Source organism: Nocardia spongicola, assembly GCF_047200775.1.
GTDB lineage: Bacteria > Actinomycetota > Actinomycetes > Mycobacteriales > Mycobacteriaceae > Nocardia.
Window position 1 is genome coordinate 400356 of the sequence record NZ_JBJZOO010000002.1, and the last position, 115343, is coordinate 515698.

Consider the following 115343-nt stretch of genomic DNA (forward strand, 5'->3'; position numbering starts at 1 on the left):
CGCGTGCACCAAGGCCTGCACGATGGACAGGCCGAGTCCGGTGCCGCCGCTGGTCCTGGCTCGGGAAGTGTCGGTGCGGTAGAAGCGTTCGAAGACGCGTTCGGCCTCTTCCGGTGGCAGGCCTGGCCCGGTATCGGACACTTCGAGCAGCACATGTTCGGCGGCAGGCATCACCGACACGGTCACCGCGGCGTCGGGTGCGGTGTGAGTAATGGCGTTGTTCAGCAGATTGGTCAGCACCTGCCGCAGCCGTGTTTCGTCGCCGACCACTTCCAAGGTTCCCTCGCCTGCCGCGATCTCCAGTTCGATGGTGCGTATCGGCCCCTCGGTATGTCCGGCCGCGACTACCGCGCGCGCATTGTGCACCGCGTCGCTGGCGAGTGCGAGCAGATCCACCTGACCTGCCTCCAGCGGGCGCTGGGCATCCAGGCGCGCGAGCATCAGCAGGTCTTCCACCAGCAGGCCCATCCGCTGGGATTCGTGTTCGATCCGGTCCATGAGCATGCCGGGATCGGTGGTGGCGCCCTGTCGGTACAGTTCGGCGAACCCTCGGATCGCGGTCAGCGGGGTACGTAGTTCGTGACTGGCGTCGGCGACGAATCGCCGCATCCGTTCCTCGGATCGCCGGGCCGCTTCCTCTGAGGCCGCGGTCGCGGTGAACGCGCGCTGGATCTGGGCCAGCATGCCGTTCAGGGACCGAGACAGCCGATCGACCTCGGTATCGGTGCCGCGGACCGGAACCCGGCGGTGCAGATCGCCTCTGGCGATCGCCGCTGCGGTGTTCTCTACCCGGCGCAACGGGCGCAGACTGCGTCGCACCATGAAGTACGCGAGCACCGCGAGCACACCGAGGATGAGCCCGCCGACGACAAGTTGCAGCAGTACCAGCCGGTGCACGGTGCCGATATTCTCGGTGAGCGGCAGCGCCACGGTGGTGGTGGTGCCGTCTGGCGGGGTCACTGTCAGAACTCGCCATCGGGTGGGTGCTCCGTCCACCGATCCGACGGTGAACGGGCCCGTTGGTGATGTTCGCGGCAGATCGGGCTCGTCGTCCACCCCGAATGCCGGGATGACGAATGCGCGCCCTCCGGTCCGCTGCGCGCTCACATAGAACTGGCTCGGCGCGTGCCGCGGGTCCGGCGGCAGTACCGGCGGTGGTGGCCCGCGCCGGGACCACTCCATCGCGCCTGCGTGCAACTGCTGGTCGATGCGATTGGTCAGCTGCTGCTCCACACCGGAGGTGACCACTATGCCGGAGATGGACAAACCCAGGCCCGCGGTGAGCACCAGCAGAATCGTCAGCGTTACGCGCAGCGGGATAGCCGAGAGCGCGCCTGCGGCTTTCGCGCGTGCTGCCGCGATCCGGCTCACGGACCGCTCTGCCGGTTGCGTTGTGGCGCGCGCATGACGTAGCCGACTCCACGCAGGGTGTGGATCAGCCGGGTATCGCCGGTATCGACCTTCTTACGCAGATAGGACACATAGGTTTCCACTACGCCTACCTCGCCGCCGAAGTCGTAGCGCCACACGTGGTCGAGGATGCGTGGTTTGCTCAGCACTGTGCCCGCGTTGACCATGAAGTAGCGCAGCAGGGTGAATTCGGTAGGGGACAGGGCTACCAGCTTGCCCGATTTCCAGACCTCATGGGTGTCGTCGTCCAGTTCGATGTCTTCGAAACGGATGCGGGAACTTTCGCGTTGTGGTGAGGTGTGTCCCGCGCGGCGCAGAATGACGCGCAGCCGGGCCACCACCTCTTCCAAACTGAACGGTTTGGTGACGTAGTCGTCGGCGCCGAGGGTGAGGCCGGCGACTTTGTCCTGCACTTCGTCGCGGGCGGTCAAAAACAGCACAGGTGCGTCGATGGCGTCGGCGCGTAGTCTGCGCAGCAGGCCGAAGCCGTCCATGCCCGGCATCATCACATCGACGATGAGCGCCTGCGGATGGAACGTGCGCGCCTTGTCCAGCGCTCTAGCGCCGTCGGATGCGGTATCCACCTCGAAGCCCTGGTAGCGCAGGCTCATCGCGAGCAGTTCCACAATCATCGGCTCATCGTCGACCACCAGCACCCTGGCTTCGGGTGCCTGCGACACAGGCGCACCACCACTCATTACTTCATGATCCGATATCCGGCTGCGACCTTCCTGGACTCCAGCTGGGCGGTTGCTGTGAATGGTGATTGCTGTTGCTGATGACTCAGCGAGGTTCCGAGTAGCCGTTATCGCTTGCCAGCAGCGCGCTGCCGGCCACTTGGCCATGCGCCAGCGCGTTCAGGAACGAGCGCGCCCAGCGGTCCACGTCGTGAGTCAGTACCTGGCGGCGCAGTGCGCGCATTCGCCTGCGTTTGGTCTCCCTATCGTCTTCCAGCGCTCCGAGAATGGCGTCCTTCACATCGTCGAGATCATGCGGGTTGCACAGATAGGCCTGGCGCAATTCGGCTGCGGCGCCGGTGAACTCACTCAGCACCAAGGCGCCGTTGAGCCCGCTGTGGCAGGCGATGTACTCCTTGGCGACCAGATTCATACCATCGCGCAACGGCGTCACCAGCATGACATTGGCAGCCACGAAGAACGCGATCAGTTCTTCGCGCGGGATCGGCCGGTGCAGATAGTGCACTACGGGATGGCCGACCCTGGCGAATTCACCGTTGATCCGGCCGACCTGGCGTTCGATATCGCCACGCATCTGGATATAGCTCTCGACCCGTTCCCGGCTGGGGGTGGCCAGCTGGATCATGACCGTGTCGGCCGGATCGACCCGACCTTCGCAGAGGAGCTCCTCCAGCGCGTTGAGCCGGATATCGATGCCTTTGGTGTAGTCCAGCCGGTCGACGCCGAGCAGGATGTTCTTCGGATTGCCCAGCTCCGCCCTGATCGTGGCGGCGCGCTCGCGCACCGCCCTGCGCCGGGAATGTTCATCGAGTTCGGCCGAGGCGATCGAGATCGGAAACGCGCCGACGCGCACCGTGCGGAACCCGACCTGAACGACACCGAGTTTGGAACGCACGCCGACTGTGCCACGCGAGGTCGATTGCCCGGCCAGCCTGCGGGCCAGGTAGAGGAAATTCTGCGCGCCGCCGGGCAGATGGAAGCCGATCAGGTCGGCACCGAGCAAGCCCTCGATGATTTCGGTCCGCCATGGCATCTGCATGAACAGCTCGACCGGCGGGAACGGGATGTGCAGGAAGAACCCGATAGTCAGATCTGGGCGCAACATCCGCAGCATCTTGGGTACCAGCTGGAGCTGGTAGTCCTGCACCCATACGGTCGCGCCCGGTGCGGCGACCGCGGCGGTGGCCTCGGCGAAGCGTCGATTCACCGTGACGTAGGCGCTCCACCATTTGCGGTCATAGACCGGCCGGACGATCACATCGTGGTAGAGCGGCCACAACGTGCCATTGGAGAAGCCCTCGTAGTAGTCCGCCACTTCTCGTGCCGACAGTGGAACCGGATGTAGTTCGAGGCCGTCCTCGATGATCGGATCCACCTCGACATCCGGTACACCTGCCCAGCCGACCCACGCGCCCTTGTTGCTGCGCAACACCGGTTCCAATGCGGTAACCAGGCCACCGGGGCTGCGCTTCCAGCGGGTGCTGCCGTCGGGTAGTCGTTCGAGGTCGACCGGAAGCCGATTCGCGACGACGACGAAACCGGAACCGACGCCGGGGCCCGCGGCGCCAGGCGTGGTGGCAACAGTCGAGGCTGCTACGGCTTGTTCGGTGTCTGTGGCCTGCTCGGCGGCGTCGGCCTGCTCGGTGTCTGTGGCCTGCTCGGCGGCGTCGGACAGGTTCATCTGGTCCACTCACGCATCCTTCGCGTGTTGCTGTATCCCGGTGCAGCCGGGATACCGGTGAAGTTGTGGTCGACATGACCCCGGTGGAGTTGGGGTCGACGTCGCGGGACTATTCGCCCCTGGCGCTGTTCGGTCCGATGCCCAGCATGGACAACAGCATGCGGCATTCGTCGGCGTCCGCGGCATAGGCCGCGACCACCCGCTGCGCCTGACGTGCGGTCTCGTCGGCGAGTGGTTCCAGATCCTCGTCCGCGATATCGTTCGCGCTGCCCTTCGCGGCCATTGTCAAGTCCTCCCGGCTCAGTGCGCTCATGCGTATCGGTGCGCTCATGTGTGCGAAAGTCAATGGTATGCGACGTTGCGGGGTGCGTCTGCCGGGGCGCCTGCCGTCGTATGGTCATATCGCCGAGTCCCCCCGGTCGGTGCGTTGCCTCACAGTGCTTATACCGTGGGAGTGCAGCACGAACTCTATGGAAGGGTCGACATGCCGCTGGCCACAGTGAACGGAATTTCCCTCAACTACCAGGTGAAGGGCGATCGCGCCAGGGGTACCGATATCAAGGGCTCCGCACCCCTGGTGATCATGATCATGGGCACAGGCAGCCCCGGACGGGTGTGGGAGTTGCACCAGGTTCCGGCGTTGCTGGAGGCCGGCTACCGAGTATGCACATTCGACAATCGCGGAATCGCGCCGTCCTTCGAGGCTGCCTCCGGGATGACCATCGAGGAACTGGTTGCCGATACCGCCGCCCTGATCGAGTTCCTCGGGGAGGGACCAGCGCTGGTTGTCGGCACCTCGATGGGTGCGCGAGTGGCGCAGGAGCTGGCCTTGACCCGCCCTGAGCTGGTACGCAAAGCGGTGTTCATGGCGGGACACGGACGGCTCGACCAGTTCCAGAAGACGCTCTCGCTCGGTGAGCACGAGCTCGATGCCAGTGGTGTGCAATTGCCGCCGAAGTACGAGGCCGCGCTCTCCGCGGTCATGAACCTTTCGCCCGCGACCATGGCGGACTCGAACGCCGCCCGCGATTGGCTCGATCTGTTCGAGTTCACGGGTGGGCCGGTCACACCGGGTATCCGCGCGCAGCGCAGGATGGACCACGATTTCGACCGGGTGCAGGCATACCGGGCGATTCGGGTGCCCTGCCTCTCGGTCGGCTTCGCCGACGACCGGATGATTCCGCCGTACTTATCCAGGGAGATCGCCGAGGTGATCCCGGGAGCGCGGTATCATGAGGTGCCCGATGCCGGACATTTCGGATATTTGGAACGACCTGAGGCGGTCAACAAGATTCTGTTGGACTTCTTCTCGGTCTGACCGTGTGTCAGGCTGAGGTTACGAACCGGGTAAGCGCCCAGGCGTAACATCTCGCTTGCTAGGGTCGAAACAATGCTCGTGTTCCCTCGATGCCGCGGTTCTCACTAACTGGGGCATCGAGTGGGCCAGGAGTGATCCCGTACATAGCGCCAGTATCCAGTGAGGTGAAATTGAGCACCAACCCCTTCGATGATGAAGACGGCCGTTTCTTCGTCTTGGTCAACGACGAAGAACAGCATTCGCTGTGGCCGGCTTTCGCCGAGGTTCCGGCCGGATGGCGAGTCGTGTTCGGTGAGGACAGCCGCGCCGCCTGTGTCGAGTACGTGGAGAAGAACTGGACCGATATGCGTCCGAAGAGCCTGCGTGACGCTATGGCCGCAGATGATGCGGCCCGGCAGGGCGCCAAGTCCTGATCAGCGGTAGTCGATACTGCGCCGGGACGATATGATCGACCGCCGCCTGTGTGACATCGAAACCCGGTGTCACGCAGGCGGCGTATCCGGCTATGATGGCAACCGCGTTCCCGCCTCCTTAGCTCAGTGGTAGAGCACTCGCCTTGTAAGCGAGCGGTCGTCAGTTCAATCCTGACAGGGGGCTCAGCTAGGCCCTGACCTACTAAAACAGGTCAGGGCCTTCCTTTTTCGAGAGAGCGCAATGCTCAGACAACGCTGAACTTTGCTGCCTTTGGTTATGGCCGCGAGTCGTACACGACAGCAGTGAAACCTCGACGCAGGCGAGTTCGAACCGGAAATTCGTTCGTTCAAGCCGCATCTCAATGCTGAGGGCAAGTTGCCGAGGACGGTGACGACCTACGTTGAAGCAGTCCAATGGTTCGCTGGAACGCACTTGTGTAGTGATGCTGATCACACCGACTGGTCGGATGTCGGGGCTGATGACATCAAGTTGTGGATGACGTGGCTCCTCGAGCACTACGCCACCCGACGTGCGCACCGTGGTCACCATGATCGGCGCGCCGTTGCTCTTCCGGCTGATCGCGGAGTTGGAAGAGTCCGATGAAACCCTGGTGGCAGGCGTCGTAGACGCCATCGTTCGAGGATTCGCACCCACCTGATATTAAGAATTCGATCAGAAAGCCGCAGCTACGGCGAAACCCAATGACAATACTAGCCAGTATCGTAATTGGAGGAGGAGCCATGGCCACGATGCCCCGGCTGATGCAGCCCGGTCCTCGAACACTCAACCGCCTGCCTGTCGATGTCGATGCCAGACCGTATGAGCGGTTCGACGTCCACCCGGTCACCCCGTATATCGGTGCCGAGATCACCGGGGTCGAGTTGGCCGGCACCATCGACGACGAACTGGCCGACGAATTGCGCCGGGCGCTGCGCGAATGGAAGGTGATCTTCTTCCGCGACCAGCACGCACTGACCCCCGAGCGCCAACTGGAGTTCGCGAAACTGTGGGGTGAACCAGAGACCAACCCCTTCTTCCCCACAGGGGACAGTGTGACGGTCTCGCGGCTGGCCAAGGACGCACAAGCCATCGGAACGGAGAACCTGTGGCACAGTGACCACTCCTTCTTGGCCGCGCCGGCCAAATGCTCGGTGCTTCGCGCCATCGAGATCCCGCCCACCGGCGGGGACACGATATGGACCGATATGTCGGCTGTCTACGACAATCTCCGCGCGGACATCAAGGAACGCATCGAAGGTCGCATCGGCATTCACGACTGGATCCAGAGTTGGGGTGCGCTGATGACACCGGAGCGGAAAGCCGAGCTCCGCAAGACGATGCCACAGGTCAAGCACCCGGTCATCGCCCGGCACCCGGAGACCGGACGCAAACTGCTCTACGTCAACGAGCCGTTCACCACCGAAATCATCGGGATACCAGCCGAAGAAAACGCCGCGCTGCTGGAGTACCTCGTGCTGCAAGCACGTATCCCGGAATACCAGGTTCGGTTCCGCTGGGAGCCCAACTCCGTTGCGGTGTGGGACAACATCGCCACCCAGCACTACGCGGTCAACGACTACTATCCCCAGCGCCGTGTGATGGAACGCGTCGCGATCGCAGGCGTCCCCCTGCACTGAATGCCATTCGCCGGCGTCGACGCTAGAGGTGACGTGGACTCGGTTCAGCCGGTACGGAATGAACAGCCGCTTCACCCTCTGGCTCGACGAAGCGCTACGGCTGGTGCGCCATGGCGGGCAAGTCCTCGTGTTCTGCGACTGGCGACAACTGCCCGCCATGTCCGACACCGTCCAAGTAGTCGGGTGGCGCTGGCGTGGAATTACCGTGTGGGCCGAAACCGATGCGCGTCCACAGCCCAGCTTCCGCAATGAATGTGAATACATCCCATGGACATCGCACGGGACTATCGACCGCGATCACCAATCACCGTGTCTGCCCGGTGTTTATCGAGTTGGCGCACCGAAAGGTCGTGAGCGTCGACATATCACCGACAAAATGGTCGAGCTGATGCGCTGCCCCGACTGACCGTGCTGCCTATGGTGACCGGATCGAGGAGCTGATCACCGCTGTGCGCGACAGGGGATACCGTTCAGGGTTCGGCCGGCCGGGGTTACCAGGGGAACTCTTGCGGCCGAGTGCAGGCGTTGATGTTGTCCGACAACCGGCGCATCAGCGTTTCGATATCCCCGGGGATGACGGTGAAGTTGTCGGCATCGTGGTTTGTCAGCACGTACCGGCCGTCGGGATAGTCGAGCCAGAAGAATCCACAGCCGTCGCCGGTGGGGCGCGAATCCAGTTGATAGCCAGGGTAAGCCGTGATCTCACCGCTTCCGGCGCGGGGACGATGGAAGAACCGCTGTACCTGCTCGACCGGGGACAACTGGGTAGGGTGGCGGGCGTAGACCGGGGCGGTCAGATCGCTGCGGCGGCCGTCGAAGCGGGGTGTGCTTCCTGGTGTCGACCGGGGCAGCGCGGCGATGATATCGGCGGCGATGGTGGTGGCGGGGTGGGTGGTCAATACGATGTCGCCGCCGTGTTCCGGAGTAGGGCCCGGCTCCTGGACCGCAAGCACAGCGGACGGTCCACTGATACCGGCGAAGACGCGGACCTCCTGACGTTGTTGTCCGTGGGTGCCCGCGATCTCCACCCGTGCCTGCGGCTCCAGCAGTACGCCGAACACGGCATGCAGGATTTCGTCATACCCTGCTTGCAGGCGTCGGGCAGCCTGTTCGCGGGAGCGGAGGTCGTCGTCGAGGTGGTCGACGCGCTCGCGCCGGTAGCTCAGCGGGTATGGCGCGCGATCGCGGCCGTTGGCCTCCAGGGCGATCTGGAAGGCGGTGGCGCCGAAGCGGTACCGCTTTCCAGTAGGCAGGCGGGTCATCCTCCGATCACTCCACCCGGCGGTAGCACCCGCGGTAACCGGCCGATCAGTTCGGTTTCCCGGTCCTGAATCAGGTAATCGGGCGTTTTGTGTTCGGCTTCGTCATCCTTACCGCCGCCCCGTCCTGGTATGCCACCCATCATGCCGGGCATACCACCCATTCCTCGCATACCTGTCCCGGTTCCACGTGCTGCGGGGGCGGCCGGGCTTCCGGTACCAGGACCAGCCGGTACCCCACCGCGGAGCCCCGTGCCGTTGCGACCCACTCCGCCTGCACCGCCGCCGGGCACTCCGGAACCGAGCCCACCCAGCCCGGATACACCGGAACCGGCACCACCCGAACCCGGCCCGCCGAAGCCGGAGCCGCCAACGCCGGAGCCGGGGCCACCCATGCCGGAGCCGGGACCACCGGGGGTTCCGATCCCGGACATGGTGGTGCTCTGGGGCGTGGTCTGCGAGGTTCCGGCCGTGGCGGCTGACGCCGGGTCGGTGTACTGCTCGCCCGTATCCCACGGGTTGCGCGTCCCGTTCGGATCTTCGGTGCCAGGGATGCTGCCAGGATCGTCGATAGTCGCGGAGCCGATGCCGCCGCCGGTGCCGCCCGGTCCGGTACCCGGCCAGCTGCCTGGGCCGGGACCGCCGCCGGTGCCGGTTCGTCCGGGCGGGCCCTGGCCGGGGTCATCGACCCCGATCGTGTTTTTCGCGACGGGAAGGAGCGGTGTCCGGGAATCGACTGCTACCGAGCCCGGCTGATAAGTGTTGATCATGATCTGCTGGGCAGCGGCTTCGGCCTCGTTGGCGCGATGTTTGGCGAACTTGAACACCCCGTTACCGGGGATATGGCCGACGAATTCATCGAAGCCGCTGAGTTTTTCCGGCTCCGGGATCGCCATTTTGGACTGGCCCAGGTAGCCCTCCATCAGGTCGATGCCATTGGCGACCATCTGGAGCGAGGTCGGCAGCTGTTGCGCATGAGTGGCGTACTTACGGATCCCGTCGACCGCGGCGTCGGCGGCCTGACCGGACCACATCTCACCGATAGCCCGCTGGATCGTGGTGTCGTATTCGGTGATGGAGTCATCGAGCTCGGTGGTCAGCCGTCGCCAGGCATCGGCGCCGGCATTGATATCGCCCGCGGATACCCCGTGATCACTGCCGGAGCCGTTGAGGCCGTCATAGATGTCCCGGTGCGACCAGGTCCCGAAGGCTTCGGGCTGCACTACCGGGGGCGCGGGCATTCCATCGAAATCAGTGCTGAGCCGCTGATACTCGTCGTTGATGATATTGCGGTCCGGCGTCCACTCGGTCGACGCCGCCTCGCCCATCCTGCCGCGCTCTGCCGCGGCCTCATGAGAGGCACGGTGCCCGCCGGTCGCGTTCGATATGTGTGTGCCGACAATCGGGATCGCGATCAGCGTGTCCTGGAATGAGAATCCCATCAGATGTCCCGTCCGGTCGCGCGTAGGGCGGCGGCACGTTGCTCGTCGATCAGCTCTACTTTTCCGATCGCGGCTGCGAAGGTGTCGTGCTGTAGCCAGGCGATGTCGATATGTTCCTGGATGCGGTTGGCGGCGGAATCATTCGGATCGTGGGGGCCGCCGGATACGGCTTTGGCTTCGAACTTCTGACGCAGCGCTACTGCGGAGGGCAAGGTCCCCCAACCTGACAGGTTTTCCAGGTCTTTGGTGTATTCCTTTGCGCGCATGAGTCGTTCGGCGTATTTTTTGGCTGCCGCGCGGAGTGTTTCGCCGAGTTCGGATTCCATGCGGAACTCGCCGGATATGGCTTGTCGGGCCAGTGTGGTCCAGTATCCGTGCTGGTCTGTGATGTCCTCGGTCATGTCGACCCCTCCCTGTAGTTGCTGGTCCCGACCGTTCGGCTAGCGAGGTAGATGGGGCTCGAGCCTGGCGGCGTGCTGTGCGGCGATCTCGCAGAGATTGCCGTCCTTGGACTCGTACTCACTCAACCATCCGACGCGAACTTGGAACATGCCTTGTTCGGCGTCGAAGGAGACGTAGCAGCTTTCGGGGTCGTTTCGTTCCTTGGATACCTGCCCTCGGCGGCCGTTCACGGTCGTCTCGCGCAGGAGTATCACGGTCTCTTTCTTGCGGAGTTCTTGCAAGGTGTGGCTGGTGGAGAACACGCTGACGCGGTAGTTCGTCGGCCCGTACCTGCCATCGACCGGACCCCAGTTGCAGACGCGGAAGGTGGAGACGCCTTCTGGGGGATCGGTGATCACCATCTTGGTGGTCGGGTCGAGTCCGGCATCGAGGAGTATCTGGTCGCTGAGTCCGGGGTCGCGGCAGACGTTGAACACGATGATTTCGTCGATGTTCCGCCTGGTCGGCTCTGCCGCACCGTCGATGGTGGTGCCGGTGCATCCGGCCGCGCCGGCCATCACTGCGGTCGCGCAGGCGATCGCCCGCATCGTCTGAGCGCCTCGCACAGTTCTCCCTTTACCGTCGAATCCGGGTATCCCCCGTTACCTGATAGGACGCACCCCGTCTCGGATCGGTTTCATTCGATCCACGAGACACCTAGCTCACGGTACCCGACTGCGGGATGTCCGGATGGAGTAGTTTCCACTCGGCCGACGGGCCTCGAAGACGATCGCCCAGCCTCGCTCTGTTCGCTCTGTGTGCGCCCCTTCGTACCGGCAGCTTCGCAGATCACGCATACACACCGGATAGGCCACAAACCGGATATGCCGACACCACTTCTGCTTCGGCGGGACGAATCTAGCGATATCAGGTTCCAACTTCGCCGGAAGCTGTAGCGATGTATGGTGTCAGCGCGTCAGTACCGGCTGGGACCCGGACTCGTACGACTACCGGGGTGCACGATGACTGAGCTGATCGATTTCTCCGCCGCGCTGATCGATCCGCAGGCGATCAAGGACGCCGGCTACGCCGGTGTCATAGGCTATTTCAGTGATTCGAGGCCTGGCGCCGACTTCGGTGCGAAGCCGTTGACCCGGGAGTACTGCGATCGACTACGAGCCATCGGGCTCGAGATAGTGACCAACTACCAGTACGGCAAGGGTGCTACATCGGATTGGCGGGGCGGTTACGACGCGGGGGTGCGTCATGCGCAGATCGCGCTCGCCTATCATTTCGCGGCGGGCGGTCCGGGTTTCCGGCCACTGTATGCCTCGATCGACTCGAATCCATCACTGTATGAATGGAATTCGTTGATCGCGCCATTCCTGCGCGGCTGGGCCGCTGTGGTCGGGCTGGAGTGGACCGGTATGTACGGTAATGCGCGATGCATCGACTGGGCGCTGGAAGACGGTGTGGCCAGCTGGTTCTGGCAACACAACTGGTCCGGTGATCCCGCGATCAATGGTGACCACCCCGCCGCGCACATCCATCAGATTCGTATCGATCGTGATCGGGTCGGTGGCGTTGTCGTCGATATCAACAAGGTGCTCGCCGAGGACTACGGCCAGTGGTCAAAAGCGGTATCGCCGGGTCCGCAGCTATGGGCCCCCGCACCCAAGCCGGACTATATCGAACTGGCACAGATGGGCTACTCGGCTTCCAGTAGACAGGGTGCGCGCATCGTGAATTTCATCTTGCATACCCAGGAGGGCAACGGAACCGCGCAGAGCCTCGCGAACTACCTCAACAATCCGAGAAACGGCGTGAGTTACCACTACACGCTGCGCGACCGCATCGTGGTCGATGTCGTCGATACCGATCTGGCGAGTTGGTCGGTGCTTGACGCGAATCCGTACACGATCAACCTCTGTTTCGCGGGCAGTCGTGCTGCCTGGAGCCGTGCCGACTGGCTGCGCATCCGCGACGATATCCGGATCGCGGCATGGCTGGCGGTGCAGGACGCTCGTAAATACGGTTTCGATACCTATGTCATCGCACCTCCCTATGAACTGCGCGAGGGGATCACCGACCACAAATATGTGACCGAGCGTCTCGGTATCGGTACGCATACCGATGTCGGACCGAACTTTCCCTGGGATGTGTTCGCCGAGGATGTGCGCAGCTTCACTGTGGGCGGGCCGGTCGAGCCACCACCGAACGCGATCGATGAGCGCGCCGCCGTGACTCCATGGTTGGGTGACCGGATCACCGAGGGGGAAATCGCGACACCCGACGGGGTGGGCCGGTTCGCCCAGTTCGAGCACGGTTATATCTATTGGCATCCGGACACCGGGGCGCATGCCATCCCCGAGACGCTATGGGAAAAATTCATGGCGATGCGCTGGGAGACCGGTCCCCTCGGTTATCCGGTCACCGAACGGACCATCCTGATCGGGCCGGACGGCCTGCCCTGGGGTGAGGTGCAGGGGTTTCAGGGCGGCGCGCTGTATCGGCGGCTGTCCAGCCCGACCGCCTTCTGGATACACGGTGTGATCCGTGAGCGCTGGAACCGTTCCGGTTACGAGAACGGCCCGCTCGGCTGGCCGGAGAGCGACGAAATCCCATGGGATACCGGTGCGTATCAGGATTTCGAACATGGCCGGATCTACTGGACCCCGAGTCAGACATTGGGCACGGTCACGGTGGGCGGGGTGGATATCCCGTTGCGCGATGCGCAGGCAGGGGAAGGTCAGGGAAGGTGACGTGGAGGGCACGGTCCGGCCTCAGCTGTGGCCGGACCGCCCGTCGCACCGGCCGCGACCGTGTTCAGTCGGGCACGTTGTCGCCGTAGCCGAGCTCACGTAGCGCCTGTTTGATCTTGCGCTGTGCCTCGTCCATGGACTCGGGGCTCGGATTCGGATCGGCGCCGGAGAGGTCGAAGTCGCCGAGGGTGAAGGCGGGGAAGACGTGGAGGTGCAGATGTGGCACCTCCAAGCCCGCGATCAGCAGGCCGGCGCGCGGCGCGTCCCATGCGGTACGTACGGCCTGGCCGATCTTCTGGGCGACGCCGGTGAGCCGGGCGAAGGTATCGGCATCGACGTCTTGCCATTGGTCGATTTCCTTGCGTGGCACCACGAGGGTGTGGCCCTCGGTGACCGGGGCGATGGTGAGGAAGCCGACGAACTCGTCGTCCTCCCATACGAATCGGCCAGGGAGCTGACCGGCGATGATCGCGCTGAAGACAGAAGCCATGTACCGCAGACTAGACCGGTGCGCGCCCCATGGCCGTGCACCGGCCGCGCTACACCGCCACGAAGTGCGAGAGGATGCCCTGCACCTCGTAGATGTCTACCTGCCGGTTGAACCGCTTCTGCAGCGGCTCGGCCGCGCCGGAGATCCAGATGGCCAATTCGGCGTCCAGATCGAAAGTGCCCGCCGTCTCTACCGAGAAATGGCTGATCGCGCGGTAGGGGATGCTGTGATAACTCACCTTCCGCCCGGTGACACCCTGTTTGTCGATCAGGATCAGGCGGCGGTTTGTGAACAGCATGGCGTCTCGGACCAGTAGATACGCGGCATAGACCTGTTCGCCCTCGCCGAAGAGCCTGGCGTACTCCTGTTGCGCTCGGCCCGGATCGATCCGGCCCGCATTACCCATCAGTCCGTCCATCAGACCCATTGTCAGCACATCCTTCGGCTGCTCCGATGTGGTCGATGCGGGCAGCGTGGCCCACATCCGTTGTCGCTATTCATCATCCCCTGTATCAGGCCCGGCAGCGGCGAAGACGGCACAAGGCTGGATTAGGCTGTGTGCCGTGCGTGTACTCGTCATCGGTTCCGGAGCCCGTGAACATGCCCTCGTCCTGGCCCTGCGCAGGGACCCCGCGGTGAGCGCGCTCTTCGCCGCACCAGGAAATCCGGGGATTGCCCAGCACGCGCAGGCCTGCCCGGTCGACCCGTGCTCGGCCGAGGAGGTGGTCTCCCTGGCCACCAGAATCAGCGCTGACCTCGTGGTGATCGGTCCTGAGGTGCCGTTGGTGCTCGGTGTCGCCGATGCGGTGCGCGCGGCGGGAATCGCCTGCTTCGGTCCATCGGCCGCGGCTGCCAGGATCGAGGGTTCCAAAGCATTCGCCAAGGATGTGATGGCGGCGGCGGGTGTGCGCACCGCGCATAGCGAGGTGGTGGACAGCCCGGCCGAACTCGACGATGCGCTAGATCGCTTCGGGCCGACCTGGGTGGTGAAGGACGACGGGCTCGCCGCGGGTAAGGGTGTGGTGGTGACCACGGACCGCTCTGTGGCGCGTAAGCACGGTGCGGATCTGCTGGAGCAGGGCCATCCGGTGCTGTTGGAAACTTTTCTGGACGGACCGGAAGTATCACTGTTCTGCCTGGTCGACGGCGAGACGGTGGTTCCGTTACTGCCCGCGCAGGACCACAAACGTGTCGGCGACGGCGATACCGGGCCGAATACCGGCGGAATGGGTGCCTATACGCCGTTGCCCTGGCTGCCAGAGGGGATTGTTACCGCGATCGTCGAGGATGTGGTCGAACCTGTTGCCCGCGAACTGGTAAGCCGGGGAAGTGGTTTCTCCGGTCTGCTCTATGCCGGTCTGGCGATCGGCGCGGCCGGTCCGGCGGTAGTGGAATTCAATTGCCGATTCGGTGATCCCGAGACACAAGCGGTGCTCGCATTGCTGGACAGCCCGCTCGGTGAACTGCTCGACGCCACCGCCACCGGCCGACTCGCCCAGGTGGCTCCGCCGCGCTGGCGGGATGGCGCCGCGATAACCGTGGTGCTGGCCGCGGAGAACTATCCAGGCCATCCGCGCCTCGGCGATGTCATCTCCGGCGCGGGTGAGGCGGCGCTCGATGACACCGCCATGGTTCTGCACGCCGGAACCACGGCGCGCGAAGACGGTGCTCTGCTCTCCTCCGGTGGGCGGGTGCTCAATGTGGTCGGTGCCGGAGCGGATCTGGCCGAGGCGCGGGCGCGTGCCTATGACCGTATCGCCGCGATCAAACTGCCGGGCAGCCACTACCGCACGGATATCGGTATGGCCGCCGTCGAAAACCACATCACGGTCTGAGCGCGCGGCGCTACCGCGGGGAGCCGGGTTCAGCCGAAGCCGAGTCCGCGCAGCGCCAGCCACTGCACCGGGTCCACATGCCGCCCGTCGGCAATCACCTCGAAGTGCAGGTGCGGGCCGGTGGAGTCGCCACGGTTGCCCATCCTGGCGATCTGCATGCCCGCCGGAACCCGTTCACCGACGGAGACGAAGAAGTCGTACATATGCCCGTAGACGGTGATACTGCCGTCGTCGTGGCGGATCCGTACCCATAGCCCGAAGCCCTGGGCCGGGCCCGCATCGATCACGGTACCGGCGGCGACCGCGTAGATCGGAGTGCCGAGTGGTCCCGCGATATCGATGCCGTTGTGGAATGTTCCCCAGCGGGAACCGAATCCAGAGGTGAAGATACCGCGGGTCGGCAGAACGAAGCCGGTGATGCCGGGCAGGATCGCCCCTGGTAGCGGCGCCGCGCTCCCGGCCATCCACGGCTGACGCTCGCCGGCGACCGCGGCGGCGGCCTCGGCCTTGGCGCGTTCGAGAGTCGCGCGCGCGGCGGCCGCGACCACCGCCTGTTCGCGCAGCCGTTCCCCCTTGGCGATCGCGTTCAGCAGTCTGCGCGCCGACGACGGCGTGCTCTGGATCTGTGGTGGATAGGCGAAGGCGACGCGCTGGGCATGGTTCGGGGCCGGAGCACGGTCGGTAATTGTCCCGGCGAACGCGGCATCACCCGAAGTGAACATCACGGTCACGGTGAGCCAGGCCAACAGTGCCCGGTGGGTGCGCGCCAGTGCGCGCACCTGCTCGCGGCTCGGGCGGCGTTGCCATATCGCCCTCGGCTCCGGTATGCCCGCCCACCGGATGCGCGGATCCCATCTCCGTCCCACCACCATCGGTGTCCGCGCGGGAATATCCGATACGGGTGCGGGCTGGTCCGGCGAAATACTTCCGATGCCCCCCGCTCCGTGCTCATGGTCGAGCCCGTCTCGTCGAACTTTTTCAAGCATCGACCCGACCGTAATCATGACTGCGCGGGAGCGGGTGCTCTACCGTCTGTCGAGTGCCAAGAGAATCTCGCCGGTCGGCCATTCCACCTTTCTACGTGATGGATGTCTGGAAAGCCGCCGCGGAACGCGCGAGAACCCACGGTGATGTGCTCGTCCTGGCCGCGGGGCAGCCCTCGACACCTGCGCCTGCCCCGGTGCTGCGCGCGACCGCACGGGCAATCGAATCCGAACTACTCGGCTATACCGAGACTTTCGGCATTCTCGCGATTCGCGAAGCGATCGCCGAGCATCATCGCGAGAGCTACGGCTACCAGGTGGATCCGGACGACGTGGTGGTGACGACCGGCTCGTCCGGTGCGTTCTCGCTGTTGTTCCTCGCCGCTTTCGATCCGGGTGACACCGTCGTGGTCGCGCGTCCCGGCTATCCGGCCTATCGCAATACGCTGACCGCGCTCGGTTGCCGCGTGCTGGAGCTGGACTGCGGTGCCGAGACCAGATTCCAGCCGAATGTCGCCATGCTGGAGGCATTACCGGAGCCACCTGCCGGCTTGATCGTAGCCAGCCCGGCCAACCCCACCGGTACTGTGATCCCGCCCGGCGAACTCGCGGCATTGGCCCGCTGGTGTGAGGAGCACGGCACGCTGTTGATCTCCGACGAGATCTACCACGGCATCACCTACGACAGCTCCGGCGCCGCGGCCACGACCTCGTCGGCTTGGGCCACTTCGCGGGAATCGGTGGTGATCGGCTCGGTCTCCAAGTACTTCTCCATGACTGGCTGGCGGCTCGGCTGGATGCTGGTGCCTCCTCGGCTGCGGCCCGCATTGCAGCGGCTTGCCTCGAATCTGACCGTATGCCCACCCGCCATCTCGCAGTACGCCGCGCGGTGCGTATTCGGCGCGGAGGCCAAAGCGGAACTCGACGGGCATGTCCGCCGGTACGCGATGAACCGGCGGTTGTTGCTCGACGGGCTACCGGAGCTGGGTATAACCGATCTCGCCCCGGCTGATGGCGCCTTCTACGTCTATGCCGATATCGGTCATCTCACCGACGACTCCATGGCCTGGTGCACCGATGTGCTCGAGCACACCGGGGTCGCGCTCGCGCCGGGGATCGACTTCGACACCGTCCATGGACATCACACAGTTCGCTTCTCGTTCGCGGGAGCTACCGAGGACATCGAGGAGGCATTACTACGGCTGGGGCACTATCTCAGTGTCCGATCCTTTGCCGGGCAATGATTTCCACAGAATGATTTTCCGCGCTTCGGTACTGTGGCGGTGTGCACGCGGCACCACAACGTAGCTGATTTCCTGCTGATTTCCCCTGTAAGAACCGAGAATGACTGGCACGATGGCACAGTGATCACCGCGACGACCCCGAAAGGCGAACGGCGTCGCCAGGCTCTGTTGACCGCCGCCGCCGAGTTGCTGCTCGAAGGTGGATTCGAAGCAGTGCGGCATCGTTCGGTCGCGACGCGCGCTGATCTGCCGCTGGCCTCGACCACGTACTACTTCCAGTCCTTGGACGACCTGATCGCCAGGACGGTCGAGTTCAGCGGTAACGCCGAACTCGACGCCATGCGCAGACGGGTCGGTGAGGTGAGCCATCGCCGCCGCGGCGCGGAGGCCACCGTGGATCTGGTACTCGATCTGCTGGTGGGGGCCGATAGCGCGGACGAGGTAGCGCACCGGCAGTTGATCGCCCGCTACGAACGCTCGATCGCCTCGGCGCGGCATCCGGAGCTACGGGAAGTCCAGCTACGGTTACGCGTCGAACTGGACGAGCTGCTGGCCGACGTGCTGCGCCGTTCCGACCGGGTGGTGCGCCAAGAGCAGCTGCGCAGGTTGGTCGCGGTGGTGGACGGCGCGGTGGTCGCGGCCCTCGGTGAGCTCGACCCGGAACCGCGCGGGACGGCCCGTGGCGCACTCTTGGAAGTAATCGACATCGTCGCGCCCCCCACAGCGCGCTCGCTGGGCCCGGAGGCGGTAGCTCGCGTGGCCACGTAGGGACCCGGGCGCGCTGCGATCGGACCCAGCGCGCTCGCTGGGCCAGGAGGCGGTAGCTCGCGTGGCCACGTAGGGCTCAGCGAATCACTCGTTTCCTGGCATTAGACTCATCAGACGTGAGCTTCGTCCCCAATGTCCTCGCCACCCGCTACGCAGGCCCCGGATTGGTCCATCTGTGGTCGCCCGAGCACAAGATCGTGTTGGAGCGGCGGCTGTGGCTCGAAGTATTGCGGGCGCAGGTAGAGCTCGGCATCGATGTGCAGGCAGGGGTCGTCGCGGATTACGAGCGGGTACTCGACGAGGTCGATCTCGCCTCGATCGCCGAGCGCGAGCGGATCACCCGGCACGATGTGAAGGCGCGCATCGAGGAGTTCAACGCCTTGGCCGGGCACGAGCACGTGCACAAGGGTATGACCAGCCGTGATCTCACCGAGAATGTAGAGCAGCTGCAGATCCGGCTGTCGCTGGAACATGTGCACGCGCATGGTGTCGCGATCGTCGCGCGCTTGGCCGAGCGCGCCGCCGAATATCAGACATCGGTAATGGCGGGCCGTTCGCACAATGTCGCCGCGCAGGCCACCACACTGGGCAAACGTTTCGCCTCCGCGGCCGATGAGCTGCTGATCGCGCTGACAAGAGTGCGTGAACTGATCGACCGCTATCCATTGCGTGGGATCAAGGGGCCGATGGGCACCGCGCAGGACATGCTGGATCTGCTCGGCGGTGATCCGGTCAAGCTCGCCCGGTTGGAGCAGCAGGTGGCCGCGCATCTCGGTTTCACGACCGTGCTCACCAGTGTCGGTCAGGTCTACCCGCGCTCGCTGGACCATGATGTGCTCTCCGCACTGGTGCAGCTGGGTGCCGGGCCGTCTTCACTGGCGCACTCCATCCGGCTGATGGCCGGGCACGAGCTGGTCACCGAGGGTTTCCAACCCGGCCAGGTAGGCAGTTCGGCGATGCCGCACAAGATGAATACCCGCTCGTGCGAACGGGTCAACGGTCTGCAAGTGGTGTTGCGCGGTTATGCCTCGATGGCCGCCGAGCTGGCGGGCGCGCAATGGAACGAGGGCGATGTGTTCTGCTCGGTGGTCCGCCGGGTCGCGCTGCCGGACGCGTTCTTCGCGATCGACGGGATGATGGAAACGTTCCTCACCGTTCTGACCGAATTCGGCGCGTACCCGGCCGTCATCGCCCGCGAACTGGATCGCTACCTGCCTTTTCTCGCCACCACCCGGATCCTCATGGCAGCTGTGCGCGCGGGTATCGGACGTGAAACCGCGCATGAGGTCATCAAGGAGCACGCCGTCGCGGTCGCCTTGGCGATGCGGGAACAGGGCCGGGAACCCGATTTGCTGGATCGGCTTGCCGCTGATGAGCGGCTGCCGCTCGACCGCGCCGCGCTCGATGCGGCGCTTGCGGATAAATCCGCCTTCGTCGGTGCCGCCGAGGCCCAGGTCGCCGAGGTCATCGCACGGGTGCAGAAACTGGTCGAGCGTTATCCGGACGCGGCCCGCTACCAGCCCTCGCCGATCCTCTGATCGGAACCGACCGGAGCGCCGTCCGGTCGATGGGTGACGGCACCGGTTTCTCAGGAGCGTCGGGTGGCGGCGGGAATCGGGGTACGCACCCGAGGCGGGTGAGCGCATAGGCTGCGTGCCGTGAATCCGTACACGATTTTCGCCGACATCATCGCGGGGCGGGCGCCGTCGAGCAAAGTCTTCGAAGACGACGATGTGCTCGCGTTCATGGACATCCGGCCGATGACGCCGGGGCACCTGCTGGTGGTGCCACGGGTACCCGCGCGTAGCCTCGCCGAACTCGATCCGGTGATCGGCGGGAAGCTGTTCCAGGTGGGGCAGCGGCTGGCCGCCGCGCTCCGGTCCAGTGAGGTCGGGTGTGAGGGGGTCAATTTCTTTCTGGCCGATGGGGTGACGGCCGGGCAGGAGGTCTTCCACGTGCACCTGCACGTGATTCCGCGTACCCAGGGCGATGGGTTCGGCTTGCGGGGGCGGCCCACCCATCCCCAGCGTGCTGACCTGGACTATCTCGCTGCCTCGATTCGGGGGGCGCTCGCGGAGTGAGCAGCCACGCCCGGGGATGGCAGGGCCTGGCGCCACCCGACATCATCCGACCGTCGGGTGGCGCGGCAGCAGAACAGTAGGGTGGACGCCATGGCTCTCGACAGCGGAACGATCTCTGAATCCCACAGCGGAGCTCCTGCCGTGGCGGCGCCGATCGCGCAGCGGGTGCCCGTGGAACGGGTGCACCACGGCGACGTGTTCGTCGACCACTACGAGTGGCTACGGGATAAGGAGAATCCCGACGTCCTCGCTTATCTGGAGGCGGAGAACGCCTACGCCGAAGCGCGGACCGCGCATTTGGGTGCCTTGCGCGAGAAGATTTTCGGCGAGATCAAGGCGCGTACCAAGGAGACCGACCTGTCGGTGCCGACTCGGCTGGGTGACTACTGGTATTACTCGCGTAGCTATGAGGGCAAGCAGTACGGTGTGCACTGCCGTTGCCCGATCGCGACCGATGCCGAAGGTATCGACGAGTGGACCCCGCCGCCGCTGGACGCGCAGACCGAGGTCGCGGGCGAAGAGGTGCTGCTCGACAGTAACGAGCTGGCCGAGGGGCAGGAATTCTTCGCGCTCGGCGCGTTCTCGATCAGCCATGACGGCAATCTGCTTGCCTACTCGGTGGACACGACGGGCGACGAGCGTTATGTGTTGCGGTTCAAGGACCTGCGCACCGGGGAGCTGCTCAGCGACGAGATCGTTGGTACCGCACCTGGTGCCACTTGGTCGCTGGATGGCAGCCACGTTTTCTATCAGACTGTCGACGAATCGTGGCGCCCGGATACGGTGTGGCGGCACCGGCTCGGTAGTACCGATCCCGATACCAAGGTCTTCCACGAGCCGGACGAGCGCTATTGGGTGAGTATCGGCGCGAGCCGCTCGGAGAAGTACCTGATGATCTGGCTCGGTTCGAAGATCACCAGCGAGGGCTGGGTTTTGGAATCCGACAATCCCGAAGGCGAGTTCCGCGTATTGCTGCCGCGCCGTGAGGGTGTCGAGTACTCCGCCGAACACGCGGTGATCGGCGGTGCGGATCGCTTTCTGATCTTGCACAACGACGTGGTGGACGGAGCCAAGGCGGAGAATTTCGTCCTCGCTGAGGCACCGGTCGATGACCCGTCGAACCTGACGACGCTGATCGGGCATCGCGACGATGTGCGACTGGAGGACATCGACTGCTTCCGTGACCACTTGGTGCTCAGCTACCGGCGTGAGGCGCTCACCAGGATCGCGGTATGGCCGCTGACCGAATCCGGTTACGGCGAGCGCCGCGAACTCGGCTTCGACCTGGAACTCTTCGCTGTCGGCGTCGGCTCGAACCCGGAGTGGACGCAGCCGACCCTGCGGATCGGGCTGACCTCGTTCATCACGCCGATGCAGGTATTCGACTACGTCCCGGCCACCGGCGAACTGCTGTTGCGCAAGGAGCAGCCGGTACTCGGCGGCTACGACGCGAACGATTACGAGCAGCATCGGGATTGGGCGGTCGCCGAGGACGGCACCAGGATCCCGATCTCGCTGGTGCGGAAGAAGGGCGCGGATACCGGTACACCCGCACCGCTGCTGCTCTACGGTTACGGCTCCTATGAGGCGAGTATCGACCCGTCTTTCTCGGTCGCGCGTCTTTCGCTGCTGGATCGCGGTGTGGTTTTCGCGGTCGCCCATGTCCGTGGCGGTGGTGAGATGGGCAGGCTCTGGTACGAGCACGGCAAGACGTTACGTAAGAAGAACACCTTCACCGATTTCGTCTCCTGTGCCCGGCAGCTCATCGACACCGGCGTCACCACGGCGGACCGGATGGTGGCCGACGGCGGCAGCGCGGGTGGTCTGCTGGTCGGCGCTGTGGCCAATATGGCGCCGGAGCTGTTCGCGGGCATCCTGGCCAATGTCCCGTTCGTCGACCCGCTCACCTCGATCCTCGATCCATCTCTCCCGCTCACTGTCATCGAATGGGACGAGTGGGGAAACCCGCTGGCGGACAAGGATGTCTACGAATACATGAAGTCCTATGCGCCGTACGAGAATGTCGAGGCCAAGGACTATCCGGCGATTCTGGCCATCACCAGCCTGAACGACACCCGAGTGCTCTACGTCGAGCCTGCCAAGTGGATCGCCGCGCTGCGCGCCACCGCGACCGGCGATGCGCCGCTGCTGCTCAAGACGGAGATGAGCGCGGGCCACGGCGGGGTCAGCGGACGCTATGAGAAGTGGCGGGAAGTGGCCTTCGAGTTCGCTTGGATGCTCGACACGGTTGGTCTCGCCGAGGTGTAGCCGTTGGGTTACCCAGCGGCCCGGCGGTAGCGGTGCACCGCTACCGCCGACCTCACCGGATGTGCCGTGGTGTGGTGGAGTATTCGCCGCGTAGTCATGTGGGCTGCACATCGATGACATATGCGGTGGGCATCGTTGACTCATGAACGCTGAGCTGATCGTGTCGATTTCCGGGATCAGGGATACCACCACAGACGCGGCGTTCGAATTCGCCGAACAGATGGATCGACGTGGTGTGCCACTTTCCTTGCTGGTCGCGCCGCGGCTGAAGGGTAAATACCGGCTGCTCGACGATCCGGCTACACAGGAATGGCTGCGCAGCAGGCGGGCAGGCGGCGATGCCATCGTGCTGCACGGCTACGACCAAGCGGCCACCAAACGCAGGCGCGCCGAGTTCGCCGCGCTGCCCAAACACGAGGCGCGTTTGCGGTTGACCGCGGCGGACCGAGTGCTCGAACAGGTCGATGTGCGTACCCGCCTCTTCGCGGCACCACGCTGGAACGCCTCGACGGGTGCGCTGGAGGTATTGCCGGAGCTCGGTTTCCGGCTCGCGCTCGGACTCACCTCGATCATCGACCTGGAGCGCAATACGGCGCTGAAGTCCAGGGTGTACGGCCTCGGCGAGGGATTCCGCGCGGAGCCGTGGTGGTGCCGTGCGCTGGTACTCGGTGCCGCCCGTACCGCCCGCCGCGGCGGAATACTCCGCCTGGCCGTATCCGCCGTGCAGTTACAGCGCCCAGGGCCGCGCCAAGCCATGCTCGACGCTGTCGACCTCGCGTTATTCCATGGTGCGGTGGGCGCGACCTACCGCTGGGAGCCGTTTCCGGCAGCTCGGGCCGCGTGAATGCCTGCCGTCGCCCGCGAATGGGATAGCTCAGTGGCCGAAGACTATCTCTGTAACGGGAAGATGTGACCCTCACTATCCTTACTCACCGAGGGCAGGCCATACGGGCAGGATCAGCAGAGGTGGTCGACGGTCAAGTCCCGTGGGGTGGTGTAACAGAGGTGGTCACCGTGTGATCGGTTTACTCGGTCAGGCGGTGTGGCCTGTTCAGGGTGGTGTGATTTCCGTTGTCGGCACGGCGGGTGCCGCGGTGTGGGTGAAGCTACCCGCGTCCTCGCTGGTGAGCGAGGTCGTGAACGGTCTAAGGCGCAGTTGTTCGAGGCACCGGGCGAGGTCGGCGAGCAGCAGATCGGCCATATCGACGGTGAAACCGTGGCGGATCACCGCGCGCATGATCGTCTCGTCTTTCCGATCCGCGGGCAGCGGATACGCCGCGATCAGCCATCCTCTGGAACGGAGCCGGTCGGAGAGGTCGTAGAGGTTGAATCCGGGGGCTCCGGTCAGCCGCCAGCACACTGCCGCGATGCCACGCTGCGGATCGCCATCGTGGAGCAGTTCGAAGATCCTGATCCGGCGCAGGCCTTCGGCGAGGTGTCGTGCTACGTGGTAGATAGCGGACTGCACTCTGGTGTAGCCGGCGCGGCCCAAGCGGATGAAGTCGTAGTACTGCGTGATCGCTTGGGCGCCGGGCCGGGAGAAGTTAAGGGTGAAGGTGGCCATACTGCCGCCGAGGTAGTCGACATTGAAGAGGAGTTCTTCCGGTAGGTCATCGGCTCGGCGCCAGATCGCCCAGCCGCAGCCGAGGGGCGTGAGCCCGGTTTTGTGGCCGGAGGCGTTGATCGACTTCACCCTGGGCAGCCGGAAGTCCCACACCAGATCGGGCGCGGTGAAGGGGGCGAGGAAGCCACCGCTGGCGGCGTCGACGTGGATCGGGATATCCCAGCCCTGTGCTTGCTGGAGGGTGTCGAGTGTGGCACTGATTCCGGCGATATCCTCGAACAGGCCGGTGAAGGTCTGGCCTAAGGTGGCCACGACCATGATGGTGTTCTCGTCGCAGTGCTCCGCGAGATCGTCGGGGTGCAGGGTGAGCCGGTCGCCGCGCAAGGGAATCTGCCGGATCTCGACGTCGAAGTAGCGGACGAATTTCTCCCAGCAGACCTGTACCGGCCCGCAGACGAGGTTGGGTGTCCCGGTGCCGCCTCGGGCGCGCCAGCGGAATTTGGCGGCGAGCCCGCCGAGCATGGCCGCTTCACTGGAACCGATGGTCGAGGTGCCACGGGTGGTGGCAGGGTCCGGCGCGTGCCATAGGTCAGCGACCATGCGGACGCTTCGTTGCTCGAGTTCGGCGGTCTGCGGGTACTCGTCTTTGTCGACGATGTTCTTGTCCATGCATTCTGCCATCAACCTGCGGGCGTGGTCGTCCACCCAGGTGGTGCAGAAGGTGGCCAGGTTCATTCTGGAGACACCGTCGAGCATCAGTTCATCGTGCACGAGCTCGTAGGCGACTGGAGGAAGCATCTCGTGTGCCGGAAAACCGGTCTTCGGTGCGGCTCGGCTCAGTCCGGGCCGCGCGAACAGGTCATCGATTTCTTCGGATCCTTCAGACATGAACAAAGCTCCCGGTGTGGCTCGTGTGCGAGGTGTTGGAGCGGGGAGCCGAGGCCATCGGTCAGCAAGACGGGGGACCGGGTGTGCACTGTGTTCGACAGCGACTGCTCAGATGTGATTTTCCAGTTTCAGCACCTCGAGCGCGATATCCGGATGGTTCCGGACCGCCGCGCGCAGTTGCTTCATCGAACTCGCGTGAGTCTCGTTCGAGATCGAATCTCCGCGCCGAAATCAGGCCTTGTAGTAGCCGCCGATGGCTACCCAGGCCAGCCGTGCACGTAGGGACTGGAAATGGCCGGTCCTTGCTTGCTGTGCGAGTTCATCGAAGGTGCAGCCCGCGCGTCGCAGTGCATTTGTGATCGCGATCTCGGTGTCCTTCGGGCCCGCAATCATCACTGTCTCGTCAGGCTCGATCACGGCAGTCATCGGAGGTTCCTCCTGTGCGGCAATGAAACTCACTGTAGGTCTAGAGAATCACGTAGAGATGACAGTCGAGCGATACATGGGAACAGTCTCGATCAGTGGGTTGAGAATGCCTCCCGGATGCTTCGTGCGCAGCACGTACCCGTCAGTAGATGCTGAATTGTGACCTCTATCACTTCACGCTAGTCTGCTGGCCCCTTGTGCAAGCCACTGAAGCAGCTCATGCAGCCTTGCACCTGTTCGACGGTCGCCTTTCCGGTCATCGCATAGGCGATCCATGTTCTGATTCACGCACACCGCGACTGCCGCAGTGCCGAGGACCGGGATCCCGCCTGCGTGAGCGCTGCGCACCACTTATGCCTCCACCGGGCGACGGCTGCGTATCTGTGTCAGCGAGATGTCTTGGAAGAGCGCGAGATCGGCGCTGACCGATACTTTGTGCCGATGCGCATGCGGCCGGTTCCGTACCGAAAATTCGCGCAATCCATCCGTAGATTCGACGTATAAATAGAGGATGGTATATGTGATCGGCGAGCCGTGTGTGGATGTGATGGATCGGGCGTGCACGCAGGAATGCCCTACCGACTCCATCTACGAGGGCAAGCGTTCATTGTATATCCACCCCGACGAGTGCATTGACTGCGGTGGGTGCGCGGTGGTGTGCCCGGTGGAGGCGATCTACTACGAGGGCGACCTGCCTGCCGATCTCGAGCCCTACTGCGACGACAACGCCGCTTTCTTCGCCCAGACCCTACCCGGCCGCGACCAGCCACTCGGATTACCTGGCGGTGCAACCAAACTCGGCCCTGTCGGGGTCGATACCCCGATGGTGACCCAGCTGCCGAAACGGAATATCCGGCCGTAATACGCGAAACGGCAGCCGGGCCGGCTCGGGCCGCGACTCGTAGACTGATCGCGCACTGTATCCGGAGCGCTCGGTAGATCCGTATGGCAGCGCTTACAGGTCGGTGTCGTCTTCCGGTACGAGCACTCGAAATTCTGTTCCGGCCGGTGCCATTTCGGTCAAGCGGCCGAAGTAGATGCCCCGCGCCTCTGGCTGGATGATGCCGAAATGGATAGGTAGCGCGACCCGAGGGCCGACCGCGCGGAGATAGTCGACGGCCTCGCTGATCCGCATCCACGGCGCCACGGCGGGGGCGGCCAGCACACCGACCGGGACCGGTGGCACCCACAGTGAGTCGCCCGGATGCACGAGCTGGGCCGGGTCGTCCGGAGTGCCCAGCTGGAAGACCGTGTTGTCGATCACGGGAATCTCCGGATGGATGACGGCGTGCCTGCCGCCGCCACCCGTGATCTGCAATCCGCCGAGTGTAAGCACGTTGCCTGCGTGCACCGGCTCCCATGGCCCGCCGCGCTGCTCGGCGGTCTGCGGATCCGATAACAACCGTGCGCCGGGATTGGCCGCGATGAGCGCATCGATCCGGTCCGGATCGATGTGGTCGGGATGCTGATGGGTGACCGCGATCGCGTCCAGGCCGGTGAGCCCCTCGAAGCCATGGGAGAAGGTGCCTGGGTCGAACAAGATCTTCGTGTCGTGTAGCTCGACGAGGAGACAGGAATGACCGAAGTGAGCTATGCGCATCCGATCATGCTATCGACGCGATGGGTCGCTGCCCGGCTCATTCGCCGGTGCCGCCGAGTCTTGGCCTACCCCGCGGATGTCGCTTCCGACCAGCACAACTACGCTGCTGAGGTACCCCCCCCAACCACATGAGGAGCAACGCGTGGCACGAGTCGTGGTCGAGGTGATGCCGAAGGCCGAGATCCTGGATCCGCAGGGGCAGGCCATTGTCGGCGCACTCCCGCGCCTGGGATTCGAGGGCATCTCGGATGTGCGGCAGGGCAAGCGATTCGAACTGGACGTCGACGACGATATCGACGACGCGACGCTGGAACAGATCGCCGAATCACTGTTGTGCAACACGGTGATCGAGGAGTGGAAGGTGGTTCGCCTCTCATGACCGCGCGGATCGGGGTCATTACGTTTCCCGGCACGCTCGACGATGTCGATGCCGCACGGGCGGTGCGCTCGGCCGGTGCCGAGGCTGTCGGTCTGTGGCATGCCGATGCCGACCTGAAGGGCGTCGACGCGGTGATCGTCCCTGGCGGCTTTTCCTACGGCGACTACCTGCGGGCAGGTGCTATCGCTCGGTTCGCCCCGGTGATGACCGAGGTGGTGCGCGCGGCGGGTGCCGGAATGCCGGTGCTCGGTATCTGCAACGGTTTCCAGGTGCTGTGCGAGGCCGGATTGTTGCCCGGTGCGTTGACCCGCAATGAAGGTCTGCACTTCATCTGCCGGGACGAGTGGCTGAGCGTCGAGTCGGTATCCACGGTATGGACCTCACGGTTCGAGCCGGGCGCCCAGATCCTCATCCCGCTCAAGTCCGGCGAGGGCCGTTACCAGGCTTCGGATGCGGTACTCGACGAGCTGGAAGGCGAGGGTCGGGTGGTGTTCCGCTATGCGGGTGACAATCCGAACGGTTCACAGCGCGGTATCGCTGGTATCGCCTCGGCAAACGGCCGGATTGTCGGCTTGATGCCGCACCCAGAACACGCGACCGAGCCCCTGACCGGACCCAGTGACGACGGGCTCGGGTTGTTCCTTTCGGTGCTCGACACCCTGGTTTCCGCCTGAGCTGGAGTTTCCTTCTGAGTTCTGCGCCGAGAGTGGCCATGCGGGCCCTGGCTCTGGCGATATCGGCTCAGGCGATGCGATCGACGATGTCGAGCTCGGTGCCGTAGGCGTGGGCGAGGTAACCGTGCCGGATGAGCTGGTTACCTCGGAAACCCCCGATCTCGCCTCGGGTTTCCAGAAGCAGTCCCTGGTCGAGGGTGCCGAGGATCTCCGGCACCGCCAGGGATCCGGCCGCCTGCGCCAGCGCGCTCAGGGTATGGATGGCTTCGTAGGCGGCATTGCCGAAACTGCTGAGTACAGGGGCGAACGCCCCATGCCGCTTGCGGTAACGGATCATCCGGTCGCGTCCGTCGGAGGTGCGGTTGTCGAGGAAGAAACTGGAGGCGACGAAGAAGTTGCGGTTGGCTTCCTGGCCGGCGGCCAGCAGCACGTTCTCGTCGGCGGCCGGGCTGAACCGGAGCTGTGTCGCGGCGCGGCCGGTGGCCGTGTACTGCAGATTGAAGCGGGCGACATCGGCACCGACCATCAGGATCACCACCGCATCGGCCAGGTCCAGCGCCGGGTGGTGGAGGAAATCGGAGAAGTCAGGGAAGCCGAGTGGAACGAACTGTTCGAGCACGATGGTGGCCGGGGAAACCAGACCGGTGCGAATCGCCTCGGCGGTCCGGCGTGGCCAGATGTAATCGTTTCCGATGATCGCCCAGCGCTGTACGCCGTATTCGCGTTCGAGCCATCGCATGGCGGGTACGGTCTGCCCGGCGGGGTGTTCGCCGAGCAGTAATACACCGGGTGGCTCGTCGGTCGACCCTTCATGGCTGGTGGCGTACAGATAGGGCACCCGGCCCGCGGCGGCGTGCGCTACCGCGCGCCGGACTGCGGAGGTGTGCCAGCCGGTGATGGCGTGTGTCATTCCCGTGGCCAGCAGTGCCGAGACCTCGGTGGCCACCTCGTGCGGTGGACGCCCACCGTCGATATTCGTAGTGCGAATTTCCCTTCCCAGAATTCCCGCACCTCGGTTGATTTCATCCACAGCCAGGGATATCGCTGCGAGGCAGGAGGGTGCGACGATACCTCCCGGGCCTTGTAACGGGACTATGTTGAGGATCTCGATGGTGTGTTCCGGGCTCTCGCCGAACGTCGCCATTGGGTACTCTTCTTCTCGTTCGAGCGAAATTCATGGCAGGCAGGAAAACGGGAAATAATGACGCCTATTGTAAGCGGAAATCAGACGCTGCATGGCGCGTTGCGTGCCGCGGAGCGCGGTTGGGTGCGGTATTTGGACGCAGCGCTGTGTGCCAGGAAACTTTCGCCGGACCAGTGGTCGATGCTGTCGAATCTATGTGTCGACGAGGGGATGACCATGACCGAGCTGGCGGCGAAATCGCAGATCGCACCATCCTCGGCTACCAGGCATGCTGATTATCTTGCTGAACGTGGCCTGATCTTCCGGCTCGCCGCGCAGGACGATCGGCGACGCATCGTGATCGGCCTCAGCAGGCTCGGGGCTGATCTGGTCGCCGAGGTACGAGCACAGGAGGTGCGGGCCGAGCGTGAGTTGCGGGAGAGAATCGGCGCGCGCCGATATGTCGAACTCGTGCGATTGCTCGATCTGGTTTCACTCGTCACTGAGCAATATGCGTAATGTATCAAAGCATCCGAGATTCATCCGATGAATTCTGGGAATATCCGATATGTCGGTACCGGTGAATTATTCCCGCTGTAGTGCTCGGGTGGGAAACCATGGGAGCGGGAGATCATTCGTATCCGATGGTCGCGCGGTGCGTACTGCGGGTAGTGCCGTATAGCCGGTATTTGTGCTGCCCGGTGCCACGGCTGTAGCAGGCCGCTAGCGGTCGGCTTGCCTAGGATCGCAGGCATGCCCGTTTCTGCCACCACCGCTACTGCCGCCGAGCTGTGCGCGTTCATCGATGCTTCGCCCTCGCCGTTTCACGTCTGCCGAACTGTCGCCGCGGAATTGGAGCTGCGGGGATTCACTCGGCTCAACGAATCGGATGTGTGGCCTTCCGCGGGCCTGAACAGGCACTATGTGGTACGCGGCGGGTCGCTGATCGCCTGGTCGGCCACGGAGGTGCCGGAGACGGCCCCGTTCCGGGTGGTCGGCGCGCACACCGACAGTCCCAATCTGCGCGTCAAGCAGCATCCGGACCTGGCCTCGGCGGGCTGGCAACTGGTCGGCCTCGAACCGTATGGCGGCGCTTGGCTGAACTCTTGGCTGGATCGGGAGCTCGGCATCTCCGGTCGGCTGAGTGTGCGTGCGGGAAACACCGTGCGTGAGCGGTTGGTTCGGATCGATGAGCCGATTCTGCGGGTGCCGCAGCTGGCGATCCATCTGTCCGAGGACCGCCGCGGTGTCACGCTGGATCCGCAACGACATCTCAACGCGATATGGGGTGTGGGGGAGCAACCGGGCGCGTTCCTCGATGTCGTGGCCGAGTATGCCGAGGTCGACCCGGGCACGGTGCTCGGCTGGGAGCTGATGACCCATGATCTGGCGCCGAGCAGGCTGGTGGGCCGGGAACAGGATCTGGTCAGCGCGCCTCGCTTGGATAACCAGGGCACCTGTTTCGCCGGTCTGCGTGCTTTTCTGGCCGCGATCGATGAGCCGGGCGCGGCGGTTCCGGTGCTGGTCATGTTCGATCACGAAGAGGTGGGCAGTCAGTCCGATCGTGGTGCGCAATCGGATCTGCTTCCCGCCGTATTGGAACGTATCGTGCTCGCACGTGGCGGTGGTCGCGCCGATTATCTTGCCGCGCTGGCGGGTTCGGTATGTGCCTCTGGTGATATGGCGCATGCCACCCATCCCAACTATCCGGAGCGGCACGAACCCGCGCACCGGATCGAAGTGAACGGTGGTCCGGTGCTCAAGGTCAACCAGAATCTGCGCTATGCCACCGATGCCGCCGGGGCCGGTGAGTTCGCCTTGGCCTGCGCACAAGCCGGAGTTCCGTTACAGCGCTATGTGCACCGCGCCGATCTGCCCTGCGGTTCCACCATCGGACCCATGACCGCGGCGCGCACCGGTATGCCGACCGTCGACGTCGGCGCCGCGCAACTGGCGATGCATTCGGCGCGAGAACTGATGGGTGCTTCGGATGTCCCGGCTTATGCCGCGGCGCTTGCCGCTTTCCTGACTCCGGAGAGCGCCGGGCGGTAGGTGGCGGCCGCGATGACGAATATCGCGAAAGTGACCAGCACGTAGCTGCCTCCGATGAGCTGTTGCCACCAGGTCCAGCCCAGCTCGTGGTCGTCGGAGTGCGGCAACAGCCATTGCGGCCCGATCAGGAACAGTGCGGCGCAGGCCGCGGCCGGTGCGATCAGCCATGGGTTGCGGGTTCCCCGCGCCATACGGTCGGCGGCGACTATAAGCACGGGCGCGATCCACACCCAGTGATGTGACCAGGACACCGGCGAGACCAGCAGCACCGCCGCGGCGTTCACCAGCAGTGCCGCCACGGTCGCGCCCGCGTCGATCAGCCTGCGCATCCATACCGCGGCGAGCGCGATGGCCAGCAGCGACAGTGCGATCCACAATGCTGTGGCTACCGAATCAGGCACGCCGAGGCGGAATATCACACCCTTGATGGACTGGTTGCCCGCGAAATGCGGCGGTCCGATCCGGCCGGTATCGGCGAGAGTGTGGAACCAGTAGTCCACCGAATCACTGGGGAACAGCAGAAAACCGAGGCCGACCGCCGCGATCGCGGACGCGACCAGCGTGCCCGCGGTCTTCCAGTCCTTGCGCAGGAGGAAGTACAACAGATAGCCGGCCGGGATCAGCTTCACCGATACGGCGATGCCGATCAACATGCCACGCGGCCAGAACGGTTTGCGTACCAGGCAATCCAGTGTGATCGCTGCCATCAACACCAGGTTGATCTGGCCGAAACCGAAGGTCTGCCGAATCGGCTCGAACAACTGCGTCACCGCGACCGCGCCGATGACGAGGGTGAGCGTGGTCAGCCGGGAGAATTCGGGGCGCAGCCGGGCCAGTACCAGCCACAATGAGATACCGAGACTCGCTATGGAGGTGGTGATCACCAGCACTGTGGCGACCGTGAGCGGCATCAGGGCCAGCGGTGCGAAGAACAGCGCGGCCAGCGGGGGATATGTGAACGGCAATCCGATCCCGTACACCGGTGGCATCGGGCCGTACAGCTCGCCGCCGTCCAGCCAGACGCGGGCGCCGTTGCGATAGACCTGCAGATCGATGTAGCCGTACCACCACTGCGTCAGCAGCGATACGAGCACTGATGTCGCGAACAGCGCGATAGCGGCGATCAGCCAACGTACCTGGGACACCGGCTGCCTCGGTGGTGTGCTGTCCGGAGCGGTTATCGACTCTTCGTTCCTGGATGGCTCTTCGTTCCCGGATGGCGCGGTGCCGGTGGTGATCGACCGCGTATCCGGATTCGCAACCCCCGATCCATCGTTCACCGGCTCAGCGTAACCGGTCCGTTCGGTCGTTCGGTCGTTCGGCCCATATGGTGACACCGCACGTCGGACGATACGTCCCTCGATCGGCGCCCCCGGCGGGTAGCACTGTGGTGGCCTCGTCAACATGGCCCGTACCCAGTGCCTCTAGACTGACGCTCAGGCATCTCGCCGCAACCCAGTGACAATGCTCGTCGCTTCACAATGCCCGGCCGAAAGGACCCTGGTACTCCGTGACTCCGCAGGTCGACACCGTCAGCGCAGCCGCAGCAACCCCCGATGCGCCGCAACCCTACAAAGAACTCGGCCTCAAGGACGACGAGTACGCCCGCATCAAGGAGATCCTTGGGCGCAGGCCGACCGACGCCGAGCTGGCCATGTACTCCGTGATGTGGAGTGAGCACTGCTCTTATAAGTCTTCGAAAGTGCATCTGCGCTACTTCGGTCAGACCACCACCGAACAGATGCGCGAGTCGATGCTCGCGGGCATCGGTGAGAACGCGGGTGTTGTCGACGTGGGTGACGGCTGGGCGGTCACCTTCAAGGTCGAAAGTCACAACCATCCCTCCTATGTCGAGCCGTATCAGGGCGCGGCCACCGGGGTCGGCGGTATCGTGCGCGACATCATGGCCATGGGCGCGCGCCCGATCGCGGTGATGGATCAGTTGCGTTTCGGTGCGCCGGAAGCGGCTGATACCCGTCGCGTCGTGGACGGTGTTGTGCGTGGAATCGGCGGATACGGCAACTCGCTCGGCCTGCCGAACATCGGTGGTGAGACCGTATTCGACCCATCGTATCAGGGCAACCCGCTGGTGAACGCGCTGTGTGCCGGCGTGATGCGGGTCGAGGATCTGCATCTGGCCTTCGCCTCTGGCACCGGCAACAAGATCGTGTTGTTCGGCGCGCGCACCGGGCTGGACGGCATCGGCGGGGTGTCGGTGCTGGCTTCGGACACGTTCTCCGGTGACGAGTCCGGCGCGGGCCGCAAGAAGTTGCCTTCGGTACAGGTCGGTGATCCGTTCACCGAGAAGGTGCTCATCGAGTGCTGTCTCGAGCTGTACGCCGCCGAGCTGGTCGTCGGTATCCAGGACCTGGGTGGTGCCGGATTGTCCTGTGCGACTTCCGAGCTCGCGGCAGCAGGCGACGGCGGTATGCGCATCGAGCTGGACAAGGTGCCGCTGCGCGCGGCGAATATGACTCCGGCCGAGGTGCTCTCCAGCGAGTCGCAGGAGCGTATGTGCGCGGTGGTCACCCCGGAGAATGTGGACGCGTTCCTGGCCGTATGCCGTAAATGGGATGTGCTGGCCACGGTGATCGGCGAGGTCACCGATGGTGACCGTTTGGTGGTCACCTGGAATGGGGAGACGGTCGTCGATGTGCCGCCGCGCACGGTCGCGCACGAGGGACCGGTATACGAGCGTCCGGTCGCCCGCCCCGAGGAACAGGACGCGCTGGTCGCTGCCACTCCCGACGGGCTGACCAGGCCGAAGAATGCCGATGAGCTGCGAGCCACGCTGCTGCGGATGATCGCGAGCCCACAGCTGTGCAGCCGCAAGTGGATCACCGAGCAGTACGACCGCTACGTGCGCGGTAACACCGTGCTCGCCGAGCATGCCGACGCGGGTGTCATCCGGATCGATGAGAAGACCGGCCGTGGTATCGCGCTCGCCACCGACGCCTCCGGCCGCTACACCAAGCTGGATCCCTACACCGGCGCGCAGCTCGCGCTGGCCGAGGCCTACCGCAATGTGGCTACCACCGGCGCGACACCGAAGGCGGTTACCAACTGCCTGAACTTCGGTTCCCCGGAGGATCCGGCGGTGATGTGGCAGTTCCAGCAGGCGGTGCGTGGCCTGGCTGATGGTTGCGTTGCGCTCGGTATCCCGGTCACCGGTGGCAATGTGAGCTTCTACAACCAGACCGGTCAGACCGCGATCCTGCCGACCCCGGTAGTCGGTGTGCTCGGGGTACTCGACGATGTGCACCGCCGTATTCCGACCGGGCTCGGCCTGGAGCCGGGGGAGACGCTGATCCTGCTCGGTGAGACGCATGACGAATTCGGCGGTTCGATCTGGTCGCAGGTCGCCCACGACCATCTCGGTGGTGTTCCACCGAAAGTGGACTTCGCCCGCGAGAAACTGCTGGCCGAGGTGCTGACCGCCGGATCGAGGGACGGCATGATCAGTGCCGCGCACGATCTTTCGGAGGGTGGTCTCGCCCAGGCTGTCGTCGAGGCCGCGCTCGCGGGCGAAACCGGTTGTCGCATTCTGCTTCCCGAGGACGCGGACCCGTTCGTCATGCTGTTCGCCGAGTCGGCGGGCCGGGTGCTTGTCGCCGTACCACGCTCGGAGGAAACTCGATTCACTCGCATGTGCACCGCGCGGGAGCTGCCCTGGGTGCGTATCGGCGTGGTCGATCAGGGGTCGGATTCGGTGGAGGTCCAGGGCCGGTTCGCTATCACCATGGCCGAGTTGCGGGCTGCCCATGAGGGCACGCTGCCGAAGCTTTTCGGCGCGGGCACGGCCTGATCGCAGCGTTCCCTGTCGTGTGGTGGGGAAATCGTGGTGAGGAAAGCGGAGGTGTGAACGTGCACCCGGGGACCTGGACCCCTCGTTTACCGGGCTCCCGGATGCACGTGTGTCAGGCGCCGGACGCGACCCGAGTCACTGTGCGCACCGGGTCGGTCGGGAGATGCCCGGTGTACTCACGGGTAGGAATTCTGCCGAGTACGAGACGGGGGCACACGAGTACAACTACTCGAGTGGACTGCGTAGTAGGCCGGGACGCGGTCGTATCGATGGCGGATCTGCTGTTGTGCGCCCCGGATCGGGGCCGATCATGGCCACGTTGTCGGTACAAAGTGCTGAATCGTCGGTAGCGACCGCCATACTGGTCGGGTGCTGGAGACCGCTGGGGCCATGCGAAGGCTACGTGCGCGTGCCGTCGCAGTTATTCGGCGTGCCGAGGTGATCATCGACCTGAACTATGCCGGGCTGGTGGTCGCCACGGTGTTCTTCGCGCTGTCGGTAACGCCGTCGCTGCTGCCGCGGGACTGGTTGTTCCAGGGTTTGATCAGCGGGATCAACGCCGCGCTCGGATACGGTGCCGGCTGCCTGCTGGAATGGATGTTCCGGCTGTGGGTGCGGCCGCATCTCACGGTTTCCCCACCGCCGACCTGGGTGCGTTACGCGGTCAAGTCGGCGATCCTGATCACCGCGGTGCTCAGTGCCGCGCTCATGCTGGTGCAATCGGCGCGATGGCAGCGCGAAAGCGCAGCACTTATGGGGATGTCGGGCACCACAACCTCTGCCTATCTGCGCGTCGGAGTGCTCAGTGTGGCCGTCGGCATCGTGGTGGTCGCGGTGTACCGGACGGTGCGCGCGATCGTCCTGTCTCTGGCCCACCTGCTCAATCGGTGGGTGCGGGTACCGCGCGAGCTGGCACCGTCCATGGGGTTGCTCGTGCTGGTGGTGTGCACAGTCACGATCTTCAACGGTGTCGCCTCACGGGCGTTCTTCGCGGTAGCCAACTCGGCTTTCAGTGTACGCAACGAGCGCTCTTTGGCCGAGGCCATCCAGCCGCAGCGGCCGGAGCGTTCCGGCAGCCCGGCCTCATTCGCCGCATGGGAGACGCTCGGTTACGAAGGGCGGTGGTTCGTCTCACACGGCCCTACTGTCAGTCGCATCGCCGCGGTCACCGGGCGACCGGCCAAGGAACCGATCCGGGTTTATGTCGGCCTGGATTCGGTCGAAGGCGAGGAGAAACCGGCCGATCTGGCAGTGTCCGAACTGGAGCGAACCGGGGCGTTCGACCGGCAGGTGCTTGTGGTGGTCACCACAACGGGAACCGGGTGGGTGAGCTCCATGGCGGCCGGGGCGATCGAGTACATGTACGGTGGCGACACCGCCATCGTGGCCACCCAGTACTCGTATCTGCCGAGCGTACTGTCGTTCCTGGCCGACCGTGGCAAAGCCGCCGCGGCGGGTAAGGACTTGTTCGACGCGGTGTACCAGCACGTGGCAGTACGGCCACCGGAACTGCGACCCAAGTTACTGGTATACGGGGAGAGTCTGGGTTCGCAGGGCTCGGAGGCGGCGTTCGATGGGCTGGCCGAGCTGCGGGCCCAAGTAGACGGCGCGCTATGGGTCGGCCCGCCGAATTCCAACCGGCTGTGGCGGCAATTCGTCTCCCGTCGCGACCCTGGTTCGCGCGAGGTGCAGCCGGTATACGCGGACGGGCTCGTGGTCAGGTTCGCAGCCAACCGTGCCGAGCTGGCACTGCCCTCATCGGAATGGCGTCCGCCGCGCATTGTCTATCTACAACACGCGTCCGATCCGATCGTCTGGTGGTCGCCGGATCTGATCTTCTCGAAGCCGGATTGGTTGTCCGAGCCGAGGGGCTCGGATGTCTCCACCCAGATGCGTTGGTGGCCGTTCGTGACCTTCTGGCAGGTCAGCGCCGACCTCACCAACGCGGTGGGAGTCACCGACGGGCATGGACACCGGTACGGCAGCTTGGTACTGGATGGGTGGGCGGCTATCTTGCCGCCGCCGGACTGGACACCCGAGCTGTCCGAACGGATCCGGGCTGCCCTTGTGGCCGAGGAAGAGTACGAGCGGGAGATCAAATGAGTGGTGTGCGGGTCGCGGGAACCGTTGCGGCCGTTGTTTTCCCGCTCGCCTGGAGTGCGGTGGCCCTGCCTCGGCTCGATGTCGGTGTGCGCGGTAGAACCGTGGCGACAGCCGGATTCGCCACCGGCTACGCACTCACCCTGCGCAGCACGCCGAACTGGCGTTCGGCTCGCGGGATACGCTACGGCCTGCTGGCGGCCTCGACAGTCGTGGCAGGTTATGGTGCGGCCCTCACCTTTCCATCGGTACAGCAGCGGGCGGCTGCGCTCCATGGGCGCAGCCCGGGGGTATCCCTGCTCGAATGGGTTGTTGTGCATATTCCGATCGGCACCGTGTATAGCGAGGAGCTCATCTTTCGCGGCACGCTGGACCCCTTGCTCGACGATTCGTTCGGGGCCGGAACGGGCGCACTACTCGGTGCGGTGATATTCGGACTCTGGCATATCGCACCAGCACGGGCGGCGGGCGACAGCGTGCTCGGCACGGTAACCACCACCACCGCGGGCGGCCTGGTGTTCGGGGCACTGCGCCGTGGCACCGCTGGTACCGCCGCCCCGGCGCTGCTGCATCTGGCGATCAACGCGGGTGGCGCGATCGCCCCACATCTGGCGCGCAGGCTCGACGGTCGACGCCTCGACCACGCCCCTGCGCCGCGAGTATCCGCGCGAGCTGGCACTATGCGAAAGCGAAAGGTGCGCCAAGCGAAGTGAGGTCGGCTCGGTGGCAGGACGAGGGACGGTTGATCCCGCGCAGATGCGGGCGGCGGTGGCGGCGGTACGCGAGTGGCTGTGCGACGAGTCGGTCGCCGCGCCGACCCGCACCGAGCTCGCGGAGGCAGTGCGGACTACCGCGCGGTCACTGGCGGCCTCGGCTCCAGGGCACTCGGTAGAGGTCCGGGTACCGCCATTCGTCGCGGTGCAGTGTGTCGAAGGCCCACGACATACCAGGGGCACCCCGCCCAATGTCGTGGAGACCACTCCCCGGACATGGCTGCTCCTGGTTACCGGCCTGCTCGACTTCGATACCGCGGTGGCCGCTGGTGCGGTCCACGCCTCGGGTACCAGGGCGGCGGAAATAGCCCACTGGTTACCGCTCACCCGGGTGCGCGGTAACTGAGGTGAGCTGCTCGAGTGCGCCGCCCGCACCCGAGTCAGGACGCTCTCCAGCAGGCGAGCTCGAACCCGGACGAGCTCAATCCTGGAGGATATTGCTGCGCTCGAGTCCCTTGCGGTCGTAGAAACGGGTGAACACGGTGCCGAGCACCAGCCCGACCGCGAGACCCAACAGTGCCATCCATACCCCGCGGGAGAGTCCGGCCTGGAAACTCGAATCGAAGTACAGGATCGACCGCACGCCGAGATACACCTGATGCATGGGCTCGAACTCGGCAAGCCAGCCGAAGTAGCGTGGTGTCGCCTCGATCGGCACGGTGCCGCCGGAGGACGGCAGGCCGAGGATGATGAACAGGATCAGGTTCACCAGCAGACCCGCAGAGCCGATTGCGGCCAGGGTGGACAGTCCGGTTACGCCCACCGCGGTCATGGCGAGCACGCTGTAGAGGAACAGTGCCAGCGGGTTGTCGATCGGCATATCGAGCAGCTTGCCGACGAGCAGGAACACCCCGGCGATGACGTTCGCCGCCACCACGAAAACGCCCCATTTGATCAGCAGTGTGGTGAATCGCGAAATGGGTGTCGGCGGGTAGTGCACGTACCACGGACCGTACTCGGTGGGGACGAAGCCGAGCTGAGCATCGATCATGGTGTGGATGACCATCGCGCCGACCACCCCGGCGAGCAGCAACAGCAGCGCGTAGAAGAACGCGGTCAAGCCCTGGCCGCTGCCGCTGGGCAGCGGATAGTATTCCTCTGTGATCACCTGAATCGGCTGCGCCAGCACAATTCTGGATGCACCGGACAATTCGGGTGCGGGTGGGCCGCCGGGTTGCTGGGTCAGTTGCGCATTGACCCGCTCGGTCAACTGCTCGCCGACCTGCTTGTTCACCGCGGTCAATGCCTCGTTACTGATCCGGAGCGCGATCTGGGTGGCGTACGCGCCGGTGCGCGGATTGGTTTGCACCGTGATGATCGGTTGTTGGATATCCCCCGGTATAACGCTTCCCATACCGAGAATGCTGAGTCGCTTACTGAAATCACTCGGGATGATGATCGCACCGTAGAGTTGCCCGAGCCGCATCTGCTGTTCCGCCTCGTTGATGCCGAGCATCCGCAGATCGATCTTGTCGGCAGGCACCCGCTGCCGCAGGCCCTCGCTGATCTGGTCGCCGAAGTTCACTCGCTGCTGGGTTTCGCTATCGGCGACATCGCCCAGATCCCGGTTGACCAGCGCGATCGGGAAGTCGTGCAGGTTCTTCTCCGGATCGGCGACATAATCGAGATACATGATGCCGAGCAGGGTGGTCAGCAGGACCAGCACTCCGAGCGGGAGCAGGACCATACGCGGCCATGGCCGCCGAACCTCGGCCGCATTCGCTCCTGTGTTGCTCGTGTCGTCCGTATTGGTCACGGTGCGCACCGTAGCAGTTGCCGGTACCGGAAAGCCGTAACTGCGCTCACCTCGAATTGCTGTTCGGATGCGGTGGCGGTGTGAGAGCGCGGATTCCCATCCGTAGAATGAATGTGCCCCTCAGCCCGTCCGAAAGGGAGCACACGGTGACCAACGCCGAACTGCCGGTCGACAGCACTTCCGCCGGCTCGTTTTCCGCCTCGGATATCGACGAGAGCGAGCCGCGCGAGGAGTGCGGTGTCTTCGGAGTCTGGGCGCCGGGGGAGGAAGTGGCCAAGCTCACCTATTACGGCCTGTACGCATTGCAACACCGCGGGCAAGAGGCGGCTGGCATCGCGGTATCGAACGGTGCGCAGATCCTCGTCTTCAAGGATCTGGGTCTGGTCAGCCAGGTCTTCGATGAGCAGACGCTGGCCGCTATGCCTGGCCATATCGGGGTCGGGCATTGCCGCTACTCCACTACCGGCGGGGTCACCTGGGAGAATGCCCAGCCCATCTTCCGCACCACCGCGGTCGGTTCCGGGCTTGCGCTGGGGCACAACGGCAATCTGGTCAACACTGCTGAATTGGCGCATCGCGCAAGGGAATTCGGACTTATCGGCGCCACGATCCATGATGGACGCCCCCAGCCGGCCGCGGCGACATCCGACTCCGATGTGGTCACCGCGCTGCTCGCGCACGCCGCGGCCGATTCAAGTATCGAGCAGGCCGCGATGGCGCTGCTGCCTACCTTGCGTGGCGCGTTCTGCCTGACTTTCATGGACGAGAACACCCTGTACGCCGCGCGTGATCCACACGGTGTTCGCCCGCTGTGCCTCGGCAGGTTGGAGCGTGGCTGGGTGGTAGCCAGCGAGACGGCCGCACTGGATATCGTCGGCGCCTCGTTCGTCAGGGAGATCGAGCCGGGCGAGTTGCTGGCGATCGACGCGGACGGTGTGCGCTCGATGCGTTTCGCCAACCCCGAGCCCAAGAGCTGCGTCTTCGAGTACGTGTACCTGGCCAGGCCGGACAGCGCCATCGCGGGCCGGTCGGTGCATGCCACCAGGGTGGGGATCGGCAGGCGCTTGGCGAAGGAGCATCCGGTCGAGGCGGATCTGGTGATTCCGGTGCCCGAATCCGGAACCCCGGCCGCGGTCGGCTATGCCCAGGGATCGGGATTGCCCTACGGACAAGGCCTGATGAAGAACGCCTATGTCGGGCGCACGTTCATACAGCCGAGCCAGACCATCCGCCAGCTCGGCATCCGGCTCAAGCTCAATCCGTTGCGCGAAGTCATCCGTGGTAAGCGCCTGATCGTCGTGGACGACTCGATCGTGCGTGGGAACACGCAACGCGCGCTGATCCGGATGCTGCGTGAGGCGGGTGCGTTGGAGATCCATGTGCGGATCGCCTCGCCGCCGGTGAAATGGCCGTGTTTCTACGGCATCGATTTCGCTTCGAGGGCCGAGTTGATCGCCAATGGTACGGGGACCGAAGGCGATGTCGCGGATATGGTCGAAGGCGTGCGCCGATCGATCGGCGCCGACACTCTCGGCTACATCTCACTCGAAAGCATGATCGCCGCGACCGAGCAGCCGCGCTCCCGGCTGTGTTCCGCGTGTTTCGACGGTAACTATCCGATCCCACTGCCCACCGAGGTGGCCTTCGGGAAGAATGTGCTCGAGGGCGCGCTGAATGGCAAGTCCGAGGCAATGCCGCTGCGCGAGAACACGAATGCGAGTGCGCTGAGTCGTTCGTGACCGCTTAGCCGTTCGTGACCGCGGGTTGTCGCTGGCTCGCTGTGCTCGGATGCACCGGCGATCCGCCGTATCACTGTTTCGGCATCGCTGTTTCGATTCGACGTGGCACCGGAATCGGTCGATGACATCGCGCCGGTGAGTCCCCGTACCGCGCGTGGGTAGTGCTCTGGTTGTCGCGTGCTGCGCTGTGGCGCATTTGAGACATCGTGTGGGCGCACTCGGGCTCTCGCGCGCCACGGCCTGCGTGGATGGCCGGGTTTTCCACCTCTTTCCAGTGACGTGCGCGCGATCTGCAGGGCTGTCAATTTTTTTCTTTGAAAACGTAACGTGTCGAAAATGCTTCGGCGGTACCGTGCCCTTCGGACCGAAAGTTCAACTGTGTTCGTGCCAAGTCGGTGCTCCACGGCTGCCTGGTGCGGCGCTAGAGAAGTGGAATAGTGATGAGGAACTCGAGGATTGGGCGAAGGCCGGGAACGCGAGCTGTCGCGGCGGCCGGCCTGGTAGCGCTGACCGCATCGGTGGTGGCGGCCTGTGGCTCCGGACGGACCGACGATGCCGGAGGCAGCGCCGGGCTGGTGGTCGGTACCACCGACAAGATCTTCTCGCTCGACCCGGCTGCTGCGTACGATTACGGGTCCTTTGCCGCGGAAACGCAGATCTACCAGCACTTACTCAATTTCGCACCCGGTGATGCGACCCCAGCGCCCGATGCGGCGCAGAAGTGCGAGTTCACCGCGCCCACGGTGTATACCTGCACATTGAAAGAGGGATTGACGTTCGCCAACGGCAACCCGCTGACCGCGGATAGCGTCAAGTTCTCCTTCGACCGGATGCTGCGGATCAATGATCCGAACGGACCGGCGTCGCTGCTGGGCAACCTGGACAAGACCGATGTCGTTGACGCGAGCACTGTCGCGTTCACGTTGAAGATGGCCGACGATCAGACCTTCCCTTCGGTTCTGGCCACCCAGGCAGGCCCGATCGTCGATGAGCAGGTGTACTCGCCGGACGCGGTGATGTCGGATGACGATGTGGTGCGGGCCAAGGGATACTCCGGCCCGTACACCATCGAGAGCTACGACAAGAACAAGCTGGTCGAGTACCGGGCATTCGACGGCTATGACGGCATCCTCGGCGCCCCGAAGACCGAGACGGTGTCGACGAAGTACTACGCCACCTCCGACAATATGAAGCTGGACCTGCAGAACGGGTCACTCGATGTCGGATACCGGTCCTTCACCCCCACCGATATCGAATCTCTGCGCAACGACAACAGAGTCGCCGTGCACGAGGGCTCCGGCGGTGAGCTGCGCTATATCGTGTTCAACCTGAACACCATGCCTGGCGGCACCCCGGAGCAGAAGCTGGCCGTACGCAAGGCGATCGCCTCTAGCGTCGACCGGGACGCACTGGCCGACAGTGTCTACAAGAAGACCTATGTGCCCGCGTACTCGTCGGTGCCGCCGGGTGTCCCCGGTGCGGTGGAGCCGTTCAAGGACATCTACGGCGCACAGCCGAACAAAGACCAGGCCGCGAAGTTCCTCGCCGATGCCGGTATCGCGACCCCGGTCGAGCTGAACCTGCAGTACAACCCGGACCACTACGGCTCGAGCAGCTCTGAGGAGTACGCGGCGATCAAGTCGCAGCTCGAGGCCACCGGGCTGTTCCGGGTGAATCTGCAGTCCACCGAGTGGGTCACCTACCAGAAGGAACGGGTGCAGGACACCTACCCGCTCTATCAGCTCGGCTGGTACCCGGACTTCCCGGACCCGGACAGCTACCTCACCCCGTTCTTCGGCCCGAACAACTTCCTGCAGTCGCACTTCGAGGACCCGGGTATCACCGCGCAATTGATCGCTGAGGTGACCGAGCAGGACGAGGCCGAGCGGATGCAGCAGATCGAGCAGTTGCAGCGTGATCTCGCGCAGAACTTCCTGCCGATCCTCCCGCTGCTGTCCGGTAAGCAGATCGCGGTATCGGCCACAGGCATACAGGGTGTGGAGCAGACGCTCGACGCGTCGTTCAAGTTCCGCTATTCGGTGCTGAGCAAGTGAGTTCTGCGCACGCAACCGGGCCAGAGCAGGTAACCGCGTCGGATCCGACGCCGTCGCCGACTCTGGCCCGGCGTTTCCGTCTGCCTCGAACCGGCAAGGGCGGTAGTGATTCTCGGCATCTGGCGTTGCTGCGCTATCTCGGTGTTCGACTACTGCTGATTCCGGTGACCGCGTGGATCCTGGTGACTGCCGTATTCTTCCTGATGCGGGTCGTCGGCGACCCGATCAGCGCGGCGCTCGGTGGGCGGATGAATCAGCAACAGATCGAGGAGCGCAAGGAGGCGGCCGGGCTGAACCGGCCGATCCTGACGCAGTACTGGGACTACCTTTCCGGTCTTCTGCGTGGGGACCTCGGTCGCTCCCAGGACAACCGGGAGATCAGCGAGGTTGTCGTCACGTATGGTGCCGCCTCGCTGGAACTGGTGTTCTGGGCGCTGCTCGTCGCGTTCGCGATCGGCATCCCACTGGGCAGATACGCGGCAACCCATCGGGATTCGGCCACCGATATCGGGCTGCGGTTGCTGGCCATCCTGGCTTATGCGGCGCCGGTGTTCTTCGTCGGTCTGCTGCTGAAGCTGGTGTTCGCGGTCAAGCTGGGCTGGCTGCCGGTGGCAGGCCGGGCCAGCACCAATGTCGAACTACAGCTGCAGCACGTCTCGCCGAAGACCAACATCATGGTGATCGACGCGATCCTCTACGGCGATACCGGATATCTGATCGATGTGCTGAAACACGCGGTACTGCCTGCCATCGCGCTCGGGTTGCTGACCGCGGGCGTCTTCCTGCGGCTGGTGCGGATCAATCTGATCCAGACGTTGCGTGCGGACTATGTGGACGCCGCGCGGGCGCGTGGGCTGTCGCGGCGGGTGGTAACCGGTAGACATGCCTTCCGCAATGCGATGATTCCGATCGTCACGGTGATGGGCATGCAGATCGCCATGATGCTCGGCGCCTCGGTGCTCACCGAGACCACATTCGAGTGGAAGGGTCTCGGCTACCAGCTGGCTACCTATCTGTCGGCGCGTGACTTCATCGCCGTGCAGGGCATCGTCGCGTTCATCGCGCTCATCGTGGCAGTGATGAGTTTCGTGGTGGATGTGCTGGTGGCGCTGATCGATCCGAGGGTGAGGTTCTGATGACCGCTACCGAACTGCTGAAGGAACCGGCGCCGCAGCTGCCGCGCCGCGTCGTACCCGGCCTGCGGTTGTTCTCGATGACCGCGGGAGCGCAGCGCGCGACCCTGATCATCGGACTCGTCCTGGTCGGATGCTTCGTATTCGCCGCGATCTTCGCGCCGCTGATCGCACCGTACGGATTCGCCCAGAACAGCGCCGACGGTGTCGACTTCGTCCGCCAGCAGGCACCGTCGGCGGAGCACTGGTTCGGTACCTCGGTGCGCGGGGAGGATGTGTTCTCCAGGGTGATCTACGGTGCGCGCACCGCACTGTGGGTGATCGCGATCTCGCTGGTGCTCTCCTTGTTGATCGGGGTGCCACTCGGACTGCTGTCCGGCTATATCGGCCGGTGGCTGGATCGGGTGCTCGTCCTGTTCATGGACGCGATATACGCGTTTCCCACATTGCTGCTCGCGATCGTGGTGTCCATCGTGGTCGCGGGTGGGCGCTCGACCAGTTTCGGTGGCATGCTGTCGGCGGGGGTGGCGATCACGGCGGTGTTCGTGCCGCAGTACTTCCGGGTAGTGCGCAATGCGACCATCGCGGTGAAGCATGAACCGTATGTCGATGCCGCGCGGGTCACCGGCGCGTCGACCACGCGCATCCTCTTCCGGCATATCCTCGCCAATGTCACCCAGTCGCTGCCGGTGATCATCACGCTGAACGGGTCGGAAGCCATCCTCACCCTTGCCGGTCTCGGCTTTCTCGGTTTCGGCATCGAACCGACCCAGGCGGCCGAATGGGGATTCGACCTGAACAAGGCGTTGCCGGACGTATCGAACGGCATCTGGTGGACCGGTGTCTTCCCCGGTGTGGCCATCGTGCTCGTCGTGCTCGGGATGACCTTGGTCGGCGAGAGCCTCAATGAGGCGCTCAATCCGATTCTGCGTACCCGCCGCGCCGTTGCGGTGCTCAGCGGGGACAGCGCCGCCGATGCGCAACCCGATGCTGCGCCGACGGTCCGGGACGGCGCCGACGCAGGCGGGAAGGACACGAACAATGCCTGAGACAGCTGCGACCGACAAGAGACATCCCGCCCTGTCCATCGAATCGCTCTCGGTGACTTTCGCCACCGACGCGGGGGCGGTATGCGCGGTCACGGATGTGTCCTACGAGGTCTATCCCGGCGAGGTGCTGGCCATTGTCGGCGAGTCAGGTTCGGGTAAATCGGTGAGTTCACGTACGGCGATGGGGTTGCTACCGCAGACCGCTTCGGTGCGCGGACTGGTGACCCTCGGCGCCGAACCGATCACCGGGATGAGCGAGAAGCAGCTCACCGCACTGCGCGGTGGCGCGATCTCGATGGTGTTCCAGGAGCCTGGTCTGGCCTTGGACCCCTTGTTCACTGTCGGCTTCCAGATCTGTGAGGCACTGCGGGCGCACACCGACCTGAGCAAGAAAGCCGCCAAGGCGCGTGCGGTGGAGTTACTGCGCATGGTCGGGTTGCCAGATCCTGAGCATCGGGTGGATTACTATCCGCACCAGCTCTCCGGTGGGCAGAAACAACGCGTGGTCATCGCCATCGCCATCGCCTGCGAACCGAAGGTCATCATCGCCGATGAGCCGACTACGGCGTTGGATGTCACGGTGCAGGCCGAGATCCTGGCGCTGCTGCGCGATCTGCGTGACCGGATCGGCAGCGCGATCGTGCTGATCACGCACAATATGGGCGTGGTGGCCGATATCGCCGACCGCGTGGTGGTGATGCGCGAGGGAGCGGTGGTCGAGCAGGCTCCGGTGGACGAACTGTTCGCCAGTCCCACCGCGGAGTACACCCGTGCTTTGCTGGCCGCGGTGCCGCATCTCGGCACCGAACAGATCGCGCACGGCCGAGCGGATAGTGCGGACAGTAGCGCCGTGGCCACGAGTGATCCGGTGCTAGAGGTGCGTGATCTGGTGGTCGAGTTCCCCGGGCCGTTCGGCAGGCCGAGATTTCGCGCGGTAGACGAGGTGAGCCTGGGCATCGGGCCAGGCGAGACCCTCGGTCTGGTCGGTGAATCGGGTTCGGGCAAGTCGACCATCGGTCGTTGTGTCGCGGCGCTGCAACAGCCGACTTCTGGGTCGGTGCTGATCAAGGGGCAGGACATCGCGGGACTGTCGCAGCGGAAGCTGCGGCCGATCCGGCGACGCTTCGGGTTCGTGTTCCAGGATCCGGCTGCCTCGCTGAACCCGCGGCTCACTGTGGGTGAGTGCGTGGCGGAGCCGTTGCTCGTGCACAAGGCAGGCAGTGCGGCGCAGATCCGGGACAGGGTGCGCACGCTGCTCGACGATGTGCAGCTGCCGGCGGGTACCGAACACCGCTACCCGCATGAACTGTCCGGTGGGCAACGTCAGCGCGCCAGTTTGGCCCGCGCCCTTGTGCTCTCCCCGGACTTGCTGGTTGCCGATGAGCCGACCAGCGCACTTGATGTCTCCGTGCAGGCAGCGGTACTCGAGCTGTTCGGACAACTCCAACGTGAGTGTGGCTGGGCGTGCCTGTTCATCAGCCACGATCTCGCGGTGGTCGATCAGCTCGCCGACCGCATTGTGGTGCTGCGCAACGGGGCGGTAGTCGAGCAGGGCGATCGCGACCGGATCTTGCGCGCCCCGCGGGAGGAGTACACCCGGCGGCTGGTCGCGGCGGTACCGGTGCCCGACCCGGTGCGGCAGCGCCACCGGCGGGCACAGCTGGCCGAACTGTTCCACGGAGGCGAGGCGGACTGATATTCCGCCTTACGGCTCGTTCCCGCCTATTGTCAAGAGGGTGAGCCAATACCGGTGTGGGGTCGTTATCCCGCTCCGGTAGCGTGAGCAGGCATCTATCCGCCGATTCGGTTTGGAGCTTTCCCCGAAAATGACTGAACAGACCCCCACTGGTGGAGCCTCTTATGCCGAGGCAGGCGTAGATATCGAGGCAGGTGACCGCGCAGTCGAGTTGTTCGGGCCATTGGCGAAGAAAGCGACCAGGCCCGAGGTCCAAGGTGGTCTCGGCGGTTTCGCCGGGCTGTTCGCACTGAAGGGCGGTTATCGCGAACCACTGCTCGCGGCTTCCACCGACGGTGTCGGCACCAAGATCGCGGTGGCGCAGGCGATGGACAAGCACGACACCGTCGGTCTCGACCTGGTCGCGATGGTGGTGGACGACCTCGTGGTCTGTGGTGCGGAGCCGCTGTTCTTGCAGGACTACATCGCGATAGGCAAGGTTGTGCCGGAGAAGGTGGCCGAGCTCGTCTCCGGTATCGCCGAAGGCTGCGTGCGCGCGGGATGCGCGCTGCTCGGTGGTGAGACTGCGGAACACCCCGGTCTGATGGGCCCGGACGATTACGATCTGTCCGCGACCGGCGTCGGCGTTGTCGAGGCCGATGCCGTACTCGGACCGGAGCGAGTTCGTCCCGGCGATGTGGTGATCGCCATGGGTTCTTCGGGTCTGCACTCCAATGGCTACAGTCTGGCTCGCAAGGTGCTTCTCGATATCGACCATATGTCGCTCACCGGGCATGTCGAGGAATTCGGCCGCACCCTCGGTGAGGAATTGCTGGAACCGACCAGAATCTACGCCAAGGACTGCCTCGCGCTGATCGCCGAGACCGATGTGCGAACCTTCGCCCACGTCACCGGTGGCGGGTTGGCGGCCAACCTGGCCAGGGTGCTTCCGGCGGGGCTGGTTGCCGAACTGGATCGGGGCACCTGGAATCCGGCGCCGGTGTTCAAGCTGATCGCACAGCGTGGCCGAGTGGATCGTGCCGAAATGGAGAAGACGTTCAACATGGGGGTCGGTATGGTCGCCGTGGTCGCCCCGGAAGACGTGGATCGGGCACTGGCGGTGTTGACCGCGCGACATGTCGAGTGCTGGACGCTGGGTACGGTCAAGAAGGCCAAGGATGCCGATGCCGTACGCGCTGTGCTGATCGGCGAACATCCGCGGTTCTGAGCGCGGCGAGCCGCCGGAGGTCGCATCGGTCGAGCCGGAGGGCCTGCGGCCGAGCGGACACATCGAAGTCCCGCATCCACTGAGGATGCGGGACTTCGATGCTTCTATATGGCAAGCCTTGCGGCGCCGGTCCGGCAACCCGACAACGCCTGAAGGGGGAGGCCCGCCGACCTCCCCCTTCAGGCGTAATCCGAGTCAGCGGCGCCAGTCGTCGTAGTCGTCGTCCTCATCCCAGCGGGATAAGGAGTCGCCCGCGTCTTGCTCATCGGACAGCACACCACCACTCCGCTGGGAGTTGGGGCTTCCCGAAAGCTCGCGCTGAAGGCTCGCGAAGTCGGTCGTGGGCGAGCTGTACTTGAGCTCGCGTGCGACCTTGGTCTGCTTTGCCTTAGCCCGGCCACGGCCCATGGCTGACCCCCTCGCGTCACAGCGGGGCGGCCTGGGGTTTGGTGGCGGCCCCGTTCGAATTAATACTCTTCCTGACAGACACTTTAGCGTGTGTCCGGCCGTCTTGCTTCCAGGAGTGGGGGAAGAGCTGTCGAACCGGTACCGTTTGCCCGGCTGTCGCCGTGTGCGCGAATCGTTACACAACTCCGGGTATCGCGCGGATCACACCGACTTCGGCGCTGCCGCCGAGCACCGCGGGAGTGGCCAGCTCCGCATGTGTATCGGTCCAGTCGATCCCCATCTGCTGGAGAATGGCCAGCGTCAGGGGCATTCGGGCGCGATCGTGACCGTCGTCGATCCGGTAGGCGAAGGCCGATCCGTCCGGCAACGCACCCACATGCAGGCCATCCGCGCCGACCTTGCACACCAATCCTGGAGTCGCCCGCATGACGAGCAGATCGAGACTGTTCGTGCCGGAAATCACTCGCGGATGCGCGCGGATGGCATCGGCGACCCGCCGTTCGGGAGTGCCGGGCTCAGCTGTTGCCAGCATCGCGAACACCCTGGCCAGATTCGTCAGCGAGACCGGGATGATCGGAAGTCCGCAGCCGTCACGGCCGAGGTCGGATTCCGGCTCCCCGGTCAGCTCGGCCACGGTAGCGCTCACCGCCCGCTGCAGCGGATGGTCCTGGTCCAGATAACCCTCGGTCGGCCAGCTGTTTATCGCACAGGTCGCGAGCATCGCCGCATGCTTGCCCGAACAGTTCATGAAGATGGGCTGTCTGCCCGGTCCGCTGGTCAGCGCCACGGCACGAGCGTTGTCATCGATCGGCAGGTCGGGCGGACATTCGAGAGATTTCTCGGTGAATCCGAACCGGTCGAGCAGTCTGTGTACCAGGGCGAGATGCTCCGGCTCCCCGTAATGGGAGGCGGTGGCGATGGCCAGCTCCGCCGTATCGAGTGGTTCGAAGCCGTGCCGCAGCATGGTGATGGCCTGCATCGGCTTATTCGTCGAGCGGGGGAGAATCGGCCGATGCACCTCGCCGAGGGTGCGCACCTGCTTGCCCTCGATGTCGAGCACCACTACCGAGCCGCGGTGCACGCATTCGCGGAAGCCCGAGCGGATGACTTCCACCAATTCCACACTCACGAATGCGCTCCCTGGCTGTGCTTCGCGGCAGCGGGTGCCGCGGTACCCGCCGTGTTGGCGTGTCTGCGTGCGTGTCGTTCGATTTGTTTGCGCACGTCGTCGGAAACGCTCGGTTCCTCGGCGAGCAGGGTCTCCAGCAGGGCGAGATCCGTGCCGTTGAATACGTCGCGGACGGTGACGCCATGGCCTGGTACATGTACCACCGAGACCTGATCGCCTGCCCCGATCGTGCCTTCGGTGAGTACCCGCAGATAGGCGCCGGTGTCACTGCGCAACGTGAATCGCTTGACCCACTGCCGCTCGCCGCTCCAATGCTGGAACGTGGCGCACGGTACTCGCGGCGCGCTCACTTCCAACAGGGTGTCGCCGATTGCCCAGCGCGATCCGATCACAGCGTCGCTGATCGGGAGCCCGGCGATCCGAAGATTCTCGCCGAACCAGCCCGCGGGCAGTTCCCGGCCGAGTTCGGTACTCCACCGATGGGCGTCCTCTTCGGCGTACGCGTAGACGGCTTGATGTACCCCACCGTGGTCCTCCACATCGCAGACGTGATCGCCGTCCACCCCGAGGGCGCGCACCCCGACTCGGCCGGGTACCGGCCGCTTGTCGATGGCAGTGCGACCGATCCGTCCTGGTACTTCGAGGTCGGCGTGCACCACGCAGATGGCGAGGACCTCGCCGGAATCACCGGTGCGCATAGAAAGCGCTCCTCTCGTCAGCAGTGGGAACCCGGTTGGCGCGGGAACCCGTTGTCGGTGGGAAGCCTTGCGTCGGGTAGCGGTTGGTATCGATCGGCGTGGTGACCGGTTTCCGGTCAACGTTTGCCGTGCTCGCGCAGCCGTTCGACTGCGATCCGGCCTGCCTGCGGCGCATTGTCGGCGGGTACCGAATCGGGGTCTATGGCGGCTGCGGCCGAGCCAGCGGTCAACGCGGTATCCGCCGGAACCGTGCGCTTGATCAGGGCCAGCGCGATGGGACCGAGCTCGTAGTGATCGATGACGGTGCCGAGCCTGCCGACCACCCGGCCACCCACGGTGACATCGGTGCCGGTGGCCGGGCGCTCCTCCGCCGAGCCGTCCAGATGCAACAACATCAGCAGCCGTGGTGGTTTACCGAGGTTGTGTACCCGCGCGACCGTCTCTTGGCCGCGGTAACAGCCTTTGTCCAGATGGACGGCTCCCTGTTCGGCGACGCCGCCGATCCAGCGAGCTTCGTGCGGGATCGTCCGCTCGTCGGTGTCCAGCCCGATCCTGGGACGTACGGCCGCGACCCGTAGCGCTTCGAATGCCCACATTCCGGCGGGCGCGGCGCCGGCCGCGGTGAGCCGGGTCCACCAGTCGGTCAGCTGTTCGCGGGGGATGACCAGATCGAAGGAATCCGTCGTCGGCCATGGCATCCGGCGGAGGAACCCGCCGCCGGGCAGCGGTGTCGCCGCGTAGTCGCCGGGCAGGGTGGAGATGCCGAGCGTCCCGGTCAGCTCGGCAACCCGAGGGCCGAGCAGGCTCAGTATCGCGTAATCGGGGGCCGCTTCGGGCTCGGCCGCGGCCCAGAACACCATCTTCCGCAGGAAATCGAGCAGATCTTGGCCGCGCTCGGCCTCGGTATCGATCCAGACCGCACCGCCCAGTTCGGTGAGGACGAAGTGATGCAGTACCCGGCCGTTCACATCGAGGTCGAGGCTCTCCGCGGATTGCCCGTCGCCGAGCGCGGCGACATGCTGACTGGCGATGGTGTGCAACCAGGTGAGCCGCTCCGCACCGGTGATACGCAGGACGAATCGATGCGAGCGATCGACGATCGCGACGCGCTCGGCCGCCGCGCGTTGTTCACCGAACGGATCACCGTAGTGCCAGGCGACGGCGGCATCGGGGGAACCGGATGCTGCCGCGACGGCTCCCGGTGCGCTGAGGATAGGGCTGGGCGCAACGACCACGGACACCTTTCCCACTCTAGGCGTGCCCGTCCGGTGGTGCGGTAGGGCTCCCCGGCAACCTTGGGAAAGTCGCCATGACAACCTCGGGAAACTCGCCATGGCATAGGCATCGCCGGTACCGACCACCTACGCTCGACCCATGGTGGATCGAGTCTTGGTGACGCTTGATGGCGTGGTGCGAGACGCGGACGCGCCGTTGTTGTTCGCGGACGATATCGGCGTATTGCGTGGGGATGGGGTCTTCGAAACGGTGCTGGTGCGTGGGGGAATCGCGTATGCGCTCGAATTCCATCTAGGCAGACTGCGGCGTTCGGCGCAGGCACTGGATATGCCGGAGCCGGAGCTGGGGAAATGGCGTGTGGCGGTGGAGACCGCCGTGCGTGCATGGGGTGATGAGCGCGAAGGAATGATGCGGTTGGTGCTGACCCGCGGTCGCGACCGCGAACTGGCCGATACCCCCGACCGAGTGCGCAGTGGTGACCTCGCCGCCGCTGTGCCGGTGCCGACAGCTTTCGTACTGGTGGTCCCGGTACCCGAGCGCGCGGCGAAGGCACGTACCGAAGGTGTCTCCGTGATGACTCTGGCGCGTGGCATCTCGATCGATCTCGCGCAGGCAGCGCCCTGGCAGTTGCTCGGCGCCAAAACTCTGTCCTACGCCACCAACATGGCCGCCTTACGGTTCGCCGCGCGCATGGGCGTGGACGACGTGATCTTCACCAGCACCGAGAATCGGGTACTGGAGGGGCCGCGTTCCACTGTGGTGATCGCGCGCGATAAGCAGTTGATCACTCCACCCGCGAAGCACGGTGTGCTGCCTGGCGTCACGCAGCGCGCGCTGTTCGCCGAAGCCGGGAAAGCGGGCTGGGAGTGCCGCTACGACTCACTGTTCACCGCCGATCTGCTCACCTGTGACAGCATTTGGTTGCTGTCGAGCATTTCGCTGGCAGCGCGGGTGAATTCGCTGGACGGTTTGCGGATGTCCGCACCGGATAATGCCGAGGAGATCATCGAGCTGGTAGGGCGCGGCATCGAACGGACAGGCGCCATCGGCGATTGGTGACCCGCTCGCCGGTGCGTTCGACCGGTCCCCGGTGTCGTGTATTCCTCGGCGCAGAGGGTGATCTTCATCCTATTCACGCGCGTGCGTGATGGCGATGAGCACGGTGAATCCGATCTGATCCGACGCGGGAGCACCGAGATTAGGGACTTTAGTCCCATGGTCCCCTATCGCCCCCGGCGTAGGCTTACTACGGCATGTCGTAGTTGGGCAGGAGGTCGGTTTGAACGCCCTGGATATCTCCCGATGGCAGTTCGGGATCACGACGGTCTACCACTTCCTGTTGGTGCCGTTGACCATTGGTCTCGCGCCGCTGATCGCGGCGATGCAGACGGCCTGGGTGATCACCGGAAAAGAACATTGGCTGCGGCTGACCAAATTTTTCGGCAAGTTGTTCCTGATCAACTTCGCATTGGGCGTCGCGACCGGCATCGTGCAGGAGTTCCAGTTCGGTATGAACTGGAGCGAGTACTCACGCTTCGTCGGTGATGTGTTCGGCGCGCCGCTCGCGCTGGAAGGGCTGGTCGCTTTCTTCCTGGAATCGACCTTCCTCGGGCTGTGGATCTTCGGCTGGACCCGGCTGCCGAAACTCCTGCACCTCGCCACGATCTGGTTGGTCGCCATCGGCGTGAATGCCTCCGCGTACTTCATCATCGCCGCCAACTCGTTCATGCAGCATCCGGTCGGCGCCAGCTATAACCCGGAGACCGGCCGCGCGGAACTCGACAGCATCGTCGCGCTCCTCACCAACAACACGACACTGGCGGCCTTCCCGCACGTGGTCGCCGGATCTTTCCTCACAGCGGGCACGTTCGTCGCTGGTATCGCGGGCTGGTGGATGGTCCGCAATGCGCGCAGCGGCGACGAAGCGAAACTGGCCGAGGCGCGCGCCATGTGGCGGCCCGCCGCTCGAACCGGCATCTACGTGATGATCGTGTCATTGGCCGCGCTGGTCTACAGCGGAGACATCCAGGGCAAGCTGATGTTCGAACAGCAGCCGATGAAGATGGCTTCGGCGGAATCGCTGTGTCACACCGAGACCGATCCCGCTTTCTCTCTCCTGACCGTCGGTACGCACAACAACTGTGACGGCGTCACACATGTGCTCGAGGTGCCGTATGTGCTGTCCTGGCTGGCCGAGGGCTCGTTCAGCGGTGTGACGCTGGAAGGCGTTACCGATCTGCAGCAGGCCGCCACCGAGAAATACGGTCCAGGCGACTACCGGCCGAATCTGTTCGTCACCTACTGGTCGTTCCGGGCCATGATCGGCCTTGCGCTCGGCTCGGCACTGCTGGCGCTGGCCGGGCTGTGGCTCACCCGCCGCGGCCGGGTACCGGATCAGCGTTGGTTCTCCTGGCTGAGCCTGCTCGCCATTCCCACGCCGTTCCTGGCCAACAGCGCGGGCTGGGTGTTCACCGAAATGGGCCGACAGCCCTGGGTGGTGGTACCGAATCCGACCGGCGATCCGAACCTGCGTCTCACCGTGCAGCAGGGTGTCTCGGACCATTCACCCGGTGTGGTGCTGTTCTCGCTGATCGTCTTCACGCTGCTGTACGGCGCGCTCGCCGTGGTGTGGTTCTACCTGATCCGTAGATATGTGATCCACGGGCCGGACCCGGTCGCGCCCGCCGCGACCGAGCCGCGCGATACCGACGCGAACTCGGGCGGTCGTGGTGCCGGAGAACCCGCCGTCGAACAACTGTCGTTCGCCTACTAGGAGCAGCAACGATGAGTCTGCAAGAGTTCTGGTTTGTCCTGATCGGTGTGCTGTTCACCGGCTACTTCGTACTGGAGGGCTTCGATTTCGGGGTCGGTATGCTCATGCCGATCCTCGGTAAGGGCTCCGATGCGCGTAGGCGCGTTGCGCTCAATACGATCGGGCCGGTATGGGATGGCAACGAGGTCTGGCTGATCACCGCGGGTGGTGCGATGTTCGCGGCGTTCCCGGAGTGGTACGCCAGCCTGTTCTCCGGTTTCTATCTGGCGTTGTTGCTGCTGCTCGTGGCACTGATCCTGCGCATCTGCGCTATCGAGTACCGCGGCAAGATCGATGACCCACGTTGGCGAGCTCGCTGTGATATCGGCATCGGCATCGGCTCCTGGATTCCGGCGCTGGCCTGGGGCTGGGTATTCGCCAATGTGGTGCACGGTGTCCCGCTCGACGCGGATAAGCAATTCGCGGGGTCGATAGCAGATCTGTTCGGTCCTTACGCCCTGCTGGGCGGACTGGCGACCGGACTGCTGTTCGCGCTGCACGGCGCGATGTTCCTGGTGCTCAAGACCGGCGGTGAGATCCGCGACGATGCCAGGCGCACCGCCAGGCTGTTGCTGGCCCCCACCGTGGTGGTGGTCGGTGGATTCGGGCTGTGGACCCAGCTGGCCTACGGAACGGGGTGGACCTGGATTCCGCTGGCACTGGCTGTGGTCGGGTTCGTCGTGGCGAGCGGCGCCGACTTCGCCCGCCGCGACGGCTGGGCATTCACCGGTACCACGGTGACCGTGGCCGCGGCCACCGCGTTGCTGTTCGGGTCGCTGTTCCCGAACGTCCTGCCCTCGACGCTCGACGCGGCTTTCGACCTGACCATCCACAACGCCTCATCGACGCCCTACACCCTGCGGGTGATGAGCTGGGCCGCGGTGCTGGTGACCCCGGTCGTGCTGATGTACCAGGGGTGGACCTACTGGGTGTTCCGCAAGCGGATCACGGTGGAGCAGATCCCTGCTTCGGTGGGCCTGCCGCTGGAGACCTCGCGGGATCGCTGATATGGCTCGGCCGCCGATCGATCCACGCCTGTGGCGATATGCCCGTTCCGCGCGTAGTTATCTGGCGCTGAGTGTCGCGTTATCGCTGGTGATCACCGGTGCGATCGTACTGGCGGCGGTGCTGATCGGGCGGGTGCTCGCCGGCGTCGTCACCGATCCGGATCAGCGCACACTCGGTGCGTGGGCGGTGGAGCTGCTGGTCCTCGCGCTCACCATCGTGGTGCGGGTACTCGCCACCTGGCTGCAATCCCGGCTGGCCCATCGAGCGGGCGCGAAGGTGGTAGCGGAGCTGGAGAACGCGGTACTCGCGGCCGGCGCGCGGCAATCCCCGCGCGAGCTGGATATCCGCAGGACCGAGCTGGCCGTTGTGGTCGGCACCGGGTTGTCCGGACTGCGCGGCTATCTCGTCGGCTATGTGCCCGCTCTGCTGCTTGCGGTGCTGGTTCCACCGATCGTGCTCGCGGTCATCGCGGCGCATGATCCGACTTCCGGTGTGATCGTGGTGATCACACTGCCCCTCATCCCGATTTTCATGATCCTTATCGGGAAGCTGACCCAGGGGCGGGCCGAAGCCACGCTCGCGGCGACCACCCGGCTGTCGGATCAGATGCTCGACCTGTTCGCAGGCATGCCGACCCTGCGGGCGCTCGGTCGGGAGACCGGCGGCGCAGAGCCTGATGATCCAGCGCATTCGGTGCGTGCGGGGCAGAGCGATACCGGTTCGGGCCCGCTGAGCCATGCCGCGGGACCGCGCACCATGCGGTATCGGGTGCGTGATCTCGGTGACGCGCTACGGCAGCGCACCATGCGGGCACTGCGCATCGCCTTCTTGTCCTCGATGGTGCTGGAGTTGCTCGCGACATTGAGTGTGGCGTTGATCGCGGTCTCTATCGGTATGCGGCTGGTATTCGGTGAGATGAGCCTCTACGCGGGCCTGGTGGCCCTGGTGCTTGCCCCTGAGGTGTATTTGCCGCTCCGTATGGTCGGTGAGCGTTTCCATGCCGCTCAGGACGGTATGGCCGCAGCGGACAAGGCATTCGCGATTCTGGAAGCGGTGCCTGCGCAAGGGAGTGACCGGGCCGCGGCAACGCCCGAGCAGGTACCGGGTGATCAGGGAGCGGCGGAGAACGATATCCGGCGGCCGGACGGCGGATTGCTCGAAATCCGCGATCTTTCGGTGCGAACACGAGATGGGCTCGCACCAGCGGGATTGTCGGCGGTGTGCGCTCCCGGCTGTCTGACTGTGCTCACCGGTCCCAATGGAAGTGGGAAGTCGACAGCGGTGCAAGCGATTCTGGGTTTGCTCCCCCCTGATCGCGGCGCGGTTACCGTCGATGGAGTCGATGTGCGTGCGCTGCCCGCAGACCGGTGGTGGGCCCGTGTGGCGTGGCTTCCGCAGCGGCCGGTGCTGGTGCCGGGCACCCTGCGGGACAATCTCGAGTTGCTCGGCGCAGCGGCGGACCGGGGTGCGGGGGAGTGGTTCGGCGGCACGGATGATCTCGCCGAGGTATGCGCTGTCACCGGTTTCGATACCGTGCTCGACGAGCTGCCCGACCGGTGGAACACCGTGGTCGGACCCGGCGGTACCGGGTTGTCGCTCGGGCAGCGGCAGCGTCTCGCACTGACCAGGGTGCTGGCCGCGAGCCGCCCGATTCTGTTGCTGGACGAGCCGACCGCACATCTGGACGCCGAGGCCGAAGCCGCAGTGCTCCGCGCACTTCGGCGCCAGGCCGAGGCGGGCGCGACGGTCGTTGTCATCGGACATCGCCCTACGGTGCTGGCGGCGGCCGATCGGATTGTCCAGGTGCGCGCGGATCGGCTCGTGGAGGCCGGCCCATGAACAGGGCGGGTTCCGTCCTGGCTCAGTGGCCGCCGAGGTCGGCGGGCGGCACAAGGCGGATGATCGGGGCAGCGAGAACCGTGGTACGTAGGCCCGGTGCCGGGTGGGCGAGCCAGTGGTTCGTGGCAGCATGACTATCGTGAGCCGAGCCAAGGGTGAGCGCGCAGATGTGGATAGCGCGACCAGTGCGCCGCGTATCGCGCCCCGCGCACCCGGCATTGCGTCCCGCGCGCCTGGCGCTACTCCGCTCGGCGATCTGCGCCGGATGTGGGCATTGCTCGAGCTCTCCTTGCCACGGGTTCTGGTGGCGATCGCCTGGGGTGTGCTGGCACTCGGCAGCGGGCTCGGGCTCGCGGCGCTGGCCGCGTGGCTGATCGCGAGGGCCTGGCAGATGCCGCCGGTACTCGACCTGACCATCGCCGTAGTTACGGTGCGCGCGCTGGGTATTTCGCGCGGATTGTGCCGGTACTTGGAACGGCTGGAGACCCATGATGTCGCGCTACGTGCCATGACGGCAGCACGTACGACCGTCTATCGCACGCTGGCCCGCTCGGATTTCTGGCTGCGCAGGCCGGAGCCGGCGGGTATCGATAGCCGCCGAGCGATGGGGTCGGTGCAGGCCGCCGTGGGTTCCGCTGCACCGCGACGGGGTGATCTGCTGGTCCGGATCGGCAGCGATATCGATGATCTCGGTGCCGTAGTGGTACGGGTCTTCGTGCCGGTCGCGGTCGCTGTCGTCCTCTCCGTCGCGGCGGTGACCCTGCTGGCCGTACTCTCGGTGGCAGCCGCCGCGATCCTGGCCGCCGCATTGTTACTGTCCGGGATCATCGCGCCGTGGTTGTCGGCGAAGGCGGCGGCCGAGGCCGAACGCGCGGTGCGCGCCGACCGAGCCGAGTTCACCGCGCAGGGGCTCACCATTCTCGACCACGCGCCCGAATTACGCGTCGCGGGCAGGCTGGATGCCGCCCTCGCCGCCGCGGCGGCCGCCTCGCGCCGGGCGGGCGCGGCAGAAGATACCGCGGCGTCCCGTAGCGCGTGGGCGGCCGCGGCGCTGCCGCTGTCGATCGGCGTCAGTGTGTTCGGTGCGCTGCTGATCGGCATCACGCTGTACGGTGCCGACGGGGCGCCAGTGGGCACGATGACTCCCATGGCGCTCTGTGTGCTGGTATTGCTTCCCCTCTCGGCTTTCGAAGCGGTCGGTTCGTTGCCCGCGGCGGCACAGGCATTGACGACCGCGCGCGCGGCCCTGCACCGGCTGACCGACCTGGAAAGTGATCCGACCGCAGGCGTCGCGACCACACGGCCCGCTGTGTGGACCGAGCAGGCCGATGCGGCTTGCGCCACCGATCCGCGTATTCCGGCGCTACCGCAAGGACGGCGGATCGCCGTGGTCGGCCCGAGCGGCGCGGGTAAGACGACACTGCTGATGACCTGGGCCGGATTATTCGACACACCGCGCCCCGGCATTACTTTCTTCGCCGAGGATGCCCACCTGTTCAGCACATCGGTACTGGAGAATCTGCGGGTCGCCCGCGGTGACCTCACCGAGAAAGAAGCCGATGACGCCTTGCGAACAGTCGGTCTCGGTCCTTGGCTGGACGGGTTGCCCAAGGGGGTGCACACCGATCTGACCGCAGGGGCGGCGGCGGTGTCGGGCGGCCAGCGTCGGCGGCTGCTGCTGGCCCGCGCGCTGGTGTCACGGGCGCGGGTGCTGCTGCTCGACGAGCCCACTGAGCATCTGGAGGCCGAGGCAGGTACGCAGCTGCTGCGTGAGCTGCTCGACGTCGAGAGCGGACTCGTCGAACCGGATCGTGTCGTCGTGGTGGTCACCCATCAACTGCCACCGGATCATCGTGCCGATGTGGTGCTACGGGTCGCGGCATCAGGCCAGGTGCCCGGCGATTTCATGGCAGGCGGCACCGCTCCGGAAGCGCCGCTCGCGCTTTAACGATAAATTCCGTTGCCGACTTACCGGTACGTCGCTAGATTCGGTCGTACACGAGGAAGGAGGTGGTTCGAAGAATGGATATTCATAGGACACGTGAGGTGGCTGTCCGCTAGCGCCACCGCTGCAGGTGATTACGCTCGCGCGAGCGCTGAGCGAATACCAGGCAGTCACCCGGCCCCCGAGCCCCGGTCCGTCCGACCGGACCTGTGTGATTTTCCCTATCACCCCGGTATGGCTCGGGGGCTGTTCTGTGCTGTGCCGCCTCTCCGGGGCTTCAGGCCGTACCAGTTGGGGCGGCTGCGTTCAGGTCTTGCGTGGGAGCGTGGCTCAGATCAGTTCGAATGCCGATCGGATGGCGGCGGTGAGGTCGGGCTCAGCGTCGGCATGGAGGTAGCCGAGCAGTCGGCCGATGGCATCGGTCGGCACGGTCACGATGTTGTCGCAGGAAATCACGCTGTCGTGTTCGAGGCCATTACGGGGGCCGACCCGTACCTCGGTGGACAGCCCTCGGATTGTGCTGGTGATCGGGGCGACGGTCACCCGCGTGAGGTAGGGCCGTACAGCGTCGCGGGTGAGTACCAGGACAGGCTTGGTCTTGTCCAGCTGCGCGAGGTGGATCGCCCTCACGCGAGATCGTCCATAGGCGTGTCCGCGTTGTAGGTGGCGAGTGCGTTCATATCGTCATCGACTGGTGTGGCGGCGAGTATCTCGGCGTCGCGCTCAGCGGCCCGGCGCAGCCGATCGCGTTCCAGGGCTTGTTCGATGACGGCGGCGCGGCTAGGGGCCGCGCCATCCGAAATTATGCGGTCGAGATAGCTCACCGTGGAGTCGGTGAGCCGAACGGATATCTGAGTGCTCATCCCATAATGGAACCCGTTTTGGGATTCGCTGAATCGGTGAAGTTCGGCAGCTCATCGTGCGGACGCGGCCGGGGCCGGTGGGATAGCCGGGTCAGCCGATGTAGCGCTGGAGCCGGGCGGAGAGGCGGGGTTCCAGGGGGCCATCGGCGACGACGCGTTCTTCGACGTAGGCCAGGTCGCCACCGGCGACGATGCCGTAGAGACGTTTGGCGCCGCCGACGACGATGCCGGACTGGCTGCGGATCACCACATCGGTGGCCAGCTCCCAGGACGACTGCGTCAAGGCTTGTCCGTAGAACAGTTCGACGATGCCGCCACTGTGCGTGAGCAACAGCTCGATGACCTCGTCGTCGCCGTCGATGCCGACCCGCCAGAAGCCGCTCTCGCGCAGATCGGGGCCCGCGTAGCTCCCGTCCGGATCGATGATCCACGACCTGGATTCCCAGGCCAGGTAGTCCCCACCGTCATGGGAGACGACGATCTGCTGGCCGAACCGGTAGTCGCCGCGTTCGGGATCGTTGCCCTCTCCTTCGCCGCGCCACACACCGACCAGTGGTAGCAATGCGAGCATGGCGGCGCTCAGATCCGGCCCGAGCCGCAGATTGGCGGTGTCTTCGGGGAGCGGAAGATCCGGTAGGACCGGGATATTGCGGGCACCGGTGGATTTCGCTCGTTCAGCGGCATCCGCGACGGCCTGATCGCCGCTGTGGTGCGCGGCGTCGGTAGCGGCGGTGTCGTTCAGTTGTTCGCTCGCTCGCTCGGCCGGATCGGAACCTTCGCTCGCGAGTTCGCTCATGATTCGGTGAACAACCGGTAGAAGACGTACATCCCGAACCAGCCGATCAGCACGGCGGCGATCACCAGCAGAATCTCGAAGAATAAGACCACATTCGGAGTCTAGCGACACCGTGTCGCGGTATGTGAACGGCCCCGGCCACTTCCACAGAGGGGAAGTGACCGGGGCCGTCCGGCGCGGAGCGCGGTGGCTGTTCGGTGCTACTTGGCGACCGTGACGTCGACCGCGTGGATACCTGCGCCCTCGGGACGCACTTCGGCGGAGCCGTTGCCCGTCGAGGACAGCGCGCGAACGGTCCACGGGCCGGGAGCCGCGAAGAACCGGAAGTCACCGGTGCCGGAGGCGACGACCTCGGCGGTGAAATCTCCCTTACCGTCGAGCAGGCGTACGAACGCGCCGCCCACCGGCTGGCCGTCGGTGCTCAGGACACGACCGGTGATGACCGTCTCCTTCTCCACATCGACCCCAGCCGGAATGGCCTGACCCTGGGTAGGTGCTGCACACATAGTGATTATTCTCCCAACTCGATCGGTGCGCCGACGAGGGAGCCGTACTCGGTCCAGCTCCCGTCGTAGTTCTTGACATTCTGGTGGCCGAGCAGTTCTTGCAGCACGAACCAGGTGTGCGAGGAACGCTCACCGATCCGGCAGTACGCGATGGTCTCCTTGGCGTCGTCCAGACCCGCGGCCCGGTAGATCTCGGTGAGATCGGCGTCGGACTTGAAGGTGCCGTCCTCGTTCGCGGCCTTGCTCCACGGGACGTTGATGGCGCTCGGGATGTGGCCGGGGCGCTGGCTCTGCTCCTGCGGCAGATGCGCGGGCGCCAGGATCTTTCCGGTGAACTCGTCCGGCGAACGCACATCGATCAGGTTCTTGGTACCGATAGCCGCGATGACCTCGTCACGGAAGGCGCGGATCGACAGGTCCGGCGCGGCGGCCTTGTACTGGGTGGCGGGCCGGTGCACCGCTTCGGCGGACAGTGGGCGGCCGTCCAGCTCCCACTTCTTGCGTCCACCGTCGAGCAGCTTGACGTTGTTGTGGCCGTACAGCTTGAAGTACCAGTAGGCGTACGCGGCGAACCAGTTGTTGTTGCCGCCGTACAGGATGACCTCGTCGTCGTTCGAGATACCACGCGCGGAGAGCAGATCGGAGAACTGCTCCTGGTTCACGAAGTCCCGGCGAACCGGATCCTGTAGGTCCTTCTTCCAGTCGAGCCGGACGGCGCCCTCGATGTGGCCACCGTCGTAGGCGGAGGTGTCCTCGTCGACCTCGACGAAGACCACGCCGGGGGCGTTGAGGTTCTCTTCGGCCCAGTCGACGGAGACCAGGACATCGGAGCGAGCCATTGTTTTCCTTTCCGAGATGTTATGCGATAGCGGTGTTGTGCTGTGGTGTGTGGCGATCAGTTCGATGCCGGGGTCATGTTCCGGTGCAGCTGAGCGACCAATGGGTAGACCTGACAGCCGAGACAGATCCCGAACGCCGCGTTCAAGAACGCCACGAACAGGGCCGTGCCTGCGAGTGCGGCGCCTGTGACCGGGGAGCCGAGCGCGAAGCCGAGCAGACTGGCCGCCGCGAAGGCGAAGCCGATCAGCTGTGCGAATCGCAGCGGGGCTACCGGCTCGGTCTCCTCGGTCGGGGCGCGATGGGGTGCGACGAACTCGGCATAGATCCGGCCGTATGGGTGACGGCGTGGGCCATAGCCTGCGCCGACCGCGAAAACGACGGCTTGCAGGGCGATCAGCACGGCTGCGATAAGCGGCGAGAGCGCAGTGGCGATCAGCACCATGGCGAGGACTGCAGCGGTGACCCACGCGGCGAACCGTGGCCCGCGAACGTCGACGTGATCTGCGGGGACGGGAGTTCGGCGGGAAGCGTTATGCGATTCGATGGACATTGTGCGTACTCCTGCGCTGAAGATGCATAATTGCTGGAGAATTGCCATTTGCCGAGGTGTGGTGATCACGCACACGACATACGGCGGTCGGCGTCAGGGAATCCGCGGAAGCCGACCGATCAGCGGCACAGGCAGCAACAACCACCGAGCCGACACAGATCCACTGTGCGGCGTCGGGTGAGCATCAGCTCATGGTTGAAAAGCACGCAAGCAGTTTACCCAATTCGGCGGGAAAATTGGACCCGGGGTCGCAGACTCTGTCCATCGGTCCTGTTTTCGCAGCTCAGTTGGTGGTGAGCGGTTCGAGTGCCGAGCGAAGAGCGGTGGCCTTCGGCACGCCGGAGATCCGGAATCGTTCGATACCCGAGGTATCGAAGACGAATGTGGTCGGCAGGGAGAGCACGTTCAGTTCGCGGGCGAGCGCGGGCACCGCGTCGATATCCACTTCGATGTCCTGCGGTGGCTGCGGTGATTCCGCGAGCTGGCCGGTGACGTTGGCCACCACTCGTCGTACGGAGTCGCACGGTCCGCACCATTCGGCGGAGAAATGCAGGACTACCGGACCGGAACCGGTCACACCGACCGCGGCGAGCAGTGCGGCACGCTGTGGATCGGACCGGGTTGTGGTCTTCGCCGCACGTACCCGGCCTGCGCGGCGGCGTATCGCGAAGCCGACCGCGAGCGCGGCGAGTAACGCTACTGCCAGGATGATGATTTCGATCATGGTCGATGTAAACGGTCGAGGTCGATCGTGACGTCCGTGCCCTTGCCCTCGACGACGATCTGACCGCCCTTGGCGGAAACCGTGGTCGGCTGGATGCCGAACGGCAGTTCTTTCGTATCAATGGTACGGGTGAACAGGGCGAGTACGGCAGGACGTTCGGTTTCGGGGATCGCCGCCACCGGCATGGTCTCGGCGCCGGAATCAGCGCGATAGAAGTCGGTCGCCACAATCTTCACCTGATCGGCCTCCAGCAGTAGATCTGCCTGCACACTGATCTTCTGGCCGCTGTACTGCGTGCCGGGGAACTTCGGCAGGGTGCCGGTGAGCACCAGCGCGTCTGTGGTGGTCATGCCGGAGTCATCAGAGTCGCCTATTTCGTCCGCTTTGTTCGCTTTGGCTGTTTTTTCCTCGGGGCGTGAATGTACCTGCAGGTCGGGAATGTCGAACAGTCTGCCGAGCTCGGTGGGCTCCACCCGTAGTCTGCTGTTCACCCGCTCAACGGGGACGCTGCGCAAGCTGCCTTCGACCAATTCGCCTACCGGCAGCCGGACCCCGGTCAGTGTCGCTTCCAGCGCGATCTCACCAGGAATATCTTGCCGATTGGCGCGGGCCCGGATCTCGACATTGTCGTAGCGGCTGTTCCATGCCTGGCCGAGGAACGGGAAACCGTGCATCGTCACCTCGGGATCAGCGGTGAGATCGGCACCGTCGCGCAGTGCTCGGGACACGCGGTATTCCGAATAAGCCGCGATGCTGAAGTCGACGAGGACAGCGAATCCGGCCAGACACAGCAGACCGATGATCAGCTTGCGCATGTTCCCTCGTTTCTGCGGGTCTCCGGCCGTGCCGGGCGGCTCTCGCGCGGCGCACGGTCGGATCGCACGCGGTACACCGCACAGGTGCTGGGTCGGCGGCGGTCCGTAACCTACGCACGCACCATATCGGTTGGTTCGAGTCGAGTCCTCGCGTGTCCTCTACTAGGGTCGCAGACCCGGAATACGTGGTCATGCCCGGTCACGCGCTAATCTTGCATCCGATTACCTGTGATTAGCGACGTGGCTGTGGCGGTGTTGCCGCATTCGCGTAGCTACGAGATGGGAGGAGGGCCTGTGGAGCTGCTCCTGCTTACCTCCGACCCCAACCCCGAGTCGGTATTGCCTTCGTTGGCCTTACTCGCGCACACTGTGCGCCCCGCGCCTACCGAAGTGGCTTCACTGCTGGAGGCGGGCACCGCGGATATCGCGTTGGTCGACGCCAGGACCGATTTGGCCGCCGCTCGCGGATTGTGTCGCCTGCTCGGCAGCACCGGGTCGGCGGTGCCGGTGGTCGCAGTGCTCACCGAGGGTGGGTTGGTCGCGGTGAATGCCGATTGGGGACTCGACGACATTCTGTTACCCGGCACCGGGCCCGCTGAACTCGACGCCAGACTGCGATTACTCGTCGGGCGTAACGGCGGTCTGACCAGCCCGGAGAACACCGGCAAGATCACGCTCGGTGAGCTGGTCATCGATGAAGGTACCTACACCGCGCGGTTGCGTGGCCGCCCGCTCGATCTGACCTATAAGGAATTCGAGCTGCTCAAGTACCTCGCACAGCATGCGGGTCGGGTATTCACCCGCGCGCAGTTGCTGCAGGAGGTGTGGGGGTACGACTTCTTCGGTGGCACCCGTACCGTCGATGTACACGTCCGGCGATTACGTGCCAAGCTGGGCAGCGAGTACGAGTCGTTGATCGGTACGGTGCGCAATGTCGGCTACAAGGCGGTGCGCCCGGCGCGTGCCGCGAACAAGGGCGAGGCAGCGAACGTGCCGGATGGCAGCGCGTCGGATGGCGAGGACACCGGCGACTCCTCGCTCGCACCGATCAACGGCTCCGCGCAGTGAATACCCGGGGCAGACGGTACCCGGCGCCATCCGATAGTGCTCCTTATCACGCCAGGGCGGTGTGTTCTCCGGTGCGGCAGCCGACAGTGCCCGCGGTGGAACGGGACAAGGGGTCCGCGGATCCGAAGAACGGAGGCCCATGCACGGCGTAACGACGCAGTGGAACGACCGTCCCGACTCGGCTACGGCGCGGGCGATCACAGAACTGATCGCCAGGGCGACGGCCGTCGATGGCGTGGCCCCGATATCGGAACAGGCTGTGTTGTCGCTCTCGCCACAGGCAGGGGAAGACCTCGCCGGTGCGGGTGCCGGGCATCTGCTCGCGCTCCACGAGGGTGTGGTCGTCGGCTACGCGAATCTCGTTCCGGCCAACGGCGAGCATCCGGCGATGGCGGAGGTGGTGGTCGACCCGGCGCAGCGCGATCACGGGGTGGGTACCGACCTGGTCTCGACTGTGCTCGCCGCGGGTGGTCCTGGTACGCGCGTCTGGGCGCATGGCAATCGGGCCGCGGCCGTCGCCGTCGCTGCTCGGCTCGGGCTGCGCACGGCACGTGAGTTGTGGCAGATGCGCCGAGCGCTTGCTACGCCGGAGCTACCTGAGCTGGTCGTACCGGATGACATCGTTTTGCGTACCTATCGCGGTCGAGCCGACGACGCGGAGTTGCTGCGGGTGAACAAGGCGGCCTTCGCCTGGCATCCCGAACAAGGGGGGTGGACCGAGCGTGATATCGAGATCCGGCGCGGTGAGTCGTGGTTCGATCCGTCCGGTCTGTTCCTGGCATTCGCCGCCGCGGCCCCCGACCACTTGTTGGGATTCCATTGGACCAAGGTGCACGATACGGCGAGCCCACCACTCGGCGAGGTCTACGTAGTCGGTCTCGACCCCGCGGCACAGGGCCGCGGACTCGGCCGCATGCTCACCCTCGCTGGATTGCGTCATCTGCGTGATCGCGGTTTCGCCGAGGTGTTGCTGTATACCGAGGCCGACAACACCGCCGCGGTGCGCACCTACACCCGGCTCGGGTTCGCCCCCGCGCATATCGATATCGCCTACGCGGCGGACGAGTCTGAATAGCAATCGGCGAATGCGGTGCCGACGAGTAAAATTGGGGCAAACGTCACACCGAGCGCAGACGATAGCTCTGGGCTGTTCACCTTCCGTTCACCTGGTTCCGTACAACTGTCAACCACGTGACCCTACGTTGAGGAGGGCAGCACAGGGCTGCCTGGTGCGCGAGTTCCCGAGAACAGCACCACAGCATCCGTCCGGGCCGGTGAGGGATCCGGACGAGTAGGACGCCCTTCCGGAGGAATAGTGAATTTCAAGCGCAGCAGCGCCCTCGCCGGCGTGCTGGCCGTCGGTGCCATGACTCTCGCCGCCTGCGGCAGCGACGACAACACAGCGACCGATAACGGTGTGGCCAAGATCGATATGGACTGCGGCGGTAAGTCGGATCTCAAGGCCAGTGGCTCTTCCGCGCAGAAGAACGCGATGGAGCGCTTCATCGCCGCCTACGAGAAGAACTGCGACGGTGCCACGCTCGACTACACCTCGAGCGGTTCGGGTGCCGGTGTGAAGGAGTTCATCGGCGGCCAGACCGATTTCGGTGGTTCGGACTCCCCGCTCAGCGAGAAGAAGGACGAGCCTGCCAAGGCAGCCGAACGCTGTGGCTCGCCTGCCTGGAACCTCCCGACCGTGTTCGGCCCGGTCGCGGTCACCTATAACGTCGCAGGCGTGACCGATCTCGCACTGGACGGCCCGACCGTCGCCAAGATCTTCAACGGCACCGTGGCCACCTGGGACGCCCCCGAGATCAAGGCGCTCAACCCGGATGCCGCGCTGCCCGCCGAGCCGATCGCGGTGGTCTTCCGCAGCGATGAGTCCGGCACAACGGACAACTTCCAGCGCTACCTGGACGCCGCCTCCGACGGCGCCTGGGGCAAGGGCGCGGGCAAGGCCTTCGCCGGTGGCGTCGGCGCCGGTTCGAAGGGCAATGAGGGCACCTCGGCCGCGGTGAAGAGCACCGCGAACTCGATCACCTACAACGAGTGGTCCTTCGCGAAGGCGCAGAACCTGTCGATCGCGCGCATCATCACGTCGGCGAGCGCGGACCCGGTGACGCTGAGCGTCGAGAGCGCGGGTAAGGCGATCGAGTCGGCGAAGGTATCCGGTGAGGGCAACGACCTGGTCATCGACACCTCCTCGTTCTACAAGCCGACCGAGGCGGGCGCGTACCCGATCGTGATGCCGACCTACGAGATCGTCTGCTCGGACTACGCCGACGACCAGACAGCCGAAGCGGTGAAGGCATTCCTCACCTCGGCGGTCACCAACGGTCAGGAGGGTCTGGACGAGGCAGGCTACATCCCGCTGCCGGAGCGTTTCAAGACCAAGCTGACCACCGCCATCGACGCCATCTCCTGATAGCGATCCCATGACCGTGCACGACGAAGTCACTACCGCAGGCCAGCCTGATTCGACTGATCGACAGGCAGGCGGAGATACTGCGCTGATGCTGAATAAGCAGAGCAACCAGCCGGATGCCGCGCGTGGCGGGCGGCACAGCCGGCGCGCGGAGATCATTTTCCGCTCGCTGGCCACGTCGGCGGGGGCGATCATCGTCGCCGCCATCGCGCTGATCGCGTTGTTCCTGCTGATCCGGGCGGTCCCCTCGGTGCTGGCGAACGAAGCGAACTTCTTCACCAGCAGCGAGTTCAGGACCTCTGATGCCGATCATCTCCAGTTCGGTATCCGTGATCTGTTCATGGTGACGGTGCTGAGCTCGATCTTCGCCTTGGCGCTGGCCGTCCCGGTCGGCATCGGCATCGCGTTGTTCTTGACGCACTACGCGCCGAAAGTGCTGGCGCGGCCGTTCTCGGTGATCGTCGATCTGCTCGCGGCGGTGCCTTCGATCGTGTTCGGTCTATGGGGAATGCTGGTTCTGGCTCCACGATTGGAGCCGGTCCAGGCTTTTCTGAATGAGAAGCTCGGCTGGCTGTTCCTGTTCGCGGACGGCAATATTCCGTTGGCCAGCGGTGGCACGATCTTCACCGCGGGTGTTGTGCTCGCGGTGATGATCCTGCCGATCATCACCTCGGTCAGCCGTGAGGTCTTCAACCTCACTCCCCGCGCGCATATCGAAGCGGCGCAAGCGCTCGGCGCGACGAAGTGGGAAGTCGTCCGGATGACCGTGCTGCCCTACGGACGCAGCGGTATGATCGCCGGTTCCATGCTCGGTCTCGGGCGTGCGCTCGGTGAGACCATCGCTGTGCTGATCGTGCTGAAAACCGCCGCCCAGCCGGGTACCTGGTCGTTGTTCGACGGTGGCTACACCTTCGCATCCAAAATCGCCTCGGCAGCCGCGGAATTCAGTGCTCCGCTGCCGACGGGCGCGTATATCGCGGCAGGCTTCGTGCTGTTCGCGCTGACCTTCATCGTGAACGCGCTGGCGCGACTCGCCGCGGGCGGAAGGGTGAACGGGTGATGACCACCACATTGGACAAGCCGATCAAAGCCCCCACCTTCCAGCAGGTGAGCCGGGCGCGTCAGATACGTAACAACATCGCGACCGGATTGGTCTGGCTGGCGTTCGCCATCGCGCTCGTACCGCTGGGCTGGGTGCTGATCATGGTGATCAGCAAAGGGTTCAGCGCGGTGGTCCGGCTGGACTGGTGGCAGAACTCCCTGAAGGGCGTGCTGCCCGAGCAGTTCGCGGGCGGTGTCTACCACGCGATCTACGGAACCATCGTGCAGTCGTTGGTCGCGACGGTGATCGCGGTGCCGCTCGGCATCATGGCCGCGATCTATCTGGTCGAGTACGGCCGCGGAGCGCTGGCCAAGACCACGACATTCATGGTCGATATCCTGGCGGGCGTACCGTCGATCGTCGCGGCGCTGTTCATCTTCGCGCTCTGGATCGCGACGCTGGGATTCCCGCAGAGCTCGCTGGCGGTATCGCTGGCATTGGTATTGCTGATGTTGCCCGTGGTCGTCCGCAGTACCGAGGAAATGCTCAAGCTGGTTCCCGATGAACTGCGCGAAGCGTCCTATGCGCTCGGTATTCCGAAGTGGAAGACGATCGTCAGGATCGTCGTTCCGACCGCGCTGCCCGGCATGATCAGCGGTATCCTGCTCGCCATCGCCAGGGTGATGGGTGAAACGGCCCCGGTGCTGGTGCTGGTCGGATACAGCAAATCGATCAATATGGATATCTTCGACGGCAATATGGCCTCGCTGCCACTGTTGATCTACCAGGAGCTGGCCAACCCGGAAGCGGCTGGACGGGAGCGGGTCTGGGGCGCTGCGCTGACCCTCATCCTCATCATCGCGATGCTGTACCTGGCGGCGGCAGTTCTCAACAAGCTGCTCACGCGGAACCGATAGAAGCGAAACGGATTAGCGAAAAATGGCCAAGCGGATCGACGTCAAAGATCTGAACATCTACTACGGCAAGTTCCATGCTGTGTCCGATGTCTCGCTGACTGTGCTGCCGCGCAGCGTGACTGCCTTCATCGGTCCCTCCGGCTGTGGTAAGTCCACCGTATTGCGTTCACTCAATCGCATGCACGAGGTGATCCCGAATGCCAGGGTCGAGGGCGCGGTGCTACTGGATGGCGAAGACATCTATGGTGCGCAGGTCGACCCGGTCGGCGTGCGCCGCACCATCGGCATGGTCTTCCAGCGGCCCAACCCTTTCCCCACCATGTCGATCAAGGACAATGTGGTGGCCGGACTCAAATTGCAGGGCGTGCGCAGCAAGAAGGAGCTCGATGAGGTCGCCGAGCGTTCGCTGCGTGGGGCGAACCTGTGGAACGAGGTGAAGGATCGGCTGGACAAGCCAGGCGGCGGTTTGTCCGGCGGTCAGCAGCAGCGGCTGTGCATCGCGCGTGCTATCGCGGTGTCGCCGGATGTGCTGCTGATGGACGAGCCGTGCTCGGCGCTCGACCCGATCTCGACTCTGGCGATCGAGGACCTGATCACCGAGCTGAAGAAAGAATTCACCATCGTCATCGTCACGCACAATATGCAGCAGGCCGCGCGCGTGAGTGACCAGACCGGCTTCTTCAATCTCGAGGCGCAAGGTAAGCCGGGTAAGCTGGTCGAGATCGATGACACCGAGAAGATTTTCTCGAATCCTTCGAAAAAGGCGACGGAGGACTACATCTCGGGTCGCTTCGGCTGATCGCCGCCGCGTAGCGCCTGCGGCGGGCCTGGTGCGCTGAACACAACGAAGAGTCCCGAGCAGCTGAATCGCTGCTCGGGACTCTTCGTGTATCGCGGTCATCGGCGAGGCCGTGCTGTAAGGGAACGCTGCGGGCTATTCGCTCATGTCGAGCTCACCGAAGGCTCGTTATCTCTCCTGCTCCGGGGGGAGGGTGCCGGTGACAAGGAAGATGACTCGGCGGCCGATTTCGACGGCGTGGTCGGCGAAGCGCTCGTAATAGCGGCCGAGCAGGGTGACGTCCACAGCGGCGGCGACACCGTGCTGCCATTCCCGGTCCATGAGCAGGGTGAAGAGGTGACGGTGCAGATCGTCCATCGCCTCGTCGTCTTCGTTCAACTGTGCGGCACGCTCGGGATCACGTGTCTCCAGCACTTCCCGCGCGCCGGCGCCCATACTCACCGCGATGCGGCCCATTTCGGCGAAATAGCCGTTGACCGCTTCGGGCAATGTGTGATTCGGGTGACGTCGCCGTGCGACCTTGGCCACGTGCAACGCGAGCGCACCCATCCGGTTCACTTCGCTGACGATCTGAATCGCGCTCACTACTTGCCGGAGATCACTGGCGACCGGAGCCTGGAGCGCGAGCAGCGCGAAGGCTTTCTCCTCGGCCTCCTGGATCAGCTCGGCGATCTGGTCGTACTCACTGATCACCTGTTCGGCCAGCACGAGGTCGGCTTCGAGTAATGCCTGGGTCGCCCGGTCCATGGCCGAGCCTGCCAGCCCGGCCATCTTGCCGAGCAGATGAGCGAGATCGGCTATCCGCTCGTTGTAGATGACACGCATGTTAATCGACATTAGTTCGCTGTGCTGACCAAGTCACGAACAATGAGTGAATCACCGGTGCGAACGATCAGCACATGGGCTCAGCAGGTAAACCGCACCGGATCACTGTTACGCGGGAATCCACCGGAAACGCGGACAGCCAGTGCGGGCCGATCTCCCCACCTCCGGACCGGAACGGATGTCAATTGCAGATATCTTCGGCTGCGTTGACATGCTCCAAATCGGAGGGAAGGGTGACCGGGGCCGTATCGGCGGAGACGCTGGTGATCGGATCCCCCACCGGCACCGGGCTGGTCACCGTGCCACTGAAATCAGTACCGAGGACGACTTCGATGATGCCGCCCAGATCGCTCGCCTGCTCCAGTTCCGCTCCGGGGATCGCGGAGGCCACTGTCGCCGCTGCGGCCTCATGTCCTGGGGTGTATCGGATCGTGGTCTCGGTTACCTGACCGCCGGAATAGTTACCGGTGTTGTAGATATTGAAGCCCTGATTGCTCAGCTTGGTCGCGGTGGTACCGGCTACCCCGGTATAACCGGAACCGTTGGAGATCAGCAGCGGAACGGAGCCAGGGTCGACCGCGGTGAACTCCGGTGCGGCCTGTGTTTCCACCGTGCTCGTTCCTTCGGCGGGCGGCGCCTTCTTCTCCCCAGGTAGTGGCTGGTCATCGATGATCGCGCGGAAGATGGCTTTGATATCGGACTCGCGCGGAATCTCGTTGCCGTAGGCGGTGGTACCAGCGGTCGGGATGGTCAGGAAGGTCACCGCGCCCGCATCGATTTTCTGCAACGACCGTCCGAGGGTCAGCAGGTCGTTGGTGTCGACCTTGTGTACCCAGGTGTGTTCGGTGAATGCCTCGATGAAGCCACGTAGTTTGCCTGGGTCGAGGAGCACCTTGCTGGACATCGCACTGCGTAGCAAAGAGGCAAGGAACCGCTGCTGTCGGTTGATGCGGTCGTAGTCGCTGCGTTCCTCGCCGTAGACGTGCCTGGCTCGCACATAATTGAGCGCGGTCGCGCCATCGAGGTGTTGCCGGCCGGAATCCTCCAGGATGGTGCCGAGCACCCCGTCGACGATCGGCTTGGATGTGCATACGTCTACGCCGCCGAGCTGATCGACCATCGCTTCGAACCCGGCGAAATCGATGCTGATGAAATGGTTGATATTCAGCCCTGTCATCTTGGAAATGACGCTGAACAAGCATTTCGGTCCACCGAGGGCATAGACGGCGTTGAGCTTGTCGCCGATGGCCGAGGGGAAGACCTCATCGGTGTACTCGACCTTCTCATTGTCCCAGCCATTGCATTGCGGCCTGGTGACATCCAAGTCGCGAGGGAATGAGACGACCACGACACGCGATCGGTTCTCGGGGATATGCACCAGCATCACGGTGTCCGCGCGAGAGCCTTCGGCATCGTCGATGGTTCCCGCACCGAGCTGCCCGTTGGCACCCGCACGGGTATCGGTACCGACGAGCAGGTAGTTCTCGTCGCCGAGTTGTGCACCCGAGTCGATAACGCCTTCGGCATTGTCATCGAGTGCGGACACCTGGGTGAAGCCGTTGGTAGTGGAATTCAGGTAGCTCCAGCCGCTGCCAGTGGTCAAAAGAACGAGAGCGGCCACTACAGCTGTTGTGGTCCGGCCGAGTACCCGGAGACGCTTTCTTCCACGTTGCCGGGTGGTATTCCGGCGGGATCGCGGTGTCGTCCCGATCGCCTTCGGCTTGACGGCTCGGTTTTCGGTGCTTTCGGTGTCGTCCGGGTTTCTCTTGGTCGGCCAGTCGGTGTGTCTGGCCCTCGTCGGTTCGGTGAGCGGCGGGAGAATATCGGTGACTTCTTCGGCCTGCTCCGGTGCGCGGCGAGCGCCTGTTGCTCCGGCGTCGCGATTTTCCGTGGTGTTCCGTGGCGGGCGGGCAGTGGGCTCGGCCGGGGGGCGCCCGGTCACCGGAGGTGGGGCAGGTTCGCTTCGGTGGCGCCGGTTCGGTGTGCCGCCATCGGATCGCGGGGTTTCGGGGCGTCGCCCTTCAGCCGAAGCGGCATCCTGTGGCAGTGCCTGGGCCGAGCCCCGGCGCCCGCGTTCGTTGTCGACCTTCTGAACGAGATCTTGGACTGTGAGTGGTGCGGAATCTTGATCGGGTCCGGTATACCGCGAGCGCCTCGGCGCCCGTTCGGGATGCCCGGTATCCGGGTATCGCTCCCACGGGGCGCGACCACCGGGCCCTGGCGAACGCCCGTTCCGATCGTCACCCACCAACGAACCTCGCTTTTCGTCTTGCTTTCCGCCTGAGCCCTATTCGACCGGCAGCACTGATCCCGCAATGATAACGATCCCACCAGGTCGAGCCACTCAAGCGCGGAATCGACAAGGTCACATCGGTGTTTGACAATGCGGCTCGCGGCGGGGACGCGCGGTTATCCGCCGCTGTGCATCACATCAGCGGCCTGTGGCACCGCTGGATCGTCCGGGTCGTCGAGCCAGCCGTATGGCAGCGCGACTTTGCCGGGAGAGCCCTGACGGCCGCGTGGGCCCTCGGCATCCACGGGGAACGGTGCGGTCGGATCGAGTTGCCCGATGAGATCTTCCAGGTGCGTCAGACTGCTGATGGTGGCGAACGCGCGGCGCAGCTCGGCGCCGACCGGGAACCCCATCAGATACCAGGCCATATGCTTGCGCAGATCACGTACGGCTTTGGCCTCGCCGAGGTGTTCGGCCAGTAGCGCGCCGTGCCGGTACAACACCGCCCCGACCCGGCCGAGGTCGGGGGCTGCCGGTAATGGCTCGCCGCGCAGTGCGGCCTGCAGTTCGGCGAACAGCCACGGCCTGCCCAAACATCCACGGCCGATGACCACACCATCGCACCCGGTCTCGTCCATCATGCGGACTGCGTCGGCAGCGGCGAAGATATCGCCGTTACCCAGTACCGGGATCGAGGTGACGGTTTCTTTGAGCCGGGCGATGGCTGTCCAGTCGGCTTGACCGGAATAGCGCTGCGCGGCTGTGCGCGCGTGCAACGCGACCGCCTGAGCACCCTCGGCCTCCGCGATACGCCCCGCGTCCAGATAGGTGAGATGGTCGTTATCGATGCCGATCCGGAACTTCACGGTCACTGGAATGCCCGCCGGTTCGGCGGCACTCACCATGGCACGCACGATACGCCGGAACAGCGTTCGTTTGTACGGTAGCGCCGCGCCACCACCGAGCCGCGTGACCTTGGGCACCGGGCAGCCGAGATTGAGATCGATGTGGTCGGCCCAGCCCTCGCCCGCGATGATTCGTACCGCCTCGCCGAGCGTGGCCGGATCCACCCCGTAGAGCTGCATGGATCGCGGATGCTCATCGGCGTCGAAGGACATCATGTGCAGCGTCTTCTCATTGCGCTCCACTACTGCGCGCGCGGTGATCATTTCACACACATAGATCGAGGTCGGGCTGCCGAATTCCCGGCACAGCTTGCGAAATGCCAGATTCGTGATGCCCGCCATCGGCGCGAGCACGACCGGGGGATCGACCGGATACGGGCCGATCCGCAGCGTGGTCTTCGCCTCGGTAGTCATCGTCACGCCGACCAGTGTCTCATTTCCGCACGTAAGCCGACCGGCGCGGGCTAGAGGGCACAGTGCGGTAGCCGCTCTGTGGGCGGCCGTGCTTCTCCCGGTGGAATTTATCCCCGCACAGCGGCGTGAGTATCGTGTAGCCACCCCGGCAGACTGTCGGGCCGGATATCCGGCCCGACAGTCTGCTCGGTCTCGATCAGTGGATCAGCTCGCAGCGACGTCGGCCATCTCGCGTTTCGCCGCTTCCCGGGCGAGCATGCGGTCGCGCTGCTCCTCGAACCTGATCACATCCTTGCTCAGCTTCTCCAGAAACAGGCCGAGGCGATCTCGGACCGCTTCACCACGTGCGGTGAAGTCGGTGCGTTCGAAGAGGTTCCACTTCTTCAACACCGGCTGGATGACTTCCTCCAAGTGCTGACGCAGATCGTAGATGCCGTGCTTGGCCATCAGTACGCCGTTGCGACGGAAGTTGGGCATGCCGGCGCCGGGCATCTGGAAGTTCTCCAAGATCAGCGTGATCGCCTCGATAGCCTGGTCGGGGGCCAGATCGAGGGCGGCGCCACACATATTCCGGTAGAAGATCATGTGCAGGTTCTCGTCGGCGGCGACGCGCTGCAGCATGCGGTCGGCGATCGGATCGTCGCAGACCTTGCCGGTATTGCGATGGCTGACCCGGGTGGCCAGTTCCTGGAATGTGACATATGAGACAGAGTGCAGGAATCCGGCGTCGGCTTCGGAGGGAGAGGCGAAGCCGCTGGTCATATGAGTCATTCTGGCTTGTTCGAGGGCCACCGGATCGACTCCGCGGGTGACGACCAGATAGTCGCGCATGACGATGCCGTGGCGGTTCTCCTCCGCCGTCCAGCGTCCCACCCAGGTACCCCAAGCGCCGTCCTGGGAGAAATTCTCGGCGATCTCCCTGTGATAGGAGGGGAGGTTGTCCTCGGTGAGGAGGTTGGTGATCATGGCCGCCTTGGCGACCTCGCTGAGCCGGGATTGCTCCGGCTCCCAGTCGATGCCGCCGAGCGCCGCGAAGTTACGGCCCTCGTCCCAAGGAATGTAGTCGTGGGGATGCCATTCCTTTGCCATGGAGAGGTGTCGGTTGACGTTCTCTTCGGCAACCGGCTCCAACTCCGTGAGAAGCTCGAGTTGAGTCAGATCCCTTGCCATGTATGAACCCTTCAGTGTGTGCGTCTGGTTGTGCTGGTTGTCCGAAGGCAGACCGATACCAATGCGGGCATACCTTACGGCACCGTAGGTGTGATGTGAAACGCATCTTCCGGGCAGCTCTGTCTGTGTGACCTATGCCATACAGCATATTCGCCGTTCGGATATCTTCACGAGTGTATGGGGTTCATGGGTGGTGCAGGTTTTTCTCCTGGCGCGTGGATGGCTGCTCTTTGTGAATGACTGTTCGCACCGTGGCCGATGCCTGCCATGGCTGATGGCGCTACGCTGCGCTGCCGCGCGAGCGCAGCGCCGGACGGCGGCTCGGTGCGTAGTGGATTCTTCGGCTGGTGCCAGGGTTTTGCCGATCGTCGGATCGAGTTCATGCGTCCATCCGGTATGCCATGGCCCATGCGTAGTTGTCGGAGGTGACCCTGGCCGCGGGATTCGGATCTTCTGCCAGGTGGCCGGGATCGCCAGGCGGGGTCACCTACCGGATGTTCTGTGCCGTTTCTCACAATCTATGCGTGCCTGCGGTCGCCCACACCGCCGTGCTCGACTGCTGCCATGGCAGGCGGGCTTCGCTGGTGCGTCATATGGCACGGAGTACTACTCCCTCCGTTTTCTCCGTGCGGACGCCGACGTCACTCGTCTGAGCGAGGGGGCTCGATGGCAGACGCGGCGATGCCCTGGGGGTAGCGCTTTCGCCGATGTCGTATCCGGGACATCTTCTGATGGGTTCGTCTCCCATGGTCGCTTTCGGCTATGCTTTTCAGCCGAGCCCCTTTAGCTCAGTTGGTAGAGCTGGTGACTTTTAATCACTAGGTCGTAGGTTCGAGTCCTACAGGGGGCACCACTGTTGATCCGTCCCGTCCCGTGATTATCGGCGGACTCGGCTCTCGGATAGGGCTTCACTCACCGGTGGAAGTGCTCGCGCCGTATGGTGGGTCCGGCTGCGATCACTCTGGCCGGGAACAAGTTACTTTCCGGCCGCATTCACCGATCTGCCGCTGTTCGGTGTCGCACGGCCTTGATCATCTCCGATCCGATGGTGATCACGGCCCGGTCATTCCCTTCGTTCGGCCGCACTGTCATCGGGTGGTTCTCCGTTGGCGGAGGAGTCGGCCGTGGGTCTGCGTGCGGGCCCGTGCGTAGCGCGGCGGCGTGGTGTCCAGCGCCTCGGGCATGGACGGCATACGTATGTGATGATGCGGCCGGTAAGCATGTGGCCCAGCTTTGTTCGGCCGAACCTCATCTGGATATTATCCAAACGTGTTGGCTGACAATATTTTTGGTTCATCGAGGGATGTTGGTATCGAACGGGGCACGGCGCGTGCGCTGGGGTGGTCGGCGGAGTGTGCGCGACAAGCGGATGGTAAGTCTGTCGCTCGGTTCGGGTGAACATCGCTGGGATGCTGGTGAATTCGTGTGACCAAGGAGAAGAAAAGCTGATTGCCGGATATTTGCCGAGATGGAATGTGGACGGAAATAGCCTTCGGGCTCTTCGGTTTGCCGCGTGTCGGATGAGGTTTCCGAGTACGGTGACCCCTTGGTGAATTCCGAACGAATCGCCAACTCGGTTGGCGCTGCGGAATTCTGCTCGCCGTCGCCGTGTCCGATGGTGTCACGGTCAGCCCTGCCGAGCGTGGCTCGGTGGAACTCGATGCCGCGGGAGGAGGCGGGTTCTGGACGAGGAAAGCCTGGACGCGCACCCCCTGTAGCGCATCCAGGCAGGGAAATTATACCAGCTAGCGCGTTTCAGGTTTCTCGGCAAGTTGCATACCAAAAGTATGGGAATAATCGAAAAACCTGATTTGCAGTATCAATTAATTATTAATCCGCGCCGGGATCTGTACCTTTGGGTGGCTGATTGATGGCGCGTAGGCTTCGGAGGCGTTTCGAGCATGGCACGGCAGCAGGAGCGGGCCCGCCGGACACGGGCGGCGATTATCAGGTCCGCCGCCGTTGAGTTCGGGAAGAGCGGATATGCCGCGGCATCGCTCAACCGCATATTGGAAGGGTCGCGTGCCACCAAGGGCGCCATGTACTTCCATTTCGATTCCAAGGAAGAGCTCGCGCGCGCAGTGCTGGGGACCGCGGTAGAGCGTTACCGTGCCTCTGTCGAGCGCTGGCTCGCGCGAGTGGATCTCGGTCCATTGGACATCATGCACGGGATGGTCGACGAGATCGCGTTGCGGCTCGAGCACGACATCATCGTGCGGGCCGAGTATCGCTTGACCATAGAGCCGGATTTCTACCGGGATGTGCAGACCGGTGGCGGTCGCCTCCTCGGTCGCACGACCAAAGCGCTCACCATGAGTGCCATCGATCGCGGGCAGCTGCGCGCCGACGCTGACCCCGATCGGTTCACCCGCACCCTCGCCGCCGCGCTGGCCGGACAGCGGTACATGGTGGATCTGCTCGACGATCGGGTCGATCTGCGGTCGAGGTTCGAGGAGGCGCTCGAGGTGGTGATCGAGGCGATGGCCACCCCGGAGTGGCTGGAGAAGTTCCATAGTGACGGCTGGCGTGCCCATGCTCGGATGGAGGATCTCGGTTTAGCTCTTTGACCAGCCGATTTGGGATTCCGAGCGATTGTGTCATAAGCTATCCCAGCTCCCAACGGAAAGCCGTTGAAAGCCGGTCCGGAGAAATCCGGGGCGAGCCCCCTTCGTCTAGCGGCCTAGGACGCCGCCCTTTCAAGGCGGTAGCGCGGGTTCGAATCCCGTAGGGGGTACGATCTTCGGATCGTTGGTAGCAGAGCATGGCCCTGTGGCGCAGTTGGTTAGCGCGCCGCCCTGTCACGGCGGAGGTCGCGGGTTCGAGTCCCGTCAGGGTCGCCAGTGAGCGCCGGAGGTATCCGGCGCTTCACGTATGGCATTCACCTCGGGTGCCTGCGGCCAGGTAGCTCAGTTGGTACGAGCGTCCGCCTGAAAAGCGGAAGGTCGCCGGTTCGATCCCGGCCCTGGCCACCATCTCCCCTCGGCGCAGCACCTGCTCGGGGGGATTTTTCGTATCCATACCCCGCCAGCGCATATGGTCGGGGATTGTCTGCGAAGGCGGGACCACAGTCGGTGGACGCGATATGCCGACGGAGGGTTGTGCCTGATGAGATGCTAGAGGTATGGCTGAGCGCTGGTACTACTGCTTGAAGCACAATCGGGCTGAGCAAGGACGGCAGTGCTGGTTCCGTGATCGTATGGGACCGTATCCGGACCGAGCGACGGCGGAGCGAGCGCTGGATATCGCGCATGCTCGCACCGAACGCGAGGATGCCAGGGACCGAGCCTGGCGGGACGGGGAGTGAGACGCCACATCGGCAGGCGTACGGTACTGCGCGGCAACCGGTTTCCGGCGGCCGTTCCTGGTGTTCCGCCGCGCTGATACGCGGGTGGCGACGCTGTCGCCGTGCGGGACAGGGCGGGGCGGAGCCGCTGCCCGGCCATCGAAGTTGATCTAGAGACGCTGGTCGGTGGGTTGCCAGGCTTCGTCTCGGGTGCAGCCGCTCAGCTGGTGGTCAGGCGCATCGAGTACCGTTCTCCAGAACTCGTCGAATGCTTGGTGGTCCTGGTGTGGGCTGCGAGCGGAAACCAGGATCAGCAGGGAGGGCGACCCTTGAGAGTTACCGTTGTTGTGCCGACCTACAACGAGCGAGATAATCTGCCGGTCGCGGTGGAGCAGCTGACTGCGCTGCCGGTGTCGGACCTGCATGTGCTCGTTGTGGACGATAGCTCGCCGGACGGCACCGGTGAGGTGGCGGATAAGCTGGCCGCCGAGCTACCGGATGTGGTCGGTGTGCTGCATCGGACCGAGAAGGACGGGCTGGGCCGCGCGTATGTCGCAGGTATCACCCGGGCGCTGGACGAGGGCGCGGATGTCGTGATCCAGATGGATGCCGATCTGTCGCATCCCGCCGATGTCATTCCTGCCATGCTGCAGAAGCTGGCGACCACGGATGCGGGTGTGGTGCTCGGTTCCCGCTATGTTCCTGGCGGCTCGACCGCCGCCGAGTGGAAGTGGTATCGCAAAGCGCTGTCGGCCTGGGCGAACTTCTATGTCAACCTGATTCTGCGGTTGGGTGTCAAAGACGCCACCGCGGGCTTCAAAGCTTGGCGGGCCGACACCCTGCGCGCTATCGACGTCGCGTCGATCCGCAGCAACGGGTACTCCTTCCAGGTCGAGATGAACTACCGCACGATCAAGAAGGGCATCTCGATCGCCGAGGTTCCGATCCGATTCGAGGAGCGCACGCTCGGTGCTTCCAAGATGAGCCTCAAAGTGCAGCTCGAGTCAGCGCTGATGCCCTGGAAACTGCTGTTCGGTCGCTCGGCCTGAGTATCGAGCGCTGGTCCGGGTTTCAGCGGCGGCCGGTGCTGTTGCGAGGCAGCGGCTCGCTGGTCGCGCGGTGCTGGGGACACTTCGAGGTTCATTCGGGCCAATGCAAGAGGGTGTCGATGAACAGTTGCCGTACCCGCGCCACCTCATTGTCCATATCGGCGGAATCCCATCCGCTGACATCGATGGGATCGAGGATCGCCACGTCCACCGTTCCTGCACGAGCGACCATCGCATTGCGCCAGCAGATTTCGCCCGCATTGCGGATCACGATGGGGATCACCGGTACTCCGGCTTGGATCGCGATATGGAACGCGCCCTTCTTGAACGGGCCGATCTCGGGGGTGTAGGAGCGGGTTCCCTCTGGAGACACCGCGATCGACAATCCGCTGCGCAGGGTCTCGACCACCGGCCGTAATGCCGCCTTGGCCTGCGTGGTGTCCGCGCGATCGATGAAGGTCACTCCGGCAAAGCGCAACAGTGGCCCGAACACCGGATTCTTGGTGAGTTCTTTCTTTCCGATGCCGGTTACGCCGCCACCGAGCACCGCGGGCACGATGACGATGTCGAACTGGCTTTGGTGATTGAACAGGAAAACCGCGGGCCGAGGTGATTTCGCGTTGTCGGCACCGGTGACTCGTATTCGGATACCCGCATTGCGTAGCGTGTGGCGCGTCGCATGCGACATCAGCGCGTCGGCCATCTGTCGCCGGTCCTTGGTTGACGCCTTCGACACCACACCGAAGAGCGCACCGCCGAGCAACCCGGCGAACCCCGCCGCAGTGCGGAAGTAATCGCTCGCCCGCGGCCTGCGCCGGGGGCGGAACCGCACTGTTCGCCACTGCTGCCGGTCGGCGATTCGCGCCAGCGCCTCGTCGGGGTTCACCGCCACCGGGTGGCCGACCAACGAAAGCATGGGCAGGTCGGCGCTAGAGTCGGCATAGGCATAACTGTGTTCCAGATCGAGGTGGTGCGCGGCGGCGATCGTGGCGATCGCGGCACCTTTGTCTCGGTGCCACAGTGCCTTCCCGTCGGGGTAGCCGGTGAGTACCCCGGCGCGGACGGCCATCGGGGTGTAGTACACATGCTCGATGCCGAGCTGCGCTGCCGCGGGCAGTACCTGGAACCGGGTGAGTGAGCTGATCAACACGACCGTATGCCCGGCGTCCCGATGGCTTCGGATCAGCTGCCACGCTTCGGGGTACAGATGCCCATAGATGCTGCGCTGGAACAGCCGCCTGCCCAGTTCGTCCAGTTCCGGTGCGGAGTGTCCGGCCAGCGCACGGGGGAGTTGCCGGAGGAACCGGTGGTACTCGCGGTCGGTCATGTTGTTACGGATGCCCCCGAGCAGTACCCCTGCGGGGGTGCGACGCCGTAGTGCGCGCCGCCGTGTTCCCGGCCCGTCGAGCACGGTGCCCGCGAAGTCGAAGATCGCGGCGACGGCAGGGCCTTGTGGTCCGGAGTGGATGGCGGCGATCGCGGCTTTGTTGTGCGGATCGCTCACCATGTCTCCATATTGGACGGGTCGAGTGCGGCGGCCCGGGTGATGCGGGCTCCGATATCGCGCAGGCGCTCAGCGAAATCCGTTCGGCGTTGAATCAATTCCGCACGGGGTTGTTCCGCATTGTCCGGTACGGTTTCCAGCAGGCGGTAGTTGTCCGCGAGTTTCAGTGCGCTGGTGAACAGCTCGGCAGCGACCGATTCCGGGCTGTTCAGCCGCTGCTGCAGCATCATCTGCTTGCCGACCGCGATGCACTCGGTGATCAGCCCCTTGCGGTCGATGTCGTCACTCGGGTCGCGGGCGGCGAGCCGCTCGGCCACCACCAGCTGTGCGTCGATGAACGAACGCAATACCCGGTGGGCCATCAGGAATCCCGAGGCGGTGAGCTTCGCCAGGATGTCGGTACCGAGGGTGTCCCTGCGGGTATGGCTGTACCAGTCCGGATCCACCAGCAGCATTTCCGCCACCATCTGCTCGGCGAACTCGCTACGTTCGGGGAAGAAGAACTCGAACTTGAGCAGATCGCGCAGCCGGAACGCCTCGTCCCATCCGGTCCGCAAGGCATCGGCGTCGCCGCTGTCGACCGCGGCGAGGATGGCCAGCTCGAGAATGGCGCGATTGACGAACCAGTGCACGGCGCTGTTGCGGTAGAACGCGGCTTCGAGGTGTGCGCCCGGCTCGATCGAATACACCGGTTCGAGCCCGCCGCGGTACACCGTGACCACTTTGGCCAGTGACAGCTGCTCCAGCACGACAGCCACGCCTTGTTCATCGCGCAGGGCCTCTAGTTCACCACCGGGCAGCTCACGTTTATCGAGGTAGCCGAGCACCGGCGCGATCGCGGTGCGTACCTCGCCGAGGGTGAGGGCGCGTCCATGGATGCCCAAGAGCGCCAGCGTGGCCAGTGCGTTGACCGTGATCGGTGTGACCGCGTTGATGCCGACCGCGACCTCGAAGGCCAGCCGCTGCACTGCCTTTCGTTCTCGCTCGGTAGTTTCCGCCGACTGATCCGTGCTTGTGCTCATCTCGGTGGAATCCGATGGCAGCCGCTCGGTGCGGTGTAGCGGAATGGTCAGCGGCGGGGCGGTGAGCGGATCGCCATACGCGGCAAGGCGGTCGCGGGCCGACAGCGGCTCGCCGAACCGCACGTAGACATGTCCTGCGGAGTGCTGCTGGCTACGGATGTAGCGCGCGAGCCAGGCCAGTCCCTCGGGCTTCTTCTTACCGCCGACCTGCTCGGTGGCAATGGCGCCGAGCTCATTGAGCCGTTCGTAGGTGATCGAGACCGGAACCAGCATGACGTCGTCGATACGATTCGACCGTACCGCCGCGGCGAGATAGTTCAGCAATCCGTAGCGTGGTGGCCGCAGTTTCCCGGTGCGGGTACGGCCACCTTCGAAGTACCACTCCAGATTGAAGCGTTTGACGAGCAAGTAGGCGAAGTACTCTTCGACGACGGCCTTGTACACCTCGTCGTCGCCGAAGCTGCGCCGGATGAACACTGTCCCGGTGCGCCGGGCGATCGGCCCCATCGGCCAGAAGCTCAGGTTCGCGCCTCCGATCACATGGTTCGGCGGGAAGTCGTTGCGTGCGAGCACATCGCCGAGCACGAAGGCGTCGACATAGGACCGGTGTGAAGGAAGGAACACCAGCGGGAAGCGTCGGTTCAGATCGCGCAGCGCGGAGAGGCCGGACTCATCGGAGTCCACCTTCCACGCCGAGGTGTGTACCGGCCGCATGGCTTGGGTGAACAGGTCCGAGATCAGCCTGCTCTGCGCGGCGACCAATTCGTTGAGTGCTTTCTCCGCACGTCGGTACACCTCCGGTGAACTCGCCCCGATCTGGTCGGCGATCAGCTCCAGTCTGCGGAGGAAGTCGGGAGAATCGAGAATCTCCTCGGCCACGAGCCGCGGTACCTTGTACCGGTCCCCGATGACGGTTCGTTCGGCGCGTTCGAGTGCTACGACCGCCGCGCGCACAATGGCGCGGGCGAACGGCTCGGTCGTGTTCTTCTCGAACAGCGCCGCGGCCTCAGGGTTGTTCGCGCGCAGTTCGCTGAGTCTGGCGGGTGCGCCGGTCAGCACGAGATGGCGGTCCGGTGCCTTGGTGAGCAGTCTGCGCTGCACCAATCGGTTGGGTTTGCGAGGGTTGGTCAGCAGAGCCAGATCGGCGAAGGTGACGCGGCGCACGCCGTCGCGTTCCGGCGGTAACCACAGCACACGTACCGGCACTACCAACGGATCGTCGCGTCTGCCGATGAGCTGGGTGGCGACGGCGCTCGCATCCAGGTCCAATTGGGTGACCGGGGCCGAGATACCCAATTCCGCGCCGATCCCGCCCTCGGCCAGCCAGGTGCCGATGAGTTCGCGTTCCACACTCGACGCGGCATCGATCAGGGCCACCACCGATTCCGGTGTGGTCCTCGGTTGGGCAATCGCAGGTGAATCGCCGCGGTGATCGATCATCGATGTTCATCCCTCCGCAGGTGACGCTCCCCACTATTCAATCTCGCCGGGTGCATTCCGCGCAGGCACTCGGCATGGTGAGTTCAGGTTTCCCGATGCGTATCGCGAGGTTCGGCGCGGCTGCGGGTAGCCGGAGCGCTTCGGTGGGTACCCGCGATCCTTGGGTTCCGATACTGAATTCATTGCGGCCCAGCTGCTTTCCTGAGTGATACCGAACCGAGTGATATCCGCTCTGTGAACTCGGCCGCGGTGTCTTCCGGATATGCGATATAGCGGTGGGTGCATCGCCGGAACTGTCCCGCAGCGGCTCCCGCTTATGATTCAGGTAATGCTAACCTTACTTCTGAAATTTAGGTCAGGGTAACCTTTGGAGGATCGTTGTCGACCACGGAACGCCTGCGGGTTGAATATGTGACCGATCCGGTGGCGGCGATGTCCCAGCTGGCGGCCGCGGATCAGTTCGGCGAGTACGTGATATACGAGCGTCCGGGGGAATGGGTGTTCGCCGCCGATCCACTCGGCAGTATCGAACTGGACGCGCGGGAATTGCGAGTCACCTGGGCGGGGCACACGACGACCGGCCCCTGGGACGGAAATCCGGCGGGGGTGCTCGACTGTGCGCTCGGCACACTTGCCCTGGAGGGGCGAAATGTATACGGCTGGATAGGTTTCGAGTTCTGCGCCTGGCCGCTCGGGGTAACCGGGCGGGTAGATCCGCGTACTGCGTTGGCCCATCTGATGATTCCCAGGATCGAGGTGCGAGTCGGCGAATTCGGTATCCGGATATCCGGCGCCACACTCGCGGAGACCGGCGATATCCATCAGCTGATCGCGCAGTCGCAGCGTCTCGAGCTCCCGCAAGCGCATCCGGTCGATATCCGCATCGACCCGACCGGGTACCGCGATCGGGTCGCCGAGGCGGTCGGTGAGATCCAGGCCGGGCAGTACCAGAAGGTCATCCTGTCCAGGAAGGTGGATCTGCCGTTCGTAGCCGATATTCCGGCAACCTATCGGCTCGGTCGTGCGCATAACACCCCGGCGCGGTCGTTCCTGCTGCGGCTCGGCGGTCTTGAGGCCGCGGGCTTCAGCCCGGAGCTGGTGGCCTCTGTGGACGATGAGCGGGTGGTGACCACCGAACCGCTGGCGGGTACCCGCGCTTTCGGCCGTGGCCGAGCGGCCGATTCGGTGGCTAGGGCAGATCTGCTCACCGACCCGAAAGAGATCGTCGAGCACGCGATTTCGGTTCAGACCTCCTGGTCGGAGATCGCGACCGTCGCCGATGCGGGGACCCTCGCCGTATCCGACTTCATGGCGGTGCGCGAGCGCGGCAGTGTGCAGCATCTGGCGTCCACCGTACGTGGGCGGCTGGCCGCCGATCGATCCAGCTGGGATGCGCTGGAAGCACTGTTCCCCTCGGTGACCGCCTCTGGTATCCCCAAGCGCGCAGGCGTCGACTCGGTGTTCCGGCTCGATCATGATCCGCGTGGCCTGTATTCCGGTGCGGTGGTAACGCTGTCCGCGACGGGTGCGCTCGAGGCGACTCTGGTGCTGCGGGCGATATACCAGAACGCCGAGGGGGCCTGGTTGCGTGCGGGTGCCGGTGTCGTCGGACAGTCGAGGCCGGAACGGGAATTCGAAGAGACCTGCGAGAAGTTGGGCAGTATCGCTCCCTATGTGGTGAAAGCCTGAGGCCGAGCCGAACCGGCAGCGCGGTGCTGATGCGTTGCCGGTTCGGCGTATGCCGCGGCTCAACCTTCGGCGCGCAGCGCCTTCTTGTCGATCTTGCCTACTGCGGTGATCGGCAGCTTGTCCCGGCTGCGCAGGACATCCGGCAGTTTGTAGGTGGCCAGTCCGCGGGCGGCGAGGAAGGTCTTGATCTCGGCCAGTGCGGGCAGCTCGCCGTCGACGACGAGAACGGCGCAGACCTTCTCGCCGAGTGCGGGGTCGGGTAGTCCGACGGCGGCGGCATGCCGGACCGCGGGATGGGCGAGTAGGTGTTCTTCGAGCTCATCGCAGGAGATGTTCTCACCACCACGGTTGATCACGTCCTTGATCCGGCCGGAGACCACGAGATGGCCGCTGGGCAGGCGGCGGACCAGATCACCGCTGCGGTAGAAGCCGTCCGGGGTGAACGCGCGCGCATTGTGTTCGGGCGCGCGGTAATAACCGCGAATGGTATAGGGCCCCCTGGTCAGCAGCTCGCCTTCGGTGCCGGGGGCGACATCGTTACCCTCGGCGTCGACCACACGGATCTCATCGGCAGGCGACAGCGGTTTGCCCTGGCTGGTGTGCAGCAGTTCGGCCGGATCGTCGAGCCGGGTGTAGTTGAGCAGTCCTTCGGCCATCCCGAACACTTGCTGCAAGGTCGCTCCGAGTGCCGGGGTCACCTCTTTCGCGTTGACTTCGGCCAATCGGGCACCACCGACTTGGAGCAGGCGCAGCGAGCTCAGGTCGGCCTCTTCCCATTCGGTAGCGGCGCACCAGAGCTGGGCCAGTGGTGGTACCACTGCGGTGCAGGTGACCCGGTGCCGCTCGATCGCGGGGAACGCGGCTTCCGGACTCGGGTCACCGAGGAAGGTGACCGCGCCACCGACGCCGATGGTGCCGAGAATGCCGGGGCAAGCCAGCGGAAAGTTGTGTGCGGCAGGAAGAGTCGCCAGATATATGTCGTTTTCGGTCAGCTCGCATACTTCGGCGCTCGCGGTCGCGTTGTAGACGTAGTCGTCGTGGGTACGCGCGATCAGCTTCGGCAGACCGGTGGTGCCGCCGGAGACCAGCATCAGGGCGATATCGCTCGGGTCGATCTCGGGAAGCTCGCCGCTATCGCACGGAATCGAGCGCAGGTCGGTGAAGGGGCCTGGGTCGCCGAGCACCAGTATCCGGCGCAGCTGCGGCACCGAGGATCGTACGGTGTCGGCCAGCTGGCGGTAGTCGAATTCGCCGACCTGGTCGGCGATGATGTAGCCGACCGCTTCGGCTTGCCGTGCCAGATGTTCGATCTCGGCCCTTCGGTGCGCTGGCAGGCTCAGGACCGGGATGATCCCCGCGCGCAGCAGGCCGAACAATACGGTCAGGAACTCGGGCGCATTCGGCAGCTGGACCACTACCCGGTCGCCGGGCGCGAGGCCGAGCGCGAGCAGTCCGCGGGCCATCCGATCCGCCGCGGCATCGATCTCGGCGTAGGTGTGCGCACCATCGGTGTCGAGCAGTGCGGGCCGCAGCGGGTACTTACGCGCGCTCGCGCGCAGCAGATCGCCGAGTGGTCGCCCGGCCCAGTATCCCGCGGCCCGATACTCCGCGGCCGTTGGCTCGGGAAAAGGTACATAGCCGACGCGATGCGCTGTGGACGCGGAAGGGGTGGAAGTCACGGTCTGCCTCGCAATGATTTCGAACTGAGGTATTCCTTAGGTAGGTTAGGCAACCCTATATCATTGCTCTGTCCGCTGAGTGGATGTGCGGTGAGAAGCCGTGCTCATCGGGTAGCGTGCCGCGCTTTCCGGGTTCGTAGTCCTGTGCGGGCCAAAGGATTCGGACTAGGCTTGCCGCCATGAGCAGGTGGGACATATCGAATATTTCTGACCAGAATGGCCGAACGTTCATTGTGACCGGGGGGAATAGTGGGCTGGGGGCGGAGACCGTGCGTGCGCTGGCCGAGGCGGGAGCTGAGGTGGTGCTCGCCTGCCGGAACGTGGCCAAAGGAGAGCGCGTGGCCGCGAAACTCGAACGGGTCCTGGTGCGCGAACTGGATCTGGCGGATCTGAACTCGGTGCGCGTATTCGCCGAGGGCATCGACCGGGCCGATGTGCTGATCAACAACGCCGGGGTGATGGCACTGCCAGAGGGGCGCACTGTCGATGGGTTCGAAATGCAGTTCGGCACAAATCATCTCGGTCACTTCGCGCTTACCGGATATCTGCTGGACAAGATCTCCGACCGGATCGTCACCGTCGCCAGCCTCGCGCACCAGTTCGGCACGATGGACTCGGCTGATCCGAACTGGGAACAGCGCCCGTATCAGCGCTGGTCCGCCTACGCACAAGCCAAATTGGCCAACTTGATGTTCGCGCGTGAGCTGCAGCGCAGGTTGAGCGCGGCGGGTTCTCGGCAGATCTCGGTGGCCGCACATCCCGGCTATGCGGCCACCGAACTGCAGTCGCATACAGAGTCGTTCCTGGACAAGGTGATGTGGCTGGGTAATCGGCTGTTGGCGCAAAGCGCTGCCATGGGTGCGCTGCCGACGCTGTACGCCGCGACCGCTGCGGTGGAGCCAGGCGGTTACTACGGCCCGACCGGGTTCGGTGGTATGCGTGGTTATCCGGGACCATCGGCTTCGTCGAAGGAATCCGAGAATGAGCAGATCGCGGGCGAGCTCTGGGAGCTTTCGGAGAAGCTGACCGGCGTCACCTACACCTTCATGGAATAAGTCCGAGGGGCTGCGTGCCTGCTCAGCGGGTGCGGTGGGCGAGCGGGCCGTGCCACTGCCGTGGCTCGGAGACTGTGTGTTGCGGCACCACGAGTTCATCCGACGGCGCGGGGGCTGGTACTGTGCCTGTCGTGCAGTGCGTGTATTTCTGGTTTAGCAAGCCGGCCCCGGGTGGGCTGGTCTGCGGCAACCACGCGCGCTGACGACATTCCACCCCGAGCCGGATCATGGACCGGCTCGACGGGTATCGCATCCGTGGGTCGGCCGGAGAAAAGGAACCCACGATATGACAACCGCAGCCGACATCGACGCACGGCATTCCGATCTGGATGATCAGCGCACCCTTGCCGTCAGCCCGCTGCGCTCGCCCGCGGAAGTGCGTCGCGTGCACCCGATCACCGATGCGCTCGCCGATACCGTCCGTTCCGGGCGTAAGGCCACTATCGATGTGTTGAACGGTACCGACGATCGCCTCATGGTGATCGTCGGACCGTGCTCGGTGCACGACCCGGTCGCCGCACTCGACTACGCGCGCAGGCTTGCGGCCGTTGCCGCCGAACTCGGGGACCGGTTGCATGTGGTGATGCGGGTCTACTTCGAGAAGCCGCGGACCAGCCTGGGCTGGAAGGGGCTGATCAACGACCCGCACCTGGACGGGTCGTTCGACGTCAATACCGGCTTGGGCTTCGGCCGTAAACTGCTGGTCGATATCACCGCGCTCGGCCTCCCGGTGGCGTGTGAGTTCCTGGATCCGATCACTCCGCAATACATCGCGGATCTGGTGTCCTACGGTGCGATCGGGGCACGGACCGCGGCAAGTCAGGTGCACCGTCAGCTCAGCAGTGCGCTATCGATGCCGGTCGGCATCAAGAACGGCACCGATGGCGATGTCCAGGTAGCGGTGGATGGGGTGCGTGCCGCGGCGGCCAGTCATGTATTCCCCGGCACCGATCTGGACGGTCACTCCGCGCTGATCCGGACAACCGGCAATCCGGATTGCCATGTGATCTTGCGTGGCGGCAGCACCGGACCGAACTACGATGCGGCTTCGGTGGCCGAAGCGTGCTTACGGCTGGAGAAAGCCGGGCTGCCGCAGCGGATCGTTGTGGACGCCAGCCACGGCAACAGCAATAAGGATCACAATAAGCAGGTCGACGTGGTCACCGATATCGCGCACCGGTTGGCGGCGGGAGAGACCCAGGTGGTCGGCATGATGCTGGAGAGCTTCCTGGTGGCTGGTCGTCAAGACCTCACCCTCGGGCGCGCCGACGACCTCACCTACGGGCAGTCCATCACCGACGCGTGCCTGGACTGGGAGACCACTGCGGGCCAGTTGCGCAGCCTGGCCGATGCGGTACAGCGCCGCCGCGCCCGCTGACTGCTCCTCGGCAGTGGTCCGCGCGGGCTACGACATGCGGCCAGGGACATCGCGCGTCTGCGCGGTCGGTGGCCTGCTGCGGTCGAACTCGGTGGGCCAGCCGTCGGCAGGCCCCGGTGGGTCGGTGTACAGGCGGGCGGCAAGCCAGTGATCGCGGCGTCGGCCGCGCTGCACGCTGCCCAGCCTGGACCTGCCCTCGTACCGGAAGCCTTCGCGTCGCACAACTGCCGCCGAGGTGTAATTACCCACGAACGCGCGCCAGCTGATTCGCTGTAAGTTCAGGCCGACGGCGCTGAATCCGAAGTCGCATACCAGGTTCACCGCCTGGCTCATCAGGCCGCGTGACCGCTGTGCCGAGCTGAGCCAGAATCCGATCTCGGCGGCATGGTCGTCCTGTTCCTGGAGGCCGATCATGCCGACGACCGGTCCATCGGGGCGCAGCCGCACCGCCCAGGTCGGGCTACGGGCCGACCAGCCAGGGCGCACCAGTCCGTCCAGAAAGGTTATGGCGTCGTCTCGGGTATACGGCACCGGGATGGTGACCCATTCTCCGATGGTCGGGTCTTGGCAGCATTCGGTGATGGTGTCGATATCGTCTGCGGTCGGCGCCGACAGCCAGATCGTTTCGTTCGACAGCACGCAGTGATCCATCGCGTCATGCTGTCACGGAGCGGGCTGCCCGATCACCCGGTTTCTCTCATCCGACCGCGGCCGCCGCGCGGGGATTGCCCGCCGTAGGACGGGATTCGTCCTGGTTGCTGCCCCGCCGGTTGTCGCGGACGGGGCAGCGGACAGGGCGAGTCGGTGCGGACAGATTTCAGGTAGACGAGCCGAGGAACCCGAGCGGCGTCGAGGAACCGACTGCCACATCGCCGGTCGAGGAGCCGAGGAACCAGTCCGGTGTCGAGGAGCCGACCCCGGCGTCGCCGGTCGAGGAGCCGAGGAACCAGTCCGGCGTCGAGGAACCGAATCCCTGGCTCCCGATTAGTTCATGCGCGGCGTGCCGGAGGAAGTCCAGTGCGTATCCGGCGATCTCCGATGTAGCCGGATCGGCGATGAGGTCGAGATAGGAGGCCATTGAACGCCCCTTTCGAGATACCCGCGAAGAGCGGTATGTGAGGTAGAACACGGCGAGACTAGCTCTCATCGGGAGAACAGACAACCGTATGGCGGGAGTATGGATAAAATGTGAAACATAGATGTTCGCTATTGTGGGGCAATATCTTTCGGCACTGAGCTGCTCACGGTGCCGGATCCGGCGGCACCGGAGGCGAGCTCGCCCATGGAAGTGGCGGCTCATCGTCACCGATGGCTATCTGCGGCCCGGCTAGTCTCCGGGTATGCCCTCGCGATCTCAGACCGTTGCCCGCCTGCGCCCGTTCGCCTCCACCATCTTCGCCGAGATGACGGAGCTGGCCGTCCGGCATCACGCGGTCAACCTCGGCCAGGGATTCCCGGATACCGATGGACCTGCGAGCATGCTCGAGGTCGCGCGCCGTGCCATCGCCGAAGGGCTCAATCAATACCCGCCGGGGCGCGGTATGCCAGTGCTGCGCCAAGCCGTCGCCGCGGATCGGGCTCGGCGCTATGGGACACACTACGACCCGGATTCGCAGGTGTTGGTGACGGTGGGTGCGACAGAGGCGATCGCAGCCACGGTGCTCGGATTGGTCGAGCCGAACCACGAGGTGGTGCTGATCGAGCCCTATTATGACTCCTATGCCGCCGCGGTGGCACTGGCCGGCGCCACGCGGCGCACGGCCAGGTTGGTAGCCGACGGCGACAGTTTCGTCCTCGACCTGGACAGTCTGCGCTCCGCGCTCACTCCGGCGACCCGGTTGCTCATCGTGAACTCACCACACAATCCGACCGGCACGGTGCTCGGACGCGCCGATCTGCAGGCTATCGCCGATATCGCCTGCGAGCGCGACCTCCTTGTGCTCACCGACGAGGTCTATGAGCATCTGGTCTACGACGACGCCGAGCACATCAGCCTGGCCACCCTGCCGGGGATGGCCGAGCGCACCATCGTGGTGTCCAGTGCGGCCAAGACGTTCAATGTCACCGGCTGGAAGACTGGTTGGGCCTGCGGGCCCGCCGAACTGATCGACGGCGTGCTCGCGGCCAAGCAGTTCCTCACCTTCGTTGCGGGCGGACCATTCCAGCCCGCGGTCGCGTATGCGATCAACCATGAACTGGACTGGGTCGCGCAACTCCGGAATGAATTGTCCGAAAAGCGTATTCGCCTCTCGGCCGCGCTGGCCGATACCGGGCTCGGGGTGCTGGCCAGTGCGGGCGGATATTTCGTATGTGCCGATATCACTCCGCTCGGGGCCGCGGATGGGCTGGCATTCTGCCGGGAACTGCCGAAGCGTCTCGGAGTCGCGGCGGTACCGGTCAGCGTGTTCGCCGATGATGCCGCCGCGTGGAACCATCTGGTGCGTTTCACTTTCTGTAAGCGTGACGAGACACTGGACGAAGGGGTTCGCAGACTACGTCTCGGCTGATTCGTCGCAGAGGCGGACTCGCCGCGGGCCTTATCGTCCGGTGCCGGACAGGCGGGTGCGGGGCGAGTGCGCCGGGATATCGGAATACGAATACGAATGACGACTATTCGGTTCGGCGCAACCGTTATCGCCTCGGGTGCGGAAATCGAATACCGGTCAGCTGCGGTCGAAGTGGCACCTGCTGCCGATATTGTGGGCGAGAGCGATATATGCGCGCTGTGCGCAGGTGCTGAGAACAGGGCTTCGTGGTCAGCGTACGGAGCGGATATCGCCGCTGATCGATGTGGTGTCGAGTGTTATTCCCAGTAGTCGGAAGCTTCATCGTCCAGCCGATTACCGGAGTAATCATATCGTCATAAACATCCAGGTCAGGATGCCTGACAGGCGGCGAGTCGGCGCGACATGGCCGACTGGAACGAGAACAATGCTGCGCATGACGGCCACGGTCGGAAGCGGGTTGCGAAATCAGCGGGTGGACCGGCTGCACAATGCGTCACCGAGGCAGGGATTTCGACAAGATATCCAGGGATTGCGGGCGGTCGCTGTTTCGGCTGTCGTATTGTTCCATGCGGGTGTGCCCGGGATATCCGGTGGATTCGTCGGCGTGGACGTATTTTTCGTCATTTCCGGCTTTCTCATTACCGGAATGCTCTGCCGTGAAGCGGCGGCCACCGGCGCCATCGACCTGATTCGGTTCTACGGTGCGCGCGCCCGCAGGTTGCTCCCCGCCGCGGGTCTGGTGACGATAGCTACCGCGATCGCCGCGGTCGTGCTGCTGCCGCCGCTATCGGCCAGGGAAGTGCTCGGTGACGGGATCGCGGGCGCGCTGTATGCCGGGAATTATCGGTTCGCGCTGCGCGACACCGACTACCTGGCCGGCGAGGCGGCGCCGTCACCGTTTCAACACTTCTGGTCGCTCGGGGTCGAGGAGCAGTTCTATCTGCTGTGGCCTGTGCTCATTATCGCGGTGGCCTGGCTCATACGTCGTCGCCGTGGCAGTGCCGTGGCGACGTGGCCCTATCTGCTCGTCCTCGCGGTCGTCGTCACGCTCTCCTTCGCGGTCGCGCTGCATTGGACCGGCACACTGCCACCGTGGGCGTTCTTCTCGCTGCCGACCAGGGCCTGGGAGCTGGCCGCCGGTGGCATGGTGGCGCTCTCGGTATCAGTGTGGTCCAGGCTGCCGAAATCGGTGGCCTCGGGCGCCGGATGGCTGGGGCTCGGTTCGATCATCGTGGCTTGTGCGCACCTGAGCGAGCGGACGCCGTATCCAGGTACCGCGGCACTGGTGCCGGTGATCGGCACCGCGCTGGTACTGATATCCGGATGTGTGGAAACCCGTTCCTGCGTCGGCCGCGTCCTTGCCGTGCCCGAACTGCGGGCGATCGGTACGGTGTCCTACGCCTGGTACCTCTGGCATTGGCCGGTATTGGTGCTGGCGCCGGTGGCGCTCGACCGTGAGCTCGGGCTGCTCGGCTCACTGGTGGCGGTCGCCGTAGCGGGTGGGCTCGCCGTACTCACCCAGTGGTTGGTCGAGAACCCGATCCGGTTCGCCGCCCCGCTGCGTAATTCGGCCGGGCGCAGCCTCACTGTGGGCGGGGTGAGTACTGTGCTCGCCGCCGGGGTGGTCTTGGTCTTGCTGGCGACTGTGCCCGTTCCGGTCGGCCGCGGTGCGGCGGCGCAGGCCCTGGCACTCACCACACCAGCGCTCTCCGCCGCACCCGCTGTCGATCCACGCGATGCGGCGATCGAGCGACTGGCAGCCCAAGTGCACTCGGCGATTGTCGCATCGGACGAAATCCGGGACATTCCTTCGAATCTCACCCCGACACTGGCTGCCGCGCCCGGTGACAAAGCGGTGGTTTTCGGCAATGGTTGTGTGCGGTCCTGGCTGGAGGTCGGCCAGGCCGAGTGTGCCTCCGGCGCTCCTGAATCGGCCACCACGGTGGCCTTGGTCGGCGATTCGCATGCCGCGATGTGGCATCCGGCGTTCGAGCGGATCGCGGTATCGCGGCACTGGCGGTTGGAAACCATGGCCAAGGTCACCTGTCCGCTGCTCGATCTGCCCATCGTCAGCCCCTATCTGGGCCGGGATTACACCGAATGCACGCAGTGGCGCGGCCAGATCATGACCAGGTTGCGGGCCGAACGGCCACGGTTGATCGTGGTGAGCATGTCCCGGCGCTACGGCGGTGATTTCGGCTTCGTCGCCTACGACCATGCCTGGATCGAGAGCCTGAACCGCCTGGTGGTTCAGCTGAGCTCATTCGGCTCGGCCGTCCTCGTGCTCGGGGCGATCCCGGATCCGCACACGGTTGTGCCTGCTTGCTTGTCCGCGCATATCGACGATGCCTTGGCGTGCACTCCCGCGCGGCCGGTCGCGGTGAACGATGCGGGGATCGCGGCCGAACAGGCGGCGGTTATCGCAGGCGGCGGGCGCTACGCCGACCTGACCGAACTGTTCTGTACTGCCGCGCGCTGTCCCCTCATCGTCGGCAGTGGTCTGGTGTATCGCGATGACAATCACCTCACCGTCGGTTATGCCGAGGCGCTCGGCCCGTTCCTCGGCGCACTCGCCGACCGGGCGCTCGACCCTCGCTGAGCAGACCGGGGATGCGTTACCGCGAGTCCGCCGGGCGAGCTGATGTGGTGCCAGGATCGTTCCGGCGTGGCCGAGCCCATACGGCGGCCGCTGCCCGGCCTCGTTATCGTGGACTGATGCCGCACGATGGTGACCAGGAATCCGGGCCGCTGATCGTCCAGAGTGACAAAACGCTGCTATTGGAGGTCGACCACGAGTCGGCCGATATGGCGCGGCAGGCGATCGCGCCGTTCGCCGAGCTGGAGCGGGCGCCGGAGCATGTGCATACCTATCGGCTGACCCCGCTGGCGCTGTGGAACGCGCGGGCGGCGGGGCATGATGCCGAGCAGGTGGTGGATGCGCTGGTCCGGTTCTCGCGCTACGCGGTGCCGCAGCCGTTGCTCGTTGACATCGTCGACACCATAGCCCGTTACGGACGGCTGCAGCTGGTCAAGCATCCCGCGCACGGGCTGACGCTGGTCAGCCTGGATCGCGCGGTGCTGGAGGAAGTGCTCCGGCATAAGAAGATCGCGCCGATGCTCGGGGCGCGCATCGATGCCGACACCGTGGTGGTGCACCCGTCCGAACGCGGCAGGATCAAGCAGATGCTGCTGAAGATCGGCTGGCCTGCCGAGGATCTCGCCGGGTACGTCGATGGCGAGGCGCATTCGATCGAGCTGGATTACGCGACCGAGGGCTGGCACCTGCGGGACTATCAGCAGATGGCCGCCGATTCGTTCTGGGCTGGTGGTTCCGGCGTGGTGGTGCTGCCCTGCGGTGCGGGCAAGACGATGGTCGGCGCCGCGGCGATGGCCAAGGCGAAGGCGACAACATTGATCCTGGTCACCAATACGGTGGCGGGCAGGCAGTGGCGGCGTGAACTGCTCGCGCGTACCTCGCTCACCGAGGAGGAGATCGGTGAATACTCCGGCGAGCGTAAGGAGATCCGTCCGGTCACCATTGCCACCTATCAGGTGATCACCCGCCGCAGCAAGGGCGAGTACAAGCATCTGGAACTGTTCGACAGCCGCGACTGGGGTCTGGTCATCTACGACGAGGTGCATCTGCTGCCGGCTCCGGTCTTCCGGATGACCGCTGATCTGCAATCCCGTCGCCGCCTCGGCCTGACCGCGACCCTGGTTCGCGAGGACGGCAGGGAGGGGGATGTGTTCTCGTTGATCGGCCCGAAGCGTTATGACGCGCCATGGAAGGACATCGAGGCACAGGGGTGGATCGCCCCAGCCGATTGTGTCGAGGTCAGAGTCACCCTGACCGATGCGGAACGGATGACCTATGCGACCGCCGAACCGGAGGAGCGCTACAAGCTGTGCGCCACCGCCCATACCAAGATCGCAGTGGTCGAGTCGATTCTGGCGCAGCACGCGGACGCGCCGAGCTTGGTCATCGGCGCGTATCTGGAACAGCTGGACGAGCTCGGTGCCGCACTCGATGCCCCGGTGATCCAGGGCTCGACGAAGACCAAAGAGCGGGAAGAACTCTTCGATGCCTTCCGGCGCGGTGAGATTCCGGTGCTGGTGGTGAGTAAGGTCGCGAACTTCTCCATCGATCTGCCGGAGGCGTCGGTGGCCGTGCAGGTATCGGGCACTTTCGGGTCACGCCAAGAGGAGGCACAGCGGCTCGGCAGGTTGCTGCGCCCGAAGCAGGACGGTGGTCAGGCCCATTTCTATTCTGTGGTGGCACGCGACACCCTCGATGCCGAATACGCGGCACATCGGCAGCGTTTCCTCGCCGAACAGGGATACGCCTATCGCATCACCGATGCCGATGACCTGCTCGGACCGCCGATCGGATAAGTGGAGGATTCGGCTCCAGAAATTGTGCTAGGAATGAGGGCGTGCGTAGCTTCGAATTCGCGGTAGACCGCGGGCATGCCCACGCGGTCAACGAAGTCTTCGCTGGTCTTCGTCGGCTTCGTCGGTTGGCGGCCGTCACCGCGATGATCGCTGCGCTGGGAACGGCGTTTCTGATCTGGCTGGACCATCCCTGGGCGTATCTGCTCGCGGTCGCGGTCGCGCTGGGAGCGGCGACCGCGCTCTGGGTAGCGCTGTGGACACCGTGGCATTCCAGTATCGACAGACTCTACGCGGACGGTGCGCTGGTTCCCTCGGTGGTCTCGGCGGCTACTACCTCCGGGATGGTGCTGCTCGCTTTGGTCGATGTATCGGCTCCGGAATCGGAGATTCCGCGCTATGCCTTGGTGACCAGGAAAGTCCGCGCCTTACCCGGCCACAGGGCCGAACTCGGGGAGCGGGTGCCCTCGGTCGCGGTGCGCACCGACCGGGCGCCGGGGCAGGTGGGCGAGCGCTGGCAGTCGGTGAGTGCGATGCCGATCGCTTGGGGCACCACCGATAGTTCGGTGATCGAGCGGGCCCGCGCGGCGATCAGCGAGGCCGAATGGCGGCTACTCACCGACAATCTCGCCCTTGCGGAGAAGGTATCGCGGAGTGCCGCGAAGCGTCTTCTGCTCGATCCACAGCAGCTACCGGGGGAAATCGGCTCCTGAGGCCAGGTGCGAGCACCTGGCCCCGGTCGGCGGTGTGGAGTTCCGTCCGGCACCGCCGATACGCGGGCTCGCGGTACGCGACGTGCCGGATCGAATGCCGATCATCGGTTCCGGCGTGCCGATGGCGCGTATCGGCGCCGGTGCCGGGAAAGCGATTACCATCCGACAAGATCAATACCGAGGAGCGGCGGGTACAGAGGGTGGTCGGTGGTATGAGAGTGTTCGATCGGATATGCGTTGCCGTCGCCTGTGCGTTCCTCGCGGCAGCCGCTGCCCCCGCGTATGCCGCGCCGCTCGCGGACCCGCTGGTCGGGTCGCCCGGCCTTGGTGATCCGTACTATCCGCTGGACGGCAACGGTGGTTATGACGTCCAGCACTACGAGGTCGGCATCGACTACGACCCACCGAGCCGTTGGCTGGCCGGAACCACAACGATCAGTGCTGTCGCCATACAGCCGCTGCGCATGTTCAACCTCGACTTCGCGGGGCCGGAGGTGCGTATGGTGATGGTGAACGGCCAGCCCGCCGGGTTCGATCGTAATGGTGAACATGAACTCACCGTGACGCCGATGCTTCTGTTGTTGCCCGGCTTGCCGTTCACCATCACTGTCGACTACGCCGGGCCCGCTATCGATACCGACGGTGCGGGATGGACCTTCGCGCCGAGCGGCGGTGCGTTCGCCGCGGGTGAGCCGCATTCGGCGACCAGCTGGTATCCACTCAACGACACTCCCTTGGACAAGGCCACGTTCGTATTGCACGCCACTGTTCCCGCGGAATGGGAGGTGGTGTCCAACGGGGTGCGCACCGAGAACGCCGTGCGCGGCGATAAGCGGACGGTCAGCTGGGTGACCGCTGAGCCGGTGATCGGCTATCTGACGACCATCGCGATCGATAAATTCGACTACCTCGAGCAGCGCCGGGCCGATGGCACCCCGCTGCTGAGCGCGTTCGCGCCGAATGCGGGGCGCTACCGGGAGATCGAGCAGCGGTTGCCGGAGATCCTCGATTTCGGCGAAGCGCTCTATGGCCGGTACCCGTTCAACGCGGCGGGTGGTATCTACCTGGACGCCGACCTCGGGTTCGCGTTGGAGACCCAGTCTCGTCCGATCTACTCGTCGCGAACTGATCTGCGGACCGTCGTGCATGAGATCGCCCATCAGTGGTGGGGTGATTCGGTGTCGCTACGGCATTGGTCGGACATCTGCCTCAACGAGTGCTTCGCCAGCTATACCGCCGACTATCTGTGGCCGGAGCGAGTGCAGGGCGAAGACATCGACGAGCTCTACCGGGAGACCATCCGGAAGTATCGTGACGACCCGAGTTTCTGGGAAGTTCCACTGGGAAACCCTGGTGCCGGAAACGAATTCACATCCGTTTACTGGCGTGGCCCACTGTTCCTGCACGCGTTGCGCAAGCAGATCGGTGACGAGGTGTTCTTCACGGCGGCCAGGGACTTCCTCGCGATATACGCGTACGGCAATGCCTCGATGCCGGAGTTCCGCGCGTTCGTGCAGTCCAGATCGCCGGTGGCGCTGACCGGTTTCTTCGACGCGTGGTTGCACCGCACCGCACCGCCACCGGAGGAGTACCTGTTTCCTGGCCCGCTGCGCGACTGAGCCCGTTTCCGGCTACCGGGCAGGGTAGGTCACTGCTGCCGGATATCTTGTGGGCAAGTAGTTTTGCTGTCCATACCGCCTGAGTAGAAGTGCGCACGGTCACACGTAACGATGTGCTTCCGTCCAACGAAACATCTCGCATACCGGACAAAAGTCCGGTTGATGGATGTGTGAAAGGTGTTGCCGTGAATTACTCCGCGTTTCAGCTGCTCGGGCGACTGGTTCCCAGTATCATCGGCTTTTCGGTCATCGGCCTCTACGCCCTGCAGATGTAGTCGCGGTATCACGTTCCGACACCACCGAACTCATGCGGCCGTTGTGGTCGTGCGAGTATCCTCACCGAGTTCATGAGCTGGTGGACATGTTCGGTGAGAGAGGTTTTCAGGTGAAGTTTCCAGGAGCGAGACTGATGGTGCGGGGTGTGCTCGCGCTTATCGCGGCGGCTGTGGTGGCGGTGATGACGGTCGGCTGTTCGACGATCGAGACCGCGAGCAAGTCGGATACGGCCAAGGCCGAGGTCGGCGATTGCATCAGCGTCATCGAGAGTTCGGCGGTCGATTCCGCCACCGAACCGGTCGACTGTTCATCGGACACCGCCGTGTACCAGGTCGCGCAGGCTTATAACGAGAAGACCGAGTGCGCCGCGGACCATACCTCGTATGAGGAGACGCTCGGCGGTGGTACCACCGCGTTTCTGTGCCTGGTCCCGAACTTCAAGGAAGGCAGCTGTTACAGCGAGAACAGCGTGACCGGATACAAGTACGTCGACTGTGGTTCGTCGGAGGTGAGTTTCCGCGTGCTGAAGCGGATCGACGGTGAAGCCGACGAGTTGCTGTGTGGTATGGAGTCCACCAGCTTCCGGTTGATCGAGTCCGATCCGAAGATCACCTTCTGCACCACCGAGCTGAAGAGCTGATCACTCCAGCAGGGCAACCGACGCGATCCGGTGCAGGGTGAAGTGCCGGACCGCGCCGGTCACCGGGTCCAGCGCGTCTAATTGTCCGTTGCCGACCTGCAGCGGCTCCACTACGCGTCGCGTGGCGACTCCCTTGGCATCGACATAGTCGATAGCCACCGGCCGGTGCACTCGCGCGGCCAGCTGGAGCAGAGCGAGGGTCGCCGCGGTATTGGTCCGGGTGCCGTCCGGCCGCACCGCATGGCCGGAACGGGCGTTCGCGGCTCTTTCGCCCGCACGTAGTTCCGCGACGAGCGATTCCAGTTGTTCGGCGCTGGGTGGCGCCGGACGATACGGTGCTCGCGCGGCGGACTGTATCGGGATCCGCGCACCGCGCGGGCGCAGATCGACGATCATTCCCGCCGAATCTTCGCCTGCGGGCGCGAAGCCGGCCGCGCGCAACTGTTCCAGCAGCTCGCCGAGCGGCGCCTGCGCGATAGCGACGCTCGGGGCGATGGAACGCAGTGCCAGGGTACTCGCCACCGGCGCGGCCAATACCTGGGCGAGCAGCGCCGGATCATCGCTGCGGATGAACGATTGCGCCATGCCTGCCCGCAGCTGACCGTGTCTCCTGGCCACGTCATCGATCAGATAGGTCAGCGCCTGTGGCACGGGGGTCCGGGAATGCGCGGCGAACAGGCTGTGCAGCTCGGCCGCGGTCGCCCCGGCGTCGAGGGCCCGGCGCACGGAGGATTCGCCGATGCGATACACCGTGGCCGCACCGGCGGATTCGACGTCGGCGACCATCGCGATGCGATGCTGGAGATCTGTGGTCAGCGGACCGGGCGCGATCACGGTCAGATCCGCTTGCACCAGCACATGGTCCACCGGCTCCGGCAGCGCTGCCGTCATCTCCGCTTCGGCATCGGCCGTGCTGGTCGCCGCCGCATGCTGTAGTGCGCGTGCCGCCGAGCTGAGCGCGCCGCGGCCGACGATACCGAGCGCGGCTGCCTCGGCCAGGGTCTGTTCGACCACTTCCGATCGGAAATTACGGCGTCTACGCGGCTGCCGCCAGGCAAGCACCCGGCCGATATCGGCAGGGTCGAGTGCGGTGCCGGACGGATATTCCGCGAGTAGATCGAGGATCGCCTGTCGGTCGCGTGCCGCGTATGGGGTGCGCAACTCCAGCGACAGCGCCGCCAGCGGTTTGTCATTGGCATCGCGCATACCGATCATCCATGGCATCCGATCCGATTCCAGCCAGGTGTGCGCGAGTGTGGCCCAGCGTCGGGCCGGAGGCGAATCCAGCCATGCGTCGACCGCTGGTGTCGGTGCCCAGAAGTCGTCGGTCGAATCGATATCGGGGGGTGGATCGGGCAAGCCTTTCGCCAGAAGTTTCGCGGCCGCGAGCAATTCGACGAGTAGACCCGCTCTCGGCTCGTCGACCCCGGCGTGCTTGGCGATACGTCGTAATTCGCGCACCCCGAGGCCGCCCGCGCGTAAGGCGGGAGCCGGGGTCCGGCCCAGTGTCTCCAGCACCGCCGCACAGTGGCGCAGCAGCTCGCCGACCTCACCTGCCGCGACCGAGTTCACTTCGGTGGGCCGGTGTTTGCGCAGTGGCGGTTGCGGCGGGGTCAGCGCATAGGGATGGGTAACCGGTTCCCGGCGCAGCACTTGACCGACGGTGACGGGTAATTCGACGGTCTCGGCATCGATATGATGCAACAGTCGCTGTGCCAGCAGCCGTTGGATCGGACGGTCGGCCGGGGTACCAGGTGCGGCGTCTCTGGTGCGCCCGCGTGGGCCGGTCGTGGCCAGTTTGTCCAGCAGGGCGCGCTCGGGGGGCGTGAGCTCGGTGAGCGCGGCGATTACTTCGGGTTCGGTGAGTGCGTCGGGGAGCTCGGTCGCGCTGCCGATCGGCCACGGCAGCGCTTCGGCGGCCGCCGGAATCAGATGCATGTGCTGCTCTGTGTCGAGCCAGACCAGAGCGCGGGCGGTCAGACGCTCCAGCGCGGCATCGAGCGTGGCGGGTGCCACTCGTTCGCCCAGCAGTGCGGGGAGTTCGGCGGAATGGAGTGTGCCGCGTTCTCGGTCGGTATGTGGCACTCGCTGCACCGCAAGAGTTTCTATGAGGGCGAACTCGAGCGTGTTCAGGGTTTCGGTGGCCCGCAGCACCGACGCGCGTTGTTCAGCACGAGCGGCGAGCACAGCCATCGAGGAAGGCAGGGGGACAGCCAGGTCCGGCCGAAGCTGCAGCAGCGTAATGAGCTGGGCGTCACTGCGGGCACCGAGCCATCCGGCAAGGGAGTCGGTCGCGGTCATCCGGTCCAGCCTACGATGCCGGATGGTTACCCGCCCAGGTCGGCAACGGGGTGGGCTCGTTGGTACCGGACGCGCGGCACGGGTTCGGGCGGTCATGTCAAAATGGGGCCGTGGTGAACAAATCGAAGAAACCCTATGTCGACAATGGCTGGCCCGAGGTCGCCGACGGTGATCATGTGGTTACCGAACTCTCCTCGGCCCGCTCCGGAGGTCTCTCACCCTACGGTGAGGACGCGGAATTCCCGGTCCCGGCTGAGCAACTGCCCTATATGCACCCGAATACGGTGATCAACCGCTGAGTGTGTGGTCGGATTATGTGCGACTACGCGGAAGGGCCCCGCATCGCCACGGTGTGCGTACGGGGCCCTTCCGCGTAGTGTGCTGAAGCTTCGGAGATGTCAGGAAGGCAGCAGATCTTTGTTGGCTTCGTAGAAGTCGATGATCGCGGGGTCGAGCTGGACTCCGCTGGCCTTGGCCGCATCGAAGAAATCGAGGGCTTCCTTCGGTACGTGCACGCCCTGGCTCTGTACGACCTCGATGGCGCGATCGACGGCCGAGAACACCTGCTGAGTGCCGTCGAGGATTTGCGGGGCTTCGATCTCAGGGATGGCCGGCTCCCAGCTGGGGGCTTCCGGGGTGGTCGGCGCGCTACGCAGGGTGGGTGAGCTGCTCAGGCCGAGTTTGGCGGAGCACGAGGGCCAAGCTCCCCAGCCTTGTGAGGCGAGGACCTTCTCGGCGACGACGATCTGCTCTTCGCGGGTGGCCTGGTTGGCGGTGGGGGCGTACTGCTGACCGCCGTGGGCATTCCAGGTGCTCGGGGAGAACTGCAGTCCACCGTGGTAACCGTTACCGGTGTTGATGCCCCAGTTGCCGCCGGCCTCGCACTGAGCGAGTCGATCCCAGTCGGAGTCGGGTGCCGCGCTGGCGTTGCCTGCTAATGCCACACCGGCGGTACCGATGATCGCGCCGGTAACGGCGACCTTGGCTACCGTCTGTCCGGTCGCGCTCGGCTTGCGATGGCGTCCACTCATATCGGGTTCGTCTTCCTCTCGACGCACCTGCGACGTCTTCTGTTCGGGTCGGACTGTTTCGGGTCGGACTGAGAGGTCGTCCGTTCCGCCCTCGCCCCTGCTTTGCTGTCGGGTGCCGTACCCGCGGGGCGAGGTTCGGTGCGGCGGGCCGGTGATTGCCGGGTCTCCCAGCTGGGTAAGACGGTACGACGATCCTCAGGAAAAATCACTATTTGGTAACCAGTGGGTACGGCGGAGTCTCGGCCCGATATCACATGGGAAGCGCTTTTATCGCAGCTAGAGACATTGCGGCCGGGTTCGGAATGTGACATTGCCGTTACGTGACCTACACGTTATGTGATAAGGATCACATAACAACACGGGTAATGATTGCGTCAGATGCCCGATTTCCGCTGCATCGGAGGTATCTTCTCCGTTTTTCCTAGAGGTCGTTCCGGGGAGCTGTCAGCGGGATCTCCGGCCCGAACGGAGCGCGAACACGAGGGCGAGGATGAATCCGAGTGGTGTGAGCAGCGCCCCGAAATACAGCCACAGTCCCGGCGTGTCGTCGGTGAGAATCGGAATCGCGAAAATGGCGGCGACCGCCAGCAATCCCAGTGCGAATAAGCACAGTGCGAGCTGCAGTAACCAATCGCCACGGCGGCGCGGCGCGCCACCGGGCGCGGGTGGAGTGGAAGGGTTCGTCACGGCTCGACGGTAAAACTGGTGTGCTTGTGTTATTCGCAGCGGGGTAGACTCAATGGTAATCGCGTCCTGCAATCCTGCTGGGCGCGTTATTTTCGCACAGAACAGGGACCGGTCGTGGCACCGCCGCGGAACCGGTCGGGTAGATGATGTGACTCGGGCCGGAGCGGTCCGAGTTTTCGATGACGAACGGGTGAGCGCAGTGCCGACCGGCAGGGTGAAGTGGTACGACGTCGAAAAGGGCTTCGGCTTCCTTTCCCAGGACGAGGGTGAGGACGTCTACGTTCGCTCGTCCGCGCTGCCGCAGGGCGTCGAGGGTCTCAAGCCGGGGCAGCGCGTCGAGTTCGGCATGGCAGCCGGTCGCCGCGGCCCTCAGGCCTTGAGCCTCAAGCTTTTGGAAGCACCGCCCTCGGTCCGGCAGGGCCAGGACCGCGCCGCGCGTAAAGAGCCGCAGGCGCGCAAGCACACCCCGGACGAGTTGCACGGCATGGTCGAAGACATGATCACGCTGCTGGAGGCGAAGGTGCAGCCGGACTTGCGCAAGGGGAAGTATCCGGATCGCAAGACCGCGCAGCGCATTTCGGAGGTCGTCCGCGCGGTGGCCCGCGAACTCGACAGGTAGCCGGCTCGCCGGGTACGGGCCTCTCCTGACACGGGGCCGCACCCGGCAGGGCAGGGGCTATTCGGTGCCGTTCGGCGTGGTGTCGATCGACCACGCGGCGTGCGGGACGTAGAACTCGTTTCCCATTTCGTCGCGGGCGAGGATCGGCAGCTGGAGTTCGACGCCGAGCAGACGCAGCCCAGGCTCTGGTTCCGAGTCGATGGTGACAGCGAGGACACGGTCGGAGTAGTCGTTACGGTTGATCACTCGCTCGACTCGGCCGCCGCCGGGCTGGGCGTAGATCAGCTGAGCGAGCCAAGGCGCGTCCGCTATCCGGCTGGGCAGCGACAGCTGCAGCGGGAGCCCGGCCGGGACCTCGAGCTGGACGGTGCGGCCGCGATGGCAGTCCGGGGTGGCTGGGGCGCAACTGAGCGCCGCGAACACGGTGCCCTCCGCGGCCTGTTCGGGCAAGATACTGCAGTCCTGCATGGTCACCGCGCAGTAACCGAACGGACGGACCGTGACCGCTTCGCCATCCGCGTAGGCGGTGAGCGTGACGTCGGGTTCGTCGGCGTTGCGGATCAACACCGTGAGCACGCCGGCGAAGGCGGCGGTGAGCGTGAGCGTAGCGGCCGCGATCAGCGCCACAATCGTGCGTACGTTGAGCCTACTCACCAGATGGGGTCTCCTTGTCCGTGCTGGATGTGTGCGGTGTCGCCGGTGTGTCGCGGCGCCGGGGCATGTGCATGCGGTTGGTGCCTGGGATCTCCGTGTGACCGGGACGTCGGAACTTCCTGTTCCGCATGCTGCGGGCGGTTGCCGCCGAGGCCGGGCAGCAGTGAGTGGCCGCGGAAAGTAAGCAGAGTCTGTATCGATCCGAGTACGAGCACCGCGGTGATCACCGCGAAGCCTTTCCAGTACTCGGTCGGAAGTAGGACGCCTGCCGCGCCGCCGATGACCCAGCTCAGCTGCAGTACTGTCTCCGAACGTCCGAAGCCGGAGGCGATGGATTCCGGTGGTAGGTCGTCTTGGATCGCGGCGTCCAACGACACCTTGGCCAACGCGCTCATGGCGGCCGCGACCGCAGCGGCGACAGCGGCGCCGAGCAGATTGTCAGCGAACGTCGCGAACAGCGCGGTCAATGCGCATGTCGCGGTACAGCCGAGCACGATCAGCGCGGGTCTGCCGAGGGTGAGCCTGGCGCCCGTTGCGTTACCCGCGAAGTTACCGATCGCCGCGGCTACCCCCACCGCGCCGAGCATGGCCGCTTGTTGCATCGGCCGATGTTCGGTCGCTTTGGCGACGAACGCGATATAGAAGGTGAGAAACCCGGTCAGTACGCGAATGGCGCCATTGCCCCATAGCCCGGTTACCACAGCGCGGCCGAGCGGTTGCCTGCGCTTGCGCGGCGGCACCGCGGATTCCTTATCGGATGACAGCACCTCGGTGTGCGCGTCGGCGCCGTGATAGCTCAGCGTCGCGGGCACCTCACCTTCGGTGACTTCGACCCAGGACGGGATGCGCAGGCTCAGATACGTGCCGATACCGGCGATCGTGGTCGCGAGAACCAGTGCGCCACCAGAGCCCGCGATCGCGGCGATCAGCCCCGCCAGCGCTCCGGCGCCGATGGTGCCGCCGACGAGGCCGAAAACCGTGAGCCGGGAGTTGGTGCGGACCAAGTCGATATCTGGCGGCAGTACCCGCGGTGTTACCGCGCTTTTGAGCACGGAGAAAGATTTACTGCCGATCATCATGCACAGCGCGAGCGGATAGAGCGCCCAGGTATCGAACTCTATGATCAACGCGACCGCGACGATCGCACGCACGGCGAACGAGGTGGCCAGCGCCAAACGGCGTCCGCGCTGCAGGCGATCGAGCATCGGGCCGATCAGCGGGGCGATCACCGCGAACGGTGCGATTGTGATCAGCAGGTACAGGGCGACTTTCGTTTTGCTCTCCGCGGTGGCACTGGCGAAGAACAGCGTATTCGCCAGTGATACCGCGATGGCCGCGTCGAGGGCGAAGTTCGCCATGGTCGCGTAGGTGAGCGCGGTGAGCCCCGATTTGTCCGCGCCGTCCGCTTTCGCCGCGCGCTGGAAAGTCGCGATGCCCTTCTCGGTGAGTTCCCTGCTCCGCATAGCGGCGACGCGGGTCACAGTGATTTTGCGGGGGATGCGTTGGGTACCGGGCAGAGTCGGGGTTTCGGCCGGATCGGCCGATTCCTGGACCGTGGTTTCCGGCTGTTCCGGTGGATCGGTGTGCCGTGGTGGTTTCGCGCGATGCGGTAAGAGCCGCCGGGACGGGTGCTCAGGGGGTGGCGATGTGTCGTGGCCGGGGCTGGGCATCGGTGATTCCGACCGGCCGGAGCGCCCGGTGCGGCGCGGTGTTTTCGAGCGCAGCGGGGGCAGCGGGGGCAGTGGAGGCAGTGGATTATGACCGCGTGGTGTGTTGGGCGGTGGGTACCGGTCGAAACCAGGGTGCCGTTCGAGTGGCGGGAGCTCCTCGCCTTCCCACCGATCACGGTCGGGACCGGAAGGTTCGCGGGAAGTAGGCACGCCCCTAATTCTGGCGTACTTCCGCGAGGGGCGTTCACTCGCGCTCCTGGATGTCGGGGTAAGGCCGCTGCCGCGGTGCTCTGGTTCGCTCACGAGGAGGTGAAGCGGACTTCGAACATAGTCGGCCAGTTCTTACCCGTGATCAGGAAACGATCGGTGCCTGGCAGTTGGGCGATGCCATTGAGCGTATCGGTGGTGGCGCGTACGGTCGCGGGAAGTAGCCCTGCGGCATCGATGGTCGCCAGGATCCGGCCGGAGTCCGGGTCGATGCGCAGGATGGTGTCGGTGGGCCAGACGTTGGCGTAGACCGAGCCGTCCGCCGCGCACTCCAGCTCGTTCAAACGTGAGCTGTTCCTGCTGGTCAGTCGTACCGAGCCGTTCGGAGCGAAGGTGACGGGATCACGGAAGGTGAGTCGATCGGTGCCATCGCTCATCACCAGGCGCCCGGCCTGGGCGCATAATCCCCATCCCTCTCCGTCGTAGCGCACCCTGCCGCGTTCGGCCAGAGTGACCGGATCTCTGCTGATCGCGACACCGTCCTGCCAGGTGAGTTGCCACAGGATGGCTTCGGTATGTGGAACTTCGGTGCTGGTGGCGCCGGTGAGTGTGATGCCCTCGCCGAAGTACGGGGCGGGCAGGTCCGCCCGCGCCAGCTCCACTCCGGTCGTGAGCCGCGACGCGCGCACGCTGGAGGCGCCGGGCAGTCCGGTGCCTTCGTAAAGGATGTCGCCCTCGACTTCCAGCCCTTGTGTGAATGCCATCGGATCATGCGGTCTGGTGTCGATTACCTCGATGCTCATCCGTGGTATCGCGTCCTCGGTGCCTGCGCATCCGCTCATGAAGAGCAGACCTGCCAGGACACCGACGGCCCACGAACGCCGATTGCGTTCCATACGGCAAAATGTAGATTGTGAGCGCAGTTTCTGTATCGGAGTCCAGCGTGCGGCCGATTCTGGCTGATTCTGTCGATCTGGCCCGCCGTGCGCTCCTGGAGTTGGAGCCGGATGCCGTTGGCGCGTACCTCGGTGTGATCGCCGAGGACGAGAACGCGGCGACGCACCGGTTCGAGGCCACACTGCCCGGCTATCGCGGGTGGCAGTGGGCGGTCGTACTGGCCGCAGCACCGGGAGCGGAGCACGCGACGGTCAGCGAGTCCGCGCTGCTGCCGGGGCCCGATGCCCTGACCGCACCCGACTTCGTGCCATGGGAGCAGCGGATTCGACCGGGAGACCTCGCGCCGGGAGACCTGCTGGCCCCGGCCGTCGATGACGCGCGCCTGGTGCCAGGCTATATCGCGACCGGTGATCCGGTGGTCGACGAGGTTGCCTACGAGGTCGGCCTCGGTCGCACCAAGGTGATGAGCAGAGAGGGGCGCGAAGAGGCCGCTCAACGCTGGTATACCGAATGGGGCCCCGATTCCGATATGGCCAAGGCCGCGCCGTCCACCTGTGGGCGCTGCGGTTTCTATCTGCCGCTGGCAGGGTCGCTGCGCGCCGCGTTCGGCGTGTGCGGTAATGCCATGGGCGCCGATGGACATGTCGTCCACATCGCCTATGGGTGTGGCGCGCACTCCGACACCGTGCTCCCCAGTGGTAGCGGTTCTCCGCTGTACGAGGCGTATGACGACGCGGCCATCGAAGTGATCGCTCTGGACGGCCGGGCGGCCGAGCAGGCCCCGCGCACCGGGGACGGTCCTGATACCGGTGTCGCGGCTGTCGAGAGCACCGATCCGGCCGAGGCCGCGGACCGCACGGAGACGGTGTCCGATCCGGCGGACGAGGATGTCACCGACTGCGCGGTCACCGCAGGTACAGACGAGCCGAGCATGGTGCCGGCGGGTACGGACCAGGTAGAAGAGGCCACCGAGCGCATGCGCGGCCGATCCGTTTTCCCCGCAGCGGCTGAGGGTGCCGAGGTTACTGAAACCGCTACGGAGAGTGAGACGACCTCATCGCCGCGGAGCTGACCGAGGCTGCCGACCCCTTCGGCACTTCGGCGCTGCGTGCGGCGGTGCTCACCGCATGGCGTGATTCGCCGACGCGGCTACGCGAGGATGCCGCCACCGAGAGCGACCTGGTGCGCGCGGGCTACCGCGACCGGTTACTGACCGAATTGGCGCAGAACGCGGCCGACGCCGCGGCAGGAGCAGGGATCGATGGGCTCCTTTCGGTCCAGCTGGAAGGCCGTGAGCTGCGAATAGGTAATACCGGCGCACCATTGGACCGGTCCGGGGTGCACGCGCTCACCGCGCTGCGCGCGTCGGAGAAGCCAGGCATGCCGGAACAGCCCGGTACCGGCACGGTGGGCCGTTTCGGGGTCGGGTTCACCGCGGTACTCGCGGTGAGTGACGACATCGAGGTGCGTTCGACCACCGGATCGCTGCGCTTTTCCCGCACTCTGACCAGGCAGGCACTCGACGCGGGTGCGATCAGGGTTCCGCACGTCGAGGTAGGTGAATTCGCCCCTCCAGTACTGCGATTGGCTTGGCCGAGCCCGGCTCGGCCCGCCGCTGACCTCGATACCGAGATCGTGCTGCGGTTGGGTGCCGAGATAGATGCCGCCGCGCTGCTGGCCGCGATGCGTGCCGAAGCTGTCGACCTACTTCTGGAACTTCCGGCCTTACGGCGCATCCGGATCGGCACCGAAGAATTCCTCAGCGGCGCCGAGGACTTGGGCGGCGGCCTGAGTGCGGTATCTGTCGACGGTCCAGGTGCCGAACGACGGACCTGGTGGCAGTACCGCGCGCGGCGGGCGCGTTGGCTGCTACCGGTGCGGGATGGCAGGCCGGTGGCCGCTGCCGCGGATGTACTACGCGCACCGACCAGATCCGATGAGACGCTGTCCTTGCCCGCGCTGCTCATCGCCGATATCCCCATGCAACCGGATCGCCGCAGACTGTTACCTGGTGCCAGGCTGAACGAGCTGGCCGATGGCTATGCGGATTTCGCTCGCGCGCTTCCGCCCCGTGAGCGCCTTGTGCTGGTCCCTGCCCCTGGGTTCGCGCGTAGTGTGGCCGATGCGCTATTGCGTGAAGCGTTGGTGCGCGAACTGCAAACCCATTCCTGGCTTCCGGTCGTTGCCGCTGCGCAGAGTGTGCGGTCGGACGGTTTCGACTCCGCCGAGCTGGATGCCTGCCTCGACGACACGTCGATCACCACACCTCCAGCCCGGCCACCAGGCACCGCGATTCCCGTCCACGCGTCCGTCTTCACCGGTCTGACCGAGGAGATGGCCTGCCTGTTCGATGAGGTGGCAGGTCCGTTGGTGATTCCGGATCTTTCCGGTCGGACACAGGCCGAGGCGATGGGTGTGCTGGATGTGCACCGGCTTGGGTTGGCGCGTCTCGCGGAATTGTCGGTGGGTCTGCAGCGCCCGCCGACCTGGTGGCGGGAATTCTATACGGCATTGGAGCCGTTTGTACTTGATCCGCTTGCGGCAGAGGAACTAGGGGCGCTGGCGGTGCCGCTGGCCGATGGCAGGCTCGTCACCGGGCCACGGACGGTAGTGCTCGACGATCAGCTGGATATCCCGATCCCGGTGCACTGGGCACGGCTCGTGCATCCGGATGCCGCGCACCCACTGCTGGCTCGGCTCGGTGCGCGGTCGGCTACCGTCGAGGACCTCCTCGGCGACCCAGGGTTGCACGCCGACCTGGAGGACCACCCAGGCGATCCGGATACCGCCGAGGCTGTGCTGCGGCTTGCCGCGTACGCCGATCCGGCCGCATTGCCTTCCTGGCTCGGGTTGCTCGAATTGCCCGATGCCGAAGGCGGGGTATTGCCCGCTGATCAGTTACTGCTGCCCGGTGCCCCACTGCGTGATCTACTCGTGCCCGATGCCCCATTCGGGACGGTCGATAAGGACCTGGTCGACCGTTATGGAGCGGATCCGCTGCGCGCGGTCGGAGTCGGCTGGGATTTCGGTGTGCTCGTCGAGGCCGATCCAACCGGTCCTGACCACGATCTGCACGATGAGGAAGACTGGTGGGCGACACTGCCGGACGATCCGCCGGAGCTGGCCGCGGTCCGTGATCTGGACTTGGTCGATGATGCCGCGTGGCCGGAAGCGTTGCGGCACTTGGCCGTAACACCGCGCCTGCGTCGGCTGCTTGCCGATGCCGACGGGTACACCGCATGGTGGTTGCGCAGATACGCGCGGATCGATGGCACTCCGCTCGGCTTGTTCCGGCATCCGGGTAGCACCGCGTTCGCCGGGTTGCTGCCCGCGTTCGCTGTCGCGGGTGTCGATCCGGATGCCTTCCGCGCTGTCCTCGCCCAGGCCGGATCGATCACTCATGAGCTGGCTGCCGCATTACTGGAAGCACTGGCCGATCCAGCGAAAGTTCCGGTGCCGGAGGTAGTGTCGGGCACGCATGCGCGATTGGGCGCCGCGGTCGCCGCAGGCCTGCTCGATCTCGCCGAGCTGGAGCTGCCCGATCGAGTGCGTGCGCTCTCCGGGGCGGTGGTCGTCGCGGGAGATGCGTTCGTTCTCGATCAGCCGTGCTTCGGTTTGGCGGTACCACCGGACCGGTTGGTAGCGGGGGATATCGAAACCGCCTCGGCTCTTGCGGATTTGCTCGATGTGCCGCTGATCTCCGAGGCGGTCACTGCCGAGGTGATCGGCCCCGGCCGCCGCACCACCTGGGCGGCCGAGCCGCTCGGTATCGTGCTGCGTCTGATATCTCCTCAGCTCGCACCCGAGACCGAACTGGTTGTGCACAGGGATCTACTGGTGCGGTTGAGCGGCGCTATCGAGACTACGGTCGAGGTGCCCTGGTGGCAGGACGGCGCCACGGTGCACCTCCGTGCGCCACAGGTGCGCGGCTGAGCGGCGACTCAGTACTCCGCGTACCCGGTGAGAATCTCGCTCAACAGATCCAGTTGCTTACGCACACTATCGCTGTCGTTGTCCACCAACCACCGCAATACGATGCCGTCGATGAGATTGAGGGTGAACCGGCTCAGTGTCGCTACCGGGACCGCCCATTGGGTACCGGTAGCGTCACGTGCGTGTTTCAGCATATCGGCGACGGTGGAGTCGTTGAACTCGTACTGCTCGCGTGCTATCGCGAGTTTGGCGGGCGTCTTTCCGCCTGCACGCAGTGCGTATGTAGTGGTTTCATAAGTGAGTAGCTGCCGTTCAGGAGCTTCTTCTATATTGAGCCACAGGAGTTCCAGGCCGCCACGGACCAATTTCCGAAGGGCTTCCTTTCCGCTTCCGACGCTTTGCCACACTGCTTCGTTCGCATCGATGGCGTCACGTAACTCCGTCGACAATGCTTTGACCAACTCGGTCATCAGCGCGTCTTTGTTTTCGAAGCAGTAATGCACCACACCGAGTGAGACGCCTGCGGCCTGGGCGACATCGCGCGTGGTCACGCCCGCTACACCCTTTTTTTCGGCAAGGCCGATCGCGGCCTCGATAAGGTGGGCCCGTCGTTCTTCGACGCTCAGTCGGGAGGACACTCATGGAGTTAAGCGCTCGTGGCGCGTGCAGTCAATTGCCCACTCGGAAACATCTTCACTGGACGAGTGACCAGTTGTGTGGTTCGCTACATCCGACGAAAGGACGATGAGCATGTCGCTGTCGCGCAGAACTGTTCTGTCCCGGACCGCGATCGGTTCCGCTACGCTCGCGGCCGCGACGATGCCAGGGATGAGCGATGTGCTCGGCGCCGCGGCGGTCGCTACGCCGGATTCCGGCGGATACGAAATCGGCATCGGGCTCTCCGATATCACCGGGCCTGCCGCGGAATGCGGAATGATGGGCTATTCCCAGGTCGAGCAGCAGACCGCTGGTATCCACCTGCGGCCGAGGGCCAGGGCATTCATCATCGGCAGTGGCGGGCGCCGTATTGTTTTCGTGGTCGCCGACAATGGCATGATCTTCCAATCCGTGCACCGTGGTGTGCTGCTCGAACTGGCCCGCCGCTTCGGCGATTTGTATACCGAACAGAACGTACTGCTCACCTCGACACATTCGCATGCGACCTGCGGTGGATCCAGTAACGACTACGCCTACAACTTGTCCATCCTCGGGTTTCAGCAGCAGGTGTACGACGCCGAGGTGAACGGGATCGTCGAGGCGATCGAGGCCGCGCACAACGATCTCGGTCCCGGCTCGCTCACACTCGGTCGTAGTGAGCTGCACGATGCGAGCGTGAATCGTTCCAGGGTGGCTTGGGAGCTCAATCCGTCTGCCGACAGAGAACACTTCCCCGATGCCATCGATCCGGCGGTTACCGCGCTCACCTTGCGTAAGAACGGCGTGGCGGTAGGGGTTATCACATGGTTCGCCACCCACTGCACCTCTATGACCAACACCAACCATCTGATCAGTGGGGACAACAAGGGTTACGCCTCATTCTCCTATGAGCACCTCGAACACGGCGTGCGCTACCTGGACGGTAAGCCGACATTCCTCGCCGCCTTCGCGCAGACCAACGCGGGGGATATGTCCCCGAACCTGGATCTGCGGCCGGGTTCCGGCCCCACCGAGGACGATTTCGACAACACCCGCATCATCGGTGAGCGCCAATACCTGGCATCCAAAGAAGCGGTGGCGCACGCGCAGTCGATCGGGGGTCCGGTCGATGCGATGCTCTGTTATATCGACTTGGCCGATATCGCCGTAGCCGGTCGTTTCACCCCGGATGGCCAACCACGGCATACCGCTCCTGCTGCCGTGGGCGTTTCCCTCTTCGCGGGCAGCGTCGAGGACGGCCCCGGAATACCCGGAGTGCCGGAGGGGGTACGCAACCCTTTCCTCGAGTCTCTCGGTAACCCCGACCAGCCCGCCCCGGCCTGGTTGGCCGACGCCCAGGCACCCAAAGCGATCGCGGCGCCGCTCGGGTTGCTGCCTCCGGTGCCATGGGTACCGAATGTGCTGCCGATCCAGCTGGTGCGTATCGGAGAGCTCTACTTGGCCGCCGCGGGAGGTGAATTCACCATCACCGCGGGACTACGTATCCGCCGGGCTGTCGCCGCAGCGCTTGACGTTCCATTGGAGCAGGTGCTCGTACAGGGATACGCGAACGCCTATCACGGATATGCGACCACACCGGAGGAGTACGACTCGCAGCAGTACGAAGGCGCTTCGACGCTGTTCGGCCGCTATACGCTGTGCGCCTATCAACAAGAATTCACCCGTTTGGCCACCGCGTTCGCCGCCGCGCAACAGGTGCCGCGTGGCCCGGCCCCGCGCGATGTGTCTCAGCTACAGCCGAATTTTCAGCCGGGCGCGGGCCCTGATATGGCTGCCGCCGGCCGTAGC

At 64.8% G+C, this 115343-nt stretch carries 100 protein-coding genes and 5 tRNA genes (2 of these 105 cut by a window edge); 60 read left to right on the forward strand and 45 right to left on the reverse strand.

Annotated elements, in window-relative coordinates:
* The 4 genes from ACL02S_RS06865 to ACL02S_RS06880 form a co-directional block, all read right to left on the reverse strand.
* A protein-coding gene (locus tag ACL02S_RS06865) for a sensor histidine kinase (protein ID WP_412801450.1) crosses the window boundary here: on the reverse strand, positions 1-1371 show its 5' portion. Its footprint begins 93 nt before the window's first position; only the first 1371 of its 1464 coding nucleotides appear in the window; its start codon is at positions 1369-1371; its stop codon lies beyond the left edge, outside the window.
* Complete coding sequence (locus ACL02S_RS06870; RefSeq protein ID WP_412801451.1) at positions 1368-2108, reverse strand: response regulator transcription factor; 741 nt, start codon at positions 2106-2108, stop codon at positions 1368-1370. The genes ACL02S_RS06865 and ACL02S_RS06870 overlap by 4 nt, the downstream gene beginning before the upstream one ends.
* Positions 2109-2193: 85 nt before the next feature.
* On the reverse strand, positions 2194-3789 hold the full coding sequence (locus tag ACL02S_RS06875; RefSeq protein WP_412801637.1) for an alpha,alpha-trehalose-phosphate synthase (UDP-forming): 1596 nt from the start codon (positions 3787-3789) through the stop codon (positions 2194-2196).
* A gap of 109 nt (positions 3790-3898) precedes the next feature.
* Entirely contained in the window at positions 3899-4120 is a 222-nt protein-coding gene (locus ACL02S_RS06880; RefSeq protein ID WP_412801652.1) for a hypothetical protein, read from the reverse strand.
* A 153-nt stretch (positions 4121-4273) separates the two neighbouring features.
* Here ACL02S_RS06880 and ACL02S_RS06885 point away from each other — a divergent pair, with 153 nt between their 5' ends.
* The 5 genes from ACL02S_RS06885 to ACL02S_RS06905 all read left to right on the forward strand — a co-directional run bounded on the left by ACL02S_RS06885 (position 4274) and on the right by ACL02S_RS06905 (position 7158).
* Positions 4274-5107: an alpha/beta fold hydrolase gene (locus ACL02S_RS06885; RefSeq protein ID WP_412801452.1), complete on the forward strand. Its 834-nt coding sequence runs from the start codon at positions 4274-4276 to the stop codon at positions 5105-5107.
* 170 nt (positions 5108-5277) lie between these two features.
* Positions 5278-5520 carry an MbtH family protein gene (locus tag ACL02S_RS06890; protein WP_327112110.1) on the forward strand — a complete coding sequence of 81 codons (243 nt, stop codon included), beginning with the start codon at positions 5278-5280 and terminating at the stop codon, positions 5518-5520.
* A 112-nt stretch (positions 5521-5632) separates the two neighbouring features.
* Positions 5633-5704, forward strand: a tRNA-Thr gene (locus tag ACL02S_RS06895).
* A gap of 346 nt (positions 5705-6050) precedes the next feature.
* Positions 6051-6179 (forward strand): hypothetical protein, encoded by a 129-nt coding sequence (locus tag ACL02S_RS06900; RefSeq protein ID WP_412801453.1) that lies wholly within the window; start codon positions 6051-6053, stop codon positions 6177-6179.
* 82 nt (positions 6180-6261) lie between these two features.
* A complete protein-coding gene (locus ACL02S_RS06905) occupies positions 6262-7158 on the forward strand; it encodes a TauD/TfdA dioxygenase family protein (protein WP_412801454.1) in 897 nt (298 codons plus the stop codon).
* 491 nt (positions 7159-7649) lie between these two features.
* Here the strand turns inward: ACL02S_RS06905 and ACL02S_RS06910 are convergent, their stop codons facing one another.
* The 4 genes from ACL02S_RS06910 to ACL02S_RS06925 are packed head-to-tail and all read right to left on the reverse strand — an operon-like array spanning position 7650 to position 10866.
* Positions 7650-8420, reverse strand: a complete 771-nt coding sequence (locus ACL02S_RS06910; protein WP_412801455.1) for an ESX secretion-associated protein EspG — start codon at positions 8418-8420, stop codon at positions 7650-7652.
* Positions 8417-9859 (reverse strand): WXG100 family type VII secretion target, encoded by a 1443-nt coding sequence (locus tag ACL02S_RS06915; protein WP_412801456.1) that lies wholly within the window; start codon positions 9857-9859, stop codon positions 8417-8419. Before ACL02S_RS06915 ends, ACL02S_RS06910 begins: the two co-directional genes overlap by 4 nt.
* Complete coding sequence (locus ACL02S_RS06920; protein ID WP_412801457.1) at positions 9859-10260, reverse strand: hypothetical protein; 402 nt, start codon at positions 10258-10260, stop codon at positions 9859-9861. The genes ACL02S_RS06915 and ACL02S_RS06920 overlap by 1 nt, the downstream gene beginning before the upstream one ends.
* Before the next feature lie 39 nt (positions 10261-10299).
* Positions 10300-10866, reverse strand: a complete 567-nt coding sequence (locus ACL02S_RS06925) for a DUF3558 domain-containing protein (RefSeq protein WP_412801458.1) — start codon at positions 10864-10866, stop codon at positions 10300-10302.
* A gap of 396 nt (positions 10867-11262) precedes the next feature.
* On the opposite strand from ACL02S_RS06925, the gene ACL02S_RS06930 reads away from it, so the two are divergent.
* A complete protein-coding gene (locus ACL02S_RS06930) occupies positions 11263-13002 on the forward strand; it encodes a glycoside hydrolase domain-containing protein (protein ID WP_412801459.1) in 1740 nt (579 codons plus the stop codon).
* 64 nt (positions 13003-13066) lie between these two features.
* Here ACL02S_RS06930 and ACL02S_RS06935 read toward each other — a convergent pair whose 3' ends face one another.
* Entirely contained in the window at positions 13067-13492 is a 426-nt protein-coding gene (locus ACL02S_RS06935) for an HIT family protein (protein WP_412801460.1), read from the reverse strand.
* A 49-nt stretch (positions 13493-13541) separates the two neighbouring features.
* Entirely contained in the window at positions 13542-13919 is a 378-nt protein-coding gene (locus ACL02S_RS06940; RefSeq protein ID WP_412801638.1) for a PH domain-containing protein, read from the reverse strand.
* Positions 13920-14055: 136 nt separating this feature from the next.
* Between ACL02S_RS06940 and purD the strand changes: the two genes are divergently transcribed.
* Positions 14056-15327 (forward strand): phosphoribosylamine--glycine ligase, encoded by a 1272-nt coding sequence (purD, locus tag ACL02S_RS06945; protein ID WP_412801461.1) that lies wholly within the window; start codon positions 14056-14058, stop codon positions 15325-15327.
* A gap of 29 nt (positions 15328-15356) precedes the next feature.
* On the opposite strand, the gene ACL02S_RS06950 is transcribed toward purD, so the two are convergent.
* The gene (locus ACL02S_RS06950; RefSeq protein WP_412801462.1) at positions 15357-16313 is read right to left on the reverse strand and encodes a M23 family metallopeptidase; all 957 of its coding nucleotides are present in this window, start codon (positions 16311-16313) and stop codon (positions 15357-15359) included.
* A 53-nt stretch (positions 16314-16366) separates the two neighbouring features.
* On the opposite strand from ACL02S_RS06950, the gene ACL02S_RS06955 reads away from it, so the two are divergent.
* From ACL02S_RS06955 to ACL02S_RS06980, 6 genes are all read left to right on the forward strand, one after another.
* Positions 16367-17554 carry a pyridoxal phosphate-dependent aminotransferase gene (locus ACL02S_RS06955; protein WP_412801463.1) on the forward strand — a complete coding sequence of 396 codons (1188 nt, stop codon included), beginning with the start codon at positions 16367-16369 and terminating at the stop codon, positions 17552-17554.
* A 120-nt stretch (positions 17555-17674) separates the two neighbouring features.
* The gene (locus tag ACL02S_RS06960) at positions 17675-18322 is read left to right on the forward strand and encodes a TetR/AcrR family transcriptional regulator (protein WP_412801464.1); all 648 of its coding nucleotides are present in this window, start codon (positions 17675-17677) and stop codon (positions 18320-18322) included.
* Between the two features lie 116 nt (positions 18323-18438).
* Positions 18439-19860 (forward strand): adenylosuccinate lyase, encoded by a 1422-nt coding sequence (gene purB / locus ACL02S_RS06965; protein ID WP_412801465.1) that lies wholly within the window; start codon positions 18439-18441, stop codon positions 19858-19860.
* Between the two features lie 120 nt (positions 19861-19980).
* The gene (locus ACL02S_RS06970) at positions 19981-20403 is read left to right on the forward strand and encodes an HIT family protein (RefSeq protein WP_412801466.1); all 423 of its coding nucleotides are present in this window, start codon (positions 19981-19983) and stop codon (positions 20401-20403) included.
* A 90-nt stretch (positions 20404-20493) separates the two neighbouring features.
* On the forward strand, positions 20494-22671 hold the full coding sequence (locus ACL02S_RS06975) for a S9 family peptidase (protein ID WP_412801467.1): 2178 nt from the start codon (positions 20494-20496) through the stop codon (positions 22669-22671).
* A 142-nt stretch (positions 22672-22813) separates the two neighbouring features.
* Positions 22814-23515, forward strand: a complete 702-nt coding sequence (locus tag ACL02S_RS06980) for a DUF2334 domain-containing protein (protein WP_412801468.1) — start codon at positions 22814-22816, stop codon at positions 23513-23515.
* A 207-nt stretch (positions 23516-23722) separates the two neighbouring features.
* Here ACL02S_RS06980 and gad read toward each other — a convergent pair whose 3' ends face one another.
* A complete protein-coding gene (gene gad, locus ACL02S_RS06985) occupies positions 23723-25123 on the reverse strand; it encodes a glutamate decarboxylase (protein WP_412801469.1) in 1401 nt (466 codons plus the stop codon).
* A 231-nt stretch (positions 25124-25354) separates the two neighbouring features.
* Positions 25355-25549, reverse strand: a complete 195-nt coding sequence (locus ACL02S_RS06990) for a hypothetical protein (RefSeq protein WP_412801470.1) — start codon at positions 25547-25549, stop codon at positions 25355-25357.
* A gap of 511 nt (positions 25550-26060) precedes the next feature.
* On the opposite strand from ACL02S_RS06990, the gene fdxA reads away from it, so the two are divergent.
* Entirely contained in the window at positions 26061-26411 is a 351-nt protein-coding gene (fdxA, locus tag ACL02S_RS06995) for a ferredoxin (protein WP_412801471.1), read from the forward strand.
* 93 nt (positions 26412-26504) lie between these two features.
* On the opposite strand, the gene ACL02S_RS07000 is transcribed toward fdxA, so the two are convergent.
* Complete coding sequence (locus ACL02S_RS07000) at positions 26505-27149, reverse strand: MBL fold metallo-hydrolase (RefSeq protein WP_412801472.1); 645 nt, start codon at positions 27147-27149, stop codon at positions 26505-26507.
* 142 nt (positions 27150-27291) lie between these two features.
* On the opposite strand from ACL02S_RS07000, the gene purS reads away from it, so the two are divergent.
* Both purS and purQ read left to right on the forward strand, forming a co-directional pair.
* Positions 27292-27528, forward strand: coding sequence for a phosphoribosylformylglycinamidine synthase subunit PurS (gene purS, locus ACL02S_RS07005; RefSeq protein WP_412801473.1), 237 nt, complete (start codon positions 27292-27294; stop codon positions 27526-27528).
* Positions 27525-28202, forward strand: a complete 678-nt coding sequence (purQ, locus tag ACL02S_RS07010) for a phosphoribosylformylglycinamidine synthase subunit PurQ (RefSeq protein ID WP_412801474.1) — start codon at positions 27525-27527, stop codon at positions 28200-28202. The genes purS and purQ overlap by 4 nt, the downstream gene beginning before the upstream one ends.
* Before the next feature lie 67 nt (positions 28203-28269).
* Here purQ and ACL02S_RS07015 read toward each other — a convergent pair whose 3' ends face one another.
* On the reverse strand, positions 28270-29346 hold the full coding sequence (locus ACL02S_RS07015) for a substrate-binding domain-containing protein (protein WP_412801475.1): 1077 nt from the start codon (positions 29344-29346) through the stop codon (positions 28270-28272).
* A 57-nt stretch (positions 29347-29403) separates the two neighbouring features.
* Here ACL02S_RS07015 and ACL02S_RS07020 point away from each other — a divergent pair, with 57 nt between their 5' ends.
* Entirely contained in the window at positions 29404-29844 is a 441-nt protein-coding gene (locus ACL02S_RS07020) for a MarR family winged helix-turn-helix transcriptional regulator (RefSeq protein ID WP_412801476.1), read from the forward strand.
* A gap of 234 nt (positions 29845-30078) precedes the next feature.
* Positions 30079-31377, forward strand: a complete 1299-nt coding sequence (locus ACL02S_RS07025; protein WP_412801477.1) for a M18 family aminopeptidase — start codon at positions 30079-30081, stop codon at positions 31375-31377.
* Here ACL02S_RS07025 and ACL02S_RS07030 read toward each other — a convergent pair.
* On the reverse strand, positions 31326-32657 hold the full coding sequence (locus ACL02S_RS07030; RefSeq protein ID WP_412801478.1) for a glycosyltransferase 87 family protein: 1332 nt from the start codon (positions 32655-32657) through the stop codon (positions 31326-31328). The two genes, ACL02S_RS07025 and ACL02S_RS07030, sit on opposite strands and share 52 nt — an antisense overlap.
* 230 nt (positions 32658-32887) lie before the next feature.
* Between ACL02S_RS07030 and purL the strand changes: the two genes are divergently transcribed.
* The 4 genes from purL (at position 32888) to ACL02S_RS07050 (ending at position 38401) form a co-directional block, all read left to right on the forward strand.
* Positions 32888-35182 carry a phosphoribosylformylglycinamidine synthase subunit PurL gene (gene purL, locus ACL02S_RS07035; protein ID WP_412801479.1) on the forward strand — a complete coding sequence of 765 codons (2295 nt, stop codon included), beginning with the start codon at positions 32888-32890 and terminating at the stop codon, positions 35180-35182.
* 369 nt (positions 35183-35551) lie between these two features.
* On the forward strand, positions 35552-37285 hold the full coding sequence (locus tag ACL02S_RS07040; protein WP_412801480.1) for an alpha/beta hydrolase: 1734 nt from the start codon (positions 35552-35554) through the stop codon (positions 37283-37285).
* Positions 37282-37995: a CPBP family intramembrane glutamic endopeptidase gene (locus ACL02S_RS07045; protein WP_412801481.1), complete on the forward strand. Its 714-nt coding sequence runs from the start codon at positions 37282-37284 to the stop codon at positions 37993-37995. The genes ACL02S_RS07040 and ACL02S_RS07045 overlap by 4 nt, the downstream gene beginning before the upstream one ends.
* A 10-nt stretch (positions 37996-38005) precedes the next feature.
* A complete protein-coding gene (locus tag ACL02S_RS07050) occupies positions 38006-38401 on the forward strand; it encodes a sterol carrier family protein (RefSeq protein ID WP_412801482.1) in 396 nt (131 codons plus the stop codon).
* 75 nt (positions 38402-38476) lie between these two features.
* Here ACL02S_RS07050 and ACL02S_RS07055 read toward each other — a convergent pair whose 3' ends face one another.
* The gene (locus tag ACL02S_RS07055) at positions 38477-39742 is read right to left on the reverse strand and encodes a YhgE/Pip domain-containing protein (RefSeq protein ID WP_412801639.1); all 1266 of its coding nucleotides are present in this window, start codon (positions 39740-39742) and stop codon (positions 38477-38479) included.
* Positions 39743-39957: 215 nt separating this feature from the next.
* Between ACL02S_RS07055 and purF the strand changes: the two genes are divergently transcribed.
* The 6 genes from purF to purM all read left to right on the forward strand — a co-directional run bounded on the left by purF (position 39958) and on the right by purM (position 48689).
* Positions 39958-41550, forward strand: a complete 1593-nt coding sequence (purF, locus tag ACL02S_RS07060; RefSeq protein WP_412801483.1) for an amidophosphoribosyltransferase — start codon at positions 39958-39960, stop codon at positions 41548-41550.
* Between the two features lie 440 nt (positions 41551-41990).
* A complete protein-coding gene (locus ACL02S_RS07065; RefSeq protein ID WP_412801484.1) occupies positions 41991-43604 on the forward strand; it encodes an ABC transporter substrate-binding protein in 1614 nt (537 codons plus the stop codon).
* A 125-nt stretch (positions 43605-43729) separates the two neighbouring features.
* On the forward strand, positions 43730-44740 hold the full coding sequence (locus tag ACL02S_RS07070; RefSeq protein ID WP_503129049.1) for an ABC transporter permease: 1011 nt from the start codon (positions 43730-43732) through the stop codon (positions 44738-44740).
* Positions 44740-45786 (forward strand): ABC transporter permease, encoded by a 1047-nt coding sequence (locus ACL02S_RS07075; RefSeq protein ID WP_412801485.1) that lies wholly within the window; start codon positions 44740-44742, stop codon positions 45784-45786. Before ACL02S_RS07070 ends, ACL02S_RS07075 begins: the two co-directional genes overlap by 1 nt.
* Positions 45779-47482 carry an ABC transporter ATP-binding protein gene (locus ACL02S_RS07080; RefSeq protein WP_412801486.1) on the forward strand — a complete coding sequence of 568 codons (1704 nt, stop codon included), beginning with the start codon at positions 45779-45781 and terminating at the stop codon, positions 47480-47482. Before ACL02S_RS07075 ends, ACL02S_RS07080 begins: the two co-directional genes overlap by 8 nt.
* A 130-nt stretch (positions 47483-47612) precedes the next feature.
* The gene (gene purM, locus ACL02S_RS07085; protein WP_412801487.1) at positions 47613-48689 is read left to right on the forward strand and encodes a phosphoribosylformylglycinamidine cyclo-ligase; all 1077 of its coding nucleotides are present in this window, start codon (positions 47613-47615) and stop codon (positions 48687-48689) included.
* A 195-nt stretch (positions 48690-48884) separates the two neighbouring features.
* Here purM and ACL02S_RS07090 read toward each other — a convergent pair whose 3' ends face one another.
* The 4 genes from ACL02S_RS07090 to ygfZ all read right to left on the reverse strand — a co-directional run bounded on the left by ACL02S_RS07090 (position 48885) and on the right by ygfZ (position 52165).
* On the reverse strand, positions 48885-49097 hold the full coding sequence (locus ACL02S_RS07090; protein ID WP_412801488.1) for a DUF3073 domain-containing protein: 213 nt from the start codon (positions 49095-49097) through the stop codon (positions 48885-48887).
* Positions 49098-49272: 175 nt separating this feature from the next.
* Positions 49273-50226, reverse strand: coding sequence for an asparaginase (locus ACL02S_RS07095; protein ID WP_412801489.1), 954 nt, complete (start codon positions 50224-50226; stop codon positions 49273-49275).
* On the reverse strand, positions 50223-50924 hold the full coding sequence (locus ACL02S_RS07100; protein WP_412801490.1) for an MOSC domain-containing protein: 702 nt from the start codon (positions 50922-50924) through the stop codon (positions 50223-50225). Before ACL02S_RS07100 ends, ACL02S_RS07095 begins: the two co-directional genes overlap by 4 nt.
* 116 nt (positions 50925-51040) lie before the next feature.
* Positions 51041-52165, reverse strand: a complete 1125-nt coding sequence (gene ygfZ, locus ACL02S_RS07105; protein WP_412801491.1) for a CAF17-like 4Fe-4S cluster assembly/insertion protein YgfZ — start codon at positions 52163-52165, stop codon at positions 51041-51043.
* A gap of 133 nt (positions 52166-52298) precedes the next feature.
* Between ygfZ and ACL02S_RS07110 the strand changes: the two genes are divergently transcribed.
* From ACL02S_RS07110 to cydC, 5 genes are all read left to right on the forward strand, one after another.
* Positions 52299-53219: an aminodeoxychorismate lyase gene (locus ACL02S_RS07110; RefSeq protein WP_412801492.1), complete on the forward strand. Its 921-nt coding sequence runs from the start codon at positions 52299-52301 to the stop codon at positions 53217-53219.
* 220 nt (positions 53220-53439) lie between these two features.
* Positions 53440-54933, forward strand: a complete 1494-nt coding sequence (locus tag ACL02S_RS07115) for a cytochrome ubiquinol oxidase subunit I (RefSeq protein WP_412801493.1) — start codon at positions 53440-53442, stop codon at positions 54931-54933.
* Positions 54934-54944: 11 nt separating this feature from the next.
* Positions 54945-55979, forward strand: coding sequence for a cytochrome d ubiquinol oxidase subunit II (cydB, locus tag ACL02S_RS07120; protein ID WP_412801494.1), 1035 nt, complete (start codon positions 54945-54947; stop codon positions 55977-55979).
* A 1-nt stretch (position 55980) separates the two neighbouring features.
* Entirely contained in the window at positions 55981-57819 is a 1839-nt protein-coding gene (locus ACL02S_RS07125; protein WP_412801495.1) for an ABC transporter ATP-binding protein/permease, read from the forward strand.
* Positions 57820-58084: 265 nt separating this feature from the next.
* Positions 58085-59767: a thiol reductant ABC exporter subunit CydC gene (gene cydC, locus ACL02S_RS07130; protein ID WP_412801641.1), complete on the forward strand. Its 1683-nt coding sequence runs from the start codon at positions 58085-58087 to the stop codon at positions 59765-59767.
* Between the two features lie 327 nt (positions 59768-60094).
* Here the strand turns inward: cydC and ACL02S_RS07135 are convergent, their stop codons facing one another.
* The 8 genes from ACL02S_RS07135 to ACL02S_RS07170 all read right to left on the reverse strand — a co-directional run bounded on the left by ACL02S_RS07135 (position 60095) and on the right by ACL02S_RS07170 (position 64858).
* The gene (locus ACL02S_RS07135) at positions 60095-60394 is read right to left on the reverse strand and encodes a type II toxin-antitoxin system PemK/MazF family toxin (protein ID WP_412801496.1); all 300 of its coding nucleotides are present in this window, start codon (positions 60392-60394) and stop codon (positions 60095-60097) included.
* Positions 60391-60627 (reverse strand): ribbon-helix-helix domain-containing protein, encoded by a 237-nt coding sequence (locus ACL02S_RS07140; RefSeq protein ID WP_412801497.1) that lies wholly within the window; start codon positions 60625-60627, stop codon positions 60391-60393. Before ACL02S_RS07140 ends, ACL02S_RS07135 begins: the two co-directional genes overlap by 4 nt.
* A gap of 91 nt (positions 60628-60718) precedes the next feature.
* Positions 60719-61423: a heme-binding beta-barrel domain-containing protein gene (locus ACL02S_RS07145; protein WP_412801498.1), complete on the reverse strand. Its 705-nt coding sequence runs from the start codon at positions 61421-61423 to the stop codon at positions 60719-60721.
* Positions 61424-61623: 200 nt separating this feature from the next.
* Positions 61624-61929, reverse strand: a complete 306-nt coding sequence (locus tag ACL02S_RS07150) for a DUF1416 domain-containing protein (protein ID WP_412801499.1) — start codon at positions 61927-61929, stop codon at positions 61624-61626.
* A gap of 5 nt (positions 61930-61934) precedes the next feature.
* Positions 61935-62768 (reverse strand): sulfurtransferase, encoded by an 834-nt coding sequence (locus ACL02S_RS07155; protein ID WP_412801500.1) that lies wholly within the window; start codon positions 62766-62768, stop codon positions 61935-61937.
* Positions 62769-62824: 56 nt separating this feature from the next.
* Positions 62825-63319 (reverse strand): DUF4395 domain-containing protein, encoded by a 495-nt coding sequence (locus ACL02S_RS07160; protein ID WP_412801501.1) that lies wholly within the window; start codon positions 63317-63319, stop codon positions 62825-62827.
* Between the two features lie 283 nt (positions 63320-63602).
* A complete protein-coding gene (locus tag ACL02S_RS07165) occupies positions 63603-64043 on the reverse strand; it encodes a thioredoxin family protein (protein WP_412801502.1) in 441 nt (146 codons plus the stop codon).
* Positions 64040-64858 carry an LmeA family phospholipid-binding protein gene (locus ACL02S_RS07170; protein ID WP_412801503.1) on the reverse strand — a complete coding sequence of 273 codons (819 nt, stop codon included), beginning with the start codon at positions 64856-64858 and terminating at the stop codon, positions 64040-64042. The genes ACL02S_RS07165 and ACL02S_RS07170 overlap by 4 nt, the downstream gene beginning before the upstream one ends.
* 294 nt (positions 64859-65152) lie before the next feature.
* On the opposite strand from ACL02S_RS07170, the gene ACL02S_RS07175 reads away from it, so the two are divergent.
* The 6 genes from ACL02S_RS07175 to pstB all read left to right on the forward strand — a co-directional run bounded on the left by ACL02S_RS07175 (position 65153) and on the right by pstB (position 71109).
* Complete coding sequence (locus ACL02S_RS07175; protein ID WP_412801504.1) at positions 65153-65926, forward strand: winged helix-turn-helix transcriptional regulator; 774 nt, start codon at positions 65153-65155, stop codon at positions 65924-65926.
* Positions 65927-66065: 139 nt separating this feature from the next.
* Positions 66066-67001, forward strand: coding sequence for a mycothiol synthase (gene mshD / locus ACL02S_RS07180; RefSeq protein ID WP_412801505.1), 936 nt, complete (start codon positions 66066-66068; stop codon positions 66999-67001).
* A 240-nt stretch (positions 67002-67241) separates the two neighbouring features.
* The gene (pstS, locus tag ACL02S_RS07185; RefSeq protein WP_412801506.1) at positions 67242-68351 is read left to right on the forward strand and encodes a phosphate ABC transporter substrate-binding protein PstS; all 1110 of its coding nucleotides are present in this window, start codon (positions 67242-67244) and stop codon (positions 68349-68351) included.
* 88 nt (positions 68352-68439) lie between these two features.
* Positions 68440-69411: a phosphate ABC transporter permease subunit PstC gene (gene pstC / locus ACL02S_RS07190; RefSeq protein WP_412801507.1), complete on the forward strand. Its 972-nt coding sequence runs from the start codon at positions 68440-68442 to the stop codon at positions 69409-69411.
* A complete protein-coding gene (gene pstA / locus ACL02S_RS07195) occupies positions 69411-70310 on the forward strand; it encodes a phosphate ABC transporter permease PstA (protein WP_412801508.1) in 900 nt (299 codons plus the stop codon). Before pstC ends, pstA begins: the two co-directional genes overlap by 1 nt.
* 22 nt (positions 70311-70332) lie before the next feature.
* Positions 70333-71109, forward strand: coding sequence for a phosphate ABC transporter ATP-binding protein PstB (gene pstB, locus ACL02S_RS07200; protein WP_412801509.1), 777 nt, complete (start codon positions 70333-70335; stop codon positions 71107-71109).
* A gap of 168 nt (positions 71110-71277) precedes the next feature.
* Here pstB and phoU read toward each other — a convergent pair whose 3' ends face one another.
* From phoU to ACL02S_RS07220, 4 genes are all read right to left on the reverse strand, one after another.
* Entirely contained in the window at positions 71278-71934 is a 657-nt protein-coding gene (phoU, locus tag ACL02S_RS07205) for a phosphate signaling complex protein PhoU (RefSeq protein ID WP_412801510.1), read from the reverse strand.
* 181 nt (positions 71935-72115) lie between these two features.
* Complete coding sequence (locus tag ACL02S_RS07210) at positions 72116-73876, reverse strand: LCP family protein (RefSeq protein ID WP_412801511.1); 1761 nt, start codon at positions 73874-73876, stop codon at positions 72116-72118.
* A 467-nt stretch (positions 73877-74343) separates the two neighbouring features.
* Complete coding sequence (dusB, locus tag ACL02S_RS07215) at positions 74344-75486, reverse strand: tRNA dihydrouridine synthase DusB (protein WP_412801642.1); 1143 nt, start codon at positions 75484-75486, stop codon at positions 74344-74346.
* 204 nt (positions 75487-75690) lie between these two features.
* Positions 75691-76656: an acyl-ACP desaturase gene (locus tag ACL02S_RS07220; protein WP_412801512.1), complete on the reverse strand. Its 966-nt coding sequence runs from the start codon at positions 76654-76656 to the stop codon at positions 75691-75693.
* Between the two features lie 777 nt (positions 76657-77433).
* Here ACL02S_RS07220 and ACL02S_RS07225 point away from each other — a divergent pair.
* The 7 genes from ACL02S_RS07225 to ACL02S_RS07255 all read left to right on the forward strand — a co-directional run bounded on the left by ACL02S_RS07225 (position 77434) and on the right by ACL02S_RS07255 (position 80988).
* Positions 77434-77509 (forward strand) — tRNA-Lys (locus ACL02S_RS07225).
* Between the two features lie 1048 nt (positions 77510-78557).
* Entirely contained in the window at positions 78558-79223 is a 666-nt protein-coding gene (locus ACL02S_RS07230) for a TetR family transcriptional regulator (RefSeq protein WP_412801513.1), read from the forward strand.
* Positions 79224-79317: 94 nt separating this feature from the next.
* Positions 79318-79390 (forward strand) — tRNA-Glu (locus ACL02S_RS07235).
* A 29-nt stretch (positions 79391-79419) separates the two neighbouring features.
* Positions 79420-79496: transfer RNA gene (locus tag ACL02S_RS07240), tRNA-Asp, on the forward strand.
* Positions 79497-79551: 55 nt separating this feature from the next.
* Positions 79552-79628 (forward strand) — tRNA-Phe (locus ACL02S_RS07245).
* 149 nt (positions 79629-79777) lie between these two features.
* Positions 79778-79960, forward strand: coding sequence for a hypothetical protein (locus ACL02S_RS07250; RefSeq protein WP_412801514.1), 183 nt, complete (start codon positions 79778-79780; stop codon positions 79958-79960).
* Positions 79961-80268: 308 nt separating this feature from the next.
* Complete coding sequence (locus tag ACL02S_RS07255) at positions 80269-80988, forward strand: polyprenol monophosphomannose synthase (protein WP_412801515.1); 720 nt, start codon at positions 80269-80271, stop codon at positions 80986-80988.
* 91 nt (positions 80989-81079) lie between these two features.
* Here ACL02S_RS07255 and ACL02S_RS07260 read toward each other — a convergent pair whose 3' ends face one another.
* Both ACL02S_RS07260 and ACL02S_RS07265 read right to left on the reverse strand, forming a co-directional pair.
* On the reverse strand, positions 81080-82495 hold the full coding sequence (locus ACL02S_RS07260) for an HAD-IB family hydrolase (protein WP_412801516.1): 1416 nt from the start codon (positions 82493-82495) through the stop codon (positions 81080-81082).
* The gene (locus tag ACL02S_RS07265; protein WP_412801517.1) at positions 82489-84954 is read right to left on the reverse strand and encodes a glycerol-3-phosphate 1-O-acyltransferase; all 2466 of its coding nucleotides are present in this window, start codon (positions 84952-84954) and stop codon (positions 82489-82491) included. Before ACL02S_RS07265 ends, ACL02S_RS07260 begins: the two co-directional genes overlap by 7 nt.
* A gap of 378 nt (positions 84955-85332) precedes the next feature.
* On the opposite strand from ACL02S_RS07265, the gene ACL02S_RS07270 reads away from it, so the two are divergent.
* Positions 85333-86643 (forward strand): salicylate synthase, encoded by a 1311-nt coding sequence (locus ACL02S_RS07270; protein WP_412801518.1) that lies wholly within the window; start codon positions 85333-85335, stop codon positions 86641-86643.
* 59 nt (positions 86644-86702) lie between these two features.
* Here the strand turns inward: ACL02S_RS07270 and ACL02S_RS07275 are convergent, their stop codons facing one another.
* A complete protein-coding gene (locus ACL02S_RS07275; protein ID WP_412801519.1) occupies positions 86703-88322 on the reverse strand; it encodes a (2,3-dihydroxybenzoyl)adenylate synthase in 1620 nt (539 codons plus the stop codon).
* 179 nt (positions 88323-88501) lie between these two features.
* Here ACL02S_RS07275 and ACL02S_RS07280 point away from each other — a divergent pair, with 179 nt between their 5' ends.
* The gene (locus ACL02S_RS07280) at positions 88502-89377 is read left to right on the forward strand and encodes an oxidoreductase (protein ID WP_412801520.1); all 876 of its coding nucleotides are present in this window, start codon (positions 88502-88504) and stop codon (positions 89375-89377) included.
* A 286-nt stretch (positions 89378-89663) separates the two neighbouring features.
* Positions 89664-90755 carry a 3-deoxy-7-phosphoheptulonate synthase gene (locus tag ACL02S_RS07285; protein WP_412801521.1) on the forward strand — a complete coding sequence of 364 codons (1092 nt, stop codon included), beginning with the start codon at positions 89664-89666 and terminating at the stop codon, positions 90753-90755.
* Positions 90756-90782: 27 nt separating this feature from the next.
* Here the strand turns inward: ACL02S_RS07285 and ACL02S_RS07290 are convergent, their stop codons facing one another.
* Positions 90783-91406, reverse strand: coding sequence for a GNAT family N-acetyltransferase (locus ACL02S_RS07290; RefSeq protein WP_412801522.1), 624 nt, complete (start codon positions 91404-91406; stop codon positions 90783-90785).
* Positions 91407-91572: 166 nt separating this feature from the next.
* On the reverse strand, positions 91573-91833 hold the full coding sequence (locus tag ACL02S_RS07295; protein ID WP_412801523.1) for a hypothetical protein: 261 nt from the start codon (positions 91831-91833) through the stop codon (positions 91573-91575).
* A gap of 262 nt (positions 91834-92095) precedes the next feature.
* Here ACL02S_RS07295 and ACL02S_RS07300 point away from each other — a divergent pair, with 262 nt between their 5' ends.
* From ACL02S_RS07300 to ACL02S_RS07325, 6 genes are all read left to right on the forward strand, one after another.
* Entirely contained in the window at positions 92096-93262 is a 1167-nt protein-coding gene (locus ACL02S_RS07300; protein ID WP_412801524.1) for a pyridoxal phosphate-dependent aminotransferase, read from the forward strand.
* Positions 93263-93695: 433 nt separating this feature from the next.
* The gene (locus ACL02S_RS07305; protein WP_412801525.1) at positions 93696-95861 is read left to right on the forward strand and encodes an acyltransferase family protein; all 2166 of its coding nucleotides are present in this window, start codon (positions 93696-93698) and stop codon (positions 95859-95861) included.
* Positions 95862-95977: 116 nt separating this feature from the next.
* On the forward strand, positions 95978-97654 hold the full coding sequence (locus ACL02S_RS07310) for a DNA repair helicase XPB (RefSeq protein ID WP_412801526.1): 1677 nt from the start codon (positions 95978-95980) through the stop codon (positions 97652-97654).
* 41 nt (positions 97655-97695) lie between these two features.
* The gene (locus ACL02S_RS07315) at positions 97696-98364 is read left to right on the forward strand and encodes a DUF3239 domain-containing protein (protein ID WP_412801527.1); all 669 of its coding nucleotides are present in this window, start codon (positions 97696-97698) and stop codon (positions 98362-98364) included.
* A 212-nt stretch (positions 98365-98576) separates the two neighbouring features.
* Positions 98577-99983, forward strand: coding sequence for a M1 family metallopeptidase (locus ACL02S_RS07320; RefSeq protein ID WP_412801528.1), 1407 nt, complete (start codon positions 98577-98579; stop codon positions 99981-99983).
* Between the two features lie 385 nt (positions 99984-100368).
* Positions 100369-100899: an LppU/SCO3897 family protein gene (locus tag ACL02S_RS07325; protein WP_412801529.1), complete on the forward strand. Its 531-nt coding sequence runs from the start codon at positions 100369-100371 to the stop codon at positions 100897-100899.
* On the opposite strand, the gene ACL02S_RS07330 is transcribed toward ACL02S_RS07325, so the two are convergent.
* On the reverse strand, positions 100900-103200 hold the full coding sequence (locus ACL02S_RS07330; RefSeq protein WP_412801530.1) for a helicase-associated domain-containing protein: 2301 nt from the start codon (positions 103198-103200) through the stop codon (positions 100900-100902).
* Positions 103201-103310: 110 nt separating this feature from the next.
* Here ACL02S_RS07330 and ACL02S_RS07335 point away from each other — a divergent pair, with 110 nt between their 5' ends.
* The gene (locus ACL02S_RS07335; RefSeq protein WP_412801531.1) at positions 103311-103499 is read left to right on the forward strand and encodes a hypothetical protein; all 189 of its coding nucleotides are present in this window, start codon (positions 103311-103313) and stop codon (positions 103497-103499) included.
* A gap of 99 nt (positions 103500-103598) precedes the next feature.
* On the opposite strand, the gene ACL02S_RS07340 is transcribed toward ACL02S_RS07335, so the two are convergent.
* Positions 103599-104231: a resuscitation-promoting factor Rpf1 domain-containing protein gene (locus tag ACL02S_RS07340; protein ID WP_412801532.1), complete on the reverse strand. Its 633-nt coding sequence runs from the start codon at positions 104229-104231 to the stop codon at positions 103599-103601.
* A 444-nt stretch (positions 104232-104675) separates the two neighbouring features.
* Positions 104676-104918, reverse strand: coding sequence for a hypothetical protein (locus ACL02S_RS07345; protein ID WP_412801533.1), 243 nt, complete (start codon positions 104916-104918; stop codon positions 104676-104678).
* Between the two features lie 199 nt (positions 104919-105117).
* Here ACL02S_RS07345 and ACL02S_RS07350 point away from each other — a divergent pair, with 199 nt between their 5' ends.
* Entirely contained in the window at positions 105118-105537 is a 420-nt protein-coding gene (locus ACL02S_RS07350) for a cold-shock protein (RefSeq protein WP_412801643.1), read from the forward strand.
* A gap of 57 nt (positions 105538-105594) precedes the next feature.
* Here the strand turns inward: ACL02S_RS07350 and ACL02S_RS07355 are convergent, their stop codons facing one another.
* From ACL02S_RS07355 to ACL02S_RS07365, 3 genes are all read right to left on the reverse strand, one after another.
* Entirely contained in the window at positions 105595-106191 is a 597-nt protein-coding gene (locus tag ACL02S_RS07355) for a DUF2771 domain-containing protein (protein WP_412801534.1), read from the reverse strand.
* Positions 106188-107924 (reverse strand): MFS transporter, encoded by a 1737-nt coding sequence (locus ACL02S_RS07360; protein WP_412801644.1) that lies wholly within the window; start codon positions 107922-107924, stop codon positions 106188-106190. Before ACL02S_RS07360 ends, ACL02S_RS07355 begins: the two co-directional genes overlap by 4 nt.
* Positions 107925-108160: 236 nt before the next feature.
* The gene (locus ACL02S_RS07365) at positions 108161-108964 is read right to left on the reverse strand and encodes a glutaminyl-peptide cyclotransferase (RefSeq protein WP_412801535.1); all 804 of its coding nucleotides are present in this window, start codon (positions 108962-108964) and stop codon (positions 108161-108163) included.
* A 17-nt stretch (positions 108965-108981) separates the two neighbouring features.
* Here ACL02S_RS07365 and ACL02S_RS07370 point away from each other — a divergent pair, with 17 nt between their 5' ends.
* Both ACL02S_RS07370 and ACL02S_RS07375 read left to right on the forward strand, forming a co-directional pair.
* Complete coding sequence (locus ACL02S_RS07370; protein ID WP_412801536.1) at positions 108982-110037, forward strand: DUF3027 domain-containing protein; 1056 nt, start codon at positions 108982-108984, stop codon at positions 110035-110037.
* Between the two features lie 44 nt (positions 110038-110081).
* Entirely contained in the window at positions 110082-112898 is a 2817-nt protein-coding gene (locus ACL02S_RS07375; RefSeq protein ID WP_412801537.1) for a sacsin N-terminal ATP-binding-like domain-containing protein, read from the forward strand.
* A gap of 8 nt (positions 112899-112906) precedes the next feature.
* Here the strand turns inward: ACL02S_RS07375 and ACL02S_RS07380 are convergent, their stop codons facing one another.
* Positions 112907-113536, reverse strand: coding sequence for a TetR/AcrR family transcriptional regulator (locus ACL02S_RS07380; protein WP_412801538.1), 630 nt, complete (start codon positions 113534-113536; stop codon positions 112907-112909).
* A 112-nt stretch (positions 113537-113648) separates the two neighbouring features.
* Between ACL02S_RS07380 and ACL02S_RS07385 the strand changes: the two genes are divergently transcribed.
* On the forward strand, positions 113649-115343 hold the 5' portion of the coding sequence (locus ACL02S_RS07385) for a neutral/alkaline ceramidase (RefSeq protein WP_412801539.1). The gene runs 354 nt beyond the window's last position; 1695 of the gene's 2049 nt are visible here — the first part of the coding sequence; its start codon is at positions 113649-113651; the stop codon falls past the right edge of the window.

What these genes read in the sequence shown, in the direction of transcription:
- ACL02S_RS06870 (WP_412801451.1), bottom strand. Translation starts at nt 2,108, where the DNA reads ATGAGTGGTGGTGCGCCTGTGTCGCAGGCACCCGAAGCCAGGGTGCTG.
- ACL02S_RS06875 (WP_412801637.1), bottom strand. Translation starts at nt 3,789, where the DNA reads ATGAACCTGTCCGACGCCGCCGAGCAGGCCACAGACACCGAGCAGGCC.
- ACL02S_RS06880 (WP_412801652.1), bottom strand. Translation starts at nt 4,120, where the DNA reads ATGAGCGCACCGATACGCATGAGCGCACTGAGCCGGGAGGACTTGACA.
- ACL02S_RS06885 (WP_412801452.1), top strand. Translation starts at nt 4,274, where the DNA reads ATGCCGCTGGCCACAGTGAACGGAATTTCCCTCAACTACCAGGTGAAG.
- ACL02S_RS06905 (WP_412801454.1), top strand. Translation starts at nt 6,262, where the DNA reads ATGGCCACGATGCCCCGGCTGATGCAGCCCGGTCCTCGAACACTCAAC.
- ACL02S_RS06910 (WP_412801455.1), bottom strand. Translation starts at nt 8,420, where the DNA reads ATGACCCGCCTGCCTACTGGAAAGCGGTACCGCTTCGGCGCCACCGCC.
- ACL02S_RS06915 (WP_412801456.1), bottom strand. Translation starts at nt 9,859, where the DNA reads ATGGGATTCTCATTCCAGGACACGCTGATCGCGATCCCGATTGTCGGC.
- ACL02S_RS06920 (WP_412801457.1), bottom strand. Translation starts at nt 10,260, where the DNA reads ATGACCGAGGACATCACAGACCAGCACGGATACTGGACCACACTGGCC.
- ACL02S_RS06930 (WP_412801459.1), top strand. Translation starts at nt 11,263, where the DNA reads ATGACTGAGCTGATCGATTTCTCCGCCGCGCTGATCGATCCGCAGGCG.
- ACL02S_RS06935 (WP_412801460.1), bottom strand. Translation starts at nt 13,492, where the DNA reads ATGGCTTCTGTCTTCAGCGCGATCATCGCCGGTCAGCTCCCTGGCCGA.
- ACL02S_RS06940 (WP_412801638.1), bottom strand. Translation starts at nt 13,919, where the DNA reads ATGGGTCTGATGGACGGACTGATGGGTAATGCGGGCCGGATCGATCCG.
- ACL02S_RS06950 (WP_412801462.1), bottom strand. Translation starts at nt 16,313, where the DNA reads ATGCTTGAAAAAGTTCGACGAGACGGGCTCGACCATGAGCACGGAGCG.
- ACL02S_RS06975 (WP_412801467.1), top strand. Translation starts at nt 20,494, where the DNA reads ATGGCTCTCGACAGCGGAACGATCTCTGAATCCCACAGCGGAGCTCCT.
- ACL02S_RS06980 (WP_412801468.1), top strand. Translation starts at nt 22,814, where the DNA reads ATGAACGCTGAGCTGATCGTGTCGATTTCCGGGATCAGGGATACCACC.
- gad (WP_412801469.1), bottom strand. Translation starts at nt 25,123, where the DNA reads ATGTCTGAAGGATCCGAAGAAATCGATGACCTGTTCGCGCGGCCCGGA.
- ACL02S_RS06990 (WP_412801470.1), bottom strand. Translation starts at nt 25,549, where the DNA reads ATGACTGCCGTGATCGAGCCTGACGAGACAGTGATGATTGCGGGCCCG.
- fdxA (WP_412801471.1), top strand. Translation starts at nt 26,061, where the DNA reads ATGGTATATGTGATCGGCGAGCCGTGTGTGGATGTGATGGATCGGGCG.
- ACL02S_RS07000 (WP_412801472.1), bottom strand. Translation starts at nt 27,149, where the DNA reads ATGCGCATAGCTCACTTCGGTCATTCCTGTCTCCTCGTCGAGCTACAC.
- purQ (WP_412801474.1), top strand. Translation starts at nt 27,525, where the DNA reads ATGACCGCGCGGATCGGGGTCATTACGTTTCCCGGCACGCTCGACGAT.
- ACL02S_RS07015 (WP_412801475.1), bottom strand. Translation starts at nt 29,346, where the DNA reads ATGGCGACGTTCGGCGAGAGCCCGGAACACACCATCGAGATCCTCAAC.
- ACL02S_RS07020 (WP_412801476.1), top strand. Translation starts at nt 29,404, where the DNA reads ATGACGCCTATTGTAAGCGGAAATCAGACGCTGCATGGCGCGTTGCGT.
- ACL02S_RS07025 (WP_412801477.1), top strand. Translation starts at nt 30,079, where the DNA reads ATGCCCGTTTCTGCCACCACCGCTACTGCCGCCGAGCTGTGCGCGTTC.
- ACL02S_RS07045 (WP_412801481.1), top strand. Translation starts at nt 37,282, where the DNA reads ATGAGTGGTGTGCGGGTCGCGGGAACCGTTGCGGCCGTTGTTTTCCCG.
- ACL02S_RS07055 (WP_412801639.1), bottom strand. Translation starts at nt 39,742, where the DNA reads ATGGTCCTGCTCCCGCTCGGAGTGCTGGTCCTGCTGACCACCCTGCTC.
- ACL02S_RS07065 (WP_412801484.1), top strand. Translation starts at nt 41,991, where the DNA reads ATGAGGAACTCGAGGATTGGGCGAAGGCCGGGAACGCGAGCTGTCGCG.
- ACL02S_RS07075 (WP_412801485.1), top strand. Translation starts at nt 44,740, where the DNA reads ATGACCGCTACCGAACTGCTGAAGGAACCGGCGCCGCAGCTGCCGCGC.
- ACL02S_RS07080 (WP_412801486.1), top strand. Translation starts at nt 45,779, where the DNA reads ATGCCTGAGACAGCTGCGACCGACAAGAGACATCCCGCCCTGTCCATC.
- purM (WP_412801487.1), top strand. Translation starts at nt 47,613, where the DNA reads ATGACTGAACAGACCCCCACTGGTGGAGCCTCTTATGCCGAGGCAGGC.
- ACL02S_RS07090 (WP_412801488.1), bottom strand. Translation starts at nt 49,097, where the DNA reads ATGGGCCGTGGCCGGGCTAAGGCAAAGCAGACCAAGGTCGCACGCGAG.
- ACL02S_RS07100 (WP_412801490.1), bottom strand. Translation starts at nt 50,924, where the DNA reads ATGCGCACCGGTGATTCCGGCGAGGTCCTCGCCATCTGCGTGGTGCAC.
- ACL02S_RS07110 (WP_412801492.1), top strand. Translation starts at nt 52,299, where the DNA reads ATGGTGGATCGAGTCTTGGTGACGCTTGATGGCGTGGTGCGAGACGCG.
- cydB (WP_412801494.1), top strand. Translation starts at nt 54,945, where the DNA reads ATGAGTCTGCAAGAGTTCTGGTTTGTCCTGATCGGTGTGCTGTTCACC.
- ACL02S_RS07125 (WP_412801495.1), top strand. Translation starts at nt 55,981, where the DNA reads ATGGCTCGGCCGCCGATCGATCCACGCCTGTGGCGATATGCCCGTTCC.
- cydC (WP_412801641.1), top strand. Translation starts at nt 58,085, where the DNA reads ATGTGGGCATTGCTCGAGCTCTCCTTGCCACGGGTTCTGGTGGCGATC.
- ACL02S_RS07140 (WP_412801497.1), bottom strand. Translation starts at nt 60,627, where the DNA reads ATGAGCACTCAGATATCCGTTCGGCTCACCGACTCCACGGTGAGCTAT.
- ACL02S_RS07145 (WP_412801498.1), bottom strand. Translation starts at nt 61,423, where the DNA reads ATGAGCGAACTCGCGAGCGAAGGTTCCGATCCGGCCGAGCGAGCGAGC.
- ACL02S_RS07150 (WP_412801499.1), bottom strand. Translation starts at nt 61,929, where the DNA reads ATGTGTGCAGCACCTACCCAGGGTCAGGCCATTCCGGCTGGGGTCGAT.
- ACL02S_RS07155 (WP_412801500.1), bottom strand. Translation starts at nt 62,768, where the DNA reads ATGGCTCGCTCCGATGTCCTGGTCTCCGTCGACTGGGCCGAAGAGAAC.
- ACL02S_RS07160 (WP_412801501.1), bottom strand. Translation starts at nt 63,319, where the DNA reads ATGTCCATCGAATCGCATAACGCTTCCCGCCGAACTCCCGTCCCCGCA.
- ACL02S_RS07165 (WP_412801502.1), bottom strand. Translation starts at nt 64,043, where the DNA reads ATGATCGAAATCATCATCCTGGCAGTAGCGTTACTCGCCGCGCTCGCG.
- ACL02S_RS07170 (WP_412801503.1), bottom strand. Translation starts at nt 64,858, where the DNA reads ATGCGCAAGCTGATCATCGGTCTGCTGTGTCTGGCCGGATTCGCTGTC.
- mshD (WP_412801505.1), top strand. Translation starts at nt 66,066, where the DNA reads ATGCACGGCGTAACGACGCAGTGGAACGACCGTCCCGACTCGGCTACG.
- pstC (WP_412801507.1), top strand. Translation starts at nt 68,440, where the DNA reads ATGCTGAATAAGCAGAGCAACCAGCCGGATGCCGCGCGTGGCGGGCGG.
- pstA (WP_412801508.1), top strand. Translation starts at nt 69,411, where the DNA reads ATGACCACCACATTGGACAAGCCGATCAAAGCCCCCACCTTCCAGCAG.
- pstB (WP_412801509.1), top strand. Translation starts at nt 70,333, where the DNA reads ATGGCCAAGCGGATCGACGTCAAAGATCTGAACATCTACTACGGCAAG.
- phoU (WP_412801510.1), bottom strand. Translation starts at nt 71,934, where the DNA reads ATGCGTGTCATCTACAACGAGCGGATAGCCGATCTCGCTCATCTGCTC.
- dusB (WP_412801642.1), bottom strand. Translation starts at nt 75,486, where the DNA reads ATGACTACCGAGGCGAAGACCACGCTGCGGATCGGCCCGTATCCGGTC.
- ACL02S_RS07220 (WP_412801512.1), bottom strand. Translation starts at nt 76,656, where the DNA reads ATGGCAAGGGATCTGACTCAACTCGAGCTTCTCACGGAGTTGGAGCCG.
- ACL02S_RS07230 (WP_412801513.1), top strand. Translation starts at nt 78,558, where the DNA reads ATGGCACGGCAGCAGGAGCGGGCCCGCCGGACACGGGCGGCGATTATC.
- ACL02S_RS07250 (WP_412801514.1), top strand. Translation starts at nt 79,778, where the DNA reads ATGGCTGAGCGCTGGTACTACTGCTTGAAGCACAATCGGGCTGAGCAA.
- ACL02S_RS07260 (WP_412801516.1), bottom strand. Translation starts at nt 82,495, where the DNA reads ATGGTGAGCGATCCGCACAACAAAGCCGCGATCGCCGCCATCCACTCC.
- ACL02S_RS07265 (WP_412801517.1), bottom strand. Translation starts at nt 84,954, where the DNA reads ATGATCGATCACCGCGGCGATTCACCTGCGATTGCCCAACCGAGGACC.
- ACL02S_RS07280 (WP_412801520.1), top strand. Translation starts at nt 88,502, where the DNA reads ATGAGCAGGTGGGACATATCGAATATTTCTGACCAGAATGGCCGAACG.
- ACL02S_RS07285 (WP_412801521.1), top strand. Translation starts at nt 89,664, where the DNA reads ATGACAACCGCAGCCGACATCGACGCACGGCATTCCGATCTGGATGAT.
- ACL02S_RS07290 (WP_412801522.1), bottom strand. Translation starts at nt 91,406, where the DNA reads ATGGATCACTGCGTGCTGTCGAACGAAACGATCTGGCTGTCGGCGCCG.
- ACL02S_RS07295 (WP_412801523.1), bottom strand. Translation starts at nt 91,833, where the DNA reads ATGGCCTCCTATCTCGACCTCATCGCCGATCCGGCTACATCGGAGATC.
- ACL02S_RS07300 (WP_412801524.1), top strand. Translation starts at nt 92,096, where the DNA reads ATGCCCTCGCGATCTCAGACCGTTGCCCGCCTGCGCCCGTTCGCCTCC.
- ACL02S_RS07305 (WP_412801525.1), top strand. Translation starts at nt 93,696, where the DNA reads ATGACGGCCACGGTCGGAAGCGGGTTGCGAAATCAGCGGGTGGACCGG.
- ACL02S_RS07310 (WP_412801526.1), top strand. Translation starts at nt 95,978, where the DNA reads ATGCCGCACGATGGTGACCAGGAATCCGGGCCGCTGATCGTCCAGAGT.
- ACL02S_RS07320 (WP_412801528.1), top strand. Translation starts at nt 98,577, where the DNA reads ATGAGAGTGTTCGATCGGATATGCGTTGCCGTCGCCTGTGCGTTCCTC.
- ACL02S_RS07330 (WP_412801530.1), bottom strand. Translation starts at nt 103,200, where the DNA reads ATGACCGCGACCGACTCCCTTGCCGGATGGCTCGGTGCCCGCAGTGAC.
- ACL02S_RS07340 (WP_412801532.1), bottom strand. Translation starts at nt 104,231, where the DNA reads ATGAGTGGACGCCATCGCAAGCCGAGCGCGACCGGACAGACGGTAGCC.
- ACL02S_RS07365 (WP_412801535.1), bottom strand. Translation starts at nt 108,964, where the DNA reads ATGGAACGCAATCGGCGTTCGTGGGCCGTCGGTGTCCTGGCAGGTCTG.